The organism is Streptomyces corchorusii (assembly GCF_001514055.1).
Classification (GTDB): domain Bacteria; phylum Actinomycetota; class Actinomycetes; order Streptomycetales; family Streptomycetaceae; genus Streptomyces; species Streptomyces olivaceoviridis.
On the sequence record NZ_KQ948363.1, the window covers coordinates 146283 to 261625 of the forward strand.

The following is a 115343-nucleotide window of genomic DNA, read 5'->3' on the forward strand; positions in this document are numbered from 1 at the left end:
GCAACGTCCGGTCGTACCTCGACAACCTGGCGATCCGGTGAGCGGCGTACCGGCGGTCGTCCTGGTCGGGCCGATGGGCGTGGGCAAGTCCACCGTCGGCCGGCTGCTCGCCGAGCGCCTCGGCGCCGGCTACCGGGACACCGACGAGGACATCGTGGCGGCCGGGGGCCGCACCATCGCCGAGATCTTCGTGGACGACGGCGAGGCCGCCTTCCGCGCCCTGGAGAAGGCTGCCGTGCGGGCCGCGCTCGCCGAGCACCGGGGCGTCGTCGCGCTGGGCGGCGGGGCGGTCCTGGACGCGGACACGCGCGCGCTGCTGGCCGGGCAGCGGGTGCTCTACCTCTCCATGGAGGTCGAGGAGGCCGTCAAGCGCACCGGTCTGAACGTGGCCCGCCCGCTGCTCGCGGTCAACCCGCGCAAGCAGTGGCGGGAGCTGATGGAGGCGCGCCGGCACCTGTACGAGGAGGTCGCCACCGCCGTCGTCGCGACGGACGGCCGCACTCCGGAAGAGGTCGCGCAGGCGGCGCTGGACGCACTGGAGTTGAAGCAGGTATGAGCGAGGCAGTCACCCGGATCCAGATCGCCGGCACCGAGGGCACCGACCCCTACGAGGTGCTGGTGGGCCGGCAGCTCCTGGGCGAGCTGGCCGGGCTCATCGGGGCGAAGGCCAAGCGGGTCGCCGTGATCCACCCGGAAGCGCTGGACGAGACCGGGGAGGCGCTGCGCGCCGACCTGGCCGGGCAGGGCTACGAGGCCGTGGCGATCCAGGTGCCCAACGCGGAGGAGGCCAAGACCGCCGAGGTCGCCGCCTACTGCTGGAAGGCGCTGGGCCAGTGCGGCTTCACCCGCACCGACGTCATCGTCGGTGTCGGCGGCGGCGCCACCACCGACCTGGCCGGCTTCGTCGCCGCGACCTGGCTGCGCGGGGTGCGCTGGATCGCCGTCCCCACGACCGTGCTGGCCATGGTGGACGCGGCGGTCGGCGGCAAGACCGGCATCAACACCGCCGAGGGCAAGAACCTGGTCGGCGCCTTCCACCCGCCGGCCGGTGTCCTGTGCGACCTGGCCGCGCTGGACTCCCTCCCGGTGCACGACTACGTCTCCGGACTGGCCGAGATCATCAAGGCGGGGTTCATCGCCGACCCGGTGATCCTGGACCTGATCGAGGCCGACCCGCAGGCCGCCCGCACCCCGGCGGGCCCGCACACGGCCGAGCTGATCGAGCGGTCGATCCGCGTCAAGGCCGACGTCGTCTCCTCGGACCTGAGGGAATCGGGCCGGCGGGAGATCCTCAACTACGGTCACACGCTCGGCCACGCCATCGAGAAGAACGAGCGGTACAAGTGGCGGCACGGGGCCGCGGTCGCGGTCGGCATGCACTTCGCCGCCGAACTCGGCCGCCTCGCGGGCCGCCTGGACGACGCGACGGCCGACCGCCACCGCAGCATCCTCGAATCCGTCGGCCTGCCGCTGCACTACCGCTACGACCAGTGGCCCAAGCTGCTGGAGGCGATGAAGGTCGACAAGAAGTCCCGCGGCGACCTGCTGCGCTTCATCGTCCTGGACGGCCTGGCCAAGCCGACCGTCCTGGAAGGGCCGGACCCGGCCGTCCTCCTCGCCGCCTACGGCGAAGTCGGCCAGTAGCCCCGGACCGCCCCCCGCGTCCGATTTCCCTCGCCCGCCGGGCACTTCGTACCGCCCCCGGCCGTTTCACCAAACGACGGCCGGGGACGGTACCGTTCGGTAGCAAGCGGGGCACGCCCCCGCTGCCAGCGCCAGATGTGTGTACGAGACGGAGTGGCAACGGATGCAGCACGCAGTGGGGTCTCCGCTGCCGCCGCCCCACCAGCCGGGGCAGGGCCCGCACGCCGGCTGGGTGTCGGCCGCGCACCACCCGGGCCCGCACCCGGGAGTCTCCCAGGGGCCCGCCCCCGTGCCCCCGTCGCCGGGCTTCCCGGCTCCGCCCGGACCGGTACCGCCGGCCCCGCAGCAGCCCCCGGCCCCCGCCGGCCCGGTGCCGCCGCCCGCGCCCCCGCGGCACACCGCCGGCCCGCAGACCCCCGACAGCACCGGACACGTCCCGCTGCCGCCCGGCGGCCCGGTCGGCGCCCCCGCGGCCCCGCCCGCCGCGGCCACGGCACCGGACCCGACGGCGACCACCCTCGCCGTCCTCCTCATCGGCCCGGCCGGCGCGGGCAAGACCAGCGTCGCCAAGTACTGGGCGGACCACCGCCGGGTCCCCACGGCCCACATCAGCCTGGACGACGTCCGCGAATGGGTCCGCTCGGGCTTCGCCGACCCGCAGTCCGGCTGGAACGACAACTCCGAGGCCCAGTACCGCCTGGCCCGTCGCACCTGCGGCTTCGCCGCGCGCAACTTCCTGGCCAACGGCATCTCCTGCATCCTGGACGACGCCGTCTTCCCGGACCGCCCGGTCGTCGGCCTCGGCGGCTGGAAGCGGCACGTGGGCCCCGGCCTGCTCCCGGTGGTCCTGCTCCCGGGCCTCGACGTCGTCCTGGAGCGCAACGCCGAACGCACCGGCAACCGCCGCCTCACGGACGAGGAGGTGGCCCGCATCCACGGCCGCATGGCCGGCTGGTACGGCTCGGGCCTGCCGATCATCGACAACTCCCAGCTGGACGTCCCGGGCACGGCCCGCGTGCTGGACGAGGTCCTGGCCAGGGCGATAGCGAGCCCGCCGAGCTGGTGAGCGGGGGTGCCCCCGGCACTCCACCGCACCACCCCCCACCTGCTCCGCCACCCCACTCGGCCCCCACCGATCGGCACAATCCGGACAAACCTCCTACGCTCATCTCATGTCAGAGGTGTACGCGAACCGCCGATCCCGGCTGAGGGAACACTTCAACGCGGCCGGCACCGCGGCAGCGCTCGTCACCCGCCCGGCCAATGTCCGCTACCTCGCCGCCGCGGCCCCGCGGGGCGCCGTGCTGCTGATCGGCAGGAGCGAGGACGTCCTGGTGTGCGCCGGTCCGCCGGACGACCGCCCGCACGAAGGCCAGCCGGACGAGAACCTGCGCCTGCACGTCCTTCCGGCGCGCCAGGGCGACGCCGCCGTCGCGGCGGCCGGTCTCGCCGCCGACCAGGGCGCCGACTCCCTGGCGGTCGAGGAACACCACCTCACCGTCACCCGGCACCGGGCCGTCGCCTGCGTCGCCCCGAGGCTCCGCCTCATCGACCTCGGCGGGGCCGTGGAACAGCTCAGGGTCGTCAAGGACGAGGAGGAGATCTCCTGTCTGCGCATCGGCGCCGAGATCGCCGACCAGGCCCTCGGCGAGCTGCTGGAGTCCATCCTGGTCGGCCGTACCGAACGGCACCTCGCGCTGGAGCTGGAGCGGCGCCTGGTCGACCACGGCGCCGACGGCCCGGCCTTCCCCACCTCCGTGGCCACCGGACCGCACGCCGGCCGCCGCGGCCACCGCCCCACCGACCGGCGGGTGGAGGAGGGGGACTTCCTCTCCGTCTGCCTCGGCGCCACCTACCGCGGCTACCGCTGCGAGATCGGCCGCACCTTCGTCATCGGCACCTCGCCCGCCGACTGGCAGATCGAGCTGTACGACCTGGTCTTCGCCGCCCAGCGGGCCGGCCGCGAGTTCCTGGCACCCGGCGCCGCCTACCGTGACGTGGACCGCGCCGCACGCCAGGTACTGGACTCCGCGGGCTATGCGGAGGCCCTGCCACCGCTGACCGGACACGGTGTCGGACTCGAAATCGACGAGGACCCGCAGTTGGCGCCCGCGGCCATGGGTAAACTGGACGCTTGCGTGCCGGTCACCGTCGAACCGGGGGTCCACCTCCCGGGCCGGGGCGGTGTCCGGATCGATGACACGCTCGTCGTACGCCCCGAGGCGGACGGCGGACCCGAGCTACTCACCATCACGACCAAGGAGCTGCTCGCCCTCTAGGCAGGTGCGTGCGCCGGGGTCGTACGTCAGTCCAGGAGATTCCGCAACCGTGGCTTCCACGAACGACCTCAAGAACGGCATGGTGCTCAAGCTCGAAGGCGGCCAGCTCTGGTCCGTCGTCGAGTTCCAGCACGTCAAGCCCGGCAAGGGCCCGGCCTTCGTGCGCACCAAGCTCAAGAACGTGCTCTCCGGCAAGGTCGTCGACAAGACCTTCAACGCCGGTGTCAAGGTCGAGACGGCCACTGTCGACAAGCGCGACATGCAGTTCTCGTACATGGACGGCGAGTACTTCGTCTTCATGGACATGGAGACCTACGACCAGCTGCACATCGACCGGAAGGCCGTCGGCGACGCCGCGAACTTCCTGGTCGAGGGCTTCACCGCCACCGTCGCGCAGCACGAGGGCGAGGTCCTCTTCGTCGAGCTGCCCGCCGCCGTCGAGCTGACCATCGCCGAGACCGAGCCGGGCGTCCAGGGCGACCGCTCCACCGGTGGCACCAAGCCCGCCACCCTGGAGACCGGCCACCAGATCCAGGTCCCGCTCTTCATCACCACCGGTGAGAAGATCAAGGTCGACACCCGCACCAGCGACTACCTCGGCCGGGTGAACAGCTAACCGTGGCTGCCCGCAACACGGCCCGCAAGCGCGCCTTCCAGATCCTCTTCGAGGGCGACCAGCGCGGCGCCGACGTCCTGACGGTCCTCGCGGACTGGATCCGGCTCTCCCGGTCCGACACCCGGCAGCCGCCGGTCAGCGAGTACACGATGCAGCTGGTCGAGGGCTACGCGGAGCACGCGAAGCGGATCGACGAGCTGATCGCCCAGTACGCGGTGGGCTGGACGCTCGACCGGATGCCGGTCGTGGACCGCAACATCCTGCGGCTGGGCGCGTACGAGCTGATCTGGGTCGACGAGACCCCGGACGCCGTCGTCCTGGACGAGATGGTGCAGCTGGCGAAGGAGTTCTCGACCGACGAGTCGCCCTCGTTCGTCAACGGTCTGCTGGGCCGCCTGAAGGAACTCAAGCCGTCCCTGCGCCGGGACGAGGCGTAACCGCCCGACAGTCAACGCCGGAGGGCCCGCAGCACGCCTGTGCTGCGGGCCCTCCGGCGTGTGCCGTACCGGCGCTGAAACGCCGCCGGGGTGGCCGGAACCGTAGAGTTCCGGCCACCCCGGCGGCACGTTTCTGCTGAGGCGTGTGCGGGCGGTTACGCCTCTTCGTGCGTCGCCACCGCACGGCGCGCGTCCGCGTCCAGGACACCCCAGCTGATCAGCTGCTCGGTGAGGACCGAGGGGGACTGGTCGTAGATGACGGCGAGTGTGCGCAGGTCGTCCTGGCGGATGGAGAGCACCTTGCCGTTGTAGTCACCGCGCTGGGACTGGATCGTCGCCGCGTAGCGCTGCAAGGGGCCCGCCTTCTCGGCCGGCACGGTGGCCAGCCGCTCCAGGTCCAGGACCAGCTTCGGCGGCGGCTCGGCGGCGCCGCCCGGCGTGGTGCCCGGCAGGAGCTCCTGGACCGGAACGCCATAGAAATCGGCCAGCTCGGCCAGGCGCTGCACGGTCACGGCACGGTCGCCGCGCTCGTACGAACCGACCACCACGGCCTTCCAGCGACCCTGGGACTTCTCCTCGACACCGTGGAGGGAAAGGCCCTGCTGGGTGCGGATGGCCCGGAGCTTGGCCCCGAGCTGTTTGGCGTATTCGCTGGACATATAGCTCCCCGGACACTGTGTCGACGCGGCCGGCTGCTTTCCCGCCGCGCGGCTGGTAACTCACTGTGAGGTTACGCAGCGTGACTCTGGTGCGTCAAGCCGAATGGTCCACACCGACTCTTCCGTGGTAGCGGCCATCGATTGGGCCAAGCGGATGACAGGGGGGCGGCCGAGGCCGGTCAGGTGACCTGCTACGGTGGATGGCGCAATTCCGACGTCCTTTAAGGTCCGTCCCGTGAGGCGGAGAAGGAGGTCCGTTTCGTATGGACAAGAACATCACGCCTGCGCATCCGCAAGCGTCCGATGCGCGGCCCGTTCTCGAAGGCCCCGACATCGCACGGGTGCTCACCCGTATCGCCCACGAGATCGTCGAGCGCGCCAAGGGCGCCGACGACGTGGTGCTCCTCGGCATCCCGACCCGCGGCGTCTTCCTCGCCCAGCGGCTCGCCGCCAAGCTGGAGCAGATCACCGACCGCGGGGTCCCGGTCGGCTCGCTCGACATCACCATGTACCGCGACGATCTGCGCATGCATCCGCCGCGCGCGCTGGCCCGCACCGAGATCCCCGGTGACGGCATCGACGGCCGGCTGGTCGTCCTCGTCGACGACGTGCTCTTCTCCGGGCGCACCATCCGCGCCGCCCTCGACGCCCTGAACGACATCGGGCGCCCGCGCGCGGTGCAGCTCGCGGTCCTGGTCGACCGCGGCCACCGCGAACTGCCCATCCGCGCCGACTACGTCGGCAAGAACCTCCCCACGTCGCTGCGGGAGACGGTCAAGGTCCAGCTCGCCGAGGAGGACGGTCGCGACACCGTGCTGCTCGGTGTGAAGCCGGCCGCTCAGTAGCAAGTCAGGCGCACGGCCGCCCCGGCGTGCCGTGAACACGCGCCCGCCTGCCCGAAATCTCCCGAATGAACTGCCTTACGGAGCCTGACAGATGCAGCGTCATCTCATCTCGGCCGCCGACCTCACCCGCGACGACGCCGTCCACATCCTCGACACCGCCGAGGAGATGGCCCGGGTCGCGGACCGGCCGATCAAGAAGCTGCCGACCCTGCGCGGCCGGACGATCGTCAACCTCTTCTTCGAGGACTCCACGCGCACGCGCATCTCCTTCGAGGCCGCCGAGAAGCGCCTGTCCGCGGACGTGATCAACTTCTCCGCCAAGGGGTCCTCGGTGTCCAAGGGCGAGTCCCTGAAGGACACCGCGCAGACCCTGGAGGCCATGGGCGTCGACGCCGTGGTCATCCGGCACGGCGCCTCCGGAGCCCCCTACCGCCTGGCCAACTCCGGCTGGATCGACGCGGCCGTCATCAACGCCGGCGACGGCACCCACCAGCACCCCACCCAGGCCCTGCTGGACGCCTTCACCATGCGCCGCCGGCTCATCGGCCGCGACGCCGGGCTCGGCCAGGACCTGTCCGGCAAGCGGATCACCGTCGTCGGCGACGTCCTGCACAGCCGGGTCGCCCGCTCCAACGTGGACCTGCTGCACACCCTCGGCGCCGAGGTCACCCTGGTCGCCCCGCCCACCCTGGTGCCGGTCGGCGTCGACTCCTGGCCGTGCGTGGTCTCGTACGACCTCGACAGCACGCTGCCCAAGTCCGACGCCGTGATGATGCTCCGCGTCCAGCGCGAGCGCATGAACGCCGCCTTCTTCCCGACCGAGCGCGAGTACTCGCGGCGCTACGGCCTCGACGGCGACCGCATGGCCAGGCTGCCCGAGCACGCCATCGTGATGCACCCCGGCCCCATGGTGCGCGGCATGGAGATCACCGCCGAGGTCGCCGACTCCGACCGCTGCACCGCCGTCGAGCAGGTCGCCAACGGCGTCTCCATCCGGATGGCCGTCCTGTACCTGCTGCTCGGCGGCAACGAGCCTGCCGTCACCCACTCTCGTACCGAGGAGAAGTAAGACACATGAGCAAGATCCTGATCCGTGGTGCGAAGGTGCTCGGCGGCGCGCCGCAGGACGTCCTGATCGACGGCGGGACCATCGCCGAGGTGGGTGAGGGCCTGTCCGCCGAGGGCGCCCAGGTCGTCGAGGCCGGCGGCAAGGTGCTGCTGCCGGGCCTGGTCGATCTGCACACCCACCTGCGCGAGCCGGGCCGCGAGGACTCCGAGACCGTCCTCACCGGCACCCGCGCGGCGGCGAGCGGCGGCTACACGGCCGTCTTCGCCATGGCCAACACCTTCCCGGTCGCCGACACCGCCGGTGTGGTCGAGCAGGTCTGGCGGCTCGGCCAGGAGCACGGCTACTGCGACGTCCAGCCCATCGGCGCCGTCACCGTCGGCCTGGAGGGCAAGAAGCTCGCCGAACTGGGCGCCATGCACGAGTCCGCCGCCGGCGTCACCGTCTTCTCCGACGACGGCAAGTGCGTGGACGACGCCGTGATCATGCGCCGCGCGCTGGAGTACGTGAAGGCCTTCGGCGGTGTCGTCGCCCAGCACGCGCAGGAGCCGCGGCTCACCGAGGGCGCCCAGATGAACGAGGGCGTCGTCTCCGCCGAGCTGGGCCTGGGCGGCTGGCCGGCCGTCGCCGAGGAGTCGATCATCGCCCGCGACGTCCTCCTCGCCGACCACGTCGGCTCCCGCGTCCACATCTGCCACCTGTCGACCGCCGGCTCCGTCGAGATCGTCCGCTGGGCGAAGTCCCGGGGCATCCAGGTCACCGCCGAGGTCACCCCGCACCACCTGCTGCTGACCGACGAGCTGGTGCGCACCTACAACCCCGTCTACAAGGTCAACCCGCCGCTGCGCACCGAGCGCGACGTGCTGGCCCTGCGCGAGGCGCTCGCCGACGGCACGATCGACATCGTCGCCACCGACCACGCCCCGCACCCGCACGAGGACAAGGACTGCGAGTGGGCCGCCGCCGCCATGGGCATGGTCGGCCTGGAGACCGCGTTGTCAGTGGTCCAGGAGACCATGGTCGACACGGGCCTGCTGGACTGGGCCGGCGTCGCCGACCGTATGTCCTTCAAGCCCGCGCGGATCGGACGGGCCACCGGCCACGGCCGCCCCGTCTCGGCTGGTGAGCCCGCCAACCTCACCCTGGTCGACACGGAATACCGTGGCCAGGTGGACCCCGCGGGCTTCGCCTCGCGCAGCCGCAACACCCCCTACCAGGGGCGTGAGCTGCCGGGCCGTGTGACGCACACGTGGCTGCGGGGCAAGGCCACGCTCGTCGACGGGAAGCTCACGTGACACCTGTAATCCTGCTGGCCGAGGCGAAGAAGTCGGCCGAGGTCACCGACTGGGGGGCCCGCATCGGCTGGCTCGTCGGACTGGCCCTCATCATCGCGCTGGTCTACTGGCTGATGCGCGAGGGCTGGAAGTGGCGCGGCACCCTCCAGAGCGACCTGCCCGAACTGCCGGGCGCGCCGGAGGAGACCGGCCCGGCCAGACTGAGGATGAGCGGCCGCTACCACGGCTCCACCACCGCCGGACAGTGGCTGGACCGCATCGTCGCCCACGGCCTGGGCACCCGCAGCCGGGCCGAGCTCACCCTGACCGACGCGGGCCTGGAGGTCGAGCGCCCCGGCGCGACCGACTTCTTCGTCCCCGCGTCGGCCCTGCGCGGAGCCCGGCTGGACAAGGGCATCGCCGGCAAGGTCCTCACCGAGGGCGGACTGCTGGTGGTGACCTGGGCGCTCGGCGACAAGCTGATCGACTCGGGCTTCCGCTCCGACCACGCGGCCGAGCACACCGAGTGGGTCGACACCCTGAACCAGATGATCAACGACACGGAAGGCGCGCGATGACGACCTCCACCAGGGGAAGCTCCTCTCAGAGGAACCAGGTGCTTCCCGCCGTACTCGTCCTGGAGGACGGCCGCATCTTCCGCGGCCGCGCCTACGGGGCCGTGGGGGAGACCTTCGGCGAGGCCGTGTTCTCCACCGGCATGACCGGCTACCAGGAGACCCTCACCGACCCGTCGTACGACCGCCAGATCGTCGTCGCGACCGCCCCCCAGATCGGCAACACCGGCTGGAACGACGAGGACGACGAGTCCGGCCGCATCTGGGTCTCCGGCTACGTCGTGCGCGACCCCGCGCGCGTGCCGTCCAACTGGCGGGCCAAGCGCTCCCTGGACGACGAGCTGGAGCGGCAGGGCGTGGTCGGCATCTCCGGCATCGACACCCGGGCCCTCACCCGCCACCTGCGCGAGCGCGGCTCCATGCGCGCCGGCATCTTCTCCGGCCAGGCCGTCGCCCCCGACGCCGAGCTGCTGGAGCGCGTACAGGCCCAGCCGCACATGAAGGGCGCGAGCCTCTACGAGGAGGTCGCGACCAAGGAGGCGTACGTCGTCCCGGCGGTCGGCGAGAAGCGGTTCACGGTCGCCGCCATCGACCTCGGCATCAAGGGCATGACCCCGCACCGCATGGCCGAGCGCGGCATCGAGGTGCACGTCCTGCCCGCCACCGCCACGGCCGACGACGTCTACGCCGTCGACCCGGACGGGGTGTTCTTCTCCAACGGCCCCGGCGACCCGGCGACCGCCGACGGCCCGGTGGCGCTGATGTCCGCCGTCCTGGAGCGGAAGACGCCGCTGTTCGGCATCTGCTTCGGCAACCAGATCCTCGGCCGCGCCCTCGGCTTCGGCACCTACAAGCTGAAGTACGGCCACCGGGGTATCAACCAGCCGGTCCAGGACCGTACGACCGGCAAGGTCGAGGTCACCGCGCACAACCACGGCTTCGCCGTGGACGCGCCGCTCGACAAGGTCAGCGAGACCAGGTTCGGCCGCGCCGAGGTCTCCCACGTCTGCCTCAACGACGACGTCGTGGAGGGGCTCCAGCTGCTCGACCAGCCCGCCTTCTCCGTCCAGTACCACCCCGAAGCGGCGGCCGGCCCGCACGACGCCGCCTACCTCTTCGACCGCTTCGTCTCCCTGATGGAGGGCCAGCGTGCCTAAGCGCACCGATATCCAGTCCGTCCTGGTCATCGGCTCCGGCCCGATCGTCATCGGCCAGGCCGCCGAGTTCGACTACTCCGGCACCCAGGCGTGCCGCGTGCTCAAGGCCGAGGGCCTGCGCGTCGTCCTCGTCAACTCCAACCCGGCGACGATCATGACCGACCCGGAGATCGCCGACGCCACCTACGTCGAGCCGATCACCCCCGAGTTCGTCGAGAAGATCATCGCCAAGGAGCGCCCCGACGCCCTGCTGCCCACCCTGGGCGGCCAGACGGCCCTGAACACCGCCATCTCCCTGCACGAGAACGGCGTCCTCGCCAAGTACGGCGTGGAGCTGATCGGCGCCAAGCCCGAGGCGATCCACAAGGGCGAGGACCGCGACCTGTTCAAGGAGGTCGTGGAGGAGGTCCGCTGCAAGATCGGGCACGGCGAGTCCGCCCGCTCGGTCATCTGCCACTCCATGGACGACGTCCTCAAGGGCGTCGAGACCCTCGGCGGCTACCCGGTCGTGGTCCGCCCGTCCTTCACCATGGGCGGCGCCGGCTCCGGCTTCGCGCACGACGAGGAGGAGCTGCGCCGCATCGCCGGCCAGGGCCTCACGCTCTCCCCGACCACCGAGGTGCTCCTGGAGGAGTCCATCCTCGGCTGGAAGGAGTACGAGCTGGAGCTGATGCGCGACAAGAACGACAACGTCGTGGTCGTCTGCTCCATCGAGAACTTCGACCCGATGGGCGTGCACACCGGTGACTCCATCACCGTCGCGCCCGCGATGACGCTGACCGACCGCGAGTACCAGATCCTGCGGGACATCGGCATCGCCGTCATCCGCGAGGTCGGCGTCGACACCGGCGGCTGCAACATCCAGTTCGCGGTGAACCCCGAGGACGGTCGCGTGATCGTCATCGAGATGAACCCGCGCGTGTCGCGTTCCTCGGCGCTCGCCTCCAAGGCGACCGGCTTCCCGATCGCCAAGATCGCCGCCAAGCTGGCCGTCGGCTACACCCTGGACGAGATCCCGAACGACATCACGCAGGAGACCCCCGCCTCCTTCGAGCCCACGCTCGACTACGTGGTGGTCAAGGCCCCGCGGTTCGCCTTCGAGAAGTTCCCGCAGGCCGACTCCACGCTGACCACCACCATGAAGTCGGTCGGCGAGGCCATGGCCATCGGCCGCAACTTCCCCGAAGCCTTCCAGAAGGCCCTGCGGTCGCTGGAGAAGAAGGGCAGCCAGTTCGCCTTCACCGGCGAGCCCGGCGACAAGGAGACCCTGCTGCGTGAGGCCGTACGGCCCACCGACGGCCGGATCAACACGGTCATGCAGGCCATCCGCGCGGGCGCCACCCCCGAGGAGGTCTTCGAGTACACGAAGATCGACCCCTGGTTCGTGGACCAGCTCTTCCTGATCAAGGAGATCGCGGACGAGCTGGCCGAGGCCCCGGAGCTGACCCGCGACCTGCTCGCCGAGGCCAAGCGGCACGGCTTCTCCGACCAGCAGGTCGCCGAGATCCGCGGCCTGCGCGAGGACGTCGTCCGCGAGGTCCGGCACGCCCTCGGCGTCCGCCCGGTCTACAAGACGGTCGACACCTGCGCCGCCGAGTTCGCCGCGAAGACGCCGTACTTCTACTCCTCCTACGACGAGGAGACCGAGGTCGCGCCGCGCGAGAAGCCCGCCGTGATCATCCTGGGCTCCGGACCGAACCGCATCGGCCAGGGCATCGAGTTCGACTACTCCTGCGTCCACGCCTCCTTCGCGCTGTCCGACGCCGGGTACGAGACCGTGATGGTCAACTGCAACCCGGAGACCGTCTCCACGGACTACGACACCTCCGACCGCCTCTACTTCGAGCCGCTGACGCTGGAGGACGTGCTGGAGATCGTCCACGCCGAGCAGCAGGCCGGCCCGATCGCGGGCGTCGTCGTCCAGCTGGGCGGCCAGACGCCGCTGGGCCTCTCGCAGGCCCTGAAGGACAACGGCGTGCCGATCGTGGGTACGTCCCCCGAGGCCATCCACGCGGCCGAGGACCGGGGCGCCTTCGGCCGGGTCCTCGCGGAGGCGGGCCTGCCGGCGCCCAAGCACGGCACGGCCACCACCTTCGCGGAGGCCAAGGCCATCGCCGACGAGATCGGCTACCCGGTCCTGGTCCGGCCGTCGTACGTCCTCGGCGGACGCGGCATGGAGATCGTCTACGACGAGACCCGCCTCGCCTCCTACATCGCCGAGTCGACCGAGATCAGCCCCTCCCGGCCGGTCCTCGTCGACCGCTTCCTGGACGACGCCATCGAGATCGACGTCGACGCGCTCTACGACGGCGAGGAGCTGTACCTCGGCGGCGTCATGGAGCACATCGAGGAGGCCGGCATCCACTCCGGCGACTCGGCGTGCGCCCTGCCCCCGATCACCCTCGGCGGCTTCGACATCAAGCGGCTGCGCGCCTCCACGGAGGCCATCGCCAAGGGCGTCGGCGTGCGCGGCCTGATCAACATCCAGTTCGCGATGGCCGGCGACATCCTGTACGTCCTGGAGGCCAACCCGCGCGCCTCCCGCACCGTCCCCTTCACCTCGAAGGCGACCGCGGTGCCGCTGGCGAAGGCCGCCGCCCGGATCTCCCTGGGCGCGACCATCGCCGAGCTGCGCGCCGAGGGCCTGCTGCCGAAGAACGGCGACGGCGGCGAGCTGCCGCTGGACGCGCCGATCTCCGTCAAGGAGGCCGTGATGCCGTGGTCGCGGTTCCGCGACATCCACGGCCGCGGCGTCGACACCGTCCTCGGCCCGGAGATGCGCTCCACCGGCGAGGTCATGGGCATCGACTCGGTCTTCGGCACGGCGTACGCCAAGTCGCAGGCGGGCGCCTACGGCCCGCTGCCCACCAAGGGCCGCGCGTTCATCTCGGTCGCCAACCGCGACAAGCGCTCGATGATCTTCCCGGCGCGCGAGCTGGTCGCGCACGGCTTCGAGCTGCTCGCGACCTCCGGCACCGCCGAGGTCCTCAAGCGCAACGGCATCAACGCCACGGTCGTGCGCAAGCAGTCCGAGGGCGTCGGCCCGAACGGCGAGCGGACCATCGTCCAGCTCATCCACGACGGCGAGGTCGACCTCATCGTCAACACCCCGTACGGCACCGGTGGCCGCCTCGACGGCTACGACATCCGTACGGCGGCCGTGGCGCGGTCCGTGCCGTGCCTGACGACCGTCCAGGCGCTCGCGGCGGCCGTCCAGGGCATCGACGCCCTCAACCACGGTGACGTGGGCGTCCGCTCGCTCCAGGAACACGCGGAACACCTGACCGCGGCCCGCGACTAGCAGCCCCGAGGGGGACACCGGAAACGGTGTCCCCCTCTTCGTGAGGACACCATGTACAAGATCTTTTTCAAGCTGGTCTTCCAGCGCATGGATCCCGAGAAGGCCCATCACCTGGCCTTCCGCTGGATCCGCCTCGCCGTCCGCGTCCCGGTGCTGCGCACCTTCGTCGCCGCCGCCCTCGCGCCCCGCCACAAGGAGCTGCGCACGGAGGCGTTCGGACTGCGCATGCACGGCCCGTTCGGGCTCGCGGCCGGATTCGACAAGAACGCGGTGGCCATCGACGGGATGTCGATGCTGGGCTTCGACCACGTCGAGATCGGCACGGTGACGGGGGAGGCGCAGCCCGGCAACCCCAGGAAGCGGCTGTTCCGGCTCGTCGCGGACCGCGCGCTGATCAACCGCATGGGCTTCAACAACGACGGCTCCCTTGCCGTGGCGGCCCGCCTGGCCACCCGTGAACCGGTCTTCAGGACGGTGGTCGGCGTCAACATCGGCAAGACCAAGGCCGTCCCGGAGGCGGAGGCCGTCGCCGACTACGTGAAGTCCGCCGAGCGCCTCGCGCCGTACGCGGACTACCTGGTCGTCAACGTCTCCTCGCCGAACACGCCCGGTCTGCGGAACCTCCAGGCGGTGGACCACCTGCGTCCGCTGCTCACCGCGGTGCGCGGGGCCGCCGACCGCACGGTCGCGAACCGGCGCGTCCCGCTGCTGGTGAAGATCGCCCCCGATCTCGCCGACGAGGACGTCGACGCGGTCGCCGACCTCGCCGTGGAGCTGGGCCTGGACGGCATCATCGCCACCAACACCACCATCGCGCGCGACGGCCTCGGCCTGCGGTCCCCCGCCGCGCTGGTCAAGGAGACCGGCGGCCTGTCCGGCGCCCCGCTCAAGGAGCGCTCCCTGGAGGTCCTGCGCCGCCTGTACGCGCGCGTGGGCGACCGGATCACCCTGGTGGGCGTCGGCGGCGTCGAGACCGCCGAGGACGCCTGGCAGCGCATCCTGGCCGGTGCCACGCTGGTCCAGGGCTACAGCGCCTTCGTCTACGAGGGCCCCTTCTGGTGCCGCGCGATCCACAAGGGCCTCGCCGCCCGGCTGCGCACCAGCCCGTACGCCACCCTCGCCGACGCGGTCGGCGCCGACGTGAGGAAGCCCGCATGAGCCCGTTGGAGCCCTTCGGCGCCCGGCTGCGCCGCGCCATGGACGAGCGCGGGCCGCTGTGCGTCGGCATCGACCCACACGCCTCCCTGCTCGCCGAGTGGGGCCTGGACGACGATGTCGCCGGCCTGGAGCGGTTCAGCCGCACGGTCGTCGAGGCCGTGGCCGACCGGGTGGCCGTCCTGAAGCCGCAGAGCGCCTTCTTCGAGCGGTTCGGCTCCCGCGGCCTCGCCGTCCTGGAGAAGTCGGTCCAGGAGGCGCGCGCGGCGGGCGCCCTGGTCGTGATGGACGCCAAGCGCGGCGACATCGGCTCGACCATGGCCGCCTACGCCGAGGCGTTCCTCCGCCCCGGCGCCCCGCTGTTCTCCGACGCCCTGACCGTCTCGCCGTACCTCGGCTACGGCTCGCTGAGCCCGGCCGTCGCGCTCGCCCGGGAAAGCGGGGCCGGCCTGTTCGTGCTGGCGCTGACCTCGAACCCGGAGGGCGGCGAGGTGCAGCACGCGGTCCGCGCCGACGGCCGGACCGTCGGGGCGACCGTGCTGGCCCACCTGGCGGCCGAGAACGCGGGGGAGGAGCCGCTGGGCTCCTTCGGCGCGGTCGTCGGTGCCACGCTCGGCGACCTGTCCTCGTACGACCTCGCTGTCAACGGCCCGCTCCTCGCGCCGGGCATCGGTGCCCAGGGCGCGACCCCGGCCGACCTTCCCCGGGTCTTCGGGGCGGCCGTCCGCAACGTCGTGCCCAACGTCAGCCGGGGTGTTCTGCGTCACGGTCCCGACGTCAGGGCGCTGCGCGGGGCGGCGGAGCGGTTCGCGGAGGAGATCCGGGCGGCCGTCGCCGGTGTCTGAACCCCGGCTGCGCGCTCGGCTGAGCGGGATCACGCCGACTTGAGGGTGAATACATCCTCAAATCAGGGGCATTATGTCTGAAATGTCCAGCCTGACGGAGGCTGACCAGGACTTTTCCGCTGTTCTCGCTGACTCTGGCGGACTTGCCCGCTAGTCTCCGAGCAGTGGGGGCACCTCCCGCGCCCCTCAAACAGTGGGGGAGGACGGGCAGCGTGTTGCTCGTGGCTCCCCAGGTGTGGGGCGACTAGGTTCCTCACCGGTCCGTATCCGACAGTTCGACATCCGAGGTGACGTAGGCGTGGCTCTTCCGCCCCTTACCCCTGAACAGCGCGCAGCCGCGCTCGAAAAGGCCGCCGCGGCTCGCCGGGAGCGGGCCGAGGTCAAGAATCGACTCAAGCACTCCGGCGCCTCCCTGCACGAGGTCATCAAGCAGGGCCAGGAAAACGACGTCATCGGCAAGATGAAGGTCTCCGCGCTGCTGGAGTCCCTGCCGGGCGTGGGCAAGGTCCGCGCCAAGCAGATCATGGAGCGTCTGGGCATCTCCGAGAGCCGCCGCGTGCGCGGTCTCGGTTCCAACCAGATCGCCTCCCTGGAGCGTGAGTTCGGCAGCACCGGCTCCTGAGTCCGCCGCCCGGCGGACCGGGAGTCCCGGGCACTCCGGGATTGCTGGAATAATCGCTGCATGAGTGAACGTCCGCGGCTGACCGTGCTCTCCGGCCCCTCGGGGGTCGGCAAGAGCACGGTCGTCGCCCATATGCGCAAGGAACACCCCGAGGTCTGGCTCTCGGTCTCGGCGACGACCCGCAAGCCGCGCCCCGGCGAGCAGCACGGAGTCCACTACTTCTTCGTCACCGACGAGGAGATGGACAAGCTGATCGCCAACGGCGAACTGCTGGAGTGGGCCGAGTTCGCCGGCAACCGCTACGGCACCCCCCGCGCGGCGGTGCTGGAGCGGCTGGAGAACGGCGAGCCCGTCCTGCTGGAGATCGACCTCCAGGGCGCCCGGCAGGTCCGCGAGTCCATGGCCGACGCCCAGCTGGTGTTCCTCGCTCCGCCCTCCTGGGAGGAGCTGGTGCGCAGGCTGACCGGCCGGGGGACCGAGCCGCCCGAGGTCATCGACCGCCGCCTGGCGGCGGCGAAGACCGAGCTGGCGGCCGAGCCGGAGTTCGATACGACCTTGGTCAACACCTCCGTCGAGGACGTGGCCCGCGAGCTGCTAGCCTTGATGGACGTTGTGTGATCGTGACTGTGATCACGATGTCTGATTCTTTCCCATCCATCGGAAGGTAGAGCGTGTCCTCTTCCATCACCGCGCCCGAGGGCATCATCAACCCGCCGATCGACGAGCTTCTTGAGGCGACCGACTCGAAGTACAGCCTCGTGATCTACGCGGCCAAGCGTGCCCGCCAGATCAACGCGTACTACTCCCAGCTCGGTGAGGGCCTCCTGGAGTACGTGGGGCCGCTCGTCGACACCCACGTGCACGAGAAGCCGCTGTCGATCGCCCTGCGCGAGATCAACGCAGGTCTGCTGACCTCCGAGGCCGTCGAGGGCCCGGCGCAGTAGTACTTTCAGATTGCGACTGACTTATCCACAGGCCCGGCAGTCATGCTGCCGGGCCTGTGGTGTGTCATGGGTGGTGCAGATTCTCGAATGCGAGGAGCCATGGTGGACAAGCCGAAGGTCGTGCTGGGGGTCAGCGGTGGCATCGCCGCCTACAAGGCCTGTGAGCTGCTGAGAAGGTTCACGGAGTCGGGCCATGACGTCCGCGTCGTGCCGACCGCCTCCGCGCTGCACTTCGTCGGCGCCGCCACCTGGTCCGCGCTGTCCGGCAACCCCGTCGCCACCGAGGTCTGGGACGACGTCCACCAGGTGCCGCACGTCCGCATCGGCCAGCACGCCGACCTGGTCGTCGTGGCCCCGGCCACCGCCGACATGCTCGCCAAGGCCGCCCACGGCCTCGCCGACGACCTGCTGACCAACACCCTCCTCACCGCCCGCTGCCCGGTCGTCTTCGCCCCGGCGATGCACACCGAGATGTGGGAGCACCCGGCCACCCAGGAGAACGTGGCCACGCTGCGCCGCCGCGGCGCCGTCGTCATCGAGCCCGCCGTCGGCCGCCTCACCGGCGTCGACACCGGCAAGGGCCGGCTGCCGGACCCGGCGGAGATCTTCGAGGTGTGCCGCCGGGTGCTGGCCCGCGGTGTCACCGAGCCCGACCTCCAAGGGCGGCACGTCGTCGTCTCCGCCGGTGGCACCCGCGAGCCGCTGGACCCGGTGCGCTTCCTCGGCAACCGCTCCTCCGGCAAGCAGGGCTACGCCCTCGCCCGCACCGCCGCGGCCCGTGGCGCCCGGGTGACCCTGGTCTCCGCCAACGCCGGCCTGCCCGACCCGGCGGGCGTGGACGTCGTCCGGGTCGGCACCGCCGTGCAACTGCGCGAGGCCGTCCTCAAGGCCGCCGCGGACGCCGACGCCGTGGTGATGGCCGCCGCCGTCGCCGACTTCCGCCCGGCCGTCTACGCCATCGGGAAGATCAAGAAGAGGGACGGCCAGGACCCGGACCCGATCGTCCTGGTGCGGAATCCGGACATTCTCGCGGAGCTCTCCGCCGACCGCGCCCGGCCGGGACAGGTCGTCGTCGGCTTCGCCGCCGAGACCGACGACGTCCTCGCCAACGGCCGCGCCAAGCTCGCCCGCAAGGGCTGCGACCTGCTCGTGGTCAACGAGGTCGGGGAGGCCAGGACCTTCGGCTCCGAGGAGAACGAGGCCGTGATCCTGGGTGCCGACGGCAGCGAGACCCCGGTGCCCCACGGACCCAAGGAAGCCCTGGCCGACACCGTCTGGGACTTGGTCGTACGGCGTCTGGCCTAATGCCGGCCAGGCGATCGGGCGAACTCGACGTCAAGGTCACCCAGCGCCGAAATCAGGTGTGGCGGCCCTGGCCAAGGCCGCTCGTCATTGTGCAGAATGCCCGTGCCGCAGGTCACAGCGCTCCCGAGAGGCGAGACAGTGGCCCGCCGGTCGAGTGCGACAGATAAACTGTTCACGGTCGACGCCAGGCGCAGCCCAGCGTCGACCGTAAATGATCAGCCAGCAGCCGCTGCAACCACAGGGAGCGTTGTGTCCCGTCGCCTGTTCACCTCGGAGTCCGTGACCGAGGGTCACCCCGACAAGATCGCTGACCAGATCAGCGACACCATTCTCGACGCGCTCCTGCGCGAGGACCCGTCTTCCCGGGTCGCCGTGGAGACGCTCATCACCACCGGCCTGGTGCACGTGGCCGGCGAGGTGACGACGAAGGCGTACGCGGACATCGCGACCCTCGTCCGCAGCACGGTCCTGGGGATCGGCTACGACTCCTCCAAGAAGGGCTTCGACGGCGCCTCCTGCGGTGTCTCGGTGTCCATCGGCGCGCAGTCCCCGGACATCGCGCAGGGTGTCGACGCGGCGTACGAGGCCCGGGTCGAGGGTGACGAGGACGAGCTGGACCGGCAGGGCGCGGGCGACCAGGGCCTGATGTTCGGCTACGCGTCCGACGAGACGCCGACCCTGATGCCGCTGCCGATCTTCCTGGCGCACCGGCTGTCCAAGCGCCTGTCCGATGTCCGCAAGAACGGCACGATCCCCTACCTGCGTCCGGACGGCAAGACGCAGGTCACCATCGAGTACGACGGCGACAAGGCCGTCCGCCTGGACACGGTGGTGGTCTCCTCCCAGCACGCCTCCGACATCGACCTGGAGTCGCTGCTCGCCCCGGACATCCGCGAGTTCGTGGTGGAGCCGGAGCTGAAGGCCCTGCTGGAAGAGGGCATCAAGCTGGACACCGAGGGCTACCGGCTGCTGGTCAACCCGACCGGCCGCTTCGAGATCGGCGGCCCGATGGGCGACGCCGGCCTGACCGGCCGCAAGATCATCATCGACACCTACGGCGGTATGGCCCGGCACGGCGGTGGCGCCTTCTCCGGCAAGGACCCGTCCAAGGTGGACCGCTCGGCGGCGTACGCGATGCGCTGGGTGGCGAAGAACGTGGTGGCGGCGGGCCTGGCCTCCCGCTGCGAGGTCCAGGTCGCCTACGCGATCGGCAAGGCCGAGCCGGTGGGCCTGTTCGTGGAGACCTTCGGCACCCACAAGATCGAGCCGGAGAAGATCGAGAAGGCGATCGACGAGGTCTTCGACCTCCGCCCGGCCGCGATCATCCGCGACCTCGACCTGCTCCGCCCGATCTACGCCCAGACGGCGGCCTACGGCCACTTCGGCCGCGAGCTGCCCGACTTCACCTGGGAGCGCACGGACCGCGTGGACGCCCTGCGCAAGGCCGCGGGCCTGTAACCCCGGCCCACCCGTTGTCGTCGAGGCCCGGCTCCCTTCGGGGGGCCGGGCCTCGGCGTCTCCGCCGGCCGGCGGAGACGGCCGCGTTGTCAGTGGGGTTTGCAAGAATGCAAGCGTGAGCAGCGAGAACGGGTCGGGAGGTGGCGGGGCCGAGGGGGCGCCGCCGGAGCAGCTCGCGCTCATCCGGGAGAGCGTGCGGAAGGCGAACGTGCCGCGCGCCAAGCCCCGGACCTGGCGGGGGGCCGCGCTCGCCGAGGAGCTGCCCGTCGCACGGGTGCTGGTCGACAAGGGCGTGCTGCACCTCGACCGGTACTTCGACTACGCCGTGCCCGCGGAGCTGGACGCGGACGCCCGGCCCGGGGTGCGGGTGCGGGTGCGGTTCGGAGCCGGGCGGCACCGGGTGCGCGACGGACGCCGGGAGGGCGGCGGGCTCATCGACGGCTTCCTCGTCGAGCGGCGCGCCGAGTCCGACTACTCCGGACCGCTGGCCGCGCTCGCCCAGGTCGTGTCGCCCGAGCCGGTGCTGAGCGAGGAACTGCTCGGCCTCGCCCGGGCCGTCGCCGACCGGTACGCGGGCAGCCTGGCCGATGTCCTCCAGCTGGCCGTGCCCCCGCGCAGCGCCCGCGCCGAGCAGCGCCCGTCCCCCGAGCCGCTGCCCCCGCCCCCGGCACCGGAGCACGGCTCCTGGGGCCGGTACGAGCACGGGGGCGCCTTCCTCGACGCCCTGGCCTCCGGCGGGGCGCCCAGGGCCGTGTGGAACGCGCTGCCGGGACCGCTGTGGAGCGAGGAGCTGGCCCGGGCCGTCGCCGCCACCCTCGCCTCCGGGCGCGGCGCCCTCGTGGTCGTACCGGACGGGCGCTCCGCCGCGCGCGTGGACGCCGCGCTCACCGCGCTGCTCGGCACCGGCCGGCACGCGCTGCTCACCGCCGACGCCGGGCCCGAGAAGCGGTACGCGCAGTGGCTGGCGGTGCGGCGCGGTTCCGTGCGTGCCGTCGTCGGGACCCGGGCGGCGATGTTCGCGCCCGTCCAGGATCTGGGTCTCGTCGCGATCTGGGACGACGGGGACGACAGCCACAGCGAGCCGCACGCCCCGCAGCCGCACGCCCGCGACGTCCTCCTGCTGCGCGCCGCACTCGACAAGTGCGCCTTTCTGCTGGGCAGTTGGAGCTGCACCGTGGAGGCCGCCCAGCTCGTCGAGAGCGGCTGGGCCCGGCCGTTGGCCGCCGGGCGGGAGCAGGTGCGCCGGACCGCGCCCCTCGTCCGGACGGTCGGGGACGACGACCTCGCGCGTGACGAGGCCGCCCGCGCCGCGCGGCTGCCCACGCTCGCCTGGCAGGCGGCCCGTGAGGGGCTGCGGCACGGGCCGGTGCTGGTGCAGGTGCCCCGGCGTGGTTACGCGCCCCGCATGGCCTGTGCCCGGTGCCGGGCGCCCGCCCGGTGCCGGCACTGCTCCGGACCGCTCCAGGGACAGGACGCGGGCGTCCTGCGCTGCGGGTGGTGCGGGCGCGACGAGGGCGCCTGGCACTGCCCGGAGTGCGGCGGCTTCCGGCTCCGCGCCCAGGTCGTGGGCGCGCGCCGGACCGCCGAGGAACTGGGGCGGGCCTTCCCCGCCGTACCGGTGCGCACCTCGGGGCGCGAGCATGTGCTGGACACCGTCCCGGACGCGCCCGCGCTGGTCGTCAGTACCCCGGGCGCGGAACCGGTCGCCGAGGGCGGTTATGCGGCGGCCCTGCTGCTGGACGGCTGGGCCATGCTCGTACGACCGGACCTGCGGGCCGGCGAGGACGCGCTGCGCCGGTGGATCGCGGCCGGAGTGCTGGTACGGCCCCAGAGCGAGGGCGGCACGGTGGTCGTGGTGGCCGAGCCGACCCTGCGGCCCGTCCAGGCGCTGGTGCGGTGGGACCCGGTCGGGCATGCCGTGCGGGAGCTGGCCGAGCGGGCCGAACTGGGCTTCCCCCCGGTGTCCCGGATGGCGGCCGTGTCCGGGCCGCCCGCGGCCGTCGCCGAGTTCCTGGCGGCGGTCGACCTGCCGCCGGACGCCGAGGTGCTGGGACCGGTGCCGCTGCCCCCGTCCCCGCCCGGCGGAGCACGCAGACCCGGCGCCCCGCCGCCCGGCGAACACTGGGACCGGGCCCTGGTCCGCGTACCACCGGGCAGTGGCTCGGCACTGGCCACGGCCCTGAAGACCGCGCAGGCGGCGCGGATGGCCCGGGGGAGCGGGGAGGCGGTCCGGGTGCGGATCGATCCGCCGGACATCGGGTGACGGGCGCGCGCCGAGCCGGTGAGGACACCGGCTCACACGACGGTCCGGCCGGGCGGGAGGACACACCTGCCCTCCCGGACCTGGCCCGGGAGGGCAGCGGTGAGGGGGGTGTCAGCCGTTGCGGGGGCCCGGGAAGGCCGTCGGGCGGGCGTCGTCGCGCAGGGTCGGGCTGCCCGCGGTCGGCTGGGTGGGCATGGAGCGGGCCGCGGGGACCGTGGGCAGCCCGGTGGTCACATTGATCGTGCGGGTGCCGGACGGCTCCGGCGCCCGCTCCGCCTCCGCCGCCTGGGCCGCGGCGCGGCGGGCGCCGTACCGGCGGTGCACCGCCTGCTTGGTGACCCCGAGCGCGGAGCCCACCGCGTCCCACGAGAAGCCGAGCGAGCGGTCGAAGTCCACGGCGGCCGTGACCAGGGTCTCGACACTGTCCCGGAGTTCCTGGGCGAGGCGGACCGTCGGGGCGGGAGCGCGTCCGTAGACGACGAAGCCCGTGGACGGGCCGGAGCGGCGCGGGCGGTAGACGTTGCCCAACTGGGCGGTGAGCGTGCGCAGCGCGTCCACCTGCCGGCGGACCCTCTCGATGTCCCGCACCAGCAAGTGCAGGCTGGCCCGGGCCTGGGCGTCGTGGGTTGCGTGGTCGGCCATGAACAAGCCTCTCGAACCGGCGTTGAAAGGAATTGGGCCGCGAAAGGGGCCCGATGTGGTCAACTCTGTCTTGACCAACGCGCTTGCGCTCCGCTGGTCACGGGGTGGGGGCGTACGGGCATATGCGTACGCCGCCCACCCGCTCGCGCGCCGCCCATGGTCATAGACTGGTGCGCTGCCCGCCGACCCCCGCCCGAGAGGCCCGATCCCGCCCATGAAGCTCGTCTTCGCCGGTACCCCCGAGGTCGCCGTTCCCGCCCTGGACGCTCTGCTCGCCTCCCGGCGGCACGAGGTGGCCGCCGTCGTCACGCGGCCCGACGCCCCCGCCGGGCGCGGACGCAGGCTGGTCGCGTCGCCCGTGGCCGAGCGGGCGGAGGAGGCCGGGATCGAGGTGCTCAAGCCGCTCAAGCCCCGGGACCCGGAGTTCCTGGAGCGGCTGCGGGAGATCGCCCCGGACTGCTGCCCGGTCGTCGCCTACGGCGCCCTGCTGCCGAAGGCCGCCCTGGACATCCCCGCCCACGGCTGGGTCAACCTGCACTTCTCGCTGCTGCCCGCCTGGCGCGGCGCCGCGCCGGTCCAGCACGCCATCATGGCGGGCGACGAGATCACCGGGGCGTCCACCTTCCTCATCGAGGAGGGGCTGGACTCCGGGCCCGTCTACGGCACCGTGACCGAGGAGATCCGCCCCACCGACACCAGCGGCGACCTGCTCACCCGGCTCGCCTTCGCGGGCTCGGGGCTGCTCGCCGCGACCATGGACGGCATCGAGGACGGCACGCTGAAGGCCGTACCGCAGCCCGCCGAGGGCATCACCGTGGCGCCGAAGATCACCGTCGAGGACGCCCAGGTGGACTGGGCCGCGCCCGCGTTGCGCGTCGACCGGGTCGTGCGCGGCTGCACGCCCGCGCCGGGTGCCTGGACCACCTTCCGCGGCGAGCGGCTCAAGCTCGTCCAGGTCACGCCGGTGCCCGAGCGCACGGACCTCGCCCCGGGCCGCCTGGCGGTGGGCAAGAACAGTGTGCACGTGGGCACGGGGTCGTACGCGGTCGAGCTGCTCTGGGTGCAGGCCCAGGGCAAGAAGCCGATGCGCGCGGCCGACTGGGCCCGCGGGGTACGCATCGCGGACGGCGAGACGCTGGGCGGCTGACGCCCTGGGCGGCGACACGGCTGCCGCTTCACAGAGGGGGCACGCGCGCCCTGGTGCCGGGCGGGCTGACGCCCCACGCGCCGCTGTTGGCCCCGGGGTGCCCCGGTCGGCCCGTCGGCAGCGGTCGCCCCTCCCCGCGCCGGCCGTCGACGCGCCGGCCGGCGCCCCGGCCCCGGCACGGTCGGGCGCGGGCGGTGAGCCCCCGGCCGAGTGGGGCGACGTACGCTGGAGGCGCATCCCCCCTTCACACCCGGAGCACCTTTTTCGTGAGCGAGCAGTCCCGGCGGCCCCGCAAGCCCGCCAAGCCCTACCGCCGTCCCCAGAAGGACCCCGTCCGCATCCTGGCCTTCGAGGCGCTGCGCGCGGTGGACGAGCGGGACGCGTACGCCAACCTCGTGCTGCCCCCGCTGCTGCGGAAGGCCCGCGAGCAGGGCGACTTCGACGCCCGGGACGCCGCCCTCGCCACCGAGCTGGTGTACGGCACGCTGCGCCGGCAGGGCACGTACGACGCCGTCATCGCCGCCTGCGTCGACCGGCCGCTGCGTGAGGTCGACCCGCCGGTCCTCGACGTGCTGAGCCTGGGCGCGCACCAGTTGCTCGGCACCCGCATCCCCACCCACGCGGCCGTGTCCGCCTCGGTCGAGCTGGCCCGGGTGGTCCTCGGGGACGGACGGGCCAAGTTCGTCAACGCCGTGCTGCGGAAGGTGGCCCAGGACGATCTCGACGGCTGGATCGAGAAGGTGGCGCCGCCCTACGACGAGGATCCCGAGGACCACCTCGCCGTCGTGCACTCGCATCCCCGCTGGGTCGTCTCCGCGCTCTGGGACTCCCTCGGCGGCGGCCGGGCCGGCATCGAGCGGCTGCTGGCGGCGGACAACGAGCGGCCCGAGGTGACGCTCGTCGCCCGGCCGGGCCGGGCCACCACCGAGGAACTGCTCCGCGAGGACGCCGCCGTACCCGGGCGCTGGTCGCCGTACGCCGTGCGGCTCGCCGAGGGCGGCGAGCCGGGCGCGGTCGAGGCGGTGCGCGAGGGACGCGCCGGCGTCCAGGACGAGGGCAGCCAGCTGGTCGCCCTCGCGCTGGCGAACGCCCCGCTCGACGGCCCCGACGGGAAGTGGCTCGACGGCTGCGCCGGACCGGGCGGCAAGGCAGCGCTGCTGGCCGCTCTCGCCGCCGAGCGCGGGGCCACGCTGCTCGCCTCGGAGAAGCAGCCGCACCGGGCCGGGCTGGTGGCCCGGGCCCTGCACGGCAACCCGGGGCCGTACCAGGTCATCGCGGCCGACGGCACCCGCCCGCCGTGGCGGTCCGGCAGCTTCGACCGGGTGCTGGTGGACGTCCCGTGCACCGGCCTCGGCGCCCTGCGCCGCCGCCCCGAGGCCCGCTGGCGCCGCCGCCCCGAGGACCTGGACACCTTCGCCCCGCTCCAGCGCGGCCTGCTGCGCACCGCCCTCGACTCCGTCCGCGTCGGCGGCGTCGTCGGCTACGCCACCTGTTCCCCGCATCTGGCGGAGACCCGCGCGGTCGTCTCCGACGTGCTCAAGCAGTGCCCGGACACGGAGCTGATCGACGCCCGCCCCCTCCTCCCCGGCGTACCCGACCTCGGCGAGGGCCCGGACATCCAGCTGTGGCCCCACATCCACGGCACGGACGCGATGTACCTGGCGTTGATCCGCAGAACCGGATAACCCGGCGTCCGGAAAGGGGCGCGGGGAACTGCGCGAGCAGCCCCCGCCGGTCCCGCGGCCGAACCACAACCCGAGGACCGCCGCTACAGCCCGGCGCGGCGACATGGCAGGCTTGGGGCATGGCCGTGCAGATCAACCCCAGCATCCTGTCCGCCGACTTCGCCCGCCTCGCGGAGGAGGCCGAGGCGGTCCAAGGCGCCGACTTCCTCCATGTCGACGTCATGGACAACCACTTCGTCCCGAACCTCACGCTCGGCGTGCCGGTCGTGGAGTCCCTGGCCCGTGCGACGGACACCCCGCTGGACTGCCACCTGATGATCGAGGACCCCGACCGGTGGGCGCCCCAGTACGTCGAGGCGGGGGCGTCGTCGGTCACCTTCCACGTGGAGGCCGCCGCCGCACCGGTGCGGCTCGCCCGGGAGATCCGCGCCAAGGGCGCCCGCGCCTCCATGGCGCTCAAGCCGGCGACGCCGATCGAGCCGTTCGAGGACCTGCTGCCGGAACTCGACATGCTGCTCGTCATGACGGTGGAGCCCGGCTTCGGCGGCCAGGCGTTCCTCGACATCATGCTGCCGAAGATCCGCCGCACCCGTGAGCTGATCAAGAAGCACGGTCTGGAGCTGTGGTTGCAGGTCGACGGCGGGGTCTCGGCCTCGACGATCGAGCGGTGCGCGGACGCGGGAGCGGACGTGTTCGTCGCCGGCTCGGCCGTCTACGGTGCGAAGGACCCGGCGGAGGCGGTACGTGCCCTGCGCGCCCAGGCGGAGACGGCCACCGCCAAGGCGTCCTGGGCATGCGACCACTGAGCCACGGCCAAGTGAACGGTTAAGTGAACGGCGCCCATCAGGGCAGATCAGTCGCCCCGAATCTGCAAGGATGAACGGCGAATCCAGAGTGTGAACAGCAGTGAGGAGATCGCCGTGTCGGGTATGTCGGCGGGCCGGTCAGCCATGCGGATGGGACCCGCTGAGCTGGTGCAGGCGGCGGCCATGGCCCGCCGCTTCTACCTCGAAGGCAAGTCCAAGATCCAGATCGCGGAGGAGTTCGGCGTCAGCCGCTTCAAAGTGGCCCGGGTACTGGAGACTGCCCTCGAAAGGGACCTCGTACGCATCGAGATCCGTGTGCCGGCCGAACTGGACGCCGAGCGCTCCGACGCGCTCCGCGCCCGCTACGGCCTGAGGCACGCCGTCGTGGTCGAATCCCCGGCGGAGGCCGAGGAGACCCCCGACCCCGAGAACCTCGGCGAGGTCGCCGCCGACCTGCTCGGCGAACTCGTCAACGAGGGGGACGTGCTCGGGCTGGCCTGGGGCCGGTCCACCATCCACATGGCGGCGGCGCTCGACCGGCTGCCGCCGTGCACGGTGGTGCAGCTGACGGGCGTGTACGACGCCGGGACCGCCGAGCGCGGCTCGGTGGAGGCCGTCCGCCGGGCCGCTCAGGTGTCCGGCGGCGACGCGCACCCCATCTACGCGCCGATGCTGCTGCCGGACGCGGCCACCGCGGGCGCGCTGCGCCACCAGACCGGGATCGCCCGCGCCTTCGAGTACTTCGACAAGGTCACGGTCGCCTGTGTCTCCATCGGCTCCTGGGAGCCGGGCATCTCGACCGTGCACGACATGCTCAGCGACGAGGAGCGCGCGCACTACGCCTCGCTCGGGGTCGCCGCCGAGATGTCGGCCCACCTCTTCGACGCCGAGGGGCGCCGGATCGGGCGGGACCTGGGCGAGCGGTGCATCACGGTCAAGGCCGACCAGCTGCGCCGTGTCCCGGAGGTCGTGGCCATCGCGGGCGGGCAGCGCAAGGCCGCCGCGATCGACGCGGTGCTGCGCTCCGGGCTGGTCACCAGCCTGGTGACCGACACCTCGGCCGCCGACTACCTGATGACGGCGGGCCCGACCCCGAAGCCGGCGCTCAGCCGTCAGGACCCCGACGGGATCTGACGGGTCCGGCCGGGTCTGACCGGGTCCGGCCGAGTCCCGTCGGGTCCGGCCGGGTCCGGTGGCGGGCCGTGGCGGGACGGCCGTGGCAGCATCGTCCGCATGCTGCCACGGTTCGTCCCCCGCGCTCTCGCCGGGCTGCTGGTCTGCCTCGCCGTCCTCCTGACGGGGTGCTCCAGCGCCTCCTCCGGCCCCGTCTCCCAGGCGTCCCCGGCCTGGGCGCGGGGCATGGCCACCGTCCAGGAGTCCCGCCTCCCGGCCGAGGCCCGCGGGACACTCGCCCTCATCGACAAGGGCGGCCCCTTCCCCTACGCCAAGGACGGGACCGTCTTCGGGAACTTCGAAAGACTTCTGCCGGAGCACCGGCGCGGCTACTACCACGAGTACACCGTGCCGACCCCCGGCTCGCACGACCGCGGGGCCCGGCGCATCGTCACCGGGCAGGGCGGGGAGTTCTACTACAGCGATGATCACTACGAGTCGTTCCGGGCGGTACTGAGATGAGCGAAGACCTGACCGGCCGTTTCGTGGTCGCGCTCGACCTCGACGGCGTCACGGACAAGGCCGGCCTGATGGACCGCGCCGCGCGGGCCCTGTCGCTGCCCGACTGGTTCGGCCGGAACTGGGACGCGCTGGCCGACTCCCTGTCCGACCCGTCCGTGTGGCCGCGGCAGGCCGAGGGCAGCGGGCTCCTGGTCGTCGTGCGGGGCTGGGAGGGCTACGCGAAGGAGCGGCCCCGGGAGTGGGAGACCGCCCAGGAGGTGTTCACGCAGGCCATGCGCGTGATGCCGGCGCTCACCGTCGCCCTCGCCCTTGGAGGAACCTCCTAGCTGATCGGCGCCGACCCTGGATGATCCGTCAGGGCATGACAGCGGCCCCGACATGGGACAATGAAGTACGTGCTCTTTCCCCCTGGCACACCTGTCAGGGGGTCGCCTCTGATCGACTGGGATGTGCAGCACGTGCGTTTCCTCAATGACATCCAGCCCGCGTACGACCTGACGTACGACGACGTGTTCATGGTGCCGAGCCGTTCCGCGGTCGGCTCGCGTCAGGGCGTGGACCTGGCCTCGCCGGACGGCACGGGCACCACCATCCCGCTCGTCGTCGCCAACATGACCGCCATCGCCGGCCGCCGCATGGCCGAGACGGTGGCCCGCCGGGGCGGCCTGGTGGTCATCCCGCAGGACATCCCGATCGACGTCGTCACCGACGTGATCTCCTGGGTGAAGAGCCGCCATCTGGTGCTCGACACCCCGATCGTGCTGGCCCCGCACCAGACCGTCGCCGACGCCCTGGCGCTGCTGCCCAAGCGGGCGCACAACGCCGGCGTGGTCGTGGACGAGAACCACCGGCCCGTCGGTGTCGTCACCGACGCCGACCTGTCCGGTGTCGACCGCTTCACCCAGCTCGAAGTCGTCATGTCCAAGGACCTGCTCCTGCTGGACGCCGACATCGACCCGCGCGAGGCCTTCAACACCCTGGACCAGCACAACCGCCGCTACGCACCGGCCGTCGACAAGGACGGCAAGCTCGCCGGCATCCTCACCCGCAAGGGCGCGCTGCGCGCCACGCTGTACACGCCGGCCGTGGACGCGAACGGCAGGCTGCGGATCGCCGCCGCCGTCGGCATCAACGGCGATGTCGCGGGCAAGGCCAAGCAGCTGCTCGACGCGGGCGTGGACACGCTCGTCATCGACACCGCGCACGGCCACCAGGAGTCGATGATCAACGCCATCAAGGTGGTGCGCGCGCTCGACCCGCGGGTGCCGATCGCCGCGGGCAACATCGTCTCCGCCCAGGGCGTCAAGGACCTGATCGACGCCGGCGCGGACATCATCAAGGTCGGTGTCGGGCCGGGCGCCATGTGCACCACCCGCATGATGACCGGCGTGGGCCGCCCGCAGTTCTCCGCCGTCCTGGAGTGCGCCGCCGAGGCGAAGAAGTACGGCAAGCACGTGTGGGCCGACGGCGGTGTCCGCCACCCGCGTGACGTCGCCATGGCGCTCGCCGCCGGCGCGTCCAACGTGATGGTCGGCTCCTGGTTCGCGGGCACCTACGAGTCGCCCGGTGACCTCCAGCACGACGCGAGCGGCCGCGCCTACAAGGAGTCGTTCGGCATGGCCTCCGCGCGGGCGGTGGCCAACCGCACGTCGGAGGAGTCGGCGTACGACCGCGCTCGCAAGGCGCTGTTCGAGGAGGGCATCTCCACCTCCCGCATGTTCCTCGACCCGGCCCGCCCGGGCGTCGAGGACCTGATCGACTCGATCATCGCGGGCGTCCGCTCCTCCTGCACCTACGCCGGTGCCGGCTCCCTGGAGGAGTTCGCCGAGAAGGCCGTCGTCGGCATCCAGAGCGCGGCCGGCTACGCCGAGGGCAAGCCGCTGCACGCCAGCTGGAACTGACCTCCGCTCCGCCTCCGACGGCCCCTGTCGATCCCGTGCCCGGGACCGACAGGGGCCGTCGGCGTGTCCGGCACCGAGAGGGAAGCCGGTCGGGGAGACGGGACGCCCGGGACGCGTGCGCAAAGGTCGACAGGGCGCGCGCAACGATTTGTCATTCCGTCCCGATGAACGCAATGATCATGCGGGCATACGCAAGGTTGCTGCATTACGCCCGTGAAGGCCCGCCTCGTAGGGTGCTGCGCTAGTACGTGGCGTGGCGGGGACCCCGCTCGGCGGGTCCCTGCCCTCGCAGGCTCCGCCGGTTCCCGCCCACGAGGGCCGGCCCTTCTGCCGGCCCGCCCCGCAACCACCGGCAGCGATAAGGAGCCAGCGCGTGCTCGACCAAGGCGCACCCCCGCACCACCGGCCATCGGCGGCCCCCGCGTCCCCGGGCGTCGCCGCGCGCCTCATGCGTCGCAAGCCCGTGGAACACCTGGTCGCGGAGGGCGGCCACGGTGAGGGAGGGCAGCTCAGGCGCTCCCTCGGGCTGTGGCAGCTGACCATGATCAGCATCGGTGCCACCCTCGGCACCGGCATCTTCGTCGTCCTCGGCGACGCCGTCCCCAAGGCCGGTCCCGCGGTCACCCTCGCCTTCGTCATCGCCGGTCTCACGGCGCTGTTCTCGGCCCTGTCGTACGCCGAACTGGCCGGCAGCATCCCGGTCGCCGGCTCCTCCTACTCGTATGCGTACGCAACGATGGGCGAACTGGTCGCCTGGGTCTGCGGCTGGTGTCTCGTGCTGGAGTACGGCGTGTCGGTGGCCGCGGTCGCCGTCGGCTGGGGCGAGTACCTGAACGAACTGCTGGACGGCACCATCGGCGTCACCATCCCGGCCGCTCTGTCCTCGGCGCCGGGCGAGGGCGGTGTCATCAACCTGCCGGCCCTGGTCGTCGTCCTGCTGGCGATGGTGCTCCTGCTCGGCGGCGCGCGGGAGTCCGCCCGCGCCAACACGATCATGGTCTGTGTGAAGATCGCCGCGCTGGTGCTGTTCTGCGCGATCGGCGTCATGGGCTTCAAGTCGGGCAACTACGCCGACTTCATGCCGCTGGGCATCACCGGGGTCAGCGCCGCCGGTGCCACGCTGTTCTTCTCGTACATCGGCTTCGACGCCGCCTCCACCGCCGGTGAGGAGGCGAAGGACCCCAAGCGGGACCTGCCGCGGGCGATCATGCTGTCGCTGATCATCGTGACCGCGCTGTACGTGCTCGTCGCGGCCGTCGCCGTCGGCGCCTGGAACTGGAAGAAGTTCGACGGCTCCGAGGCCGCCCTCGCCGGGATCATGAACGACGTCAGCGGTCAGACCTTCTGGGGCACGCTGCTCGCGCTCGGCGCGGTCATCTCCATCGCGAGCGTGGTGCTCACCGTGCTCTACGGCCAGACCCGCATCCTCTTCGCGATGGCCCGCGACGGCCTGGTGCCGAAGGCGCTCGGCAGGATCCACCCGAAGACCGGCGCGCCCCGCCTCAACACGGTGATCGTGTCCCTCTTCTGCGGTGCGCTCGCCGCCCTCATCCCGCTGGGCAAGCTCGTCGACGCCACCAGCATCGGCACGCTGTTCGCCTTCGGTCTGGTCAACATCGCGGTGATCGTGCTGCGGGTCAGGCGCCCGGAGCTGGAGCGCGCGTTCCGGGTGCCGTTCGGCCCGGTCCTGCCGGTGCTGGGCTTCCTGTTCTGCGCGTACAACATGTTCAGCCTCGACACCGTCACCTGGGTGGTCTTCGGATGCTGGATGGCCGCCGGGCTCGTGTTCTACTTCCTGTACGGCTACCGCCGTTCCCGTCTCGCGGCCGATGACGCTCTCGCGGCGACGGCAGAGAAGTGACCGGACCGAAGAAGTGAACGACCCCCAGTGCTGAACGATCTCGACGAACGCATCGTGCACGCCCTCGCCGAGGACGCCCGCCGCTCCTACGCGGACATCGGGCAGATGGTCGGCCTGTCCGCGCCCGCGGTGAAGCGGCGCGTGGACCGGCTGCGGGCCACCGGAGCCATCACCGGATTCACCGTGCGGGTGGATCCGGCGGCGCTCGGCTGGGAGACCGAGGGGTTCATCGAGATCTACTGCCGGCGCAACACCTCGCCGGAGACGATCCAGCGGGGGCTGGAGCGGTACCAGGAGGTCGTGGCCGCGTCCACCGTCACCGGGGACGCGGACGCCGTCGCGCAGGTCTTCGCGTCCGACATGCGCCACTTCGAGCGCGTGCTGGAGCGGATCGCCGGGGAGCCGTTCGTGGAGCGGACCAAGTCGGTGCTGGTGCTGTCGCCGCTGCTGCGCCGCTTCTCCTCCGGGGCGCCGGGGTAGGAGCGGACCACGGCTCGGGGCGCCTCGTCGTCACCGGGTGCGGATCAGCCCCTGAAGGGGCGCGGGGAACCGCGCGAGCGCCCCGGACCACCCGCACCCGGCCGACGGCAAGGCGCCCCGAGCCCTTTTCCGCGCCCCTCCCGCCGCCCTCACCGGTCCCGCGCAACGAATCGCCGCCCAGCCCCTCATCGGCGCAACAAACCGCGCACCGGCGCGCAACGGCTCCTTCTTGTCCGGCCGAGCGCGCCGAACGTACCTTCTTCCTGGCCCCCCAAACCCCCCGTTCCGGTGAGGATCACGCATGCGCACCGCCCTGCTCCAGAGCTCCGGCCGCCCCGGCTCGGTCACCGAGAACCTCAAGGTCCTCGACGAGGCCGCGGGCCGGGCCGCCGCCGCGGGCGCCGGACTGCTGGCCGCACCGGAGATGTTCCTCACCGGGTACGCGATCGGCGACGGCATCGCCCGCCTCGCCGAGCCCGCCGACGGCGACTCCGCCGACGCGATCGCCGAGATCGCCACCCGGCACGGCCTCGCCCTCGCCTACGGCTACCCCGAGCGCGACGGCGACGCCGTCTTCAACTCCGCCCAGCTGATCTCCGCCGACGGCACCCGGCTCGCGAACTACCGCAAGACCCACCTCTTCGGCTGCTTCGAGCGCGACCACTTCACGCCGGGCGGGCAGCAGGTCGTCCAGGCCGAGCTGAACGGCCTCACCGTGGGCCTGCTGATCTGCTACGACGTCGAGTTCCCGGAGAACGTCCGCGCCCACGCCCTGGCCGGCACCGACCTGCTGGTCGTGCCGACCGCGCAGATGCACCCCTTCCAGTTCGTCGCCGAGTCGATGATCCCGGTGCGCGCCTTCGAGAACCAGATGTACGTCGCCTACGTCAACCGGGTCGGCCAGGAAGGCGAGTTCGAGTTCGTCGGCCTCTCCGTCCTCGCCGGTCCCGACGGTGTCGCCCGCACCCGCGCCGGCCGTGCCGAGCAGTTGGTGCTCGCCGACGCCGACCCCGCCTTCCTGGCCGCCTCCCGCGAGCACAACCCGTACCTGAAGGACCGCCGCCCCGGTCTGTACGGGTCCCTCGTCTGAACACCCGAGCATTCCCCCGAACCACCCGTGCAAGGAGTCCGTACCCCATGACGTCCACGGTGCCCAACGCCGTCGAGCACACCGACGAGCAGCAGCCGCCGATCACCATGTTCGGCCCGGACTTCCCCTACGCCTACGACGACTTCCTCGCCCACCCGGCGGGCCTCGGCCAGGTGCCGGCGACCGAGCACGGCACCGAGGTCGCGATCATCGGCGGCGGCCTGTCCGGCATCGTGGCCGCGTACGAGCTGATGAAGATGGGTCTCAAGCCCGTCGTCTACGAGGCCGACCAGATCGGCGGCCGGCTCCGCACGGTCGGCTTCGAGGGCTGCGACGACTCGCTGACCGCCGAGATGGGCGCGATGCGCTTCCCGCCGTCCTCCACCGCGCTCCAGCACTACATCGACCTGGTCGGCCTGGAGACCAGGCCGTTCCCGAACCCCCTGGCCGAGGCGACCCCGTCCACCGTGGTCGACCTCAAGGGCGAGTCGCACTACGCCGAGACGATCGACGACCTGCCCCAGGTGTACCGGGACGTCGCCGACGCCTGGAACAGGTGCCTGGAGGAGGGGGCCGACTTCTCCGACATGAACCGCGCGATGCGCGAGCGGGACGTCCCGCGCATCCGCGAGATCTGGGCGAAGCTCGTCGAGAAGCTGGACAACCAGACCTTCTACGGCTTCCTCTGCGACTCCGAGGCCTTCAAGTCCTTCCGGCACCGCGAGATCTTCGGCCAGGTCGGCTTCGGCACCGGCGGCTGGGACACCGACTTCCCGAACTCCATCCTGGAGATCCTCCGCGTCGTCTACACCGAGGCCGACGACCATCACCGCGGCATCGTCGGCGGCTCCCAGCAACTGCCGCTGCGCCTGTGGGAGCGCGAGCCCGAGAAGATCGTCCACTGGCCGTACGGCACCTCGCTCAAGTCCCTGCACGTGGACGGCGAGCCGCGCCCGGCCGTGACCCGGCTGCACCGCACCGCCGGCAACCAGATCACCGTCACCGACGCGCACGGCGACATCCGCACCTACCGGGCGGCGATCTTCACCGCCCAGTCCTGGATGCTGCTGTCCAAGATCGACTGCGACGACTCGCTGTTCCCGATCGACCACTGGACCGCGATCGAGCGCACCCACTACATGGAGAGCTCCAAGCTCTTCGTGCCCGTGGACCGGCCGTTCTGGCTGGACAAGGACGAGGAGACCGGCCGGGACGTCATGTCGATGACGCTCACCGACCGCATGACCCGCGGCACCTACCTGCTGGACGACGGCCCGGACAAGCCCGCTGTCATCTGCCTGTCCTACACCTGGTGCGACGACAGCCTGAAGTGGCTGCCGCTGTCCGCGAACGAGCGGATGGAGGTCATGCTGAAGTCGCTCGGCGAGATCTACCCGAAGGTCGACATCAGGAAGCACATCATCGGCAACCCGGTGACCGTCTCCTGGGAGAACGAGCCCTACTTCATGGGCGCGTTCAAGGCCAACCTGCCCGGCCACTACCGCTACCAGCGGCGCCTGTTCACGCACTTCGTGCAGGACCGGCTGCCCGAGGACAAGCGGGGCATCTTCCTCGCCGGCGACGACATCTCCTGGACGGCCGGCTGGGCCGAGGGTGCCGTGCAGACCGCGCTGAACGCGGTCTGGGGCGTCATGCACCACTTCGGCGGCGCGACCGACGCGGCGAACGCCGGTCCGGGTGACGTCTACGACGAGATCGCGCCGGTGGAGCTTCCCGAGGACTGACCCGGGAGGCGGACCAGGGCGCGGCGGCCGGCCACGGACTTTGGCCCCCGCGCCCTTTCCCGTGCGCCGGGACCTCAGTCGGCCAGCGGTGTCAGCAGCATCCGGCCCGCGAACCCCACCGCCGCGTCCAGCCGTTCGGTGAACTCCTCGGCCACGTCGGCGCAGTGCCGCAGCACCCACAGGGCCCGGGCCGCCGCCCAGGTCGCCTCCCGGGCCCGCTCCAGGCTCCAGGAGCCCAGCAGATGGGTGAGCGGGTCGGCGATCTGGAACAGGTCGGGGCCCGGCATCAGATCCTCGCGGATGCGCTCCTCCAGCGACACCAGCAGGTCGCCCACGCGGTCGAACTCGTCCTCCAGGTCGGCCGGTTCACAGCCGAGCGTGTGGCAGGCGTCGACCACGGCCAGGGCCAGGTCGTGCCCGATGTGCGCGTTGATGCCCGCCAGCGCGAACTGGAGCGGTCGTACTCCGGGATGGCGGCGGAACTGGAACAGGGGCCGCCAGCAGGCGGGCGGGCGGTGGTCCGCGGCGACCGCGTCCACCGCCGACAGATAGCGCTCGGCGAACCGCACGTCCAGCGCGGTCGCCGCGCGCGGGTCCGGGAACTCCCCGGCGTCCAGGCGCCGGTCGACCTCCTCGGTGACGGCGAGGTAGACCCGGTTGAACACGGCGACTCCGTCCCGTGGGGGCAGGGCCGCGTCCAGCGCGCGCATCCGTGCGACGACGGCGTCGACGGGGGCGGTGAGGTGTTCCAACTGCACCATGGGGGAAGGGTCCCAGCCCGGGGCCGGCCGGCGTGCCGACCGGCCCGGTGCTTCGCCGGAACGGGGGAACGCCGGACTACGACTCGGCGCGCGGGGCGGCCGTGTCCGCGCCGGTGTCGTAGGAGGACGTGCCCTCGTCCAGCAGCGGTTCCTGCTTCTTCAGGTGGGCCGGGGCGAAGGCGCGCAGCGCGTGGTAGCCGGTGATGACGACCAGCGTGCCGAGGGCGATGCCGCTGAGCGAGAAGGTGTCGGTGAACTTCATGGTGACGTTGCCGACGCCGATGATGATGCCCGCGGCGGCCGGCACCAGGTTCAGCGGGTTGCGCAGGTCCACCTTGGCGTGCAGCCAGATCTGGGCGCCGAGCAGGCCGATCATGCCGTAGAGGATGACGGTGATGCCGCCGAGCACCCCGCCGGGGATCGCGGCGACGACCGCGCCGAACTTGGGGCAGACGCCGAAGAGCAGCGCGAAGCCGGCGGCGGCCCAGTAGGCGGCGGTGGAGTAGACACGGGTCGCGGCCATCACGCCGATGTTCTCGGAGTAGGTGGTGTTGGGCGGGCCGCCGACGGCCGTCGACAGCACGGAGGCGACGCCGTCCGCGGAGATCGCCGTACCGAGCTTGTCGTCCAGCGGGTCGCCGGTCATCTCGCCGACCGCCTTGACGTGGCCCGCGTTCTCGGCGACCAGCGCGATGACGACCGGCAGCGCGACCAGGACCGCCGACCACTGGAAGGTCGGGCCGTGGAAGGACGGCAGGCCGATCCAGTCGGCCTTGGAGACGCCGGAGAGGTCCAGGCGCCAGTGGTCGGTGAGCTTGCCGCCGGCGTCCACCGAGTGGATCTTGCCGAAGATCCGGTCGGACGCCCAGGAGACGCCGTAGCCGAACACCAGGCCCAGGAAGATCGCGACGCGGGACCAGAAACCGCGCAGGCAGACGACCGCCAGACCGGTGAAGAGCATCACCAGCAGGGCCGTCCACTGGTCCTGCGGCCAGTAGGTGGACGCGGTCACCGGGGCCAGGTTGAAGCCGATCAGCATGACGACGGCGCCGGTGACGATCGGCGGCATGGCGGCGTGGATGATCCGCGCCCCGAAGCGCTGCACCGCGAGGCCGACCAGGAACAGCACGGCACCGACGACGAGGACCGCGCCGGTCACGGTCGCGCTCGTACCGCCCTGGGCGCGGATGACGGCGGCCACCCCCACGAAGGACAGGGAGCAGCCGAGGTAGCTCGGCACCCGGCCGCGGGTGGCGAGCAGGAAGATCATGGTCGCCACGCCCGACATCATGATCGCCAGGTTGGGGTCCAGGCCCATGAGCACGGGGGCCACGAACGAGGCGCCGAACATCGCCACCACGTGCTGGGCGCCCAGGCCCACGGTGCGGGGCCAGGACAGCCGTTCGTCGGGGCGTACCACCGCTCCGGGCGCGGGCGTGCGCCCGTCACCGTGCAGCTTCCAGCGCACGCCGAGATCCATGAGGGGTTTCGCTTTCTGTACGTGAAGAGGTTCCGCACCATTGTCAGGGGTACCTGGCGGCTCTACGCTCACACGGTCCTCCTCATGAACTGCGTTCACATACCTGATCGAGCGTCTGATCGGGTCGAGCGAAGATCGGAGTGCCCGAATGAGTGGAAGACCCCGTGCCGCCGCGCTCCTCACCGCCGTGGTGGCCCTCGGAGCCCTGCTCGTCCCCTCCGCCCACGCCGCACCGTCCCCGTCCAAGGCGGCTCCGCGGACCGCGGTCCTCGACGGCGTCCGCCTCCGGCAGACCCGGGCCCGGCTGCCCCACGACCCCCGGCTCCGGCACTCCCTCGCGGACCTGACCACCCGCGCCGACACCTGGCTGGACCAGGGCCCCTGGGCGGTCGTCGACAAGCCGAAGCCCGCCCCCGGCGGCGACGTCCACGACTACCTGAGCCAGGCCCCCTACTGGTGGCCCACGACCGCCCCCACCGCCGACAACCCCTGGGGCTGCCCGTACGTCCAGCGCGACGGCCGGCGCAATCCGGAGGTCGACAGCGGGACCGACCGGCAGGACGTGGAGAAGGTCTTCGACGCGACGTACGACCTCTCGCTCGCCTGGTACTACACCGGCAGGCGCAGCTACGCCGAGAAGGCCGGGCAGATCCTGCGCACCTGGTTCCTCGACCCGGCCACCCGGATGAACCCCGACCTGGACCACGCCCAGTTCATCCCGTGCAAGTACGACGGCCGGGCCATCGGCATCATCGACTTCTCGCAGTCCTACACCAGCGTCCTGGACGCACAGGCGATCCTCGCCACCGGGGCACCCGGCTGGACGGCCGCCGACCGCACCGCGATGACCCGGTGGAACGAGGACTTCCGCGACTGGCTGACGAACAGCGACTTCGGCCGGCAGGAGGGCGCCGCCGCCAACAACCACGGCACCTTCTACGACATGCAGCTCGCCGCCCTCGCCTACGCCACCGGTGACACCGCGCTCGCCCGGCGGACCGTGCTGGACGCGCGCGCGAAGCGGATCGACCCGCAGATCGCGGCCGACGGCAGCCAGCCCCAGGAGCTCACCCGGACCCGGAGCTGGCACTACTCGACCTTCGACCTGGTCGCCTACACCCGGCTCGCGGCCATCGGCCGGCACGTCGGGGTGAACCTGTGGGACTACGCGGGGCCGGACGGGCAGAGCCTGTTCAAGGCGGTCGACTACCTGCTGCCCGCCGCGACCGGTGCCGCCGCCTGGCCGCACCCGGAGCTGGAATTCCACCGCTACGCGGCGGCCGACGTGGTGCACGCGGCGGCCGACGCCGGTGACCCGTCGGCCAAGGCGGCCCTGCCGAAGCTGGAGGCGCCGCCCGGGGGAGACCTCTGGGCGCTGCGGCCCGCCGCCGAGCAACTGGACTCGATAGCGGGTTGACCCCCTCACCGACCCGGGGGCTTCCCGGCCGGGCTCCTGAGCGGTCGCTTAGTATGGTGCTGTACGGGGGTGTCGCCACCCCAACAGCGCTGCTCAGGAGCCCTTCCCGTGACCGCCGAAGCCCCGACCGCCCCCGCCGTCTCCTACGGCCGGCTGATCCCCGTCACCGTCCACTTCGACGACCTCGACGCGCTCGGGCTGCTGCACAACGCCCGCTACCCGCTGATGGTCGAGCGCGCCTGGACCGAACTGTGGAGCGAGCACGGCGTCCGCTTCGACGGCGACTGGGCGGCGGCCGGCGACGCCTGCAACGCGGTCCGTGAGCTGCGCATCGGCTACGAGGCACCGGTCACCCGCCCCGGCGCCTACGCCGTCCACCTCTGGCTGGAACGGCTCGGCACCACCGGCCTCACCTACGGCTTCCGGTTCTGCTCGGCCGACGGGAGTGAGACCTACGCCCGGGGCACCCGCGTGCTGGTCCGGCTGGACGCGGCGACCCTGCGCCCCGCGCCCTGGAGCGAGACCTTCAGGGCCGTGGGTCGGGAACTGCTGCGGCCCGCCGGCTGACCTCGCCGCCGCCGCGCTCGGCGGTGCGCAGCACGCCCGCGAAGACCGCGAGCCCGCACGCCAGGGCCGTCACCACCACGAAGGACACCATCAGGCTGGTCGCCTGGGCCACCCCGCCGATCAGGCTCGGCGCGATCAGCCCCGAGGTGTAGGTGATGGTCGCCACGCCCGCGATGGCCTGGCTGGGGTTCGGGCCCGCGTGCCCGGCCGCCGCGAAGCACAGCGGTACGACCACCGCGATGCCGAGCCCCATCAGCGCGAACCCGGCCATCGCCACCGCCGGATGTCCGGCGAGCACGACCAGCAGGCCGCCCAGCCCGGCCAGGACACCGCCGGCCCGCACCGTGCGGACCGCGCCGAAACGGTTCACCACAGCGTCCCCGGCGATCCGCGCCACCGCCATGGTCAGCATGAACCCGGTCGTGGAGGCCGCCGCCAGCCCGGCCGAACTGTCCAGCCGGTCCCGCAGGAACACCGCCGACCAGTCCAGGTTCGCGCCCTCCGCGAACACCGCGCAGAAGCCGACCGCGCCGATCAGCAGGGCGGAGCGCGGCGGCAGCGCGAACCGCGGGGGCGCCTCCTCGTCCGCGGCGGGCTGGAGGTCCAGCACCCAGGTGCAGGCCACCAGGCCGAGCAGGGTGAGGACGGTCGCGGCCAGGGCGAAGTGCACGCGCGCGTCCGCGCCGAGGTGCGCGGCGAGGGTGCCGGCGGCCGAGCCGATCAGCGCGCCCGCGCTCCACATGCCGTGCAGACCCGACATGATCGACTTCCCGAGCCGGCGCTCGACCTCCACACCGAGCGCGTTCATCGCGACATCCGCCATGCCCGCGCTCGCGCCGTAGACGAACATCGCCAGGCACAAGGTGACCAGGTTCGGCGCGATCGACGGCAGGATCAGGGAGAGCGTCCACAGCGCGAGCAGCCCGCGCAGGGCCGTACGGCTGCCGAAACGATGGGTGATCCCGCCCGCGAGCGGCATCGCGCACGAGGCGCCGAACGCCGTGAAGGCCAGCGCGAACCCCAACTGGCCCGCGCCGAGCGAGGTGTGGTCCTGGATCCACGGCACACGCGTCGCGAACGAGCCGGTCACGGCGCCGTGCACGGCGAAGACGGCCGCCACGGCGTACCGGGCGCGCCTGACCTCGTCGCCCGCACGCGTCACGTCACTCATGATCCTGTCCCCTCCCCGGGACTGCCCGCCCCCGTAGGCGCCGCTCCACTGCGACGCGCCGTAAACTATCAGGAACCCTGCCTGATAGATAGCGCGTACCAGGCCAGGTCCCGCCACGGCGATCTGGGAGGATTCCCGCCATGCCCGCATCACCCAGCACCGCCCGGGCCCTCAACGACCGGCTGGCCCTGCGGCTGTTGCAGCAGGAAGGCCCGCTCACGGCAGGGCAGTTGAAGCAGCTGACGGGACTGTCCCGGCCGACGGTCGCCGACCTGGTCGACCGGCTCACGGCCTCCGGTCTGATCACGGTGGTCGGCGAGTCCGGCGAACAGCGCCGGGGCCCCAACGCCCGGCTCTACGGCATCGTCGCCGACCGCGCCCACCTCGCCGCGCTCGACGTCCGCACCGAGGGCGTCTTCGTCCTCGTCTCCGACCTGCTCGGCCGGGTGCTCGCCGAGGCGTCCGTGCCGATCGGCCCCGACGCCGGGACCGGACCCGCCGTGGAGCAGGCGGTGGCGGCGGTGGAGAGCGCCGCGAAGGAGGCCGCCGCCATGGCGGCGCCCCCGCGCGAGGGCGTTCGAGGGTGGGGGACGCTGCACACCGTCGGCATCGGCGCGCCCGGCCTGATCGACCCGGCCACCGGAGACCTCCGCGACTCGGCCGGACTGCCCGCCTGGCACCGCAGCCTGACCGTCACCCTCCAGGACCGGCTGCCCGGCGCGCGGGTCACCGTCGAGAACGAGACCAACCTGGCCGCCCTGGCCGAGCAGCGCGAGGGCGCCGCGCGCGACCGGGACACCTTCGTCCTGCTCTGGCTCGGCCACGGCGTCGGCGCCGCGGTCGTCCTGGACGGCACCCTGCGCCGCGGGGCTTCCGGCGGCACCGGCGAGATCGGCTTCCTGCCGGTCCCGGGAACGGCCGCGCTGCCCTCGGCCACCGACTGCACCGGCGGCTTCCACTCCCTCACCGGCGCGGCGGCGGTCACCTCCCTCGCGGCCGAGTGCGGCCTCCCGACCCCTGCCACACCGGACGGCCCCGGCGCGGCGGAGGCGGTGCGGGGCGCGGTGGCGGAGGTGGAGAAGGCGGGGGAGGGGGTGCCGGTGCCCGTGACGGGGCCGAGGACGGCGGTGCCGGTGGCGCGGCCGGGTGAGGGGGATGCGCGGTTGGGTGAGGGGGATGTGAAGCGGCCCGGTGGGACGGACGTGACGGCGGGCGCGGAGCCGGATGCCACGACCGCGTCTGCCTCGGGGGAGGCGGGACCTGCTGCGCGGGCGCCCGGCATCGATCCGGGCCGGGGTTCCGCGTCGGAGTCGGAGTCGGAATCCGCGTCGGAGTCGGGGTCGGCGGGGACCGGACCGGTGGCGCGGGAAACGGTGGCACGGCCCGGTGCTGGCGCCGCGTCGGTGCCGGCTGCGGCAGCGGCACCGGGGCGTCCCGGATGCGGGGCGCCCCCACAGGCGGGGCCGGGCGGCGCGCCCCCGGCGGCCCTGCCCGGCGACCTTCCCGCCGCCCGCTTCCTCCGTATCCTCGCCGACCGGATCGCCGTCGGTGCCGCATCCGTGGTGGCTGTTCTTGACCCCGGCTGCGTGGTGCTCGGCGGGGAGGTCGGCCAGGCCGGGGGCGCGGTGCTCGCCGGGCTGGTCGAGGAGCGGCTGCGCCGGATGTCGCCGCTGGTCACCGAGGTGCGGGCGAGCAGCCTCGGCGGGACGGCCGTACTCCGCGGCGCGCTCCTCACCGCCCGGGACCGGGCCCAGGACGAACTGTTCGCGCCACCGGACCGCATGGGCGGCTGACGCGCCGCCGCAGCGGCCGGCCGCCCGACCCCGCGTCCTGGGACATCAGGGCAGCACCGGCTCCCCCGAAGGCCGCCACGGCACCCACGGCAGGGCCTCCCGCCAGCCCGGTCGTCCGAACGCCCAGGCCCGTACCACCTCGGCCACGGGCTCGACGGCGAACACCTCGTGCTCGCGCGGGACCCGGGCCTGGAAGTGCCGCTCCGGGCCGCCCTCGCGGTACTCCACCTGGTAGCTCAGGTCGTCGTTGAGGTACACCTGCATGTAGTGGTGCCCGGCGGGCTCCCGGTCGAGCCGCTCGACGATGACGAAGCGCCAGGTCAGGCTCATGTCCGCGAGCAGGTCGTGGAGTTGGTCCTCGGAGGGGTCGTCCCACGCCGTTCCGTCCCACTCGATCGCGCGGATCACCGGTGCCGTCATGCGGGTGACTGTACGCGGCGCGGTGGCGGCCCGGCGGCGGGCAAGGGCCGTCGTCACCGCCGCCGGACCCGTCCGCACCCTAAAAGGACTAGACCAGTACGGTCAATGGTCCGGACCGGAGCCAATGCTCCTTGCGTACCGGCCAGTTGGCACGGGCGGCTGCGGGACGCGAAGGCGGTGGCACGTGCTGTGAGCGACCCCACACCCTTCACCCGCATGGACGCGCGCCAGGCGTGGCACACTGGCCCTGTACCAGAAGCAGCGCACTCCGGGGTCGGTGAAAGTCCGAACCGGCGGTTACAGTCCGCGACCCGGTCGCTTCCAGCGGCCGGTTGACCAGGTGAAATTCCTGGACCGACGGTTAAAGTCCGGATGGGAGGCAGTGCGCGGCGGGCGGGCATGCGTTTCCCGTGTGCGCGCCGCCGTATCCGGACGCGTCCGTGCGCGGGCGTGTTCCTTTCGGCGACGCCCCCGGTGTGTGCTCATCCGTACCTTTCTGTCGTCATCGACAGCCCCGGAGTCCGTGCCCGAAGAGGCAGGAGGACCCGGGAAGTGTTCACCGGAATCGTCGAAGAACTGGGTGAAGTCACCGCCGTCGAGAATCTCGGCGACTCCTCCCGCTTCCGGCTCCGCGGCCCCGTCGTGACCGAGGGCGCACGCCACGGTGACTCCATCGCCGTGAACGGGGTCTGTCTCACGGTCGTCGAGCAAGAGGGCGACGAATTCACCGCCGACGTCATGGCCGAGACCCTGAAGCGCTCCAGCCTGGGCGCGCTCACCCTCGGCTCCCGCGTCAACCTGGAGCGCCCCACCGCCGTCGGCGCCCGCCTCGGCGGACACATCGTGCAGGGACACGTGGACGGCACCGGCGAGATCCTGGCCCGCACCCCCTCCGAGCACTGGGAGATCGTGAAGATCTCCCTCCCCGCGGACCTCTCCCGCTACGTCGTGGAGAAGGGCTCCATCACCGTCGACGGCATCAGCCTCACCGTCGTGGAGGCCGGCCCCGACTACTTCACCGTCAGCCTCATCCCGACCACCCTCGCCCTCACCACGCTCGGCCTGAAGCAGCCCGGCGACCCGGTCAACCTCGAAGTGGACGTCATCGCCAAGTACGTGGAGCGGCTGCTCGCGGCCGGACAGGGGGCCGGCAAGTGAACTGGCTGAACTCCGAGGCGTTCACCCTCTTCGGCCAGCACATCATCTGGTCCGACATGACCGGCAACATCCTGGGCCTCATCACCCTCGCCCTCGGCTGGCGCCGCTCCCTGTGGACCTGGCCCGTGCAGTTCCTGTCCGGCCTGGTCCTGTTCGCCGCCTTCTACGGCCACCTGACCGGCAGCGCCGGCAAGCAGGTCGTCGTCATGGCCGTCGCGCTGTACGGCTGGTGGCAGTGGCAGCGCACCAAGGACCGGTCCGACGACGGCCACATCACCCCTCGCTTCGCCACCTGGCGGGAGCGCGCGGGCATGCTCGCCGCCGCAGCCGCCGGCACCGTCGCCGTCGCCCTGCTCTTCACGGCCTACCCGAAGCTCTCCTGGGACCCCTGGCCCGACGCCTACATCTTCGTCGGCACCGTCGTCGCGATGTACGCCCAGGCCAAGAGCATGGTCGAGTTCTGGATCGCCTGGCTGCTCGTCGACCTCGTCGGCGTCCCCCTCAACTTCGCCAACGGCTACGCCTTCTCCGGCTTCGTCTACGTCATCTACGGCGCGCTCGTCCTGTGGGGCATGCGCGACTGGTGGCTGCGCTCCCGCCGGGGCCCGCGGCCCGCACTGGAAGGAGTCCCGGCATGACCTCCGCACCGCTGCTGTACGGAACCGACGACACCGAGAACCTCGTCCTCGACCCGGTCGAGCGGGCCATCGCCGACATCGCGGCGGGCCGCCCGGTGGTCGTCGTGGACGACGAGGACCGGGAGAACGAGGGCGACCTCGTCATCGCCGCCGAGAAGGCGACCCCCGAGATCGTCGCCTTCATGATGAGCGAGTGCCGGGGCCTGATCTGCGCCCCCATGGAGGGCGAGGAGCTGGACCGGCTCAAGCTGCCGCAGATGGTCCAGGACAACACCGAGTCGATGAAGACCGCGTTCACCATCTCGGTGGACGCCTCCGCCGCCCACGGCGTGAGCACCGGCATCTCGGCCGCCGACCGGGCGACGACGCTCCAACTGCTCGCGAGCGGCACGGCGGAACCCACCGACTTCGTCCGCCCCGGCCACGTCTTCCCGCTGCGCGCCCGGTCCGGCGGCGTCCTGGTGCGCAACGGCCACACCGAGGCCGCCGTCGACCTCGCCCGGCTCGCCGGGCTCCGCCCGGCCGGCGCCATCGTGGAGATCGCCGGTGAGGACGGCCGGATGCTCCGGCTGCCCGAGCTGATCCCGTTCGCCCGCAAGCACGGCCTGACGATCATCTCCATCGAGGACCTGATCGCCTACCGCCGCGGCAGCGAGCCCACCGTCCGCCGCGAGGCCGAGACCCGCCTGCCCACCCGGCACGGCACCTTCACCGCCTACGGCTACCGGTCCACCGTCGACGGCGTCGAACACGTCGCCCTCGTCCACGGCGAGCTCGGCGACGGCGAGGACGTGCTGGTCCGCGTCCACTCCGAATGCCTCACCGGCGACGTCTTCGGCTCCCTGCGCTGCGACTGCGGCCCCCAGCTGGACACCGCCCTGGCACGCATCCAGGCCGAGGGCCGGGGCGTCGTCGTCTACCTGCGCGGACACGAGGGACGCGGCATCGGCCTGCTGTCCAAGCTGCGCGCCTACGAGCTCCAGGAGCAGGGCCACGACACCCTGGACGCCAACCTGGAACTCGGCCTGCCCGCCGACGCCCGCGACTACGGCGCCGGCGCGCGGATCCTCGCCGACCTCGGCGTACGGGGCGTGCGGCTGATGACCAACAACCCCGACAAGACCGAGGCGCTGCTGCGCCACGGCCTGAAGGTCACCGGCCGCGAGCCGATGCCCGTCCAGGCCGGCGAGCACAACCTCCGGTACCTGCGCACCAAGCGGGACCGGATGGGGCACGACCTGCCCTGGCTCGACACGCCCGCCGTGTCGGCTCCGGTGGCCGCGTCCGCGGCCACCTGCGGCAACCAGTAAGCACGAAAGCACTGAGGAGAGACGTGAGCGGCAAGGGTGCACCGGAACTGTCCGTACGCAATGTGAGCGACCTCCGGGTCGCCGTCATCGCGGCGCAGTGGCACGAGCAGGTGATGGACGGTCTGGTGAACGGCGCCCTGCGCGCCCTGGGTGAGCTGGGCATCGACGAGCCGACGCTGATCCGGGTCCCCGGCAGCTTCGAACTGCCGGTCGCCGCCAAGGTCCTCGCGGGCCGCGGCTACGACGCCGTGGTCGCGCTCGGCGTCGTCATCCGGGGCGGCACCCCCCACTTCGACTACGTGTGCCAGGGCGTCACCCAGGGCCTCACCCAGGTCTCCGTCGAGACCGGGGTGCCCGTCGGCTTCGGCGTGCTCACCTGCGACACCGAGGAGCAGGCCCTGGACCGGGCCGGCCTGGAGGGCTCGAACGAGGACAAGGGCCACGAGGCGGTGACCGCCGCCGTCGCGACCGCGGCCACGCTCCGCTCAGTATCCGAACCCTGGCACTGAGGGGCCGGCCCGACCGCGTAGGGTGGGCAGCACCATGTCCAAGAAGACGTTCGAGGAGCTCTTCTCCGAGCTCCAGCAGAAGGCCGCCCACGGCGATCCCGCCACCTCCCGTACCGCGGAGCTGGTCGGCAAGGGTGTCCATGCCATCGGCAAGAAGGTCGTCGAGGAGGCCGCCGAGGTCTGGATGGCCGCCGAGTACGAGGGCAAGGAGGCGGCGGCGGAGGAGATCTCGCAGCTGCTGTACCACGTCCAGGTGATGATGGTCGCCCGCGGGATCTCCCTGGACGACGTCTACGCCCACCTCTGACCCGCCCGCCGCACACAGCCGTAGAAACCCCCTTCACGCAAAGGAAGCCGACCTCATGCTGCGCATCGCCGTCCCCAACAAGGGTTCACTGTCCGGCCCTGCGGCGGAGATGCTGCATGAGGCCGGCTACCAGCAGCGCCGGGAGTCCAAGGAACTGCGCATCGTCGACCCGGAGAACGAGGTCGAGTTCTTCTACCTCCGCCCCCGCGACATCGCGATCTACGTCTCCTCCGGCCGTCTCGACATCGGCATCACCGGCCGTGACCTGCTGATCGACTCGGGCGCCGACGCCGAGGAGATCCTGCCGCTCGGCTTCGCCCGCTCCACCTTCCGCTTCGCCGCCAAGCCCGGCACGGCGAGCGGCATCGAGGACCTCAAGGACAAGACGGTCGCCACCTCCTACGAGGGCATCGTCGACAAGCACCTCGCGGACCGGGGGATCGACGCCTCCGTCGTCCACCTGGACGGGGCCGTGGAGACCGCGATCGAGCTGGGCGTCGCCGAGGTCATCGCCGACGTCGTCGAGACCGGCACCAGCCTGCGCAACGCGGGCCTGGAGGTCTTCGGCGAGCCGATCATGAAGTCCGAGGCGATCGTCATCCGCCGCACCGGCGCCGACGCCGAGGAACCGAAGGTCCAGCAGTTCCTGCGCCGCCTCCAGGGCGTCCTGGTGGCCCGGACGTACGTGATGATGGACTACGACTGCCGGGTCGAGCAGCTGGAGAAGGCCGTCGCGCTCACCCCCGGCCTGGAGTCCCCGACCGTCTCCCCGCTGCACAACGAGGGCTGGGTCGCGGTCCGCGCCATGGTCCCCGCCAAGGAGGCCCAGCGGATCATGGACGACCTCTACGCCATCGGCGCCCGCGCCATCCTGACCACGGCCATCCACGCCTGCCGCCTGTAAGAGGTACGCCCGAGAGATGTCCGACCTGCCCCCTCCTCCCCGCCTCCCCGTCACCTTCCGGCCGGGACACACCCGGGCGATCCTGCTCACCGCCGGGGTCGTGATCTTCCTGGTGATATCCGGGATCGCGATGCTGCTGGAGCACCTCGGTCCGGGCTCGCGGCTCAGCTTCATCCTCACCGGGGCGCTGATCTTCTGGGCCCTGGCCCAGCTCGCCCGGGTGAAGGTCGTCGCCGACGAGTCCGGCGTCACCGTCGTCAACATCGCCGGCAAGCGCCGCCTGGCCTGGGCGGAGATCGTCCGGGTGAACCTCCGGCCGGGTGACCCGTGGGTGTTCCTGGACCTCAGCGACGGCACCAGCCTGCCCGCGCTCGGCATCCAGCCGGGCATCGCCAAGCAGCGGGCCATCGCCGACGCCAGGGCCCTGCGCGCGCTGGCCGAGGCCCACTCGGCGTCCTCCGCCCTGCCGCATGAGCCCAGATCTTGATTAATCTGGAGGGCGGAGGCCGTTTCGCTGCGCCTCCGCCCCTGCGCGCCGCCCGGTGCACAGGGGTTCCTGCTACCCGAGGAGTGACTCCCTCCGGCGATGGACGGATCGTCCTGTAGTACCTGCGCCACCCCTGCCCGACGGAACGGGAAGGCGGTGGCAGCGTGACCATCCCCCTGCTGCTCCTCGGAGCGGCGTTCCTGCTGATCCTCGCCAATGGCTTCTTCGTGGCGGCCGAATTCGGCCTGGTCACCGTCGAGCGCCCGGAGGCCGAGAAGGCCGCCGCCGACGGCGACACCCGCGCCCGTACGGTCGTGGAGTCGCTGAAGGAGCTGTCCTTCCAGCTCTCCGGCACCCAGCTCGGCATCACCATCACCTCCCTGGTCGTCGGCATGCTCGCCGAACCGGCCCTGGCCGCGCTGCTGCGCGGCCCGTTCGCCGCGCTCGGCGTCCCCGAGGGTGCCGCCTCCGGCGTCGCCGTGGTCGTCGGCATGCTGCTGGCCTCCGCGATCCAGATGGTGATCGGCGAACTCGTACCCAAGAACTGGGCGGTGTCCCGGCCGCTGCAAGTCGCGCGCTTCGTCGCCGGCCCCCAGCACCGCTTCGCCCGACTGTTCCGCCCGGTGATCTCGGCGCTGAACACGGTCGCCAACCGGCTGGTCCGCGCCCTCGGCGTCGAACCCGCCGACGAGCTGGCCTCCGCCCGCACCCCCGGCGAACTGGTCTCCCTGGCCCGGCACTCCGCCCAGGCCGGTGCCCTGGAGCAGGACACGGCCGACCTGTTCGTCCGCACCCTGTCGCTGGGTGAACTGACTGCGCAGCACGTCATGACCCCGCGCGTGAAGGTGAGCGCGTTGCAGGACTCGGCCACCGCCGAGGACGTCGTCAACCTCACCCGGGCCACCGGCCTGTCCCGCTTCCCCGTCTACCGGGAGAAGATCGACGAGATCGTCGGCATGGCCCACCTCAAGGACGCGCTGGCGGTCCCCGTGCACGACCGGCTGCGTACGCCGGTCAGCCGGATCGCCCGCAAGGCGCTCCTGGTCCCCGAGACCCTGCCGGTCCAGCCCCTGCTCGCCCGGCTGCGCAGCGAGCAGCCCATCGCGGTCGTCGTGGACGAGTACGGCGGCACGGCCGGCGTGGTCACCCTGGAGGACATCGTCGAGGAACTGGTCGGCGAGGTCCGCGACGAGCACGACGCCAAGGACATGCCCGAACTGGCCCCCGCCCCGCCCGAGGACGGCAGGCCCGCCTGGGACGTGGACGGCAGCTGCCGCGTCGACGTCCTGAAGCGCATAGGCCTCGACGTGCCCGAGGGGCCGTACGAGACCGTCGCCGGCCTCGTCGCCGACCTGCTCGGCCGGATCCCGGCCCCCGGCGACCGGGCCGAGCTGCCCGGCTGGCGGCTCTCGGTCCGCCAGGTCGGCCACTACCGCGCCGAACGGGTCCGCCTGGTCAGGACGGCCCCGGTGGCGAACGTGATGGAGGCCGCCCGATGAGCGTCCTCCAACTGGTCTTCGCGGCGCTGCTCGTGCTCGCCAACGGTTTCTTCGTCGGCGCCGAGTTCGCGCTCGTCTCCGTCCGCCGCAGCCAGATCGAACCGCTCGGCACCGCCCGGGCCCGGCAGGTGCTGTACGGCCTCGAACACCTGCCGCAGATGATGGCCGCCGCCCAGTTCGGCATCACCGTGTGCTCGCTGACGCTGGGCGCGGTCGCCGAGCCGACGGTGGCGCACCTGCTGGAGCCGGTGTTCGAGTGGATCCACCTCCCGCACGGCATGATCCATCCGCTGGGCTACGTCATCGCGCTGGCCGCGGTGGTCTTCTTCCACCTCGTCATCGGCGAGATGGTCCCGAAGAACCTCGCGATGGCCGCCCCGGAGAAGGCCGCGCTGTGGCTCAGCCCGGGCCTGGTCTGGTTCGCCCGCCTGTGCCGGCCGATCACGGTGTCCCTCGGCGCCTGCGCCCAGGGCATCCTGCGGCTGTTCCGGGTCGAGCCGAAGGACGAGGTGGAGGCGGTCGTCACCACCGAGCAGCTCAACCGGCTCCTGGAGGACTCCGGCCAGGCCGGCCTCCTCGACCCGGAGGAGCAGGAGCGCCTGGAGGACGCCCTGGAGCTGGGCTCGCGCCCGGTGACGGACGTCCTGTTGCGCCGGGAGTCCCTGGTCACGGTGACCCCGGCGGTCACCCCGGGCGAGATCGTGGAGCTGACCGCCCGCACGGGCTACTCCCGCTTCCCGGTCGCGGCCGGCGAGAAGGGCCCCTTCATGGGGTACGTGCACGTGAAGGACGTCCTCGACCTGGAGGACTCCGACCGGGCCGTCCCGCAGCACGTGTGGCGCCCGATGGCCACGCTCCGCGCCGAGCTGCCGCTGGACGACGCGCTGACGGTCATGCGCCGGGCGGCCACGCATCTGGCCCAGGTGGCGGACGCGACCGGCAAGGTGCTGGGGCTGGTGGCCCTGGAGGACGTGCTGGAGCTGCTGGTGGGCGAGGTCCGTGACCCGGCGCACCGGGAGATGCCGGAGCCTCGGGTGAGCGGGGAGCCGGAGGAAGCGCTCGCCGGCTAGCCCGCATGGTGAGGGGGAGCCGCGCGGCCGGTGACGGGCCGACCGCGCGGTTCCCCGCACCCGCCGGGGCGCTCACATGCCCGGCGGATCCTGCGGCCCCCGCCCCGACAGCACCTCACCGTAGGCCTGCATGAGGTCCGGCAGCCGGAGCGTCGCCAGGTCGTTCCGGGTGAGCGAACCCGCGTACGTCGACAGCCGGAGATCCCGGTACGCGCAGCTCTTCTCGTACAGCGTCCGCAGGAACCGCCCGTTCCCCAGTTCGTCGATCCACCCTTGGTCGACGACGTGCCCGGCGATGGACCGCAGCTCGTCCAGCGCCTCCTCGTCCCACAGGTCCCCGTTCTCCGCCGCGAGCACCTTGCCGATCTCGGTCAGCTCCAGCGGCCGGTAGGAGGGGAAGTCCACCCGGGTGGTGAACCGGGAGGACAGCCCGGGGTTGGCGGCGAGCAGGCGGTCCATGCCCTCCGGGTAGCCGGCCAGGATCACCACCAGGTGGTCCCGGTTGTCCTCGGCCCGCTTCAGCAGCACCTGCAAGGCCTCGTCGCCGTAGGCGTCGCCCTTGCCGTACCCGGAGTTGGACAGCGAGTAGGCCTCGTCCACGAACAGCACCCCGCCGATCGCGGAGTCGATCAGCTCGTTGGCCTTCACGGCCGTCTGCCCCAGGTACTCGCCGACCAGGTCGGCGCGCTGGGCCTCCACGAGGTGGTCCCCGCCCAGCAGCCCCAGCGCGTAGAACACCCGGCCGAGGATCCGCGCGACCGTGGTCTTGCCGGTGCCGGACGGGCCGGAGAAGACGAAGTGCCGTTTGGGCGGCTGGACCGGCAGTCCCTGCCCGGCCCGCAGCCGCGCCATGTTCAGCTGCGCCGACAGCGCCTTGACCTGGCGCTTGACCGGTTCGAGCCCCACCATGCGCTCCAGTTCGGCGAGCGCCTCCTCCAGTAACGCGGGGTCGGTGGGCCCGGCCGGGATCGGCGCGGTGGACACCCCGGCCACCCCCGTCTTGGTCCGCACCGAGGGGTCGGCCACCGACGGCAGCGGCCCGGCGGGCAGATCGGGCTCCGGCAGCCGCAGGTCCCGGCCCTCCGTGCCGAACAGCGGATCGAACCCGTCCGGTCCGTCCACCACGTCCTGCCCCGCGCCGGTCAGCGTGATCGCGGCGTAGTCGGCGGTTTCGTCGTACCCGTCGCCCTCGGAGATCGCGGCGAGCCGGGCGGAGGTGTCCATGAAGGCCGGGTCGACCCGGTGCACCGCGCGGTACAGGGGGAGTGCGGCGGCCGAGCGTCCCGTTCCCTCGTGCGCCCTGGCCAGCCAGTAGCGCAGTTCCTTGCGCTGCGGCTGCTCGCTGCGGCACCGCATCAGCGCCGTCGACAGCAGCGGCTCGGCCTGGCCGTACATCTCCAGCCGCACCCGGGCCATGCCGCCGAACAGGCCGGCCTCGATGCCGAGCAGGGAGTCGTCCAGCAGGGGATCGGTGTGCCGGGCCAGTTGTTCCCAGTCCTTGACCAGATAGGCGCGGCAGGCGTGCAGGAAGCGGACCTGCGGGTCGGCGTCGACCGGGGGCAGCCCGGCGAGGGCGCGGTCCAGCTCGGGCACATGCCGGCCGTCCAGCCAGTGGGAGGCGTGCGCCAGCAGCAGATCGCGCGGGCTCTCCAGCACCGGCTGCACCCACCAGCCCAGCCAGTACCAGGAGTTGAGGCTGCGGCGGTGCCGGGCGCGCTGTTCGCCGAAGCGGTCGCGGTGCCGGAACATCCGCAGCAGCGCGGTGGTCGTGTCGACCCGGAGCGCGTGCAGCCCGAGCCAGGCGTCCGCCATGCCCGGGTCCATCCGCACCGCGGTGCGGAACTCCTCCTCCGCCTGCGGGTAGGCGCCCATCGTGTAGGCGTCCACACCCCGCAGCCAGGCGAGGTCGGCCGGGGCCTCGGGGCCCTGCGTGCCGAAGTCCATCACGTCCCCCCACAGACCGTGTCCCCGTGGTTCCCCCCGGGCGGTCGCCCGACGGCCGCCGCGGTCGAACCGCTGTGCCGCGGACCGGAGTTGCCGGTGCGCGAGGCAGCCGCTCGAAGGTCGCACCGAGGGCATCGTACCCGCGGTACCCGCGCGTGCCGAAGGGTGCCGCACGGGGCGTTCGGCGAGGTGGGAGCGGACGGGGCGCACCGCGCTTCGTGACCGAGGGTGAGAGCGCGGGTGCGCGAGGAGCCCGGAACGCGTCGTCGCGGGCAGAACGAAGCCCCCGGTCACGGGGGAACAACCGGGGGCTTCGCGTCGGTGGGCGACTCCGAAAGCCGCACATTGAGAACGTAAGACCTGTACGGGCCCCCGGTCAAGCGGAGTTGAGGCACTGGGAGAACTTGTCCCGCAAGGCTCTTCACGACTTCACCACATCCGGGACGGGCCGTCACTCAGCGTCACTTCCGGCCCGGCTCCGGGAGTCGTCGCCGGTCCCGGCAGCACCTCGTATCCCGCGATTCGCTGGAGCACCAGCAGATCGGCATGGGGGCGCGAGGGGTCCTCGGCGAAGTGCGCGCGCTCCGCCGCGACCCAGCCGTCCCAGAACTCCCGTTGCTCCGCGCCGTCCCGCTGCCGGCCGCGCGCCCAGGACTCCTCCCGGGGCAGCTCCATCCACAGCAGCCGGGCCAGGTACGGCCGCAGGGCGCGGCGGCCGGCGCCGACGCCCTCGATGAGCACGACGGGTGCGGCCGGCAGCGGGCGCGGGGTGCCGAAGGCGCGGGCCCGCCAGTCGTACGGGGTGTAGTGCGCGCTCTCGCCGCGCGCCAGGGGCTCGATCACCTCGGTCACGAGCCGGTCGGTCCACGAGAAGAGCCGCTCATGGCTGGCGATGTCGTCGAGGTGGAGCACCGGGGCCCCGCCCAGCGCGTGCGCCAGCCGCCCGGCGAAGGTGGACTTCCCCGAGCCGGCGTGCCCGTCGACGGCGATGAGCCGGACCGGTCCCAGTGAGGGCGGGAGCCCGCGCAGCCGGGCGGCGAGGTCGTGAATGGTGATTCCCGGGGTGTCGTGCGGTGTGGGGGAAGGAGGTCCGGTCCTGTGGGCTTTCCGTGGAACAGTCTAGTGGCGGGTCCGGTGCCGCCAGGGGGTGAGGGCCAGTGGTTGTCGCGCATTGAACCACCGGCTGGCGGCCAGTCAAAAGCTGCCGATAAACAGTCCGCATCCCCTGACCGATATGTCGAATTCGACGTTCCGGGTGTGCCCCACGCTGAGTAAGGTGCCTTCTGCGCAACGTGATGCGTCGAACGGGGACCGGCAGGGGGACCATGGCCGCGGAATTATTCGAAGGGCACTATGTGTGGCACCCGGCGGCCGACGACCGGGTCCTGGCGAGCGTGTGCGTCGATGTGCGCGCCGGACGTCATCGGTACGCCCACGAGGCGCTCGTCGAGACACGTTCCGACTTCGCCCTGCGCGCCCACCGCTCGCTCGTCCTCGCCTCCGAGGCGGCCGGCACCGACCTGGTGGAGCGCTGGCTCGCCGAGGAGCCGACGCCCGAGGCCGCGCTCATGTGGGCGCGGGTCGCGGTGCAGCGCGCCCTGCGCGCCGCCGACGCCCGTGACGAGCGCGCCGAGGCGCTGGAGCGGATCGCGCTGACCGCCTGCGACCGGGCCGCCGAGGCAGCTCCCGCCGACCCCACCCCCTGGGTCGCCCGGCTCGCCATGGCCCGGCTGCACCGGCTCCGCGACCCGGCCCCGCGCGGCCTGCTCACCGCCCCGCCCGGCCCCTGGCGGCTGTTCGCGCACATCCTGTCCCTGGACCCCTGGCACCGCGAGGCGCACCACCGCTTCCTGTCCTGCTTCTTCACGCGGTACGGCGGCTCGGTCACCGCGGCCTGGGACGTGGCCGCCTTCCTCAGCCAGCGGGCGCCCGCCGACTCCGCCCTCCGGCTGCTGCCCCTGGTGGCCCTGGTGGAGAGCTACAACCCCACCCAGCTCCTCGCCGACCGGGTCTGGGAACAGCCCCAGTGGCGCTCCACCGCACTGGCGATCTACCAGCACTGGCTGCCCACCGTGGCCGGCTACCGCTTCACCCCCGTGCTCGACCTGGCCTACCTCGCGCACGCGCTGGTCATGGGCCAGCGCGCGTTCGAGGCCCGGGCGGTCTTCACGGCGATGGGCCCGTACGCCTCGCGCATGCCCTGGAGCGCCTTCGGCGATCCCGCCGAGCAGCTCTCCCGGGCCCGGCGCGCCTGCGGCCTGCCCGTCCCGGGCCCCGCCTGACCCGCCCGTCCCCAACCCGCCCATCCAGAGAAAGGCCGATCTGTGTCGGAACGGATGTCGACCCCCCGGGCCCGCGCCCGCGCGGCGGACCCCGTCGTGCTCGACGACGACGCCACCCTGCACGCGATGGGTTATCCGCGGAAACTCACCCGACGCTTCCAGGCGTTCGACAATTTCGCGATCTCGTTCACCATCATCAATATCCTCTCCGGTATTTTCTCCTCCTTCGGATTCGGCATGAACGCGGGCGGCCCCCGCATTCTCGTGTTCGGCTGGATCGGCGTCTCGCTCATGGTGCTGCTCATCGGCGCGGCCATGGCGGAAGTCGCCTCCGCCTATCCGACGAGCGGTGCCCTGTATTTCTCCGCCGGTAAACTCGCCAAGCGGCACAAGGGCGCCTGGTCGTGGTTCACGGGCTGGCTGAACTTCGTCGGCCAGATCGGCGGCACCGCCGCCACCGGCTATGCCGCCGCCACCTTCATCCAGGTGTTCGTGCAGTTGCAGTGGCCCTCCTACCGGCCGACCGCGCACCAGACGGTCCTCGTCACGGCCCTGATCATCGTGCTCCAAGGGCTCGCCAACACCTACACCGTCCAGCTCGTCGCCGTACTCAACCGCATTTCCGTGTGGTGGCTGCTGATCGGACTCGTCGTGATCGTGGGCGCACTCATCGTGATGCCCGATCACCACCAGTCCGCGTCCTTCGTCACCCATTTCGAGAACAACACCGGCTTCACGAGCGGGCTTTACGGCGGCATGCTCGGGCTCCTGGTCACGAGCTGGACCTTCACCGGGTTCGACGGCAGCTTCCACATGTCCGAGGAAACGGTCCACGCGACGGTCAGCGCACCGAAGGGCATCACCCGCGCCATCGGCTGTTCGGCGATCACCGGCCTCGCCCTGATGCTGGCCCTCGTCTACAGCATCGGCGACTACGCCAAGGTGGCCGGCGCCGCGGCGCCGCCGGTCCAGATCCTCATCGACGGCCTCGGCCTGACCACCGCCAAGGTGATGCTCCTCATCGTCATCGGCGCGATGCTCTTCTGCGGTCTCGCCAACCTCACCAGCAACACCCGGCAGATCTTCGCCTTCTCCCGGGACGGCGCCATGCCCGGCTCCCGCTGGTGGCACTCGGTCTCGCTGCGCACCCGTACGCCGGTGAAGGCGGTCTGGCTGGCGGTCGGCTGCTCGCTGGCCCTGGTGGTGCCGGGCTGGTGGTCGCACACGGCGTTCACCGCCATCGTCAGCGTCAACGTGGTCGGCCTCTTCCTGGCCTACGCCGTGCCGATCTTCCTGCGGCTGCGGCTCGGCGACGCCTTCCAGCCCGGTCCCTGGCACCTGGGCCGCTGGGGCAGGCCGATCGGCTGGCTCGCGGTGACCTGGATCCTGCTCAGCAGCGTCCTGTTCATGCTGCCGCAGGCCTCCCCGATCACCGTCGACTCCTTCAACTACGCGCCGATCGCGCTCGCCGTCGTCCTGCTGGTGGCGACGGTGTGGTGGTTCGCCACCGGCCGCCGCCGCTTCCAGGGGCCGGTCAGCTACGGCCGCCCGGACGAGGTCGCCGCGATGGATCTCGTCTGAGCCCGCCGGGGTGCGTGGGCGCCGGTCGCGCTCGTGCGGCGGAGCCGCGCCGCGACACGGCCCGCGCCCCTTCGGGCGCCCTCACCAGTGGTCCAGACCAATATTCGTACGGCGGCATGCGCCGAAGTGCTGGCAGCGAGATCCGGCCTGCTTCATAGTTACCGCACCGGATCAGCCCGTCTCGGACACCCTGGGGGTCGTCGCGCCCATGAGCCAAGCCCAACAGCCGTCCCGCAGAATCGTTCTGGCCGCGGCCGTCGCCGCGGCGGTGACCGGCACGGCGGCACCCGCTGCCGCCGCCGCACCGCGCCCCGCCGGCACCGACGACCCCGGCCGGGCGCAGGCCCGCCCGATCGACCACCACTCCTGGACCACGTTCCGCGACTGGCGCCGCGGCACCGCCGAGGGCGCCCGGCCCGTCTCCGGCAGCCGCCCCGGCGTCGTGATCGGCGCCCCCGCCGGCCGTACCGACTACACCGACCCGCACACCGGGACCACCGCCACCTGGGAGTACGCCACCTGGACCTCCCCGGTGCACCGGCTCACCGTGCCCGCGACCGAGGTCATCGCCTCCTGGAACGCGCACACCCCGGCCGGCACCTGGATCCAGGTCGAGCTGCACGGCACGTACTCCGACGGCACCGAGACACCCTGGTACGTGATGGGCCGCTGGGCCGCCGGCGACCAGGACATCAAGCGGACCTCGGTGGACGACCAGACCGACGGCAGGAGCACGATCTGGACGGACACCTTCGCCATCGACGACGCGAGCACCGGCCTGCGCCTGGCGTCGTACCGGCTGCGCCTGACCCTCTACCGCCGGCCCGGCACGCACCTGACCCCGACGGTCTGGCGGCTCGGCGCGATGGGCTCCGACATCCCCGACCGCTTCACCGTGCCGGCCTCCACCCCCGGCCTCGCCCAGGAACTCGCCGTCCCGCGCTACTCGCAGGAGATCCACAAGGGCCAGTACCCCGAGTACGACAACGGCGGCGAGGCCTGGTGCAGCCCCACCTCCTCGCAGATGATCATCGAGTACTGGGGCGGCCGGCTCACCCCCGAGCAGCTGTCCTGGGTCGACCCGTCCTACGCGGACCCGCAGGTCTGCCACGCGGCCCGGTACACCTACGACCACCAGTACCAGGGCTGCGGCAACTGGCCGTTCAACGCCGCCTACGCGGCCACCTACGACGGTCTCCAGGGCGTGGTCACCCGGCTCGCCTCCCTCACCGACCTGGAGACGCTGATCGCGGCCGGCATCCCGGCCATAACGTCCCAGTCGTTCCTCAAGGAGGAGCTGACGGGGGCCGGTTACGGCACCTCGGGCCATCTGATGACCGTCATCGGCTTCACCGCGGACGGGGACGTGATCGCCAACGACCCCGCCTCACCGGGCGACGAGGCGGTGCGGCGCGTCTACCGGCGGCGCGAGTGGGAGAACATCTGGCTGCGGACCAAGCGGTACAACGCCTCCGGCAAGGTCGTCTCCGGCACCGGAGGGGTCTGCTACCTCTACTTCCCGGCCCACCCGACCCCGCACCAGCGCAAGGCGCTCGCCGCGGTGGGCGTGTACTAAAGCCCCGGTGCGCGCGGCCTGTGACCAAGCTCATCGCCGCGCACGCCGTCGCGGGTGGCATGGTGGACGGATGGGTGGGGGGATTCCGCCGTACACGTCCGACCTCTGCGAGTAACACCATGACCGCACACCCGGCCACCGCCACCCGCGCCGTCACCGGCGGCCCGCAGGAAGACGGCCCGAAGATCGTCGAGCACGTCCTGGGCTGGGTCCTCGTCGCGGTGTTCGCGATGCTGGTGACCCAGCTCGGCCTGCTCTGAACCGACGCGCACCCGCCTCTGGACACACCGCTCACGCGTGCGGCTTGTTCTGACATACTGCGGCTGTCCCGTCGTAGCCAGATCAGGGCCGGTCTTGAACATGCCGCACCAGGGTGCCGTCGTCCAGCCGCGCGGCACCGAGCGCTCCGTGGCGCGCCGCGCCGAACTCATCGCCATCGGGCGGAAGTTGTTCGCCGACACGTCCTACGACGCGTTGTCCATGGACGACATCGCCCGCCAGGCCCAGGTGGCCAAGGGCCTGATCTACTACTACTTCCGGTCCAAGCGCGGCTACTACCTGGCGATCATCCAGGACTCCGTCGCCGACCTGGTCACCTCCGCCGCCGGCGGGGTCCAGCTGCCCGCCGTGGACCGCGTGCACCGCACGATCGACGGCTACCTGCGCTACGCCGAGCAGCACCAGGCCGCCTACCGCACCATCGTCAGCGGCGGCGTCGGCTTCGACACCGAGGTGCACGCGATCCGCGACGGTGTGCGCGAGGCGATCGTCGCCACCATCGCCGAAGGGGCCTACGGCCGCGCCGACATCTCCCCGGTGGCCCGGATGGGTCTGCTCTCCTGGGTGTGCAGCGTGGAGGGCGCCGCCCTGGACTGGATCGGCCATCCCCGGCTGTCCCGCGAGACCATGTGCGAGCTGCTGGTGAAGACGCTCGGCGGGGCCCTGCGCGCCATCGAGGAGCTGGACCCCGCCCACCCGGCCCCGCCGCCCGCCCGCCGGGACGGCTGACCCGGGAAGAACCGTCAGTTGATCGCCTTGATCAGCTCACCGTTCGCGGTGTCGCCGCTCAGCTCCCAGAAGAAGGTGCCGCCGAGGCCCTGCTGGTTCTTGTACGTCATCTTCGTGGCGATGGTGGCCGGGGTGTCGTAACTCCACCAGTCGCTGCCGCACTTGGCGTAGGCGGTGCCGCCCACGGTGCCGGTCGCCGGGCACTTGGTCTTGAGCACCTTGTAGTCGTCGATGCCCTGCTCGTACGTCCCGGCCGCCGGGCCCGTGGCCGTACCGCCGGGGGCCGCCTGGGTGACGCCCGTCCAGCCGCGCCCGTAGAAGCCGATGCCGAGGAGCAGCTTGGAGGCCGGGACGCCGAGGCCCTTGAGCTTGGCGATCGTCGCCGACGTGTGGTAGTCCGCCTTGGGGATGCCCGAGTAGGAGTTCAGCGGGGAGTGCGGGGCGGTCGGGCCGGTCGCGTCCCAGGCGCCGAAGTAGTCGTACGTCATCGGGTTGTACCAGTCGACGTACTGGGCGGCGCCGGCGTAGTTCGCCGCGTCGATCTTGCCGCCGCTGGTGGCGTCCGCGGTGATCGCCGCGGTCACCAGGTTCCCGGAGCCGAACTTCGAGCGCAGGGCGGCCATCAGGTTCTTGAACGCCTCGCGTCCGCTGGTGTCACAGGTGTTGCCGCAGGCGTTCGGGTACTCCCAGTCGATGTCGATGCCGTCGAAGACCCCCGCCCACTTGGAGTTCTTCACCAGGTCGTAGCAGGACTGGGCGAAGGCGGCCGGGTTCTTCGCGGCCTCGCCGAAGCCGCCGGACCAGGTCCAGCCGCCGAAGGACCACAGGATCTTCAGCCCGGGGTGCTTCTTCTTCAGCTTCAGCAGCTGGTTGAAGTTGCCGCGCAGCGGCTGGTCCCAGGTGTCGGCGACGCCGTCGACGGACTCGGCGGCGGTGTAGGCCCGGTCCGTGGCCGCGTAGGAGTCGCCCATGGCGCACTTGCCGCCGGTGACGTTGCCGAAGGCGTAGTTGATGTGGGTCAGCTTGGCGGCGGAGCCGGAGGTCTCGACGTTCTTGACGTAGTACTTGCGGTCGTAGGTGCCCCATTCGGTGAAGTAGCCGACGACCTTGGAGCCGGCCGCCGCCCGCGGGGCGCTCGGTGCCGCCGCGGTCGCCGTGCCCGTTTGGGCCAGCAGGCCGGCGCCGAGGGCGGCGGTACACGCGGCCGAGACGAGGGCCCGGACGAGGGAGCGGTGGGACGTGTGCATTCGGGTGTCTCCTCGTGGGGGAGAGGGGGACGTGCGCCGATTGGCATGAACGCGGTAAAGCGTTGGTCATGCACCCTAGGAGGACTAGACCACTAGGTCAATGGTTCGGACCAATCTCGCCCCCGCGTACGGCTCCGACTGGACTCCTGAAGTAAGCGGTCGTTAACTGGTGACGGGAGGTCGCTGATCGGGCATACTCACTGCGCATGCCGCTGGTCAGCAGCTTCCGAGACCCGGGAGCGGGCGCCTTCGGCGAAGCGCGATCACCAGGCGGAGCCGCCCCCCACCCCGGGCCGGACCGCCGGTGCCCGAACAGGGAGGAGCCCGACGCCATGTCCGACCGCGACCCGCAGCCGGTGGAGCGTCAACTGCCGACGGAAGAGGCGAGGGATCTGCTCGCCCTCGTCCGGGAGATCGCCCAGCGAGAGATCGCGCCCAGGGCGGCCGAGGAGGAGGACGCGGGACGCTTCCCGCGCGAGATCTTCGGTCTGCTCTCCGAATCAGGGCTGCTGGGCCTGCCGTACCCGTCCGAGTACGGCGGCGGCGACCAGCCCTACGAGGTCTACCTCCAGGTCCTGGAGGAGCTGGCCGCGGCCCGGCTCACCGTCGGCCTGGGCGTCAGCGTCCACACGCTCGCGTCCTACGCCCTCGCCACCTACGGCACCAAGCAGCAGCAGGTCGAGCACCTGCCCGCGATGCTGGGCGGCGGCCTGCTCGGCGCGTACTGCCTCTCCGAGCCGTCCTCCGGTTCGGACGCCGCCTCCCTGCGCACCAAGGCCGTCCGCGAGGGCGACGGTTGGGTGATCGACGGGACCAAGGCCTGGATCACCCACGGCGGGATCGCCGACTTCTACACCGTGATGGCCCGCACCGGGGAGGACGGCCCGCGCGGGATCACCGCCTTCCTCGTGCCCGGCGACGCCCCCGGTCTGAGCGGTGCCGCGCCGGAGAAGAAGATGGGCCTGAAGGGCTCGCCCACCGCGCAGGTGCACTTCGACGGCGTCCGCGTCCCGGACGACCGGCGCGTCGGCGAGGAGGGCCAGGGCTTCTCCATCGCCCTGGCGGCGCTCGACTCGGGCCGGCTCGGCATCGCGGCCTGCGCCGTCGGCCTCGCCCAGGCCGCACTGGACGAGGCGGTCCGCTACGCCACCCAGCGGCGCCAGTTCGGCCGGCCCGTCGCCGACTTCCAGGGCCTGCGCTTCATGATCGCCGACATGGCCACCCAGATCGAGGCGGGCCGCGCGCTGTACCTCGCCGCGGCCCGGCTGCGGGACGCGGGCAGGCCGTTCGCCAAGCAGGCCGCCATGGCCAAGCTGCACTGCACCGACACCGCCATGAAGGTCACCACGGACGCGGTGCAGATACTGGGCGGCTACGGCTACACCGCCGACTTCCCGGCCGAGCGCTACATGCGCGAGGCCAAGGTCCTCCAGATCGTCGAGGGCACCAACCAGATCCAGCGGATGGTCATCGCCCGTCACGTGGCGGGGCCAGAAGGTCGCTGAACTGGCCCGTGAGCACCGTCGGGGCCGCCAGTCTGACCCACTCCGGGTCATGGCGGCCCGGCAGGGTGCGACCGCGGTCGGCCCAGGTCCGCATGAGGTCGCGGTAGATGGGCGGGTCCGGCGGCGCGGCCGGCGGAACCGATTCTCCGGGGCGAGGGACGAAGATGCGGCGCTGACGCCCGGTTGCCGAGTACATGGGGGTCATACCAGGGCAACGCGGCGACGGCCGGACAGGTCACCCTCCCGCGGAATCGAGCTTCAGTTCATCCCCGTCCGGTTCCCCCTCGGGCGCCCCCCGGACGGCTGACGCGGCCGGATGGCCGAGCATCGACCACGGCTGCGAGGGCGGTTGGCGATGGTCGGCGCGCCGACCGGCCGCACGGCCAAGTCCCCGTGTCCCCAGGGCAGTTATCCGCCCTGCCGGGTCGGTAAGACGCGCTGCGCCGGCGTGCGACGGCCCAACGCGCCCACGGCACCTGGGAGATCGACGGCCCGGCCCGTCCACCCCTCACCCGAGGTGACGCGCGCATCGGGAACACCGTCCAGGACGTCGCGCGCGGGGCGGGGTGAGCGAGCCGGCTCAGGCGGCCTGGCGGCGCATCAACGGCACGCGCATCGGGCGCGAGCCCGGGCCGCCGACGTGCGAGAAGGGCTGCGTCCGCCAGTTCAGACCCTGGGGCAGCGTGAGCAGCAGGGCGGTGTCCTGCTCCTGCGGCTCGAAGGACTCGTCCGCCGGGCGGGCGTCGGCCGCCGCACGGCCCGTGCCCGCGCACACCGTGAGCCCGAACGGGTTCCACGGCGAGGCGCACAGCGCGTGCTCCGGCAGCACCTCCTCGTCCGCCAGCAGCGCGATCGGCTGCGCGCAGTCCGGGCAGATCACCCGGTACATCTCGAAGGTGTCGTAGGCGTCCAGATCCTCGTCGTAGGCGTCGGGTCCGACGCCCTCCGGCTCGGGTTCGGCGACCGACTGCCGGTGCGCGGACGCGGATCGACCAGGGCGATGGGTACTCTGCATGGGATTCTCCCCCTAAGGCTGGGCCGTGAAGGCGCTGCGGCCTCGACCACAGCAAGCACTTCCCGTCCGGTCTCGGCGGTAATCACGAGAACATCACGGAGCCTGTGTTCGAGGCGTGTGGCCTTCGTCACATGCCGCATGCGGGTGCCCGTCCCGGTGCATTTTCTGCCGAAACAGGGAATGACCTGCACCTCTGAGGTATCCGTGGAGATCAGGCGCACTGTAGGTTTTGGCGGCATGGAGGAGCTGGACCGTCAGATCGTGCAGCTGCTCGTCAAGGACGGGCGGATGAGCTACACAGACCTGGGCAAGGCCACGGGCCTGTCCACGTCGGCCGTGCACCAGCGGGTGCGCAGGCTGGAGCAGCGTGGCGTCATCCGCGGCTACGCCGCGGTGGTCGACCCCGAGGCCGTCGGGCTGCCGCTGACCGCGTTCATCTCGGTGAAGCCGTTCGACCCCAGCGCCCCCGACGACATCGCCGACCGCCTCGCCGGGGTCCCCGAGATCGAGGCGTGCCACAGCGTGGCGGGCGACGAGAACTACATCCTCAAGGTGCGTGTCTCCACCCCGCACGAACTGGAGGAACTGCTGGCCCGGCTGCGCTCGCTGGCCGGGGTCTCGACGCGGACGACGGTGGTCCTCTCGACCCCGTACGAGGCCCGGCCGCCGAAGATCTGACAGCCGCCGCGCCGACGGCGCCGGGTGCCTTCCGGGCGCCCCCGGTGCTGCTCCCGCCTGGCGCCGGGAGAAACTGTCGGCCATGAGCAACCGCACCGCCGAGCCCCCCGAGACCGTCCTGCTCCGCCGTGGCGAGGTCCACAGCCCCGCTGACCCCTTCGCCACGGCGATGGTCGTCGAGGCGGGCCACGTCGCCTGGGTCGGCTCCGAGGGCGCGGCCGACGCCTTCGCCGACGGCGTGGACGAGGTGGTCGACCTCGACGGCGCCCTGGTCACCCCCGCCTTCACCGACGCCCATGTGCACACCACCGCGACCGGCCTCGCCCTGACCGGTCTCGACCTGTCCGGCGCCCCCTCCCTGGAGGCCGCCCTCGCCCGCGTCCGCCAGTTCGCCGCCGCCCGCCCCGACGACCGGGTCCTGCTGGGCCACGGCTGGGACGCCGCCCGCTGGCCCGGCGGCCGGCCGCCGACCCGCGCGGAGCTGGACGAGGCCACCGGCGGACGCCCGCTGTACCTGTCCCGCATCGACGTGCACTCGGCGGTCGTCAGCACCGCCCTGCTGGACCTGGTCCCCGCCGGCGTCCCGCGCGAGGACGCCCCGCTCACCAAGGACGCCCACCACGCCGTCCGCGAGGCCGCCCTCGCCGCCATCACCCCCGCCCAGCGCGCCGAGGCCCAGCGCACCGCCCTGGCGCACGCGGCCTCCCTCGGCATCGGCACCGTGCACGAGTGCGGCGGCCCGCGGATCTCCTCCGAGGACGACTTCACCGGCCTGCTGCGGCTCGCCGCGGAGGTGCCGGGCCCCCGTGTCGTGGGCTACTGGGCGGAGGAGGACACCGCGAAGGCCCGCGAGCTGGGTGCCACCGGCGCGGCGGGCGACCTCTTCGCCGACGGCGCCCTCGGCTCGCACACCGCCTGCCTGCACGAGCCGTACGCCGACGCCGGCCACAGCGGCACCGCCTACCTGGACGCCGCCGCTATCGCCGCCCACGTCGTGGCCTGCACCGAGGCGGGCCTCCAGGCCGGCTTCCACGCCATCGGCGACGCCGCGGTGGCCGCCGTGGTGGAGGGCGTGCGCGCCGCCGCCGAGGAGGTGGGCCTCGCCCGCATCCGCGCCGCCCGGCACCGTGTCGAGCACGCCGAGATGCTCACCCCCGACACCGTCGCCGGCTTCGCCGAGCTGGGCCTGATCGCCTCCGTCCAGCCCGCCTTCGACGCGCTGTGGGGCGGCGAGGACGGCATGTACGCCCGGCGTCTGGGGGCGGAGCGGGCCCGCACCCTCAACCCGTTCGCCGCCCTGCTCCGCGCCGGTGTACCGCTCGCGTTCGGCTCCGACAGCCCGGTCACCCCGCTCGACCCGTGGGGAACGGTCCGCGCCGCCGCCTTCCACCGCACGCCCGAGCACCGGATCTCCGTCCGCGCCGCCTTCACCGCGCACACGCGCGGCGGCTGGCGGGCCGTCGGCCGCGACGACGCGGGTGTCCTGGTCCCGGGCGCCCCCGCCGACTACGCCGTCTGGCGGACCGACGAGCTGGTCGTGCAGGCCCCCGACGACCGGGTCGCCCGCTGGTCCACCGATCCGCGCTCCGGCACGCCCGGCCTGCCCGACCTCACCCCGGGCCGTGACCTGCCGGTCTGCCTGCGGACCGTGGTCGGCGGGCGGACGGTGTTCGTACGGCCGGGCGAGTGATCTCCCGGGGTGGCCTGGGCCGCCCCCGCCGCCGGGGCCCCGCCGCCCGACCTGCGCATCCTCCCCACCGGCCGGGCCGCCGGTGCGGTCCGCCCAGTTCACAGGGCTGTTGACAGTCGGCGGCCGGGGGCCGGTAGGTTCGTCCGAGTCCACCACCGGACGCCCGACCGGGGGACGTTCAGCCGACTCGTCGCAGCGCCGCTGGGTCAGGGACGGTGTGCCGCACCGGAGCACCGTCACTGGGAGCCAGGCTCAGCGCCCGCGCCGACGAGGGGAACGTTCTCACGGGTCGGCCAGGTGTGACCCGGGTGGGGCCCGGGCGCTCAGTAGACAACGGCTTCCGGTCGACCCGCAGCCAGCGGGTCCCGGGTCGGACCGAAGGGCGCCGGGCCCCCATCCGTCGCGGTACGAAGGTGTTCGGTACGGGGTGAGAAGGTACCGAAAAAAACGTTCTTACCCCGTTCTTGGGGAACCGACACCACCATACGAACGCGCTGTCACGTCTTCCCAGGCGGCGGCCACTATGGTGGACCCCTGTGTACGACATGAAGGGGCAGCAGTGAACGACGGCGACGGGACCCTCGCGGCCAAGGCCCAGGGGAGGCAGTTCGGCCCGCTCGGCACGGCCTTGGTGATCATTCCGACCTACAACGAGGCGGAGAACATCAAGACCATCGTCGGCCGGGTGCGCAAGGCCGTCCCCGAGGCGCACGTACTGATCGCGGACGACAACAGCCCCGACGGCACCGGCAAGCTCGCCGACGAACTGGCCGCCGGGGACGAGCACGTCCACGTGCTGCACCGCAAGGGCAAGGAGGGCCTCGGGGCCGCCTACCTCGCGGGCTTCCGCTGGGGCCTGGAGCGGGACTACGGCGTGCTGATCGAGATGGACGCCGACGGCTCCCACCAGCCCGAGGAACTGCCCCGGCTGCTCACCGCCCTCAAGGGCGCCGACCTGGTCCTCGGTTCCCGCTGGGTGCCCGGCGGCCGGGTGGTGAACTGGCCGAAGTCCCGGGAGTTCCTCTCGCGCGGCGGCTCCACCTACTCGCGGCTCATGCTCGACGTGCCGATCCGGGACGTGACCGGCGGCTTCCGGGCCTTCCGCCGCGAGACGCTGGAGGGCCTCGGCCTCGGCGAGGTCGCCTCGCAGGGCTACTGCTTCCAGGTCGACCTGGCCCGCCGCGCGGTGAAGGCCGGCTACCACGTCGTCGAGGTCCCCATCACCTTCGTCGAGCGGGCACTGGGCGACTCCAAGATGAGCAAGGACATCGTGGTGGAGGCGCTGTGGCGGGTCACCTCCTGGGGCGTCGGGGACCGCATCGGCAAGCTCACCGGCAGGGACAAGCAGGCGTAGCGCCGGGTCCGTGGCCCCGGCCGGCCGGCGGGTCCGCGCCCTGGCCGATCACCCCCTTATCCCGCGCTGAGCCGCGCCCAGGCACACTGGGACCATGACGACTGGCGCTCCGACCTCTCCGTACACCGCCCGCCGCCGGCGCTCCCGGCTGCGCAGGTATCTGCCGCTGGGCCTCGCCGCGTGGCTGGTGCTGGAGATCTGGCTGCTGACCATGGTCGCGGGCGCGGCGGGCGGCCTCACGGTGTTCCTGCTGCTGGTCGCGGGCCTCGTGGCGGGGTCCGTGGTCATCAAGCGGGCGGGCCGTCGCGCCTTCCGGAGTCTGAACGAGGCGCTGCGGCAGGGCGGCTCGCCGGCGCGCGGCGGCGGCAACGGCCTGACGATGCTCGGCGGTCTGCTGCTGATGATCCCCGGCCTGGTCTCGGACGCGGCCGGCCTGCTCCTGCTGCTCCCGCCGGTCCAGAAGGCGGTGAGCCGCTTCGCGGAGAACGCCCTGGAACGGAGTCTGCGCAAGGCCGCCCCGGGCAGTCTGGGCGACGCGTTCCAGCAGGTCCGCATCCACCGGCCCGACGGCAAGGTGGTGCAGGGCGAGGTCATCAGGGAGGACCGGCCCGAGCCGGGGGAGCGCAGGCCCCCGCTCACTCGCTGAGCGTCCCGCACAGGCACAGGCACAGGCGCAGGCACGGACAACGACCGCGGGCGCCGTACGTGGAAGACGTACGGCGCCCGCGGTCGTTGCGCTGTATGCGCGTTATGCGCTCTTGCGGCTGTCCCTGGGGTGGACCGCGATGTTCATCGCCCCCGAGCGCAGCACCGCCAGACGCTCCTCAAGGACCTCTTCGAGTTCCTCGCGGGTGCGTCGCTCCATCAGCATGTCCCAATGGGTACGCGCGGGCTTGGCCTTCTTCTCCTCAGGGCCGTCGCCGTCCACGAGGAGTGCCTGGGCACCACAGACCTTGCACTCCCACTCCGGCGGGATCTCCGCCTCGACCGAGAAGGGCATCTCGAAGCGATGGCCCTTCTCGCATGCGTACTCCACGGCCTGGCGCGGGGCCAGGTCGATACCGCGGTCCGTCTCGTAGCTGGTCACCACGAGGCGCGTACCGCGAAGAGCTCGCTCACTCATGAATCGTGCCTCCCGGGCTTGTCGCCCACAGGACAGGTGTCGCTGTCGTCGTCATCCGGTCAACGTCCGGTCGGCGGTAAAGATTCCCGTTCCGAGTCCCGTTCCGGGTCATGCGTCGCCGTCGTAGCCGCCCCTTGTTCTACCCACAGGCGCCCGGTTTGTCACATCTGCTAGCAGATGTCACCCAGCGTTTCGGCATCTTTGACGCGCAGTAACGGTACGCCTGGCAGGCCAAACGCGTACACTACCGCCCTTTCATGTCGAGTGCTAAATCGGCGCTAGATCTTTTCCGGTACCGGGTTCCCCGCCTCACGGATCGCACGCCGCACCGGGACCCGCGCGAGCAGGACGAAGCCGAGGACGAAGAAGGCCACCAGCGAGACGATCGCCGACCGGTAGCTGCCGGTGAGCTGGTAGGTCACGCCGAACAGCAGCGGCCCGAGCCAGCTCATCCCGCGGTCGCTCATCTCGTACGCCGAGAAGTACTCGGCCTCCTTGCCCGGCGGCACCAGGTGGGAGAACAGCGACCGGGACAGCGCCTGGCTGCCGCCGAGGACCAGGCCGATCCCGGCGGCCAGCACGAAGAACCACACCGGCGCCCCCGCGGGCAGGAACCAGCCGGCCGCCAGCGTGAGCGTCCACGCCACCAGCGAGCCGAGGATCGTCCGCTGCGCGCCGTACGTCCGCGCCAGCCGCCCCATCGCCAGGGCCCCCGCCACGGCCAGCACCTGCACCAGCAGCACCGCCCCGATCAGCGTCGACTGGCCGAGACCCAGCTCCTCGGAGCCGTAGACCGAGGCCTGCGTGATCACCGTCTGGATGCCGTCGTTGTAGACGAGGTACGCGAGCAGGAACGCCAGGGTCAGCGGATGCCGGCGCATGTCCCGGACCGTCGCTGCCAGCTGCCGCAGCCCCGGTGCGGCCTGGCCCACGCGCGCGGGGCGGTCGCGCAGCCTGCGCAGCGGCACGAGCGTGAACGCGCCCCACCACAGGCCCGCCGAGGCCAGGCAGACGCGGACGGCGGCGGTCTCGGAGAGGCCGAAGGAGCCGTGCGCCGAGTACAGCACCAGGTCGGCGACGAGGACGAGGGAGCCCGCCGCGTAGCCGAAGGCCCAGCCGCGGGAGGAGACCGCGTCGCGCTGCTCGGGCGGCGCGATCTGCGGCAGGTAGGAGTTGTAGAGCATCATCCCGACGGACTGCGCCGCGTTGGCCACGACGAGCAGCACCCCGCCGAGCAGATACCGGTCGCCGTCCAGGAAGAACATCCCGGTGGTCGCCGCCGCGCCGGTGTACGCCGCCGCCGCGAGCAGCGGCTTCTTGCGGCCCGTGCGGTCGGCCGCGCTGCCCGCCAGGGGCATCACGACGACGGCCAGGATCACCGACAGGGACACCGCGTACGCGAAGAAGGAGCCGGCCCGGACCGGGATGCCCAGCGGGTGCACATAGCCGCCGGCGTCCGCCGCGTGCTCGGCGACCGAGGTGAGGTACGGACCGAGGAAGACGGTGAGCACGCTCGTCGAATAGACGGAGCACGCCCAGTCGTAGACGTACCAGCCGCGCTGCTCGCGCCCGAGGCCGGCGGACTCGTCCGCCGCCTCCGCCCGCACGGTGCCGGTGCTCACCCGTGCCCTCGCTTCCCCGCTCAACCGCGAAGGCCGGGCCGAGGCGGCCGGGTGGTCAGACCCAGACGCCGCGGTCCTCCATCACCTTGCGCAACGTGTCGATGTGATCGGTCATGATGCCATCAACCCCCAGGTCCAGGAGCCGGTGCATCCGTTCCGGTTCGTTGATCGTCCACACGTGCACCTGGAGCCCGAGCGCGTGGGCGGCGCGGACGAAGCGGTGGTCGACGACGGGCACGCCCGACTGGGCCTCCGGTACCTGCGCGGCCACGGCCGACCGGCGCACCGCGGCCGGCAGCCCCCACGAGCGCAGCCGCAGGCTCAGCACCCCGCGCGTGCCGAACGAGGTGGCCAGCCGCGGCCCCGCCAGCCGCTGGGCCCGCAGCACACGCGCCTCGGAGAAGGAGCCCACGCAGACCCGGTCCCAGGCGTCCGCTCCCTCGATCAGCCCCAGCAGGGGCCGCAGCGCGGGCTCCGCCTTGACGTCGACGTTCCAGCGCACCTCGGGGAAGGTCTCCAGCAGCTCCTCGAACAGCGGCACCGGTTCACGGCCGCCCACGCGCGCGCGGCGCACGTCCGCCCACGGCAGGTCGGCGATCCGGCCCGCGCCGTCGGTGACCCGGTCCAGGGTCGTGTCGTGGAAGGCGACCAGCCGGCCGTCCGCCGTCGCGTGCACATCCGTCTCGATGTACCGGTAACCCAGCTCCACCGCGCGCCGGAACTGGGCCACGGTGTTCTCCAGGCCGTCGGCCGCCCCGCCCCGGTGGGCGAAGGCGATCGGCCCCGGGTGGTCCAGGAACGGGTGGCGCGGGCGCGGTGTCGTGGGGCTCACGGTCGCAGTATCGCGCGCCCGGGTGTCGCAGCGGCAACGACCGTGCTGCCCGCCGGTGCCGACGGGACGGCGAACACCCGCAGGAAGGCCTGCGCCAGCGGTCCGATGGACACGGCGTAGAGCACGGTGCCCACCCCGATGGTGCCGCCGAGGACGAATCCGGTGACCACCACCGCGACCTCCACGGCCGTCCGCATCAGCCGGATCGAGCGGCCCGTGCGCCGGTGCAGCCCCGTCATCAGCCCGTCGCGCGGGCCCGGCCCGAAGCGCGCCGCGATGTAGAGGCCGGTCGCCGCGCCGTTCAGCACGATCCCCGCGACCAGCAGCGGGACACGGGCGGCGAGGGAATGCGCGTCCGGGAGCAGGGCGAGCGTGCCGTCCATGGCGAGGCCGACCACGAAGACGTTGGAGACCGTGCCGAGCCCGGGGCGCTGGCGCAGCGGTATCCACAGGAGCAGTACCGCCGCGCCCACGATGATCGACACCACCCCGATGCTCAGCCCGGTCAGCTCCGCGAGCCCCTGGTGCAGCACGTTCCACGGCTCCAGGCCCAGGCCCGCCGCCACGAGCAGCGCGGAACTCGCGCCGTACAGCGCGAGCCCCGCGTACAACTGGACCAGCCGCCGTCCGAGGTGGCGGCCGGGAGCGGACGGGCTGGGAGCGGATGGGCCGGGAGCGGACATGGAGATACCCCCCTGGGTGGTGGCGGTGGCCTGACGCATGACACTCTGTGGCTTGGGATGAATCGTCATCCATGGCCAATTCGGGGAAGGTGGACTGATCTCCATGGCGCAGTGGACCTCGGCCGTGGGGGCCGCGCAGCTCGCCCGGCTCCTCAACTCGCAGCAGGACCGCCCGGCCGGCCCCGGCACCCGCCGTCCCCCCGCCTACCGCGCCCTCGCCGACGGCGTCCGGCTGCTCGTGCTGGAGGGCCGGGTCCCGGTGGCCGCGCGCCTGCCCGCGGAACGCGAACTGGCCCTGGCCCTCTCCGTCAGCCGCACCACCGTCGCGGCGGCCTACGAGGCGCTGCGCGGCGAGGGCTTCCTGGAGTCCCGGCGCGGCGCCGGCAGCTGGACCGCCGTACCGGCCGGCAACCCCATCCCCGCCCGTGGCCTGGAGCCCCTGCCGCCCGAGGCCCTCGGTTCGGTGATCGACCTCGGCTGCGCCTCGCTCCCGGCACCCGAGCCGTGGCTCACCCGGGCGGTGCAGGGCGCCCTGGAGGAACTCCCGCCGTACGCCCACACCCACGGCGACTACCCGGCCGGGCTGCCCGCGCTGCGCTCGATGATCGCCGAGCGGTACACCGCGCGCGGCATTCCCACGATGCCGGAGCAGATCATGGTGACGACCGGTGCCATGGGCGCCATCGACGCCATCTGCCACCTCTTCGCGGGCCGGGGCGAGCGGATCGCCGTGGAGTCCCCGTCCTACGCCAACATCCTCCAGCTGATGCGCGAGACGGGCGCCCGGCTCGTGCCCGTCGCGATGGCCGAGGGCCTGTCCGGCTGGGACCTGGACCGCTGGCGCCAGGTGCTGCGCGAGGCCGCGCCGCGGATCGCCTACGTGGTCGCCGACTTCCACAACCCCACCGGGGCGCTCGCCGACGAGGACCAGCGGCGCCGGCTGGTGGACGCGGCCCGCTCGGCCGGCACGGTGCTCGTCGCCGACGAGACGATGAGCGAGCTGTGGCTGGAGGAGGACTTCCGGGACGGCGGCATGCCCCGCCCGGTGTGCGGCTTCGACCCGGCCGGCTCCACGGTGATCACGGTCGGCTCGGCCAGCAAGGCGTTCTGGGCGGGGATGCGGATCGGCTGGGTGCGGGCGGCGCCGGACGTCATCCGCAGCCTGGTCGCCGCGCGGGCCTACGCCGACCTGGGCACACCGGTGCTGGAGCAGCTGGCCGTGAACTGGCTCTTCAGCACCGGGGGCTGGGAGCAGGCGGTCGAGCTGCGCCGGGCGCAGGCCCGGGAGAACCGGGACGCGCTGGTGGCCGCGCTGGGCCGGGAACTGCCCGGCTGGGAGTTCGAGGTGCCCCGAGGCGGCCTGACCCTGTGGGTCCGCGCGGGCGGTCTCTCCGGGTCCCGCCTCGCGGAGGCGGGCGAACGGACGGGCGTGCGTGTCCCGTCCGGTCCTCGCTTCGGCGTCGACGGCGCGTTCGAGGGCTATGTCCGGCTTCCGTTCACCGTCGGGGGAGCGGTGGCGGACGAGGCGGCGGCACGGCTCGCCGCCGCGGCACGGCTGGTGGAGTCGGGGGCGACGATGGCGGGCGAGGCGCCGAGGACGTTCGTGGCGTAGGAGGGGCGGGGTTCGGGGGCCTCCGGTGCGCGGTTCGGGGGGGCCTCGGCGGTTCGTGTGGCTCGGGCGCGTGTCCGGCTGCGGGACCGTCGTGGCCGGTCGCGCGGTTCCCCGCGCCCCTGGCGATGCGCGGTCCCGTCGGCCGCGGGGTTCCGCTGTCGCCAGGGCACTACGAGGGCTCCGCCGCCAGAGCCTCCGCGGGGACCGGTGCCTTCACCGCCGTCGGTTTCGAGAGAGCCGTCGGCTCCTCCTCCACGGCGGTGGTCCGCGGCGGCAGCAGTTCCAGTACCGCCTGCCGGTCGGCGTCACTCGTGGCGTCGTCGTACGGATCCGGCGTACGCGGCACCTGAAGCCGGTGCACCGGACCGGACCCCAGCCGGGCGTACCCCCGCCCGGGCGGCACGTGCGCCATCGACGTCGTGTGCGGCGGCGCCCCCAGCACCGCCTCCACCTGCTCCGGTGCGGCGGACCCGAGCACGACCCGCGCGCGCGTGTGCTGCCGTACCGCGTCGGCGAGCACCTCCGCGCTGTCGAACTGCTCGGCCACGACCACGGTCACGTTCGCCGCGCGGCCGTGCCGCAACGGCACCTGGAGCAGCGTCTGCGGGTCCTTGCGGCCGTCCGCCAGGGCGAGGTGCGCGAAGACGCTCGGGCGGTCCACCAGGATCCACAGCGGGCGCCGGGTGTCCGGGGGCGGTGGGTCGCCCGCCTGCCGCGCCAGGTTGATCGCGATGAGCCGCCGCTCGGTCTCCCGCGCGGCCCACTCCAGGCTCGCCAGCGCCCCGGGCAGCGCGCACTCCACGGCCAGGACGGCGTCCCGTCCGGTCAGGCAGGCGTACTCGCCGGTGCCGCCGCCGTCGACGATCAGCACGTCGCCGTACTGGAGGGCCTGGATGGCGACGGAGCGCAACAGGGTGGACGTGCCGCTGCCGGGGTGGCCCATGGCCAGCAGGTGCGGCTCGGTGGAGCGGATGCCGGTGCGCCAGACGACCGGCGGCACGTCGACCCGTTCCTCCCCGTAGGAGAGGGGGAGGGTGCGCTGGACCTCGCTGGGATCGGTGAAGCCGAGGACCGTCTCGCCGGGCGCGGTGACGAAGCGCTGGGCGGGGATGTCGGCGGGCAGCGGGGGGAGCGCGTTGACGGTGAGCTGGTTGCCCTCCTCCTCCCACGCGAAGTGGTACTCGCGGCTCCGCCCGGCCTTCGCGGTGAGCAACTGCTCGATCCGCGCGCGGGCCGCGGGCTCGCCGTCCGTGAAGTAGGCGGGGTAGCGGATCACGAGGTGGGCGATGCGCCCGGCGTCGTCGAACTCGTGGGCCGCGTAGGCCTTCTCCCACTCCCCGCCGTGCGCGTACAGCGGCGCCGGGTCGTCGGAGCTGGAGAAGTACGGCACCAGGGCCTCGTACAGTGCCTGGAGCCGCTGGGTCTGGGACTCGTCGGGCCCCTGGGGCGCCGACGGGGTGCGGTCGCGGCCGTGCCAGGCCGCCGCCGCCATCACCGCGATGACGGCGAGCAGCGGCCCGTACGGCATCAGGGCCACGATCAGGACCATGGAAGCCGTGAAGAACAGCAGTGGCCCGCGCCTGTCCTTGGGCGTGTCCGCCCACCTGCGCCGGCCGGCCGAGGCCAGCAGGCGCAGCCCGCGCGTCACGGTGATCAGCGGCTGGAGGACGTCGGTGGCGCTGTCGGCCGCCGTCCGGGCCAGCTCCCTGCTCCGGGCGATCTGCGTCCGGGCGATCTGGGCGCTGTCCTTGCTCAGAATGCGGGGGAGGGGGCGCCGGGCCACTGCTGTCTCCTGATGGTGCGTGCGGGCGGGGCTGGAGGGGTCAGAACTTGATGCCGCCCAGGAGGCTGGCCAGGCTCTCTCCTCCGGCTTTGATGCTCGGGGCGATGCCTGTGGTCGACAGGTAGAAGCCGAAGAGTGCCGACACCGTGGCGTGCGAGCCCTTCAGTCCGTCCTTGCGGAAGAACAGGAAGACGACGACGCCGAGCAGCAGCACGCCTGAGAGCGAGAGGATCATTTGGGGCCTCCTGGTGTCGATGGTGGGGGACAGTCACCATGAGTTCTTCCAGGATCACAGGATGTATCCATACGATTAAAGGTGCAACTGGGTGAAAAGCGGTGGATTTCCCTCACTCGGGCGAGTGTGTCAGAACGCGATTGACCAGGCGTGTTGTCGGTGCGGCGCCCTGGGTGGGCGCTGCTGCTGATCTTTACCTCGGGCGGATCGGGTCATGTGCCACGCGAGCCAGTACGCTGGCGATTCACTCGTACGAAGCAGTCCCCGAATCAGCATGGAGAGGCGGTCCGGCCGATGAGTGAAGTTCCCGACCCCGAGGTCGTGGAGCTGGCGACCAAGATCTTCGATCTGGCCCGGCAGGGGCAGACCGAGGCGCTCGTGGCGTACGTCGACGCGGGCGTTCCGGCCAACCTCACCAACGACCGCGGCGACTCCCTGGTGATGCTCGCCGCCTACCACGGTCACGCCGACGCGGTGCGCGCGCTGCTCGCGCGCGGCGCGGCGGCGGACCAGGTCAACGACCGGGGTCAGACCCCGCTCGCGGGTGCCGTCTTCAAGGGTGAGACGGACGTCATCAAGGCTCTCCTGGAGGGCGGAGCCGATCCTTCCGCAGGCACGCCGTCGGCCGTCGACACGGCCCGGATGTTCGGCAAGGCAGAGCTTCTGGAACTGTTCGGCGTCCACTGACGTCGACGCGCTGACCAGGTAGGACACGGAAAACGGGGGAGGCGGTACAGGGCCGCCGGAAATACGGTCGCGGCAGCACACACCGCGGGTCATCATGACGTCGTGATTCACGGACGCGATGGCTGGGCAGGTGTTGCCGCACCGCGCGGGCCGTGATGCGGTCCGCATGGGCCACCGACGAGAGGCAGAGAGAGATGGTCTACAGCAAGCAAGAGACGGCGGGCGCTCCGACGTTGTGTCACGCGGCCAGGTAATGCGTGTTCCCCGGTTGCGTCGACGCTTGATGTGAGGCTGTTTCCCATGTTCGATCCGGTCATAGCGCCCAGCGGTACGCTGCTCGGCCTGCTCCAGCGTGGCCGTGGTGACGGCACGCTGCACGCGCTCACGGCCCCGCGCGCCGAAGCGCTCGCGGCCCTGAACCACTGTGTGCTGCGCGACCCCCGCCACGACTGGCAGGTGGAGAACCGCTCCCTGTACTACGCCCGGCTCTACCTCGACCTGAACGGCGAGCTGGACGCCGTGGAGGCACACCTCTTCGACCCCGAGGACGTCGTCGACACGGACGAGTCCCGCACCGGCCTGGCCCTGGCCGTCCTCGGCCACCTCGCCTCCTACGGCAGGCGGGACGCCCTGGAACTGCTGCGCAGGTACGCCGCGCACGGCTCCAACTGGGCGTGGGCCCTGGACGAGCTGGCCCTCAGGGACGACGACGCGGGCCTGCGCGCCCTCGCCGCCCCCGTCCTGGCCCGCTTCACCACCGATCCCGAGGGCGAGGCCGAACTGGCCGCCGCCGTACGCGACGCCTTCGAGCCACGGCCCTGGCGGCTGTGGGCCGAGGATCCGCGCGCATCGATCGCCACGCGGGTGCGTGCCGCCCAGGAGGCCGGCTGTTTCGACCGCTGGCAGCGGCAGATGCGGCCCACCGGCCCACGCCCCGACTGGAGCGTCCGCGCCGTCTTCGAGTGGGCCCAGCAGGGCATGGAGCGCGGCGCCGCCCTTCATGTGCCCGCCGCGCGCTGCCTGGCGGCCGTGGCCAGCCCGGAGGACCGGCCCGAGATCCTCCAGGCCGCCCGGACCGGCACCGACGGAGCCCGCTGCACCGCACTGCGCTACCTCGCCGACAGCAACGACCGTGACGCGCTCGGCCTGATCGAGGCCGCCGTCGTCGACGGGACGGCGCCCGTCGTGGAGGCCGCCGTCGACGCCTTCGAACGGATGCGCAGCATCGCCGCCGTCGACCGCGCGCGCGGCTGGGCCCAGCGCCCCGACGCGCTCGGTGCCGCCGCCGGGCGCATGCTCGCCTGCCGCGGCGGCGCACAGGACCGCGACCTCGTCCTCGGCGCCCTCCGCGAGGCCGTGCGGGGCGAGGGGCCGGACGCGCCCACCCTGTGGACCCTCGTCGACGGCGCCGGACGCCTCGGCATCGCCTGCGCCGCCCCCGTCCTGCGCCATGTCTACCGTGAGACGGCCTCCTCCCATCTCCGTGGCCGCGCCGCCCGCGCGCTGGCCGCCACCGACCCCTCGTTCGCCACCGGCTTCGCCGTCGAATGCCTGTGGGACTGCGAGGAGACCACCCGCGAACTGGCCGCCCGGCACGCCGAGACCGGCGACGCCCGGGTCGTGGAGCGCCTGCGCCGCCTGGCCGCCGATCCGGCCGAGGAGGACGAGGTGCAGACCGCGGTACGCAGCCGCTTCGGACCGGACGCGGCCCTCGGCTGAGCCGCTTCCGGCCGGACGCGGCCCTCGGCTGAGCCGCTCGGGACCGGACGTGAGCCTCGGCTGAGGCGCGGCTGCCGGCCCCCACCCGTACATCTGCCCCGGCGGACGAGCGCCCGCCGGGTGAACGCCGGGTGACCCGCGGGTCAGGTGGTCATGACGGCCGCCTGACCTGCTCGGGTGTGCAGCCCAACGCTCATGGGACGTTCCCCGCGCCGAAAGATCGAAGTTGACGCGGGCACGTCCAGCGCGGCGACAACACCCGTATGCGTGTCGTCATCGTGACCGAATCCTTTCCCCCCGATGTGAACGGCGTGGCCCACTGCGCGCTCCAGACCGCCCGGCACCTCGTAGATCGCGGTCACCTCCCGCTCGTCGTCGCCCCCGCTCCCGCGCCCGGCAGCGGCCCGGACACGGACGCCCCGTGCCCGGTCGTCCGGATCCCCTCCCTCCCGCTCCCCGGCTACCCGCAGGTCCGCGTCGCCCTCCCCAGCCGGCGCCTCGCCGCCGCCCTCGTCGCGCACCGCCCCGACGTGGTCCACCTGGCCAGCCCCTTCGTCCTCGGCGTCCGCGGCATGGCGGCCGCCGCCCGGCTCGGCATCCCCGCCGTCGCCGTCTACCAGACCGACCTGGCCGGCTACGCCCGTACCTACATGGGCGCCGGGGAGGCCGCGGCCTGGCGGCGGATCCGCTCCGTGCACGGCGCCGCCGACCGTACCCTGGCCCCCTCCAGCGCGGCCCAGTCCGACCTGGAGGAACACGGCGTACCGCGGGTACGGCTCTGGCCGCGCGGCGTGGACACCGCACGTTTCCGGCCACAGCACCGCGACGAGGCGCTGCGCCGCGAACTCGCCCCGAACGGCGAACTGATCGTCGGCTACGTCGGCCGGCTCGCCCCGGAGAAGCACGTCGAACTGCTTTCCGGAGTCTGCGGGCTGGCCGGCGTGCGGGTCGTGGTCGTCGGCGACGGACCCAGCCAGCCCCACCTGACCGAGGCCCTGCCCGGCGCCGTCTTCCTCGGCCGTCGCACCGGCGGCGAACTGGCCCGGATCTTCGCCTCGCTGGACCTGTTCGTGCACACCGGCCCCTTCGAGACGTTCTGCCAGACCGTCCAGGAGGCCATGGCCAGCGGTGTCCCGGTCGTGGCGCCGGCCGCCGGCGGCCCGCTCGACCTGGTCGAGCACGGCCGTACCGGCCTGCTGGTCCCGCCGCGCGACGCCGCTGCCGTACAGGAGGCCGTCCGCGCCCTGGCCGCCGACCCCGCGCGGCGCGCCGCGTACGGCGCCACCGCCCGCGCGACGGTCGAGGGCCGCACCTGGGCCGCCGTCGGCGACCAGTTGATCGCGCACTACGACGACGTCCTCGCGGACCGGAAGACGGCGGTGGCGGCATGACCGGGCAGTCCCTGCGCATCGTGCGCCTCGCGAACTTCGTCGCCCCCGCCTCCGGCGGCCTGCGCACCGCCCTGCGGGAACTCGGCAAGGGCTTCCGGGCCGCGGGCCACGAACCGGTCCTGATCGTGCCCGGCGAACGGCACACCGACCGCGACACCGAGCAGGGGCGGGTCATCACCCTGCCCGGCCCGCCGCTGCCCGGCACCGGCGGCTACCGCGTCCTCACCGACAGGCGGCGCGTCGCCGCCCTCCTGGAGGAGCTGGCCCCGGACCGCCTGGAGGTCTCCGACCGGACCACCCTGCGCTGGACCGGCCGCTGGGCCCGCCGCGCGCGCGTGCCCGCCGTGATGGTCTCCCACGAGACCGCCGACGGCGTGCTGCGCACCTGGGGCCTGCCCGAGCACCTGGCGCGGCGCGCCGCCGACTCCCTCAACACCCGGACCGCGCACGTCTACTCGCGGGTCGTGTGCACCACCGAGTTCGCCGAGCGCGAGTTCGTACGCATCGGCGCGCGCAACGTCGTACGCGCCCCCCTGGGCGTCGACCTGATGGAACGGCACCCCGCGCTGCGCGACCCCGGGCTGCGTGACCGCTACGCGCGCGGGGACGAGGCGCTGCTCGTGATGGCGTCCCGGCTGTCCGTCGAGAAGCGCCCCGGCACGGCCCTGGACGCCCTGGAGGCGCTGCTGCGGCGCGGACGGCGGGCGGTGCTCGTGGTGGCCGGGGACGGGCCGCTGCGGGCCCGGCTGGAGCAGCGCGCGCGGGACCGAGGGCTCCCCGTGACCTTCCTCGGCCACGTCTCCGACCGGACGGCCCTCGGCGCGCTCCAGGCGTCCGCCGACGTGTGCCTCGCGCCCGGGCCCGCCGAGACCTTCGGACTGGCCGCGCTGGAGGCCATGGCGTGCGGCACGCCCGTGGTCGCGAGCGCCTCCTCCGCGCTGCCCGAGGTCATCGGGTCGGCGGGGGCCACCGCGGCGGGCGGCGGGGAGGCGTTCGCGGACGCCGTGGAACTGCTGCTGGACCGTGCCGAGCCCGAGCGGCGGGAGGCGGCACGCGCGCGTGCGGAGTGCTTCGGCTGGGGAACGGCTGTGGAGGCCTTCCTGGCGGCCCACGACACGGAGGTGCTGCGCCACGCCGGCGCCCGGCCCGCCGTACCGGAGGGCGTGGCATGACAGCCGGTGCCGCGGCGGCGTGGCGCAGTGGCTCCGTCTGTGGCGGAGGGGGTGGTTCGGGAGCCGGTGCCGCGGCGCAGCGGAGTGGCTCCGTCCACTTCGTCGCGCTCGGGGACTCGCTGACCGAGGGCGTGGGCGACCCGGCCGGCGGCGGATGGCGGGGCTGGGCCGCGCTGCTGGCCGCTTCCCTCGCCGAGGACAGCGAGCGGGTGCGGTTCACCAACCTCGCGGTCAGCGGGGCGCAGACCCGGGACGTGCGGGAGAGGCAGACGCCGGCCGCCCTGGAGCTGCGCCCCGACCTGGTGTCCGTGGTCGTCGGCGTCAACGACACGCTGCGCCGCACCTTCGACATCCACGCCGTGGCCGCCCACCTCGACCAGGTCTACGGCTCCCTCACCCGGCAGGGCGCCACCCTGCTCACCGCCTGCCTGCCCGACCCCGGCGCCATGCTCCGGCTCCCGGACGCCCTGGCCCGCCCGCTGGCCCGCCGGCAACGGGCGGTCAACGCGGTCGTCCACGCGCTGTCCGAGCGGTACGGCGCCGTCCACCTGCACGCGGCGGACGACGGCTGGATCAGCGACCGGAGCCTGTGGAGCGCGGACCGGCTGCACCCCGGCGAGCGCGGTCACCGGCAGTTCGCCGTCCGCTGCCACGCCCTGCTCGCCGAGACGGGCCGTGCGACCGGGGAACCTCCCTCGCCCGAGCCGGAGTTCCCCGCGCCGACCCGCGCGGCGAGCCTGTGGTGGCTGGCCACGGCGGGGACCGGCTGGGTGCTCCGCCGCTGCAACGACCTGCTGCCGCAGCTGCTGTGCCTGGCCGCCGGCGAACTGCGCCACCGCGTCCGGGGCACCGGCGCCCGCCTGGACCACCGCGCGTCGGCAGCGGTGTCGGCAGCCCTGGCGGCCCTGCCGGAGGCCCCCACCGAGGAGGCGGTGGCTCGGTGGCGCGGCGACGACAGGGAGGCGGTCCCGGCGCAGGGGACGGCCGAGGTGGTGGGCCTTGAGGCGACGGGGGCCGTCGGGACGGCCGCCTCCGCCGGGGCTGTCGCGGCCGGTTGAGGCGGGACGGAGCCGCCTTCGGTGACATGCGGCAGGTGGGGCGGTGGGGGCTGTTTCCGGGGGAGGGACCCAAAGCCGCCCGCACCGTCGAACGCGCGGCAGTCGGGGACGGCCCCGGTGGCCCGGCGCGGCGCCCCGGGCCACCGGGGCCGTCCCGGCCGTAGCGGCTCAGCGACGCCGCACCGGTACGAACCGGACCGGGGTGCCCGGGAGGGCCTGGGCGGCGGCCGGGAGGTCGGCGGCGCGGACCACCGCGATCACCGGGTAGCCGCCGGTGGTCGGGTGGTCCGCGAGGAAGACCACCGGGCGCCCGTCCGGCGGAACCTGGACCGCGCCGAGAACCATGCCCTCGCTGGGGAGTTCACCGGTCCGGGCCCGCTCCAGCGCGGGCCCCTCGGTGCGCAGGCCGATGCGGTTGCTCGCCGCGGAGACCCGGTACGCGCGCGTGGTGAGGTCCCGGACCGCCCGCGCCGTGAACCAGTCGTCGCGCGGGCCCGGCGTCACCCGGAGCACGAGCTCGGCCGGCGGACACGGCTGCGGCGCGCCGTCCACGCGCGCGGGAGGACCGGCCGGGGTGCCCAGCGGCAGGACCGTGCCGTCCGTGAGCGGTGCCGGACCGAGGCCGGACAGCAGGTCGGTGGCGCGGCTGCCGAGGACCGGCTCCACGGCGACACCGCCGCCGACCGCGACGTAGGCGCGCACGCCCGCCGTGGCCGCGCCCACGTCCAGCAGTTCGCCCGCCGGCACCACGACCGGGGCACCCCACGCGGCCGGGCGACCGCCCACCGTCACCGGGCAGGGCGCACCGCCGATCGCGACGGTCACCGTCGAACGCGGGCGCAGGACACAGCCGTTGAGCGTGGTCTCCAGGACGGCGGCGTCCGGCGGATTGCCGACGAGCCGGTTCACCAGCGCCGCGGCGAGCGGGTCGAGCGCTCCGGAGCGGGGCACGCCGAGGTGCGCGTACCCCGGCCGCCCGCGGTCCTGCACGGTGGTCAGCGCCCCGGCGCGCACGACGACCAGCGCACGGTCGGTCATGGGGCCTCCCAGGTCACGGGTCCCGCCGGCACGAGCCACGCGCGCGCGTGCGCTTCCGTCCGCTGCCCGGTCCCGCGGGTCTGCCGGGTGCGTACCGCTACCGGTGCGGCGGTCCCACCGGCGCGTACCCGTTCCGGTGCGCCTGCTCTTTCGGTGCGTACCCGTCCCGGCGCGGTCGTTCCCCCGGTGTGCACCCCTGCCGGTACGGTGCTCCGTCCCCCGCTCATGCGCCCTCCACCGGTACGAACCGTACGCGTGTGCCCGGCTCCAGCAGGGCCGCCGGGATGCGTGCCGGGTCCCACAGCACCGTGTCCGTCGTGCCGATCAGTTGCCAGCCGCCGGGCGAGGAGCGCGGGTAGACGCCGGTGTACGGGCCGGCCAGGGCCACGGCGCCGGCCGGAACCGCCGTGCGCGGGGTGGCGCGGCGCGGGACGTGGTAGCGCTCCGGGAGCCCGGTGAGGTAGCCGAAGCCGGGAGCGAAGCCGCAGAAGGCCACCGTGAACTCGGTGCCGGCGTGCACGCGGGCCACCTCCCGTTCCGGCACCCGCCAGTGCGCGGCGACCTCGGCCAGGTCCGGGCCGTCGTACCGCACGGGCAGTTCGATCAGCTCGCGCGCGTGGGCAGGCACCTCCGGCACCCGTGCACCGGTCAGTTCCGCCGCCCAGCGGGCCGGCTCGGCCAGCCCGTCGAGCAGGACCGTACGGGCCGCCGGGACGATCTCGCGCACGGTGAGCGCGCCGTCCGCGCGGCGCCGCAGCAGCTCCGCGTGCAGGGCCTGCGCCTCCTCCCCTGAGGCCACCTCGACGAGCAGCGCGTCGTCGCCGACGGCGAGCGCCCTCACGCGAACGCCTCCACCCGCACGCCCGCCGCCACCAGCCGCTCCCGCACCCGCCGGGCCAGGCCGACCGCGCCCGGCGTGTCGCCGTGCAGGCACAGCGACCGGGCGCGCACCCGGATCCGCGCGCCGGAGTGCGCGATGACCGCGCCGGAGCGCGCGAGGCTCACCGAGCGCTCCACGACGTCGTCCGGGTCGGTCACCACGGCACCCTCGTGGCCGCGCGGCACGAGCGTCCCCTCGTCGGTGTACGCGCGGTCCGCGAAGGCCTCCGTGACGGCCGGCAGGCCCGCCTCGGCGGCCAGCTCCAGGAACCGCGAGCCGGGCAGGCCCAGGACCGGCAGCGAGGCGTCCGCCAGGCGCACGCCCTCGATCACCGCGCGGGCCTGCTCCTCGTCGTGCACGACCCGGTTGTAGAGGGCGCCGTGCGGTTTGACGTACGCCACGCGCGCGCCCGCGGCCCGCGCGAACACCTCCAGGGCGCCGATCTGGTAGGCCACTTCGGCCGCCAGCTCGGCGGGCGGCACATCCATCGCGCGCCGCCCGAAACCGGCCAGGTCCCGGTAGGAGACCTGCGCGCCGATCGTCACCCCGCGCTCGGCCGCCCGTTCGCACACCCGGCGCATGGTGGCCGCGTCCCCTGCGTGGAAGCCGCAGGCCACGTTGGCGCTGGTGACGACGGACAGCAGCTGTTCGTCGTCGGTCAGCCGCCAGCGGCCGAAGCCCTCGCCCAGGTCGGCGTTCAGATCGATCGCGGTCATGGCGTTCTCGCGTCTCCGGTTCTCGTGGACTTCTCTTGTGCGCGGTTCCGGGCTCCGGTATGACCGGGCTCAGTCGACACCGACCAGCCGGTACTGCTCGTCCCGTGCGTCGGTCAGGAACATCTGGCCCGGCGCGTGGGTGATCGCGAACGGCGGCCGGGAGGCCATCACGGCCGCCTGCGGGGTCACCCCGCAGGCCCAGAACACCGGGATGTCGCCGTCGGCGAGGGTCACCGGGTCGCCGAAGTCGGGCCGACCGAGGTCCTCGATGCCGAGGGCCGCCGGGTCCCCGCAGTGCACCGGACCGCCGTGCACGGCCGGCAGCAGGCTGCTCTCCCGGATCGCCGCGCCCAGACGCTCGGGCGGCACCGGCCGCATGGAGACGACCATCGGTCCGCGCAGCCGGCCCGCCTCCCGGCAGGCCCTGCTGGTCACGTACATCGGCACGTTCCGGCCCTGCTCGACGTGCCGGATCGGCACGCCCGCGCGGGCCAGCGCCCACTCGAAGGTGAAGCTGCACCCGAGCAGGAACGACACCAGGTCCTCCCGCCAGTACGCGCGCGCGTCCGTGGGTTCGTCGACCAGTTCGCCGTCCTGCCACACCCGGTAGCGCGGCAGGTCGGTGCGCAGGTCGGCGCCCTCGGCGAGGACGGTCGTCGGGGAACCGGCGTCCGTGACGTCGAGCACGGGGCACGGCTTGGGGTTGCGCTGGCAGAACAGCAGCATGTCGTAGGCCCAGTCGGCGGGCACCGCGATCAGGTTGGCCTGTGTGTGGCCCGCCGCGACCCCGGCGGTCGGCCCGGCCAGGCCGTCGCGGAAGCGGGCCCGCGCGGTGTGCGGGCTCCACGCGTGCGCGTGCGCGTCGACGGTGGTGACGGGCCGGTCCTCGGTACGGTTCACCCGCGTCACGCCAGCTCCTTCCCGCGCGTCTCCGGCAGCCCGAGCAGCGCCAGCGCCGCGAGGCCGTAGCCGATCGCGCCGAAGACCAGCGCCCCGCCGACGCCCCAGCTGTCCGCCAGGAAGCCCACCAGCGTCGGGAACACCGCGCCCACCGCGCGGCCCGTGTTGTACGTGAAGCCCTGCCCGGTGCCGCGCACCGCCGTCGGGTACAGCTCGCTCAAGTAGGAGCCGAAGCCGCTGAAGATGGCCGACATGCAGAAGCCGAGCGGGAAACCGAGCACCAGCAGCAGGGTGTTGGCGCCATGCGGGATGTTCGCGTACGCCAGGATGCACACCGCCGACAGCAGCGCGAACAGCCAGATGTTGTTCCGCCGACCGAGCCGGTCGGTGAGGTGGCCGCCGGTCAGGTAGCCGAGGAAGGCGCCGGAGATCAGGAAGGCCAGGTAGCCGCCGGTGCCGACGACCGACAGACCGCGGTCGGACTTCAGGTACGTCGGCACCCAGGTCGCCAGCGTGTAGTAGCCGCCCTGCACGCCCGTGGAGAGGAGGCTCGCGAAGACCGTGGTGCGCAGCAGGCCGGGGGCGCCGTCCCGGCCGGCCGGGCGGAAGATCGCGGTGAAGGAGCCCCGGCGCGGGTCCTGTTCCCGGGCCGCCGTCGCCGTGGGGGCGTCGTGCACCGAGCGGCGCAGCCAGACCACGAGCAGCGCCGGCAGCGCGCCGGTCCAGAACATCACCCGCCAGGCGAGGTCGTCGCCGGCGAAGGAGAACACCAGCGTGTAGACGACCGCCGCCAGTCCCCAGCCGACCGCCCAGGAGCTCTGGATCGCGCCGAGCGTACGGCCCCGGTGGCGCGCGCTCGCGTACTCGGCGACCAGGATCGCGCCGACCGCCCACTCGCCGCCGAAGCCGAGGCCCTGGAGGGCGCGGAAGACCAGCAGGGTCTCGTAGGTGGGCGCGAAGCCGCAGGCGACGGTGAAGACGGCGTAGGTGACCACCGTGATCATCAGGGCCCGGACGCGGCCCACCCGGTCCGCGATCACGCCGGCGGCGGCGCCGCCGACCGCCGAGACCACCAAGGTGACGGTGGTGAACAGGCCGGTCTGGCCGCTGCTGAGGCCGAAGTACGCCGAGAGCGCCACCATGCTCAGCGGCAGGGTGAAGTAGTCGTACGAATCCAGGGCATACCCGCCGAAAGCACCGGCGAACGCCCGTCGGCCGCGCGGGCCGAGAGCGTGCAGCCAGGCGAACGCGCCGTCCTCGGCGGCGAGTTCGGCCGGTCCCGGGCGGACATCGGTGGAGGGCGCGGACCGTGGTGGTGGGGTCGTGCTCATGGGCACCTCGCAGAAGAGGGACGGAGGGTGCGGAGAAGTGAGCCGTGCGGAGCACCGTAGAGGATCGTTCAACGATCCTTCAATACCCGTGTTGTTTCGTCCTGGTGTCTGCGATTGAATTCCGGGCATGGCAGAGGAGCTGACGGGACTGGCCGGCGACCGGGTCCTTCTGGGCCGCACGAGCACCGCGGAGCGCGTTTCGGACATCCTCAGAAGCCGCATCTCCGAGGGCTACTTCCCGCCGGGCACCCGGCTGTCCGAGGACAGCATCGGCGGGGCGCTCGGCGTCTCCCGCAACACCCTGCGCGAGGCGTTCCGGCTGCTCACCCACGAGCGCCTGCTGATCCACGAACTCAACCGGGGCGTGTTCGTCCGGGTCCTGACCGTCGAGGACGTGGAGGACATCTACCGCACGCGCTCCCTCGTCGAGTGCGCCGTCGTCCGCGGACTGGGCGAACCGCCGTACCGGCTGGACGGGCTGACCTCGGCGGTCGAGGAGGGCCGCACGGCCGCCGCCGAGAGTGACTGGAAAGGGCTGGGTACGGCCAACATCCACTTCCACCGGGAACTGGTCGCCCTCGCCGGCAGCGAACGCACCGACGAGCTGATGCGCAGCGTCTTCGCCGAGCTGCGCCTGGCCTTCCACGTCGTGGACGACCCGCGCCGGCTGCACGAGCCGTACCTCGCCCGCAACGCCCAGATCCTCCAGGCGCTCCAGGGCGGCGACCGGCACGGCGCCGAACGGCTCCTGGAGACCTATCTGGCGGACTCGCTGGAACGGGTGGTGGAGGTGTACCGGCGCAGGGTGGGCGAGGAAGGCGCCCCGTAAGGGCGCGGGGAACCGCGCGACCGGCCCGGACGGTCCGCGCCGGGAAACGACCCGCAGCCGTGCCGGCCGGACCGGTGGGACCGCTCGTTTGGGCCGATGTCAGACCCAGGACCTAGTCTGTGCACCGTGACTTCGCCTGCATCGACGGACCGTGTTCCGCCCCAGCTCAGCGCGGGGCCGCGCCCGGCTCCGGGCCCGGCCGCCGACGAGGGGCTGGCGCGTCGGCTGCGCGCGCTCGCCTGCACCGCTCCGCTGCACGACCTGGACGCGCGCAAGGCCAACCTGGCCGGCGAGTACTCGGTGTACGGGATGGCCGAGGTGGCGCTGGCCGCCATCGACCTGGTCACGCTGAACATGGACTTCGACACCGGCGCCGACCACGAGCAGATCGTGTCCCGGCTCGTCCCGCGCATCGCCGCCCAGGCCCCGGGCCGGCCCGCCGCCGAACACGAGCGCGTGGCCCGCTGGGTCCTGGAGAACCTGATCAACGTCGGCAGCGCGGACCGCGGCTTCCGCGCGGTCTACGGCACCTTCGCCGCGGACGGCACGTACGTCCGCCGTGACTACGACTTCAAGCTGATCGAGGAGGTCCCCGGCCCCGGCGGCACGGTCTACCTGCGGACGACGGACGAGGCGGTCAACGTCCTGGTCGGCGCCCTCGACACCGACGTCACCAGCGCCCAGATCGCCGCCGAGGTCAAGCTGGAGGTGCTGATCAGCCGCGGCCGGCTCGCCGACGCCCAGCTCGCCGCCGAGCAGGCCCGCTACCGCACGGTCCAGTACTCCGAGACGCTGCGCCGGGCCCTGGAGGCCACCCGGCGCAACGTCCGCGCGGTCGACTGGCTGAGCGCCGTCCCCGACATGATCGCCGAGGCCCTGGACCACGTGGCCGAGCGCTACCGCCACGAGAACGCGATCCTCACCAACATCCGCAAGGCCCGCGACGAGACCGAGGACCCCGAGCACAAGCGCCGCGCCGCCGAACTCGTCGACATCGTCAAGGACTGCATCCGGCGCCACACCCAGCTCCAGTCGCGGCTGCTGGAGGCGGGCCCGCTGTTCCGCGCCGAACAGGACCGGCAGGCCTTCGCCACACCGGCGACGACGTCCGGGACGGACCTGTACGGCCATCTCCTCGCCCCCGTCCTGCCGCTGCCCCTGGAGCAGGCGATCCGGGTCACCGACGCCTTCTTCGCGCACGGCACGGGACTGCGCACGCCGGTGTCCGTCCGGGTCGGGGACCTCGTGGACATCCTGCTGACCCCGCCCGTGGAGCGGGAGCACCTGGGCGCGGAGATGCCCGAGCCCGATCTGATCGCGACGCCGGACGACAGCCGCTTCAGCGAGGAGCAGCTGGCCGCGGCGAGGGACCTGCTGGACCTGCCGGCGGACGCCCCGAGGCGGCTGTCCGGGCTGCTGGCCGAGGCCCGGCGGACCGGGGACCCCGACCTCGCCTACCTGGTGGCGCTGCTGGCGGTCCACGCGGCCAGCCCGCCCGTCGGCACCGCCTACCGGCAGGGCGAGGAGAAGCTGCTGTTCGCCGTGGACGACGGGACCGAACTGGACGATCCCGAGTTTGGCGGGGCGGACCTGATCGTGGGGACCGCCCTGCTCGACGCGGCAGGGATGGCCGCGGACCGGACGGAAGCAGCATGAGCGGCATGAGTGGACAAGAGCACGACAAGGAGCCGAACCCGTGACCGAGCACGTCGACCGGAGTGAACCCGAGCCTGCCGCCGCCCCGGCGGGCTCCGCCGTCACCCCCGCCGACGCCGCCGACGCGGCGCGGCTCGTCGCCTTCGGACTCCAGCCCAAGCTGGCGCCCGCACGCGACCAGGAGTACACCGAACTGCTGCGCCGCTACCGCGAGGACCCGGCGTTCGCCCGGCTCGCCGACGCCGTCGCCGCCGGTCTGGGGCTCGTCGTGCTGGAGGTGTCCCCGCGCGCGGGCATGGCCGTGACCGCCGCCGAGGACTCGGTGTTCGCCGTCCGCATGGGCGACTACGCGCGTCGCACCGCCGCCGACTCCGGCGACCGCTTCCTGCACGGGCTGGCCCATCTCGCGGTCGCCGCGCTGGCGTTCCCGCGCCCCGAGGACCTGGCCGACGACTCCTACATCGGCCGGGTCACCGTCAACGGCGTCGACGCCTTCGTCCGGCAGGCCTGCCGCCGCCTGGAGGAGCGCGCCGAGGAGCAGGGCGAGAACACCGACCCGGCGACCGACGCGCCCGGCCTGGAGGTGGCCTGGCGGATCTGGGCCAGACGCAGCGCCACGGGCGCCACCAAGGACGCCCGCCGGCCGGCCGCCTCCACCACCGGCATCGTGGCGAAGGCCATGGCCTTCCTCACCGACTCGGGCTTCCTCCAGCGCACCGGCGACGACAACGGCGGCACGTACCGCACCACGGCCCGCTACCAGCTCCAGGTCCGCGACCTGGCCGGCAGCGCCGCCCTGGCCGAACTGGTGGAGCTGGGCATCGTCCCGGTCACCGACGGCACGGCCACCCTGCTGCCCGCCCAGGACATCGACGACCTGGACCTGGTGGCCGACGCCGGACTGCCGTTCCACTCCTGACGCGCTGAAGCTCCCGTAGCTCCAGACCCTCCCGAACCACCGCACCTTTCACCAGACTTACGAGAGTCCGCCATGTACGAGCTGTCCCGGGTCCGCCTCTACTCCATCGGTCCCGCCGGTGCGCGCTACGCCGACACCGTGCTGGACCTGCGGGGCGTCGGGGAGCCCGTGCCCGACCCGGCGCCCACGCAGGTGGAGTTCTTCGAGGAGGAGCCGTCCGGTCCGCCGCGCCGGCCCGCGCCCGCCGGCGTGCTGTTCCTGGAGAACGGCGGCGGCAAGTCCGTCCTGCTCAAGCTGATCTTCTCGGTGATGCTGCCGGGCCACCGCAACACGCTCGGCGGCGCCAGCTCCGGCGTGCTGCGCAAGTTCCTGCTCGCCGACGACTGCGGCCACGTGGCCCTGGAGTGGCAGCACGTGCTGACCGGCGAGTGCGTGGTCGTCGGCAAGGTCAGCGAGTGGCGCGGCCGGCAGGTCTCCAACGACCCGCGCAAGTTCGCCGAGGCCTGGTACTCCTTCCGGCCCGGCCCCGGCCTCAGCCTGGACAACCTGCCCGTGGCCGAGTCCACCGCCGTACGCCCGTCCGTCGAGGGCACCTCGGGCGCGCACGGCCGCCGCCGCACCATGAAGGGCTTCCGCGACGCCCTCATGGAGGCCGGCAAGGTCTACCCGCACCTGGAGGTGCACTGGGAGGAGATCCACGAGCGCTGGACCGAACACCTCGGCGACCTCGGACTCGACCCCGAACTCTTCCGCTACCAGCGCGAGATGAACGCCGACGAGGGCGAGGCGGCCGGCCTCTTCGCGGTCAAGAAGGACTCCGACTTCACCGACCTGCTGCTGCGCGCGGTCACCGACACCCGGGACACCGACGGCCTCGCCGACCTCGTCAGCGGCTTCGGCAACAAGCTCGGCCGGCGTGCCGAACTGATCGCCGAACGGGACTTCACCGCGGGCTCGGTCGACCTGCTCGGCCGGATCGTGGAAGCCGCCGAGGCGCGTTCCCGCGCGCGCGACGTCCACGCGGGCGCCGAGCGCCGCACCCGCACGCTGGCCCGGCGGCTGTCGGCGCGAGCCGTGCGCGAGCGGATCCGGGCCGCCGACCTCGCCCAGCGGGTGACGGCCGCCGCGTACGCCGTCACGCACTCCGAGGGCGCCCGCGAACGCAGCGCCCTCATCGCCGCCGAACTCGCCTACCGGCACGCCTCCCTGGCGCTGGCCGCCGCCGAGAAGTCCGCCGCCGCGCAGAAGCGCGAGCTCGCCGACGCCCGCACCCTGCACTCCGCCTGGCAGGCCGCCGAGGCCGTACTGCGCCACCGGGCCGCCGCCGACCGTGTCGCGCGCGTGTCCGCCGCCATCCAGGAGGCCGAACGGGACGCGGCCCCCGCGCTCGCCGCCCGCGCCAAGGCCGCCGTGGACCTCGTACGGGCCCTGCACGCCGCCGCCGGCAGCGCCGAGGCCCTCGCCAACGAGGAGGAGGAGCGCTCAGCGGCCCTCCAGGAGGTCGGCGACTCCGCCTACCGGGACTCCACCGCCGCCGCCACCGAGGCGCAGCGGGCCCGCAGCGAGGCCGGGCACCTGCGCCAGCGGCTCGCCGAGGTCGAGCAGGAGACCGCCGAGGCCGTGCGCGCGGGCTGGCTGGACGACAGCGCCCCGGACGCCGACCCGGCGCGGGCCGCGCTCGCCGCCAGCGACGCCGAGAAGACCGCCGTGGCCGCCTGGGACGCGGCCCGCGAGGCCGCCCGCAAGGCCACCGAGCACGCGCGTGAAGCGGCCTCCGCCGAATCCCGCGCGGAGCTGACGGCGGCCCGCGCGGCGGACGCGGCGACCGCCGCCGAGCGCGCCCACGAGGCCGAGCGGCGCCTCGCCGAGTCGCTGGCCGCCGAGGAACGGCTCGCGGAACTGCTGAGCCTGCCGGGCGCGCCGGGCGTGGCACGGGTGCCCGCGCCCCGGACGGAAGAAGCCGGCACCACGCGCGCACCGGCCGCCGAGGCCGCCCACGGCGCTCTCACCCCCGAGGAACTCGACCGCTTCGCCGACGAGTTGCGCGAACTCCTCGACGACGCCGTGTCCACCGCCGAACGGCACCTGTTCGACCTGCGTACGGCCGCCGCCGACGACGCCCGCATCCTCGGCGCCCTCGGTGACGGCGGGCTGCTGCCGCCCGGCCCGGACGTGCTGGCCACCGTCGAGTTCCTCGGCGAACACGGCATCCCGGCACTGCCCGGCTGGCGCTACCTGGCACAGGCCGTCGACCCCGCCGACCACGCGCGCGTCCTCGCCGCCCGCCCGGAACTGGTCGACGGCGTGATCATCACCGACCCGGACACGCACGCGCGTGCCCGTGAGGCCCTCGGTGACGCCGCCCTGCTGCCCCGCTCCGCCGTCGCCGTCGGCACCGCCGCCGCGCTGCTCGCCCCGCCCCCCGCCCAGGGCACCGCCTCCGGTGACGTGTTCCTCGTGCCGCCGAACCCGGCCATGCACGACGAGCACGCCGCCGACGAGGAACGCCAGGCACTGCGCGCCCGGGCCACCGCACGCGACGAGGAGATCCGCGCCCTCGCCGCCCGCCTCGGCAAGGACCGCGAACTGGCCGCGCGGCTCGCCTCCTGGCGCGCCGGCTGCCCCGCCGGGCACCTCACCGAGCTGGCCCGGGCCGCCGAGCAGGCCCGCGCCTTCGCCGAGGAGACCGAGGCCGAACTCGCCGAGGCACGCACGGTACGGGCGGAGGCCGACGAGTCCGCCGCCGAGGCCGCCCGGATCCGCGACGAACGGCAGGAGGCCGCGCAGAAGGCCCGGCGCGCCGCCGACGCCCTCGCCGGCCTCGCCTTCCGGCTCCGCGAACGCGCCGGCTGGCAGGTGAGGCTCCGTGAACTCGCCGACGAGGCCGCCGAGTCCGAGGCCCGCGCCCAGACCTGCCTGGACCGCGCCCGCGCCGCCGACGAGGACCGCCGCGCCGCCCAGCGCGCCGCCGACGACGCCCGCCGCACCGCGCGCGCCCTGCGCGCCGAGCGCGCCGAGATCGCCGGCGCCCCCGACGACGTACCCGTCGACGACGAGGACGCCCCGAAGGCGTCCCTGCCCGCCCTCCGCGAGGCCTACCGGGCCGCCTCCCAGGTGTACGAGAAGGTCGGCGTCGGCGCCGACCTGCGCGCCGAGCAGGCCCGCGCGGAGAGCGACGAGAGCGCCGCCCGCGCCGAACTGGACCGGCTCAGCAACAAGGTCCGCACCCGCGCCGAGCAACTGCTCCAGTCGCCCGACGGTGCCGACGGGCCCTCCCGGCAGGCCGCCGCCGCCCGCGCGGAGGAGCTGGTGCAGCTCCTGGAGACCCGGATGTCGACCGCGAGCGAGCAGCTCGGCCGGCTGCGCGGCGAGGCCGAGCGGCACGCGCCCGAGGACGGCGAGGCGCACACCGAGCTGCCCGAGGAACTCGTCCCGCGCGACGCCGAGCACGCCCAGGCGCTGCTGCGCACCGCCACGGCCGAACTCGCCGCGCGCACCGAGGCGCTGGCCGGGGCCCGCGAGGCGCACGCGGAGTTGCTGGACGCCCACCGCGCCGCCGAGGACGCGGCCGGGGGCTTCGACGAGATCGCCGCCATGCTCCGCGACCTGCTGCGCGAACACGCCCCGGAGGAGGAGCAGGAGGAGCCGGAGCCGTACCCGGGCACTCTGGAGGAGGCCCGGCACTCCGCCGCCGAGGCCCGCCGTTCGCTGCGGGGCTGTGCCGCCGACCTGTCCGCCGCCGAGGCGGCCGTGCGCGAGGCGAGCGACGTCCTCGTCCGGCACGCCAACTCCACGCGCTACGAGCAGGTCCGCACCCCCGCCCGGCAGCAGATCCGCGAACTGCCCGCCTCCGCGCTGCCCGAACACGCCCAGAAGTGGGCGGAGGCCTTCGCGCCCCGGCTGCGCGTCCTGACCGACGAGCTGGCCCAGCTGGAGCGCAACCGCGACTCGATCGTGGACCGGTTGCGCGGTCTCGTGGAGTCGGCGCTCGCCACCCTGCGCTCCGCCCAGCGCCTCTCCCGGCTGCCGGAGGGGCTCGGCGAGTGGTCCGGCCAGGAGTTCCTGCGCATCCGCTTCGAGGAGCCCGACCACGCCACGCTCATCGAACGGCTCGGCGAGGTCATCGACGAGGCCACGCGCGCGGCCGTCAGGAAGAACTCCGACCTGCGCCGTGACGGCATGTCCCTGCTGCTGCGCGGCGTCGCGGCGGCGCTCCAGCCGAAGGGCGTGGCCGTCGAGATCCTCAAGCCCGACGCCGTGCTGCGCGCCGAACGCGTCCCCGTCGGCCAGATGGGCGACGTCTTCTCCGGCGGCCAGCTCCTCACGGCGGCCATCGCCCTGTACTGCACGATGGCCGCGCTGCGCTCGAACGACCGGGGCCGGGACAAGCACCGGCACGCCGGCACGCTGTTCCTGGACAACCCGATCGGCCGGGCCAACGCGACCTACCTGCTCGAACTCCAGCGAGCGGTGTCCGACGCGCTGGGCGTCCAGCTGCTCTACACCACCGGTCTGTTCGACACCACCGCCCTCGCCGAGTTCCCGCTGGTCATCCGCCTGCGCAACGACGCCGACCTCAGGGCGGGCCTGAAGTACATCAGCGTGGAGGAGCACCTCCGGCCCGGGTTGCCCCAGCAGCCCCAGGCCGGGGAGGCGGTGCACAGCGAGATCACGGCGACGCGGATGTACAGGAAGCCGGCCTGATCCATGGGTCGACCGGTCCGTTGATCAAGCATCCGCCTTGATCAGGTCGGCACACTTCTCGCCGATCATCATCGTCGTGACGCACGGGTTGACGGCGATCAGGTCGGGCATCACCGAGCCGTCGGCGACCCGCAGCCCCTCGACCCCCTTGACCCGCAGCCGCGCGTCCAGCGGGGCCGAGGGGTCGTCGTCGGCGCCCATCTTCACGGTGCACGACGGGTGGTAGACGGTGTTGTGCGTCTTGTGGATGTAGTCCAGCAGCTCGTCGTCCGTGCGGACGTCCGGTCCCGGCGCCAGCTCGGCGCCCGCCCAGCCGCTCAGCGCCGGCTGCGCGGCGATACGGCGGGCCAGCCTCAGGCCGTACGTCATCACCCGCACATCGTGCTCGTGCGTGAAGTAGCGCGGGTCCACCTTCGGCTTGTCCCGGTAGTCCCGCGTCCGCAGCCGTACCGTGCCCCGCGACTTCGCCTTCGTCACGTTGGGGGTGAGGCAGAAGGCGTTCTCCGAGGTCGGGTAGCCCCAGCGCGCGGTGTTCATGTCGAACGGCACCGACCCGTAGTGGAACATCAGGTCGGGCCGGTCCAGGCCGGGCTCGGTGTCGTAGAAGACGCCCGCCTCCCACCACTGGCTGGACGCGGTGGTCATCGGCTGCTCCGCCTCCCACATGATCACGCCCTCGGGGTGGTCCTGGAGGTTCTCGCCGACGCCCGGGGAGTCCACCACCACCTCGACGCCGACCTCGCGCAGATGCCCGGCCGGGCCGATGCCGGACAGCATCAGCAGCTTGGGGGAGTCGATCGAGCCGCAGGAGACGATCACCTCGCGCCGGGCCCGTACCGTGCGTGTGTGCACGAGGTCGGGGTCCAGGTACGCGGCGCCCACGCACCGCCGCCCCTCCAGCACCAGCTTCTTGGCCCGCACACCGGTCCGGACGTCCAGATTCGGACGTTTGCCGAGGACGGGGTGGAGATACGCGACGGACGAGGACTGGCGGACGTTGTTCTCGTCGGAGTTGATCTGGAACCAGTTGGCCCCGCGCACCACGGTCTTCCCGGTGTTGAAGGGGACCGTCGGTATACCGGCCTGCGCACACGCCTCCAGCAGGGCGGCGCCGCACGGGTCCCCGCCCTTCAGCGTGCGCAGCTTCACGGGGCCGGTGCGGCCGTGGTGGTCGCCGGGCGCGTCGTTGTTCTCCAGCCGCCGGTACAGCGGGAACAGGTCGGCCGCGCTCCAGCCCGTACAGCCCTGGGCCGCCCAGTCGTCCAGGTCCTCCGCGGGCGCCCAGAAGGCGATGCAGGAGTTGTGCGACGAACAGCCGCCCAGCACCTTCGCGCGCGCGTGCCGCATGAAACTGTTGCCGCTGGCCTGCGGCTCGACCGGGTAGTCCCAGTCGTAACCGGACTCCAGCAGCCCCATCCAGCGCTCCAGCCTGAGGACGTCGTCGTCGCCGACGTCGCTGGGGCCCGCCTCCAGCACGCACACCGTCACCGAGGGGTCCTCGGAGAGCCGGGCGGCCACGACGTTGCCCGCGGTGCCGCCACCGACCACGACGTAGTCGAACTCATCGATGCTCATGTGACCTCCTGGTCAGCCGGATCGGGCGGGATCACTCGGCCGCGGGGGCGGCGAGGGGAGGGGGCGGGGCGGTCGCCGCGGCGTCCAGGCGGTGCTCGGCGAGGACACCGGTGCGGTGCCGCTGGACGAACCAGTAGTAGGCGAAGCCGCCGCCCGCGATGACCGCGACGAAGAGGACCGCGCCCCAGCGCAGGTACCAGTGGTACGGCGCGGACGCGTTGTAGACCGCGGCGCGCGGCCAGATCAGGTTGACCGTCATCGCCACGCCCCAGACGACCGCGACGACGTTGACGAGCAGTCCCCAGCGGCCGAGCGAGAACCTGCCCTCGTCCGCGGGCCGCCATGTGCCGCGCAGCCGGGCCACCAGCATCGGCCCGGTGACGCCCAGGTAGGCGAGGTAGATCATGATGATGCCGATGCTGGTGACGACCGTGAAGATCTGCGGCTGGCGGATGTTGACCACGAGGATCGCCAGCGCCAGCACGCCGATGATCACGGCCGGCAGGACCGGGGTCTGGAAACGGGGGCTGACCCGGGCCATCAGCGAGGACGCGGGCAGGTTGTTGTCGCGGGCCATCGCGAACGCCAGCCGGATCGCCGCCGTGTGCACGGCCAGCGCGCACACCGTGACCGCGATCAGCACGCACCACAGCATCGCCTTGCCCGCCGTCGGGCCGAGCACGTCCAGCACGACGTATTGCAGGCCGTCGGTGGACAGCTTGTCGCCCTTGAGGCTGGAGACGCTCATGAGCGCCAGCAGCAGCACCAGCCCGCCCAGGACGAAGGAGGCGACGATCGCGCGGAGGATCGCGCGCGGGGCGTTCCGGGACGGGTCCAGGCACTCCTCGCCGAGGGAGGAGGCGGTGTCGAAGCCGTACATGACGTACGCGGACGCCAGCGAGGCCACCAGGAAGGCGCCGAGGTACCCCGTCGAGTAACCGGCTCCCGTGTGGTTCGTCTGCATGACGACGTGAGGGCCACGGGTGATGTGGACGGCGAAGAGGATGATCAATACGACCGTCGCGATCAACTCCATGAAGACGCCCGCCGTGTTGATCGTGGCCATCAACTTGACGCCGAACGCGTTGACCAGCGTGGTGAACAGGATCAACACGGCCGCGAGCACGACCGCGTTGGTCGCCACGTCGTACGTGCCGGTGCCGTCCCCGACGAACTGGAACACGGAGGAGATCTGCGGCAGCGTCAGCTGATAGGCCAGCGCGACCGCCGAGATGGACACGATGGACGCGATCAACATCATCCACCCGGCGAGCCAGCCGAGATGCGGATTGCCGATCTTCTTCGACCAGTTGTAGACCGAGCCGGCCACCGGGTAGCGGGCGGCGAGTTCGGCGAAGCACAGGGCCACCGTGAACTGGCCGGCGAACACCATCGGCCACGACCACCAGTAGGCGGGGCCGCCGCTGCCGTAACCGAAGTAGAACAGCTGGAAGGTGCCGGTCAGGATGGAGATGTAGCTGATGCCGGCGGCGAAGGTGTGGAAGTGGCCGAGGGTGCGCCTGAGTTCGGGCTTGTAGCCGAACTCGGCGAGCTCGGCGTCGTCGTGGTGGTGGTGCGGGCCTGGCGATTGCTCGGTGGTCGTCATGAGCGGACTCCTCTGGCTGTCAGTCGAACCAGCCCTGCGGTGCCGGCGCGGTGTTGCGCCAGATGTGTTTCGTCTCGCGGTACTCGGCGAGCCCCGCCGGTCCGAGTTCGCGCCCGAACCCGGACTGCTTGCGACCACCCCACTCGGCCTGCGGCACGTACGGGTGGTAGTCGTTGATCCAGACCGTGCCGAGCCGCAGCCGCGCCGCGACCCGCGCGGCCCTGGCCTCGTCGCCGGTCCAGACGGCACCCGCGAGGCCGTAGACCGTGTCGTCGGCGAGCCGGACGGCCTCGTCCTCGCCGGTGAACCGTTCGACGGTCAGCACCGGCCCGAAGGACTCCTCCTGGACGACGGACATGGCGCTCGTGCACTCGTCCAGGACGGTCGGCAGGTAGTAGAAGCCCTCGTCGTAGCCGGGGCCGGCGGGCCGGGCGCCGCCGCAGCGCAGCACCGCGCCCTCCGCCAGCCCCCGCGCCACACAGGCCTCCACCTTGGCCCGGTGCGCCGCGGAGATCAGCGGCCCGGTCCGCGCCCGCTCGTCGAACGGCCCGCCCAGCCGGATCAGCCGAGCCCGCCGGACGACCTCGTCCACGAACCGGTCGTGCAGCGCGTCCTCGACCAGCAGCCGGGCCCCGGCGGAGCACACCTGCCCGGAGTGCAGGAAGACGGCGGTGAGCGCCATGTCGACGGCGGCCTCGAAGTCGGCGTCCGCGAAGACGATGTTGGGGTTCTTGCCGCCGAGTTCGAGCGCGACCCTCTTCACCGTGCCGGCCGCCGCCGCCATCAGCCGGCGGCCGGTGTGCAGACCGCCGGTGAAGGAGACCAGGTCGACGTCCGGATGGTCGGCCAGCGGGGCGCCCGCCTCCGGCCCGGCGCCCAGCACCAGGTTGGCCACGCCCGGCGGCAGCCCCGCTTCCGCCAGCAGCCGGACCAGGTGGATCGCGGTGTGCGGGGTCAGCTCGCTCGGCTTCAGGACGAAGGTGTTGCCGGCCGCGAGCGCGGGGGCGACCTTCCACGCGGTCTGGAGCAGCGGGTAGTTCCACGGTGTGATCAGGGCGCAGACGCCGACCGGTTCGTACACCACCCGGCTGTCGACGTCCGCCCGCCCGGTGTCGATCACCCGGCCGGTCTCGCTCACGACCAGCCGCCCGAAGTAGCGGAAGCAGTCGACGACGTCGTCCACGTCGTACGCGCTCTCCACCAGCCGCTTGCCCGTGTCCAGGGACTCGGCGCGGGCCAGGGCGTCCTTGTCCCGGGCGAGGAGCCCGGCGACCCGCAGGAGCAGGTCACCGCGCTCGGCGGCCGGCGTGTGCGGCCAGGGACCGGTGTCGAAGGCGCGCCGGGCCGCCGCGACGGCCTCCACGGTGTCCTTGCCGCCCGCCTCGTCCACGACGCCCACCAGGGAGCCGTCGGCGGGGCAGCGGATCTCCCGGGTGCGCTCGTCCAGGGCGCCCCGCCACGCACCGTCGATGAACAGGTCAGGCACGGGAGTCCCCCAGCAGGTCCAGCAGCCACGTGTGGAAGATCCCGATGTGGTGCTCGTTGGGGACCAGTACCCCGCCGCGGCGGTAGGCGCGCGAGGACATCGCCGGCTGGGTGCGCTCGCAGGCCTCGAAGTCCTGGACGTTGACGCGGTGGAACAGCTCCACGGACTTCGACACGTCCGCGCCCGAGGCCACGACCTCCGGCGCGTACAGCCAGTCGCACTCCACCACCGTGCGGTCCTCGGCCAGCGGGAACATGCGGTGCAGGATCACGTGGTCGGGGACGAGGTTGACGAACACGGTCGGCTTGACCGTGATCGCGTAGTAGCGGCGGTCCTGGTCGGCGGTCACCTCGGGGAGCTTGGCGAAGCCCGCGCTGCCGTCCACCGTGAAGCCCTTGATCTCCTCGCCGAACTCGGCGCCGTGGCCCACGTAGTACTGGGCCGCGTAGCCGTCGGCGAACTCGGGGAGGACTTCGGTCAGTTCGGGGTGGATCGTCGCGCAGTGGTAGCACTCCATGAAGTTCTCGACGATCAGTTTCCAGTTGGCCCGCACGTCGTAGGTGACGCGTCTGCCGAGGGTGAGCCTCTCGGTGCCGTAGTGCTCGATGGCGGCGGCGTCGCCGAGCCGCTCCACGGCCGCGTGCACCACTGTGTCCTCGAAGGACGGCGGTTCGTCGGCGAGGCACACCCAGGCGTAGCCCAGCCACTCGCGCAGAGCCACCTTGATCAACCCGTACTCGACTCGATCGACGTCGGGCATCTTGATCAAGTTGGGTGCGGCGATCAACCTGCCGTCAAGGTCGTACGTCCACGCGTGGTACGGGCATTGCAGGCTGCGCCGCACCTCACCGGACTCCTCGGTGCACAGCCGCGCCCCGCGGTGCCGGCACACATTGAGGAAGGCGCGCAGTTCGCCGGCGCGGGTCCGGGTGATGACGACGTTCTCGCGCCCCACCTGGACCGTGCGGAAGGCACCCGGCTTGTCCAGGTCGGCGCCGCGCACCGCGCAGAACCACAGGGACTCGAAGACCTTCTCCTGCTCCTGCCGGAAGACCTCCGGGTCGGTGTAGTAGTGGCCCGGCAGCGTCGCGATGAGGCTCGGGGAGACCGGGGTCGGGGAGATCGGGGTCGTCGTCACGGGCGGGCTCCTCGGGCGGGCGCGGCGGCGGTGGGGGTCCCCCCGCTCGAACGGAGCCGAGGCAGGAGGCGGGCGGGGTCGAACAGGCCGATGGGATGCGCGGTGGCACCGGTCAGCGCCAGATCGGCCAGGATCTCGCCGACGACCGGCACGAACTTGAATCCGTGCCCGGAGAAACCGCAGGCCACGGTCACCGACTCCGGGTGTGCGGGATGCCGGGCCAGCACGAAGTGCTCGTCCGGGGTGTTGGAGTACATGCACGTGGCGGCCTTCAGGAAGGTGCCGGGCAGGTCCGGGATGCAGCGGGACATGTGGTCCGCCATGGCCCGGACCTCGTCCTCGTGCACCGTCCGGTCGATGGTCTCCGGGGTCGTCACCCGCCCCTTCCGGAAGAAGGCGACCTTGGCGCCGAGGTCCGGGCCGTCGATGGCCGGGAAGCCGTAGACCTGGACGCCGGCCGCGTCCTCCCAGATGTAGACCGGGTGGTTCTCGGGCCGGAACGGTCCGGTGCCGCCCTTCGGCTGGAACCAGTACATGACCTGCCGCTCGATGGTGAACGGCACTCCGAGGTCGGTGAGCAGCCGCGGCGCCCAGGCGCCGGGGCAGATCACCAGCTGCCCGGCCGTGTAGGTGTTCTCGGCCGTGTGCACGCGCACCCCGTCCCAGTACGGCTCCCAGCGCAGCACCGGCTCCTCGAAGTGCAGGTCGGCGCCCTGCCGGGTGGCCAGCTGGAGATGCGCGGCGACCATGTTCTCGGGCCGCACCAGGCCCGCCTTCGCCTCGAACAGGGCGACTTCGTCGTCGTGCGGGTAGAGCGTGGGGAACCGGCGGCGGATCTCCTTCGCGTCCAGCATCTCGTGCGGCAGGCCCCACTCGGTCGCCGAGCGCAGCGCGCCGGAGACGGTCCGGGACTCCGGCGGACCGACCATCACGCCACCCGACAGGATCGCGATGTCCCGGCCGGTGGCCCGCTCCAGCTCCTCGTACAGCTCATAGGCGCGCAGCAGCAGCGGCACGTACGCCGGGTCCTCGAAGTACGACTGCCGGGTGACGCGCGAACCGCCGTGGCTGGAGCCGCGGTTGTGGACCGGACCGAACTTCTCCAGGCCGAGGACGCGGGCGCCGCGCGCGGACAGGTGGTGGGCGGCGGCGCTGCCCATGCCGCCGAGTCCGATGACGATGACGTCGTAAGACGGTGACACGGTCGCCTCCTAGCGGCGGATGCGGGACATCTCCGGGTCGAACAGCGGCTCGTCGGCGACGGTCGCCGGGACCTTCTCGCCGAAGTACTCGATGTGCACGCCGGTGCCGGTGGCGAGGCCGGCCGGCAGCCAGGCGTAGGCGACACAACGGCCCAGCGTGTAGCCGTACGACGCGCTGGTCACGTAACCGGCCGGGACGCCGTCGGCATAGACCGGTTCTTTGCCGAGGACCACGGCGGCGGGATCGTCCAGCAGGAGCGGGGTGAGCCGGCGGGAGGGCTCTCCGGCCCGCCGGAGCGCCGCCTTGCCGACGAAGTCCTCCTTGTCCATGCGGACGGCGAAGCCGAGGCCCGCCTCGAAGGGGGTGTGCTCGTCGGTCATGTCGGTGCCCCACGCCCGGTAGCCCTTCTCCAGGCGCAGCGAGTTGAAGGCGGAGCGGCCAGCGGCGATCACGCCCAGGTCCCGCCCGGCCTCCCACAGCGTGTCCCACAGCCTGAGGCCCAGGTCGGCGGTGGTGTACAGCTCCCAGCCCAGCTCGCCGACGTAGCTCAGGCGCATCGCGGTCACCGGCACGTGTCCGACGTACGTCTGCTTCGCCCGGAAGTAGCCGAAGCCTTCGTGCGAGAAGTCGTCGCCGGTCAGGGGCTGGACGAGGGCCCGGGCGAGGGGGCCCCAGACGCCGATGCAGCAGGTGCCGGAGGTGATGTCGCGGACCTGGACGTCGTCGGGGGCGTGGCGGAGCAGCCGGTCGAGGTCGGCGGGGGAGTTGGCGCCGACCTGGAAGCGGTCGGCGGCGAGGCGGGCGACCGTGAGATCGGAGCGGATGCCTCCGGTCTCGTCCAGGAGCAGGGTGTACGTGACCGCGCCGGGCTTCTTGCGCAGGTTGTTGCTGGTCATGCGGTCGAGGAAGGCGAGGGCGCCGGGACCGGCCACCTCCAGGCGGCGCAGCGGGGTCATGTCGTACAGGGCGACCTTCTCGCGGGTGGCCCTGGCCTCGGCGGCGGCGATGGGGGACCAGTAACGGGCCGACCAGGCGTCGCGCTCGGGCAGGTCGCCGAGGGCGTCCACGAGCGGGGCGTTCGCCTCGTACCAGTGCGGGCGTTCCCAGCCGGTGCCCTCCAGGAAGAACGCGCCGAGCTGCTGCTGGCGGGCGTGGAAGGGGCTGACGCGCAGCGGACGCGGTCGCTCCATGGGCTGGAGGGGGTGGAGGACGTCGTACACCTCGACGAACTGCTGTGAGCCGCGCTCACGGACGTACGAGGGTGAACGCTGCGCCTCCTCGAACCGCGTGAGGTCGCACTCGTGCACGTCGACGGAGGGCCGCCCGTCCACCATCCACTCGGCCACCGCCTTGGCGGCACCCGCGGAATGGGTCACCCAGACCGCCTCGGCCAGCCAGAAGCCCCGCAGCCGCCGCGCCTCCCCGAGCACCGGCATGCCGTCCGGCGTGAAGGAGAAGACACCGTTGAACCCGCTCTCGACTGCGGACTCCCGCAGCGCGGGCAGCAGCCGCCGGCAGTCCTCCCAGCTCGGCGCCCAGTCCTCCTCGGTGAACGGGTACGAGGACGGCATCTCCATGTCCCGGCCGCGCGCCTCGTCGTACGCCGGGACCGCGAACGGATCCACCGGCATCGGGCGGTGCGCGTACGAACCGATCCCGATGCGGTCGCCGTGCTCGCGGAAGTACAGGTCGCGGTCCTGGAATCGCAGGATGGGCCGCGTGGCCTCGGCCGTGGCACCGCGCAGCCCGGGCAGCGGCCCGGTCTTGGCGTACTGGTGCGCCAGGGGCTGGAGCGGTACGTCGATCCCGGCCATGCGGCCGATCACCGGGCCCCAGAAACCGGCCGCCGAGACGACGTGGTCCGCGGGGAAGGCGCCCCGGTCGGTGACGACCGCGGTGACCCGGCCGTCCTGCTGCTCGATCCCGGTGACCGTGTGCCGGTCCAGGAAGCGGGCCCCGCGCGCGGTGGCGCGGTCCATCTGGGCGCGGGCCGCGAGCAGGGCCCGGGCCAGGCCGTCGTCCGGGGTGTGGAAGCCGCCGAGGACCACCGACTCGTCCAGCAGCGGCCAGAGTTCCTTGCACCGGGCCGTGCTCACGACCTCGCCCCGGATGCCCCAGGAGGCGGCGTAACCGGCCCGCCGGTGCAGATCGGCCAGCCGCTCGGGGGTGGTGGCCAGTTCCAGGCCGCCGACCGGGAGGAAGCAGGGGACGCCGTCGACTTCGAGGGCACCGAACTTCTCGACGGTGTACCGGGCGAACTCCGTGAGGGTCTTGGACGGGCTGGTCCGGAAGACGAGGCCGGGGGCGTGCGAGGTGGAGCCGCCCGGGGCGGGCAGGGGCCCCTGTTCGAGGACGGTGACGTCCGTCCAGCCGCGGGCGGTCAGCTCGTCGGCGAGGGAGCAGCCGACGATGCCGGCGCCGATGACGACGACACGGGGTCCTTGGGACCGGTTTTCGGGGGTGCTGGACATGCCCCTCCTTGTGGTGGCGGGGATGGCGGGTGCGGGTCCTTGTGACGCGGGTGCGGGAGAACCTTGGGGCGGGGGAGGCCGGGGAGGCTGGGTCGCTGGGTGCTGCGGGTGTCGGGCGGCGGGGAGGCTGGGCCGCGGGGTGCCGCGGGGTGTCGGGCGGCGAGGGAGGCTGGGCCGCGGGGTGCTCAGGTGGTGGGGACGGCCGGCCGCTCGGCGGTGACCGGCGTGTTCCGGCCGTGGCCGGTGTGGACGACGATGTCACCCGGGAGGGGCAGCAGCCGCGCGCGGATGGACGGCTCGATCGTCGGGCGGTCGGAGCAGGAGCGGCCGGTGGCGCCGGGTCCGCCGTGGAAGGGGGTGTCGCCGGTGGAGACGGCGTCCAGGAAGGGGACGTGGGTGCGGACGATGGCGGAGACCCGGCGGCCGGCGGTGGCGCGGTGGATCGCCTCGGCGTCGTGGGCGGCACCCGGCACGAGCACTTCCTCGTCGTCGCCGACCAGCCGGACGTTGGTGTCGACGTCGAACGTCCCACCGTCCAGGCCGCCGCTCCCGGAGGTGACGGCCCGCTCGACCCGCACGGCCCCGCGCACGCTCACAGCACCACCACCGAGCGCAGCACCTCACCGCGGTGCATCTTGCCGAACGCCTCCTCCACCTGGTCCAGGGCGATCGTCTCGGACACGAACGCGTTGAGGTCGAGCAGGCCGTAGAGGTACTGGTCGATCAGGAAGGGGAAGTCCCGGCTCGGCAGACAGTCGCCGTACCAGGAGGACTTGACGGCGCCGCCGCGCGAGAACACGTCGATCACCGGCAGTTCCACCTTCATCTCGGGGGCCGGGACGCCGACCTGGACCAGCAGGCCCGCGTGGTCGCGCATGTAGAAGGCCTGGAGGAAGGTCTCGGGGCGGCCGACCGCGTCGATCGCGATGTCCACGCCGTGCCCGCCGGTGAGCTCCCGGACCGCCTCGACCGGGTCGGTGCCCCGGGAGTTGACGGTGTGCGTGGCGCCGAACTTCTCGGCCTGGTCCAGCTTCCTGTCGTCGATGTCCACGGCGATCACCTTCATGGCGCCGTTCAGACAGGCGCCGGCGATGGCCGCGTTGCCGACGCCGCCGCAGCCGATGACGGCGACCGAGTCGCCCCGGCCGACGTTGCCGGTGTTGACCGCCGCGCCGTACCCGGCCATCACCCCGCAGCCGATGAGACCGGCCGCCTCGGGCCGCGCGGCCGGGTCGATCTTCACCGCCTGGCCCGCCGCGACCAGCGTCTTCTCGGCGAAGGCACCGATGCCGAGCGCGTTGCTGAGCGGGGTGCCGTCCGGCAGCGTCATGGGCTGTGCGGCGTTGCGGGAGTCGAAGCAGTACCAGGGCCGGCCCCGGCGGCAGGAACGGCAGCTGCCGCACGGCGCCCGCCAGGCCAGTACGACGTAGTCGCCGGGCTTCAGATCGGTGACGCCGGGGCCGACGGACTCGACGGTGCCGGCCGCCTCGTGCCCCAGCAGGAACGGGAAGTCGTCGGTGATCGCGCCCTCCCGGTAGTGGAGATCCGTGTGGCACACCCCGCATGCCTGCACCTTGACGAGCACCTCGCCGGGTCCCGGGTCGGGGACGACGATCGTCCGCACCTCCACGGGTGCGCCCTTCTTCACAGCGACTGCGGCACGGACCTCGTGTGGCACGACAAGCTCCTCTGCTGTTGCGCATTGCACGATGGGTTGCGTGATGGGGAACATACTGAGAACGGCGTCACGGGGCCGTCAAGGGGTGCGCGTTAACCCTTGGCAAACGGAACCCGCGGGGCGAAACCTCTCGGACACACGGCGGCGCGGGACCGGGAAGCCTCCGGTCCCGCGCCGTGGTGCGGGTGGTGAGCGTGCCGACCGCGGGGGCCGGCGGGGGTGGGGCGAGTCAGAATCCGTAACCCATCCGCCGGGACAGCTCGGCGCCCGCGGCGACCGTCCGCTTGGCCACCTCCGGCAGCCGGTCCGCGTTGAGCCGGTAGACCGGACCCGACACGCTGATCGCCGCGATCACCTTGCCGTCGTGGGCGCGCACCGGCGCCGCGACGGCCGCGAGCCCCAGCTCAAGCTCCTCGATCGTGACGCCGTAGCCCTGCTCCACCACGGCCTCCAGCTCGGCGCGCAGCATCGCCGCACCGGTGATCGTCCGGTCCGTGAACCGCGGCAACGGCCGTGCCAGCAGGCCCTCGCGCAGGGTCGGCGGCATGTGCGCGAGGAGCACCTTGCCGCTGGAGGTGGCGTGCAGCGGGGTGCGTCTGCCCAGCCAGTTCTGCGCGGTCACGGACGCGGTGCCGCGGGCCTGCATGATGTTGACCGCCGCGTCGTCGTCGAGCACGGCGATGTTGACCGTCTCGCCCAGCTCGTCGGCGACCTCCCGGCAGACCGGGACGCCCTCCTGGGAGATGTCGAGACGCACCGCCGCCGCCCCCGCCAGCCGCAGTACGCCGGCCCCCAGGTAGTACTTGCCGCGGTCCTTGGCCTGGGCCACCAGGCCGCGGTTCTCCAGGACGCCGAGCAGTCGGAACGCCGTGGACTTGTGCACGTCCAGCTCCTCGGCGATCTCGGTGACGCCCGCCTCGCCGTGCCGCGCGAGGATCTCCAGCACGCTCACGGCGCGGTCCACCGACTGCACCGCGCTGGCCGCGCCGCGGCCGCTCTGCCTCTCCGGGGCCCCTCGGTTCTCCGTGGTCTCCTCGCTGCGGTCAGACTGCTTCTGCGTGCGGGTCATGGCTCAACTCTCACCACCTGTGGGCCCGGTTCGGGCCGCATCTGCGGGAAGCCCTTGACGCGACGGTCGTCCCGCCCGGATTCTGTTGCGCATAGCGCTGGATCGTGCGCCATGCGAAACATCATGTTACCGAAGCGTCCGGATCCCGGAAGGGTGCCGGACCACCCGGACCGTTGACGGTCCGTCACTCCCTTGCCGCTTCACCGGGCCGGACCGACGTGGGTCCGGGCTCCCGGCAGCATCCCTGACGCCTGCATCGAGCAGGTCCCGGACCGAGTGTCCCGGACCGAGAGGGGGGCCCGTGATTCCCGTCTGCCGCCTCGAAGACCTCCCCGAGGGTGAGTCCGTCCGCGTCGCGAGCACACCGCCGATCGCCGTGTTCCGCACCGAGGACGGCGAGCTGTACGCCATCGACGACACCTGCACCCACCAGGACGCCTCCCTCTCCGAGGGCTGGCTGGAGGGCTGCCTGGTCGAATGCCCGCTGCACGCGGCGTCCTTCGACCTGCGCACCGGCGAACCGACCTGTCTGCCGGCCCGGCGCCCGGTGCGCACCCATCGCGTCACCGTCGAGGACGGCGTCGTACACGTCCACCTCGGCGCGGAGGAGGGCACGGCCGCGTGACCACCGACAGGCACCGGCACCCCGCCCCCGCCGTCCTCGGCCCCGCTCCCGCCGTCCTCGGCCGTGCGCCCGCCGGCACCGGCGCTCGTCCGCGCCCCGCCCGGTCTCGCCCCCACCGCCCCGCCCCCGACGCCAGGAGCCGTGCCGCATGAGAACCGTGACCATCGTCGGCGCCTCCCTCTCCGGGCTCTACGCCGCCCGTGAGCTGCGTGCCCAGGGCTTCGACGGCCGACTGGTGATCGTCGGCGAGGAACCCCACCACCCCTATGACCGCCCCCCTCTCTCCAAGGACTTCCTCATCGGCCGCGCCGGCGAGGGCGAACTGGCCCTCACCGACGCCGACGAGACCGCCGGACTCGACGCCGAGTGGCTGCTCGGCGTCCGCGCCCGCGGACTCGACCCCCGTGGCCGCACCGTCCTCCTCGGCGACGGCCGTACGGTCTCCACCGACGGCGTCGTCATCGCCACCGGTGCCGCCGCCCGCCGACTGCCCGGCGACCGCCTCGCCGGGGTCCACACCCTGCGCACCCTGGACGACGCCCGCGCCCTGCGCGCCGAACTCACCCGGGGGCACCGCCGGGTCGTCGTCATCGGCGGCGGCTTCATCGGCGCCGAGACCGCCTCCTCATGTGCCCGGCTCGGCCACGACGTCACGGTGGTCGAGGCAGCCCCGCTACCGCTCGTGCCCCAACTCGGAGCCCCAATGGCCGAGGTCTGCGCCGCCCTGCACCGCCGCGGCGGAGTGGAACTGGTCACCGGCACGGGTGTGGCCGCGCTCCGGGGCACCGCCACCGTCACCGGGGTCGACCTCGCCGACGGCCGCAGGCTGCCCGCCGACGTGGTCATCGTCGGCATCGGCGCCCGCCCCCACACCGACTGGCTCGTGGGCTCGGCACTCGCGCTGCACGACGGTGTGCTGTGCGACGACGGCTGCGTGACCGCCCTGCCCCAGGTGGTCGCGGTCGGTGACGTCGCCCGGGTGGGCGGCACCCGGGCCGAGCACTGGACCTCCGCCACCGAGCAGCCCCGCGCCGCCGTGACCAACCTCCTCGCCGGCCACACCGTCGCGACCGCTCGTACGCTGCCGTATTTCTGGTCCGACCAGTACGACTCCCGCATCCAGTTCGCGGGCCGCTACCGCGAGGGCGACACCGTCCACCTCACCGAGGGCGAGATCGCCGACGACGGCGCCCCCGGTGAGTCCGGTTTCCTCGCCCGCTACGAACGGGACGGCCGCACCGTCGCCGTACTCGGAGTGGACCGGCCCCGCGCGTTCATGCGGGCCCGACGCGAACTCCAGCGAGAGGAACGCCACAGGACCGGAGGGGCGCGGGCGGAGCCGGCCGCGCTGTGACGGGTCGGGTGCTGCCGCGAACCGGTGGCCTGTGCTTTACCGGTGCTTACGGCGGACCGGGGCCAGTGGCCGGGCTTCCGTATGCCCCGTCCGCCGGGTCACCAGGCTCCCGGCACCCAGGGCCCCGGCGAGCCTGACCGCCGGCGGTCCCGGCGCCGTGTGTCAGTGCTCAGGAGTGCGACAGCCGCCCCGCGCCGCCGGTGTGGCGTATCCGCTCCTGTTCCCGCACGCCCGCCCGCTCCTGGCGCCGGCGGGCGCGCCGCTCCCGGCGGAGGGACCGGGCCGTGCTGCTCGGCTCGGAGACCACGCCGTACCGCTGGTTCCACACCTGGCGGGTGACCCACACGTCGACCACGGTCCAGGTGGCGACCACCGTGCTGGCCACGCCGCTGATCACCATGGGGAACGCCAGCCAGGACCCGGCCAGCGTGCACAGGAACGCCACCATCGCCTGGATCAGCGTCACGGCTATGACGAGCACCGCCCGCACCGCCGCCGTACGCACCGGATCGGGCAACGGATGCCGGCGCGCGGGCTCCTCGATCCACAACGGGCGGTAGTTCTGCCGCTGTTCACCACCGCCGGGCTCCCCGGCGTGCTCCGGCTCCGGAATGTCCCGATCCGGCGCCTGCCTGTCCCACCGTGCCCGTGAGCGCTCCGCCGCGCTCTCCCCGGGCGTCCCGTGCCGCTCCGCCGTGCCCATCACCGTGTCACTCCCCACCGCCGGCGGACCGCTCGCCCCGGCATCCGAAGACCCCGACTCCCCAAGGGCTGCCCGGCTTGCGCTGCTTTACGCCGCCGGGATGCGGGATGCGGCTCCTGTGGCCCATTCCGCCCCCATTTCCCATAGAGAAGGACGTACGAGATCCCCCGAAGATTCCCAACTGGCGAAAAATTCCGGCCAACCGCCCGACCGTGCGGCCGTCGCAGGCACCGCGTGGGTGTCCAAATCGCGGTGGTGATCTCCCCCTATGCCCGGACAACTCGCCATGTCTCGCCGTCGGCGCGGGAGTTCGTCCTCCGGACATGTCTTCGAGTTAACTGCGGGGCGGTAGTAGGCTCGCGCCGTTTGCTGACGGACATGAGCACCCCCGGCCGGCGGGGGTCGAGCTGGGGGAGGCCATGCGCTTTCGCGGGAAGTCGATCCGCCGGAAGATCGTGGCGCTGCTTCTCGTGCCGCTGGTGTCCCTGACCGCCGTCTGGGGCTTCGCCACGGTGCTCACGGGGCGCGAAGTCACCCAGCTGTTCCGCGTGACCGACGCCGTCGAGGACATCGGCTACCCCACCGAGGATACGGTTCGCGTCCTTCAGCAGGAGCGCCGCCAGACCCTCGTCTACCTCGCCGACCCACGGGCCTCCGAGGCCCTTTCGGCGCTGCGCCGCACCCGCACCGCGACCGACCGGGTGGTCGCCACCATCCGCCACAACGCCACGGACCCGGACACCCGGGCCGGCATGGACGCGGACGACAGCGAACACCTCACCGCCGTCCTGGACGCCTTGGGCGGTCTCGGGACCCTGCGCCGCAGCGTCGAGGGAGGCACCATCACCCGCGCCCAGGCGTTCGACCTCTACAACCGTCTCGTGGACCCCTGCTACGCGCTCCTCACTTCCCTCGACGGCCTGGACGACGTGGAGGTCGACAAGCAGGCCCGCGCCCTGGTGAACGTCACCCGCGCCCGCGAGCTGCTCTCCCGCGAGGACGCCCTGCTCGGCTCCTCCCTCGTCGTCGGGCGGCTCACCCGCGACGAGACCCGTGACATCTCCGACCTCGTCGCCCAGCGCACCCTCCTGTACGACATCAGCCTCCCCCTGCTGCCCGCCGCGGAGCGCGACCGCTACGAGCGCTTCTGGAAGAACGCCACCACGGCCCCGCTGCGGGAGGCCGAACGGGCCGTCATCGCCTCGGACTCCGGCACCCCTGCCGAGGTCACCGCGAAGAGCTGGGACTCCTCGGCGGCGACCGTGCTGGACGAACTCGGCACCCTGGACGACCAGGTGGGCGACCGCTTCCAGGACCGTATGCGCCCCGTGGCCGTCGGCGTCATCGCGCAGGCGGCCGTCGCCGGCGCCCTCGGCCTGGTCGCGCTCCTGCTCTCCGTGGTGCTCTCCATCCGGGTCGGCCGCACCCTCATCCGCGACCTGCGCCAGCTGCGCCTGGAGGCGCACGAGGCGTCCGGTGTCCGGCTGCCCAGCGTGATGCGCCGGCTGTCCGCGGGCGAACAGGTCGACGTCGAGACCGAGGTCCCGCGCCTGGAGTACGACAAGAACGAGATCGGCGAGGTCGGGCAGGCCCTCAACACCTTGCAGCGCGCGGCGGTCGAGGCCGCCGTCAAACAGGCCGAGCTGCGGGCCGGCGTCTCCGAGGTCTTCGTCAACCTCGCCCGCCGCAGCCAGGTGCTGCTGCACAAGCAGCTCACCCTGCTCGACAGCATGGAGCGCCGGACCGAGGACACCGACGAGCTCGCCGACCTGTTCCGCCTGGACCACCTCACCACCCGCATGCGCCGGCACGCCGAGGGCCTCGTGATCCTCTCCGGAGCCGCGCCCTCCCGGCAGTGGCGCCGGCCCGTGCAGCTCATGGACATCGTCCGCGCCGCCGTCGCCGAGGTCGAGGACTACGAGCGCATCGAGGTCCGGCGCCTGCCGCGGGTGGCCGTCACCGGGCCCGCCGTCGCCGACCTCACCCATCTCGTGGCCGAACTCCTGGAGAACGCCACCGTCTTCTCGCCCCCGCACACCGCCGTCCAGGTCCTCGGCGAGCGGGTCGCCAACGGTTTCACCCTGGAGATCCACGACCGGGGCCTCGGCATGACGGCCGAGGCACTCCTGGACGCCAATCTGCGTCTCGCCGAGACACCCGAGTTCGAACTCTCCGACACCGACCGGCTCGGTCTGTTCGTGGTCAGCCGTCTCGCCCAGCGCCAGAACGTCCGGGTCTCCCTCCAGCCGTCGCCGTACGGCGGCACCACCGCCGTGGTGTTCATCCCCGACGCGCTGCTCACCGACGACGTCCCGGACACCAACGGCGTCGGCTTCCGGCTCGACCGGAACCGCCCGGCGAAGAGCACCGAGCAGGCAGTGGGCCGCGGTGCCGGGCGGTCCCCGGCCCCCTTGCAGCTGCCCGGCCCGCCGACCTCCCTGCTGGACGGCCCGGTCGAGCTGGAGGCACCCGTCGACCTGGACGCGCTGGACGACTTCCCCGGCGCCCTCCCGGACGAGGACAGCGAGCGCGGCGGTCTGTTCCGCCCCCGCCGGGTCCGCCCGGACGACGAGGAGCAGGCAGCCACCCCGCCGGCCGACCGCCCGGCGCACGACGGGACCCGTGAGCACGGGGCCGTACCGCTGCCCCGGCGGCAGACCCCCAAGCTCGTCAGCTCGCACGGCAAGCCCGTCACCGACCAGCGACCCCGTCGCGGCGAACCGGACCCCGGGCCCTCCGCCGCCACGCGCCGCTCCGACACGGACGGACCTGCCCCGCTGCCCACCCGCCGCCGCGGCGCGTCCTCCCGGCGCCCCGCCGGACGCACCGACCACGCCGGGGACGGCACCGCGAGGCCGGCCGAGAGTGCCGAAGCGGTCTCCGGGGCTCCGGCGCTGCCCCGGCGCACCCGGACCGAGACACCCGGCACCGGCATCCCGGCGGAAACGGCATCTCCTCGTGCCGGCACGAGCCGTCCGGCGGACACGGCCCCGCCCCGCTCCCGCACCGCCGCACCCGCCGACGACCCGGCCCCGGAGCCGGGCACCGGGCCGCTGCCCCGGCGCGTACGCCAGGCGAGCCTGGCGCCCCAGCTCAAGCACGACACCGAACGGCGCGCCGAGCGCGCGACGCCACCCGCCGACCGCGATGCCGAGGAGGTCCGCAGCCGGATGGCCTCACTCCAGCGCGGCTGGCAGCGCGGCCGGGAGGAGAACGCCGCGGGCGACGAGGCCCGGAACGGCACAGCACAAGGAACGACTAAGGGGGACGGTCGATGACCGCACCGAAGGCGACCGGCCACACGGCGACGGACAAGGTCGAGCTGAACTGGCTCCTGGACGATCTGGTCGACCGGGTCGCCAGCATCCGCAAGGCCGTGATCCTGTCCGGCGACGGCCTGCCCACGGGGGTCTCCAAGGACCTGACCAGGGAGGACAGCGAGCATCTGGCCGCCGTGGCGTCCGGCTTCCACAGCCTCGCCAAGGGCGTCGGCCGCCATTTCGAGGCGGGCAGCGTCCGCCAGACGGTGGTCGAACTGGACGACGCCTTCCTCTTCGTCACCGCCGCCGGGGACGGCAGCTGCCTCGCCGTCCTCTCGGACGCCGACTCCGACGTCGGGCAGGTCGCCTACGAGATGACGCTCTTGGTCAAGCGGGTCGGCGTCCATCTGGGCACCGCCCCGCGCACCGATCTGCCCGCAGGCGGGTAGTGGGATGACATGAGCGCAGACGGTCAGGGAAGAAACCACTGGTTCGACGACGAGGCCGGGCCGGTCGTCCGTCCGTACGCCATGACGCGCGGCCGCACCACGAGCGAGGGCCAGCACCGCCTCGACCTGATCGCGGTCGTCGTCACGGAGCCCGACACCGGCGACCCGGAATCGGACCCGACGCTGTCCCCCGAACACGTGGAGATCGTCGGACTCTGCCGGGACGTGCCCCAGTCGGTCGCCGAACTGGCCGCGGAACTCGACCTGCCCATCGGCGTCGTCCGCGTCCTCATCGGCGACCTGGTGCACGCCGAACTCGTCCACGTGACCCGCCCGGTGCCCCCGGCCGAACTGCCGGACGAGAGTATTCTGCGCGACGTGATCAACGGCCTCCGGGCGCTGTGACCGGCGCGGAAGCGGGGTAGTGACGTGACTGGCTGGCAGTTCTGGGTCGACCGAGGCGGCACCTTCACCGACATCGTCGCGCGTCGCCCGGACGGCCGGCTGCTCACGCACAAACTGCTGTCCGACAACCCGGCACGGTACTCCGACGCGGCCGTCGCGGGCGTACGCGAACTCCTGGGCGGCTCCGAGGAGCCCGTCGAGGCGGTTCGCATGGGCACCACGGTCGCCACCAACGCCCTGCTGGAACGCAAGGGCGAGCGCACCCTCCTCGTCGTCACCCGCGGCTTCCGCGACGCCCTGCGCATCGCCTACCAGAACCGCCCCCGCATCTTCGCCCGCCGCATCGAGCTGCCCGAGCTGCTCCACGAACGGGTCGTGGAGGTGGACGAACGCATCGCCGCCGACGGCACCGTCCTGCGCGCGCCCGACCTGAACGCCCTGGAGGCTCCGCTGCGAGAGGCGTACGCCGACGGGATCCGCGCGGTCGCCGTCGTCTGCCTGCACAGCCATCTCCACCCCGGCCACGAACGCGCCATCGGTGAGCTCGCCGCCCGCACCGGCTTCCCGCAGATCTCGCTGTCCAGCGAGGTCAGCCCGCTGATGAAGCTCGTCCCGCGCGGGGACACCGCCGTCGTGGACGCCTACCTCTCGCCCGTGCTGCGCCGCTACGTGCGGCACATCGCCGACGAACTGCGCGGGGTACGGCTGATGTTCATGCAGTCCAACGGCGGGCTGACGGAGGCCGGGCAGTTCCGCGGCAAGGACGCCATCCTCTCCGGACCGGCCGGCGGCATCGTCGGCATGGCCCGCATGTCGCAACGCGCCGGCTTCGACCGCGTCATCGGCTTCGACATGGGGGGCACCTCCACCGACGTCTCGCACTTCGCCGGCGCGTACGAGCGGGTCTTCACCACACAGATCGCGGGCGTCCGGCTGCGGGCACCGATGCTGGACATCCACACCGTCGCCGCCGGCGGCGGCTCCGTCCTCCACTTCGACGGCTCCCGCTACCGGGTCGGCCCCGACTCAGCCGGCGCCGATCCCGGCCCCGCCTGCTACCGCGCGGGCGGCCCGCTCACCGTCACCGACGCCAACGTCATGCTCGGCCGCATCCAGCCCGCTCACTTCCCGGCCGTGTTCGGTCCCGGTGGTGACCAGCCCCTGGACGCGGCCCTCGTCCGTGACCGGTTCACCGCCCTCGCGCGCGAGATCCACGAACACACCGGCGACGACCGCACCCCGGAACAGGTGGCCGAGGGCTACCTGCGGATCGCCGTGGCCAACATCGCCAACGCGGTGAAGCGGATCTCCGTCCAGAAAGGCCATGACGTCACCCGCTACGCCCTGACCACCTTCGGCGGGGCGGGCGGCCAGCACGCGTGCCGGGTCGCCGACTCGCTGGGCATCCGCACCGTCCTCGTACCTCCCATGGCCGGCGTGCTCTCCGCGCTCGGCATCGGCCTCGCCGACACCACGGCCATGCGCGAGCACTCCGTGGAAGCACCCCTGCGAGCCGCCTCCATGCCCGGCATCCGCAAGACGGCCGACGACCTGGAGGCCGCCGCACGGGCCGAACTCGTCGCCGAGGACGTCCCCGAAGACCGCATCCGGATCACCCGCCGCGCCCAGCTCCGCTACGACGGCACCGACACCACCCTCACCGTCGAACTGGCCGAACCCGACGCCATGCGGAACGCCTTCGAGGAACGTCATCGCGCCACGTACTCCTTCACACTCGACCGCCCGGTCGTCGTGGAGGCCCTCTCCGTCGAAGCCACCGGCATCACCACACCCCCCGATCTCTCCGCCCTCGCCCCGTACGAGGGCCGTGCCCAGGCACCCGGCACCGTCCGTCTCCACACCGGCGGTGCCTGGCGCGACGTACCCCTCCACCGCCGGGAGGCCCTTCCTCCCGGCGAGACCGTCACCGGCCCCGCGATCATCACGGAGGCCGGCGCCACGACCGTCGTCGACGACGGCTGGCGGGCCGCCGCGACCGATGACGGGCATCTGCTCATGGAACGCACGGCGATTACGCAGAGTTCCGACGTGGACACAGAATCCGATCCGGTTCTGCTTGAGGTCTTCAACAACCTCTTCATGTCGATCGCCGAGCAGATGGGCGCGCGGCTGGAGTCCACGGCCCAGTCCGTCAACATCAAGGAGCGGCTGGACTTCTCCTGCGCGCTCTTCGACCCGGACGGGAACCTGGTGGCCAACGCCCCGCACATCCCCGTCCACCTGGGCTCCATGGGCACCAGCGTCAAAGAGGTCGTCCGCCGGCGCGGCTCCGCCATGCGGCCGGGCGACACCTACGCCGTCAACGACCCCTACCACGGCGGCACGCACCTGCCCGACGTCACCGTGATCACCCCCGTCTTCGAGACCGACGTGGCCGCGGACACGCGCAGTGAGCCGCGGATCCTCTTCCACGTCGCCTCACGTGGCCACCACGCCGAGATCGGCGGCATCGCCCCCGGCTCCATGCCGGCCCACAGCCGCACCATCGAGGAGGAGGGCGTCCTCTTCGACAACTGGCTCCTCGCCGAGAACGGCCGCTTCCGGGAAGAGGAGACCCACCGCCTCCTCACCGAGGCGCGGTACCCGTCCCGCAACCCGCGCA

The 115343-nt window shown here is 72.8% G+C and carries 100 protein-coding genes, 1 pseudogene and 1 riboswitch (2 of these 102 cut by a window edge); of the genes and pseudogenes, 70 read left to right on the forward strand and 31 right to left on the reverse strand.

Translation table 11 applies throughout. The annotated features are described in order from the left end of the window. The 7 genes from aroC to nusB all read left to right on the forward strand — a co-directional run. On the forward strand, positions 1 to 41 hold the final stretch of the coding sequence (aroC, locus tag AQJ11_RS30865; protein ID WP_041665029.1) for a chorismate synthase. 1144 nt of this gene lie to the left of the window's left edge; the window shows 41 of its 1185 coding nt (coding positions 1145-1185); its start codon lies beyond the left edge, outside the window; it ends in the stop codon at positions 39 to 41. A gap of 32 nt (positions 42 to 73) precedes the next feature. Beyond that, positions 74 to 556 carry a shikimate kinase gene (locus tag AQJ11_RS30870; RefSeq protein WP_107120904.1) on the forward strand — a complete coding sequence of 161 codons (483 nt, stop codon included), beginning with the start codon at positions 74 to 76 and terminating at the stop codon, positions 554 to 556. Then, positions 553 to 1644, forward strand: coding sequence for a 3-dehydroquinate synthase (gene aroB, locus AQJ11_RS30875; protein WP_058079841.1), 1092 nt, complete (start codon positions 553 to 555; stop codon positions 1642 to 1644). Before AQJ11_RS30870 ends, aroB begins: the two co-directional genes overlap by 4 nt. A 163-nt stretch (positions 1645 to 1807) precedes the next feature. Further along, a complete protein-coding gene (locus tag AQJ11_RS30880) occupies positions 1808 to 2710 on the forward strand; it encodes a Pro-rich N-terminal domain-containing protein (RefSeq protein ID WP_107112825.1) in 903 nt (300 codons plus the stop codon). 106 nt (positions 2711 to 2816) lie between these two features. Then, positions 2817 to 3923, forward strand: a complete 1107-nt coding sequence (locus AQJ11_RS30885; RefSeq protein WP_059265361.1) for an aminopeptidase P family protein — start codon at positions 2817 to 2819, stop codon at positions 3921 to 3923. Between the two features lie 49 nt (positions 3924 to 3972). Beyond that, positions 3973 to 4539 carry an elongation factor P gene (gene efp, locus AQJ11_RS30890; protein WP_014671526.1) on the forward strand — a complete coding sequence of 189 codons (567 nt, stop codon included), beginning with the start codon at positions 3973 to 3975 and terminating at the stop codon, positions 4537 to 4539. Between the two features lie 2 nt (positions 4540 to 4541). Further along, positions 4542 to 4976 (forward strand): transcription antitermination factor NusB, encoded by a 435-nt coding sequence (nusB, locus tag AQJ11_RS30895; protein WP_014671525.1) that lies wholly within the window; start codon positions 4542 to 4544, stop codon positions 4974 to 4976. 155 nt (positions 4977 to 5131) lie between these two features. Here the strand turns inward: nusB and bldD are convergent, their stop codons facing one another. Beyond that, positions 5132 to 5635: a transcriptional regulator BldD gene (gene bldD, locus AQJ11_RS30900; RefSeq protein WP_014671524.1), complete on the reverse strand. Its 504-nt coding sequence runs from the start codon at positions 5633 to 5635 to the stop codon at positions 5132 to 5134. Positions 5636 to 5898: 263 nt separating this feature from the next. Between bldD and pyrR the strand changes: the two genes are divergently transcribed. The 14 genes and pseudogenes from pyrR to AQJ11_RS30970 all read left to right on the forward strand — a co-directional run bounded on the left by pyrR (position 5899) and on the right by AQJ11_RS30970 (position 22445). Then, positions 5899 to 6480 carry a bifunctional pyr operon transcriptional regulator/uracil phosphoribosyltransferase PyrR gene (pyrR, locus tag AQJ11_RS30905; RefSeq protein WP_014671523.1) on the forward strand — a complete coding sequence of 194 codons (582 nt, stop codon included), beginning with the start codon at positions 5899 to 5901 and terminating at the stop codon, positions 6478 to 6480. Positions 6481 to 6571: 91 nt separating this feature from the next. After that, positions 6572 to 7549: an aspartate carbamoyltransferase catalytic subunit gene (locus tag AQJ11_RS30910; RefSeq protein ID WP_059265362.1), complete on the forward strand. Its 978-nt coding sequence runs from the start codon at positions 6572 to 6574 to the stop codon at positions 7547 to 7549. Positions 7550 to 7554: 5 nt separating this feature from the next. Then, positions 7555 to 8841, forward strand: coding sequence for a dihydroorotase (locus AQJ11_RS30915; protein ID WP_059265363.1), 1287 nt, complete (start codon positions 7555 to 7557; stop codon positions 8839 to 8841). Continuing rightward, on the forward strand, positions 8838 to 9398 hold the full coding sequence (locus AQJ11_RS30920; RefSeq protein ID WP_059265364.1) for a PH-like domain-containing protein: 561 nt from the start codon (positions 8838 to 8840) through the stop codon (positions 9396 to 9398). The genes AQJ11_RS30915 and AQJ11_RS30920 overlap by 4 nt, the downstream gene beginning before the upstream one ends. Next, positions 9395 to 10552: a glutamine-hydrolyzing carbamoyl-phosphate synthase small subunit gene (gene carA / locus AQJ11_RS30925; protein ID WP_059265365.1), complete on the forward strand. Its 1158-nt coding sequence runs from the start codon at positions 9395 to 9397 to the stop codon at positions 10550 to 10552. Before AQJ11_RS30920 ends, carA begins: the two co-directional genes overlap by 4 nt. Further along, positions 10545 to 13853, forward strand: coding sequence for a carbamoyl-phosphate synthase large subunit (gene carB / locus AQJ11_RS30930; protein ID WP_059265366.1), 3309 nt, complete (start codon positions 10545 to 10547; stop codon positions 13851 to 13853). The genes carA and carB overlap by 8 nt, the downstream gene beginning before the upstream one ends. Before the next feature lie 51 nt (positions 13854 to 13904). Further along, positions 13905 to 15011 (forward strand): quinone-dependent dihydroorotate dehydrogenase, encoded by a 1107-nt coding sequence (locus AQJ11_RS30935; protein ID WP_014671517.1) that lies wholly within the window; start codon positions 13905 to 13907, stop codon positions 15009 to 15011. Next, positions 15008 to 15853, forward strand: coding sequence for an orotidine-5'-phosphate decarboxylase (gene pyrF / locus AQJ11_RS30940; protein WP_059265367.1), 846 nt, complete (start codon positions 15008 to 15010; stop codon positions 15851 to 15853). Before AQJ11_RS30935 ends, pyrF begins: the two co-directional genes overlap by 4 nt. 298 nt (positions 15854 to 16151) lie before the next feature. Beyond that, positions 16152 to 16475, forward strand: a complete 324-nt coding sequence (locus tag AQJ11_RS30945; protein ID WP_003977346.1) for an integration host factor — start codon at positions 16152 to 16154, stop codon at positions 16473 to 16475. A gap of 27 nt (positions 16476 to 16502) precedes the next feature. Next, positions 16503 to 17093, forward strand: a pseudogene (gene gmk, locus AQJ11_RS30950) (guanylate kinase); the annotation flags it as partial. Between the two features lie 53 nt (positions 17094 to 17146). Further along, positions 17147 to 17419: a DNA-directed RNA polymerase subunit omega gene (gene rpoZ / locus AQJ11_RS30955; RefSeq protein ID WP_003982715.1), complete on the forward strand. Its 273-nt coding sequence runs from the start codon at positions 17147 to 17149 to the stop codon at positions 17417 to 17419. A gap of 102 nt (positions 17420 to 17521) precedes the next feature. Then, positions 17522 to 18724, forward strand: a complete 1203-nt coding sequence (gene coaBC, locus AQJ11_RS30960) for a bifunctional phosphopantothenoylcysteine decarboxylase/phosphopantothenate--cysteine ligase CoaBC (RefSeq protein ID WP_059265420.1) — start codon at positions 17522 to 17524, stop codon at positions 18722 to 18724. Between the two features lie 249 nt (positions 18725 to 18973). Beyond that, on the forward strand, positions 18974 to 20182 hold the full coding sequence (metK, locus tag AQJ11_RS30965; protein ID WP_058079832.1) for a methionine adenosyltransferase: 1209 nt from the start codon (positions 18974 to 18976) through the stop codon (positions 20180 to 20182). Between the two features lie 115 nt (positions 20183 to 20297). Continuing rightward, positions 20298 to 22445: a primosomal protein N' gene (locus tag AQJ11_RS30970; protein ID WP_059265368.1), complete on the forward strand. Its 2148-nt coding sequence runs from the start codon at positions 20298 to 20300 to the stop codon at positions 22443 to 22445. 111 nt (positions 22446 to 22556) lie between these two features. Here the strand turns inward: AQJ11_RS30970 and AQJ11_RS30975 are convergent, their stop codons facing one another. Beyond that, positions 22557 to 23087: a hypothetical protein gene (locus AQJ11_RS30975; protein ID WP_041665026.1), complete on the reverse strand. Its 531-nt coding sequence runs from the start codon at positions 23085 to 23087 to the stop codon at positions 22557 to 22559. A gap of 214 nt (positions 23088 to 23301) precedes the next feature. Here AQJ11_RS30975 and fmt point away from each other — a divergent pair, with 214 nt between their 5' ends. From fmt to AQJ11_RS31030, 11 genes are all read left to right on the forward strand, one after another. After that, positions 23302 to 24234: a methionyl-tRNA formyltransferase gene (gene fmt, locus AQJ11_RS30980; protein WP_014671510.1), complete on the forward strand. Its 933-nt coding sequence runs from the start codon at positions 23302 to 23304 to the stop codon at positions 24232 to 24234. Between the two features lie 266 nt (positions 24235 to 24500). Beyond that, positions 24501 to 25919, forward strand: a complete 1419-nt coding sequence (locus AQJ11_RS30985; RefSeq protein ID WP_059265369.1) for an RsmB/NOP family class I SAM-dependent RNA methyltransferase — start codon at positions 24501 to 24503, stop codon at positions 25917 to 25919. Between the two features lie 119 nt (positions 25920 to 26038). Further along, positions 26039 to 26725, forward strand: a complete 687-nt coding sequence (gene rpe / locus AQJ11_RS30990) for a ribulose-phosphate 3-epimerase (protein ID WP_058079829.1) — start codon at positions 26039 to 26041, stop codon at positions 26723 to 26725. Between the two features lie 90 nt (positions 26726 to 26815). Further along, positions 26816 to 27859 (forward strand): sugar-binding transcriptional regulator, encoded by a 1044-nt coding sequence (locus tag AQJ11_RS30995; protein ID WP_058079828.1) that lies wholly within the window; start codon positions 26816 to 26818, stop codon positions 27857 to 27859. Positions 27860 to 27958: 99 nt separating this feature from the next. Then, positions 27959 to 28360, forward strand: a complete 402-nt coding sequence (locus AQJ11_RS31000; protein WP_014671506.1) for a guanyl-specific ribonuclease — start codon at positions 27959 to 27961, stop codon at positions 28358 to 28360. Continuing rightward, positions 28357 to 28686 carry a barstar family protein gene (locus AQJ11_RS31005; protein ID WP_014671505.1) on the forward strand — a complete coding sequence of 110 codons (330 nt, stop codon included), beginning with the start codon at positions 28357 to 28359 and terminating at the stop codon, positions 28684 to 28686. Before AQJ11_RS31000 ends, AQJ11_RS31005 begins: the two co-directional genes overlap by 4 nt. Positions 28687 to 28818: 132 nt before the next feature. Then, on the forward strand, positions 28819 to 30261 hold the full coding sequence (locus tag AQJ11_RS31010) for a GuaB1 family IMP dehydrogenase-related protein (protein ID WP_014671504.1): 1443 nt from the start codon (positions 28819 to 28821) through the stop codon (positions 30259 to 30261). A 373-nt stretch (positions 30262 to 30634) separates the two neighbouring features. Then, positions 30635 to 32122, forward strand: coding sequence for an amino acid permease (locus AQJ11_RS31015; protein WP_041665023.1), 1488 nt, complete (start codon positions 30635 to 30637; stop codon positions 32120 to 32122). A gap of 27 nt (positions 32123 to 32149) precedes the next feature. Beyond that, on the forward strand, positions 32150 to 32602 hold the full coding sequence (locus tag AQJ11_RS31020) for an Lrp/AsnC family transcriptional regulator (protein ID WP_014671501.1): 453 nt from the start codon (positions 32150 to 32152) through the stop codon (positions 32600 to 32602). A 301-nt stretch (positions 32603 to 32903) separates the two neighbouring features. Next, a complete protein-coding gene (locus tag AQJ11_RS31025; protein WP_014671500.1) occupies positions 32904 to 33692 on the forward strand; it encodes a carbon-nitrogen hydrolase family protein in 789 nt (262 codons plus the stop codon). 47 nt (positions 33693 to 33739) lie between these two features. Next, entirely contained in the window at positions 33740 to 35437 is a 1698-nt protein-coding gene (locus AQJ11_RS31030; RefSeq protein ID WP_059265370.1) for a flavin monoamine oxidase family protein, read from the forward strand. Positions 35438 to 35511: 74 nt separating this feature from the next. Here the strand turns inward: AQJ11_RS31030 and AQJ11_RS31035 are convergent, their stop codons facing one another. Together AQJ11_RS31035 and AQJ11_RS31040 are read right to left on the reverse strand one after the other, a co-directional pair. Next, positions 35512 to 36198: a DUF5995 family protein gene (locus tag AQJ11_RS31035; RefSeq protein ID WP_058079824.1), complete on the reverse strand. Its 687-nt coding sequence runs from the start codon at positions 36196 to 36198 to the stop codon at positions 35512 to 35514. A gap of 76 nt (positions 36199 to 36274) precedes the next feature. Beyond that, positions 36275 to 37678, reverse strand: coding sequence for a uracil-xanthine permease family protein (locus AQJ11_RS31040; protein WP_014671497.1), 1404 nt, complete (start codon positions 37676 to 37678; stop codon positions 36275 to 36277). Between the two features lie 148 nt (positions 37679 to 37826). Between AQJ11_RS31040 and AQJ11_RS31045 the strand changes: the two genes are divergently transcribed. Together AQJ11_RS31045 and AQJ11_RS31050 are read left to right on the forward strand one after the other, a co-directional pair. Then, a complete protein-coding gene (locus tag AQJ11_RS31045) occupies positions 37827 to 39095 on the forward strand; it encodes an alginate lyase family protein (RefSeq protein ID WP_059265371.1) in 1269 nt (422 codons plus the stop codon). A gap of 108 nt (positions 39096 to 39203) precedes the next feature. Beyond that, positions 39204 to 39662 carry an acyl-CoA thioesterase gene (locus AQJ11_RS31050; protein WP_014671495.1) on the forward strand — a complete coding sequence of 153 codons (459 nt, stop codon included), beginning with the start codon at positions 39204 to 39206 and terminating at the stop codon, positions 39660 to 39662. Here AQJ11_RS31050 and AQJ11_RS31055 read toward each other — a convergent pair. Continuing rightward, the gene (locus tag AQJ11_RS31055) at positions 39622 to 40833 is read right to left on the reverse strand and encodes an MFS transporter (RefSeq protein WP_059265372.1); all 1212 of its coding nucleotides are present in this window, start codon (positions 40831 to 40833) and stop codon (positions 39622 to 39624) included. The genes AQJ11_RS31050 and AQJ11_RS31055 overlap by 41 nt on opposite strands. Before the next feature lie 140 nt (positions 40834 to 40973). Here AQJ11_RS31055 and AQJ11_RS31060 point away from each other — a divergent pair, with 140 nt between their 5' ends. Next, on the forward strand, positions 40974 to 42626 hold the full coding sequence (locus AQJ11_RS31060) for an ROK family transcriptional regulator (RefSeq protein WP_059265373.1): 1653 nt from the start codon (positions 40974 to 40976) through the stop codon (positions 42624 to 42626). 45 nt (positions 42627 to 42671) lie between these two features. On the opposite strand, the gene AQJ11_RS31065 is transcribed toward AQJ11_RS31060, so the two are convergent. Continuing rightward, on the reverse strand, positions 42672 to 43046 hold the full coding sequence (locus AQJ11_RS31065; RefSeq protein WP_059265421.1) for a hypothetical protein: 375 nt from the start codon (positions 43044 to 43046) through the stop codon (positions 42672 to 42674). A gap of 259 nt (positions 43047 to 43305) precedes the next feature. Continuing rightward, positions 43306 to 43436, forward strand: a riboswitch (FMN riboswitch). A gap of 162 nt (positions 43437 to 43598) precedes the next feature. Here AQJ11_RS31065 and AQJ11_RS31070 point away from each other — a divergent pair. From AQJ11_RS31070 to AQJ11_RS31110, 9 genes are all read left to right on the forward strand, one after another. Beyond that, positions 43599 to 44204 (forward strand): riboflavin synthase, encoded by a 606-nt coding sequence (locus AQJ11_RS31070; RefSeq protein WP_014671491.1) that lies wholly within the window; start codon positions 43599 to 43601, stop codon positions 44202 to 44204. Further along, entirely contained in the window at positions 44201 to 44842 is a 642-nt protein-coding gene (locus tag AQJ11_RS31075; protein WP_059265374.1) for a nicotinamide mononucleotide transporter family protein, read from the forward strand. Before AQJ11_RS31070 ends, AQJ11_RS31075 begins: the two co-directional genes overlap by 4 nt. Next, a complete protein-coding gene (locus tag AQJ11_RS31080; protein ID WP_059265375.1) occupies positions 44839 to 46152 on the forward strand; it encodes a bifunctional 3,4-dihydroxy-2-butanone-4-phosphate synthase/GTP cyclohydrolase II in 1314 nt (437 codons plus the stop codon). Before AQJ11_RS31075 ends, AQJ11_RS31080 begins: the two co-directional genes overlap by 4 nt. A gap of 23 nt (positions 46153 to 46175) precedes the next feature. Beyond that, a complete protein-coding gene (ribH, locus tag AQJ11_RS31085; RefSeq protein ID WP_014671488.1) occupies positions 46176 to 46661 on the forward strand; it encodes a 6,7-dimethyl-8-ribityllumazine synthase in 486 nt (161 codons plus the stop codon). Between the two features lie 34 nt (positions 46662 to 46695). After that, positions 46696 to 46968: a phosphoribosyl-ATP diphosphatase gene (locus tag AQJ11_RS31090; RefSeq protein ID WP_014671487.1), complete on the forward strand. Its 273-nt coding sequence runs from the start codon at positions 46696 to 46698 to the stop codon at positions 46966 to 46968. 55 nt (positions 46969 to 47023) lie between these two features. After that, positions 47024 to 47872, forward strand: a complete 849-nt coding sequence (hisG, locus tag AQJ11_RS31095) for an ATP phosphoribosyltransferase (protein WP_014671486.1) — start codon at positions 47024 to 47026, stop codon at positions 47870 to 47872. A 16-nt stretch (positions 47873 to 47888) separates the two neighbouring features. After that, positions 47889 to 48359, forward strand: coding sequence for a PH domain-containing protein (locus AQJ11_RS31100; protein WP_059265376.1), 471 nt, complete (start codon positions 47889 to 47891; stop codon positions 48357 to 48359). A 164-nt stretch (positions 48360 to 48523) separates the two neighbouring features. Beyond that, complete coding sequence (locus tag AQJ11_RS31105) at positions 48524 to 49858, forward strand: hemolysin family protein (RefSeq protein ID WP_014671484.1); 1335 nt, start codon at positions 48524 to 48526, stop codon at positions 49856 to 49858. Next, positions 49855 to 50928: a hemolysin family protein gene (locus tag AQJ11_RS31110; RefSeq protein WP_059265377.1), complete on the forward strand. Its 1074-nt coding sequence runs from the start codon at positions 49855 to 49857 to the stop codon at positions 50926 to 50928. Before AQJ11_RS31105 ends, AQJ11_RS31110 begins: the two co-directional genes overlap by 4 nt. A gap of 72 nt (positions 50929 to 51000) precedes the next feature. Here AQJ11_RS31110 and AQJ11_RS31115 read toward each other — a convergent pair whose 3' ends face one another. After that, positions 51001 to 52872: an AAA family ATPase gene (locus tag AQJ11_RS31115; RefSeq protein ID WP_058079816.1), complete on the reverse strand. Its 1872-nt coding sequence runs from the start codon at positions 52870 to 52872 to the stop codon at positions 51001 to 51003. 429 nt (positions 52873 to 53301) lie between these two features. Then, positions 53302 to 53922, reverse strand: a complete 621-nt coding sequence (locus tag AQJ11_RS31120; RefSeq protein ID WP_208616658.1) for a uridine kinase family protein — start codon at positions 53920 to 53922, stop codon at positions 53302 to 53304. A 275-nt stretch (positions 53923 to 54197) separates the two neighbouring features. Here AQJ11_RS31120 and AQJ11_RS31125 point away from each other — a divergent pair, with 275 nt between their 5' ends. The 5 genes from AQJ11_RS31125 to AQJ11_RS31140 all read left to right on the forward strand — a co-directional run bounded on the left by AQJ11_RS31125 (position 54198) and on the right by AQJ11_RS31140 (position 59319). Next, positions 54198 to 55154, forward strand: coding sequence for a hypothetical protein (locus tag AQJ11_RS31125; protein WP_175252091.1), 957 nt, complete (start codon positions 54198 to 54200; stop codon positions 55152 to 55154). Between the two features lie 54 nt (positions 55155 to 55208). After that, positions 55209 to 56735 (forward strand): amino acid permease, encoded by a 1527-nt coding sequence (locus AQJ11_RS31130; RefSeq protein WP_244218428.1) that lies wholly within the window; start codon positions 55209 to 55211, stop codon positions 56733 to 56735. Between the two features lie 208 nt (positions 56736 to 56943). Next, positions 56944 to 58311, forward strand: coding sequence for a peptidase C39 family protein (locus AQJ11_RS31135; RefSeq protein ID WP_041665022.1), 1368 nt, complete (start codon positions 56944 to 56946; stop codon positions 58309 to 58311). Between the two features lie 119 nt (positions 58312 to 58430). Further along, complete coding sequence (locus AQJ11_RS48490; protein WP_103816500.1) at positions 58431 to 58571, forward strand: SCO1431 family membrane protein; 141 nt, start codon at positions 58431 to 58433, stop codon at positions 58569 to 58571. 100 nt (positions 58572 to 58671) lie between these two features. Beyond that, positions 58672 to 59319 carry a TetR/AcrR family transcriptional regulator gene (locus tag AQJ11_RS31140; protein ID WP_014671476.1) on the forward strand — a complete coding sequence of 216 codons (648 nt, stop codon included), beginning with the start codon at positions 58672 to 58674 and terminating at the stop codon, positions 59317 to 59319. Positions 59320 to 59333: 14 nt separating this feature from the next. Here AQJ11_RS31140 and AQJ11_RS31145 read toward each other — a convergent pair whose 3' ends face one another. Continuing rightward, positions 59334 to 60566: a glycoside hydrolase family 18 protein gene (locus tag AQJ11_RS31145; RefSeq protein WP_014671475.1), complete on the reverse strand. Its 1233-nt coding sequence runs from the start codon at positions 60564 to 60566 to the stop codon at positions 59334 to 59336. Positions 60567 to 60898: 332 nt separating this feature from the next. Here AQJ11_RS31145 and AQJ11_RS31150 point away from each other — a divergent pair, with 332 nt between their 5' ends. Continuing rightward, positions 60899 to 62071 carry an acyl-CoA dehydrogenase gene (locus AQJ11_RS31150; RefSeq protein WP_059265380.1) on the forward strand — a complete coding sequence of 391 codons (1173 nt, stop codon included), beginning with the start codon at positions 60899 to 60901 and terminating at the stop codon, positions 62069 to 62071. A 580-nt stretch (positions 62072 to 62651) separates the two neighbouring features. Here the strand turns inward: AQJ11_RS31150 and AQJ11_RS31155 are convergent. Then, positions 62652 to 63086 (reverse strand): hypothetical protein, encoded by a 435-nt coding sequence (locus AQJ11_RS31155; RefSeq protein ID WP_059265381.1) that lies wholly within the window; start codon positions 63084 to 63086, stop codon positions 62652 to 62654. Positions 63087 to 63323: 237 nt separating this feature from the next. Between AQJ11_RS31155 and AQJ11_RS31160 the strand changes: the two genes are divergently transcribed. The 4 genes from AQJ11_RS31160 to fxsA all read left to right on the forward strand — a co-directional run bounded on the left by AQJ11_RS31160 (position 63324) and on the right by fxsA (position 67454). After that, complete coding sequence (locus AQJ11_RS31160) at positions 63324 to 63764, forward strand: Lrp/AsnC family transcriptional regulator (RefSeq protein WP_014671472.1); 441 nt, start codon at positions 63324 to 63326, stop codon at positions 63762 to 63764. An 82-nt stretch (positions 63765 to 63846) separates the two neighbouring features. Then, positions 63847 to 65454, forward strand: a complete 1608-nt coding sequence (locus AQJ11_RS31165) for an amidohydrolase (RefSeq protein WP_059265382.1) — start codon at positions 63847 to 63849, stop codon at positions 65452 to 65454. A gap of 559 nt (positions 65455 to 66013) precedes the next feature. Then, positions 66014 to 66808 (forward strand): polyprenol monophosphomannose synthase, encoded by a 795-nt coding sequence (locus tag AQJ11_RS31170; RefSeq protein ID WP_014671470.1) that lies wholly within the window; start codon positions 66014 to 66016, stop codon positions 66806 to 66808. A gap of 94 nt (positions 66809 to 66902) precedes the next feature. After that, positions 66903 to 67454: an FxsA family membrane protein gene (gene fxsA, locus AQJ11_RS31175; protein WP_059265383.1), complete on the forward strand. Its 552-nt coding sequence runs from the start codon at positions 66903 to 66905 to the stop codon at positions 67452 to 67454. Positions 67455 to 67556: 102 nt separating this feature from the next. Here fxsA and AQJ11_RS31180 read toward each other — a convergent pair whose 3' ends face one another. The 4 genes from AQJ11_RS31180 to yczE form a co-directional block, all read right to left on the reverse strand. Beyond that, positions 67557 to 67931: an RNA polymerase-binding protein RbpA gene (locus AQJ11_RS31180; protein ID WP_003977404.1), complete on the reverse strand. Its 375-nt coding sequence runs from the start codon at positions 67929 to 67931 to the stop codon at positions 67557 to 67559. 278 nt (positions 67932 to 68209) lie between these two features. Further along, a complete protein-coding gene (locus tag AQJ11_RS31185) occupies positions 68210 to 69553 on the reverse strand; it encodes an MFS transporter (RefSeq protein WP_059265384.1) in 1344 nt (447 codons plus the stop codon). Positions 69554 to 69608: 55 nt separating this feature from the next. Beyond that, complete coding sequence (locus AQJ11_RS31190; RefSeq protein ID WP_014671467.1) at positions 69609 to 70385, reverse strand: glycerophosphodiester phosphodiesterase family protein; 777 nt, start codon at positions 70383 to 70385, stop codon at positions 69609 to 69611. Further along, positions 70382 to 71068 (reverse strand): membrane protein YczE, encoded by a 687-nt coding sequence (gene yczE / locus AQJ11_RS31195; RefSeq protein ID WP_059265422.1) that lies wholly within the window; start codon positions 71066 to 71068, stop codon positions 70382 to 70384. Before yczE ends, AQJ11_RS31190 begins: the two co-directional genes overlap by 4 nt. Before the next feature lie 103 nt (positions 71069 to 71171). Between yczE and AQJ11_RS31200 the strand changes: the two genes are divergently transcribed. After that, positions 71172 to 72680 carry an SCO1417 family PLP biosynthesis transcription factor gene (locus tag AQJ11_RS31200; RefSeq protein WP_014671465.1) on the forward strand — a complete coding sequence of 503 codons (1509 nt, stop codon included), beginning with the start codon at positions 71172 to 71174 and terminating at the stop codon, positions 72678 to 72680. Positions 72681 to 72849: 169 nt separating this feature from the next. Here the strand turns inward: AQJ11_RS31200 and AQJ11_RS31205 are convergent, their stop codons facing one another. Beyond that, positions 72850 to 74463, reverse strand: coding sequence for a hypothetical protein (locus AQJ11_RS31205; protein ID WP_059265385.1), 1614 nt, complete (start codon positions 74461 to 74463; stop codon positions 72850 to 72852). A 40-nt stretch (positions 74464 to 74503) separates the two neighbouring features. Next, the gene (locus AQJ11_RS31210; RefSeq protein ID WP_014671463.1) at positions 74504 to 74698 is read right to left on the reverse strand and encodes a hypothetical protein; all 195 of its coding nucleotides are present in this window, start codon (positions 74696 to 74698) and stop codon (positions 74504 to 74506) included. A 294-nt stretch (positions 74699 to 74992) separates the two neighbouring features. Between AQJ11_RS31210 and AQJ11_RS31215 the strand changes: the two genes are divergently transcribed. The 5 genes from AQJ11_RS31215 (at position 74993) to AQJ11_RS31235 (ending at position 80725) form a co-directional block, all read left to right on the forward strand. Next, a complete protein-coding gene (locus tag AQJ11_RS31215; RefSeq protein WP_014671461.1) occupies positions 74993 to 75385 on the forward strand; it encodes an ankyrin repeat domain-containing protein in 393 nt (130 codons plus the stop codon). Between the two features lie 300 nt (positions 75386 to 75685). Then, the gene (locus AQJ11_RS31220) at positions 75686 to 77104 is read left to right on the forward strand and encodes a hypothetical protein (RefSeq protein ID WP_059265386.1); all 1419 of its coding nucleotides are present in this window, start codon (positions 75686 to 75688) and stop codon (positions 77102 to 77104) included. Positions 77105 to 77367: 263 nt separating this feature from the next. Next, positions 77368 to 78495 carry a glycosyltransferase family 4 protein gene (locus AQJ11_RS31225; protein WP_059265387.1) on the forward strand — a complete coding sequence of 376 codons (1128 nt, stop codon included), beginning with the start codon at positions 77368 to 77370 and terminating at the stop codon, positions 78493 to 78495. Continuing rightward, on the forward strand, positions 78492 to 79667 hold the full coding sequence (locus AQJ11_RS31230; protein ID WP_059265388.1) for a glycosyltransferase: 1176 nt from the start codon (positions 78492 to 78494) through the stop codon (positions 79665 to 79667). The genes AQJ11_RS31225 and AQJ11_RS31230 overlap by 4 nt, the downstream gene beginning before the upstream one ends. Continuing rightward, positions 79664 to 80725 (forward strand): SGNH/GDSL hydrolase family protein, encoded by a 1062-nt coding sequence (locus tag AQJ11_RS31235; RefSeq protein ID WP_279616958.1) that lies wholly within the window; start codon positions 79664 to 79666, stop codon positions 80723 to 80725. Before AQJ11_RS31230 ends, AQJ11_RS31235 begins: the two co-directional genes overlap by 4 nt. A gap of 168 nt (positions 80726 to 80893) precedes the next feature. On the opposite strand, the gene AQJ11_RS31240 is transcribed toward AQJ11_RS31235, so the two are convergent. The 5 genes from AQJ11_RS31240 to AQJ11_RS31260 form a co-directional block, all read right to left on the reverse strand. Then, positions 80894 to 81763 (reverse strand): 5-oxoprolinase subunit C family protein, encoded by an 870-nt coding sequence (locus AQJ11_RS31240; protein ID WP_059265389.1) that lies wholly within the window; start codon positions 81761 to 81763, stop codon positions 80894 to 80896. 223 nt (positions 81764 to 81986) lie between these two features. Beyond that, positions 81987 to 82604 carry a 5-oxoprolinase subunit PxpB gene (pxpB, locus tag AQJ11_RS31245; protein ID WP_059265390.1) on the reverse strand — a complete coding sequence of 206 codons (618 nt, stop codon included), beginning with the start codon at positions 82602 to 82604 and terminating at the stop codon, positions 81987 to 81989. Beyond that, the gene (locus AQJ11_RS31250; protein ID WP_059265391.1) at positions 82601 to 83359 is read right to left on the reverse strand and encodes a LamB/YcsF family protein; all 759 of its coding nucleotides are present in this window, start codon (positions 83357 to 83359) and stop codon (positions 82601 to 82603) included. Before AQJ11_RS31250 ends, pxpB begins: the two co-directional genes overlap by 4 nt. A gap of 69 nt (positions 83360 to 83428) precedes the next feature. After that, on the reverse strand, positions 83429 to 84259 hold the full coding sequence (locus AQJ11_RS31255) for a putative hydro-lyase (protein WP_041665895.1): 831 nt from the start codon (positions 84257 to 84259) through the stop codon (positions 83429 to 83431). A 5-nt stretch (positions 84260 to 84264) separates the two neighbouring features. Further along, positions 84265 to 85590, reverse strand: coding sequence for an MFS transporter (locus AQJ11_RS31260; protein ID WP_059265392.1), 1326 nt, complete (start codon positions 85588 to 85590; stop codon positions 84265 to 84267). A gap of 127 nt (positions 85591 to 85717) precedes the next feature. Here AQJ11_RS31260 and AQJ11_RS31265 point away from each other — a divergent pair, with 127 nt between their 5' ends. The 4 genes from AQJ11_RS31265 to AQJ11_RS31280 all read left to right on the forward strand — a co-directional run bounded on the left by AQJ11_RS31265 (position 85718) and on the right by AQJ11_RS31280 (position 93698). Then, positions 85718 to 86419 carry a GntR family transcriptional regulator gene (locus AQJ11_RS31265; RefSeq protein ID WP_014671451.1) on the forward strand — a complete coding sequence of 234 codons (702 nt, stop codon included), beginning with the start codon at positions 85718 to 85720 and terminating at the stop codon, positions 86417 to 86419. A gap of 126 nt (positions 86420 to 86545) precedes the next feature. After that, positions 86546 to 88075 carry a hypothetical protein gene (locus AQJ11_RS31270; protein WP_014671450.1) on the forward strand — a complete coding sequence of 510 codons (1530 nt, stop codon included), beginning with the start codon at positions 86546 to 86548 and terminating at the stop codon, positions 88073 to 88075. Positions 88076 to 88115: 40 nt separating this feature from the next. After that, the gene (locus AQJ11_RS31275; RefSeq protein ID WP_059265393.1) at positions 88116 to 88994 is read left to right on the forward strand and encodes a hypothetical protein; all 879 of its coding nucleotides are present in this window, start codon (positions 88116 to 88118) and stop codon (positions 88992 to 88994) included. Positions 88995 to 89066: 72 nt separating this feature from the next. Beyond that, positions 89067 to 93698, forward strand: a complete 4632-nt coding sequence (locus AQJ11_RS31280) for a hypothetical protein (protein WP_059265394.1) — start codon at positions 89067 to 89069, stop codon at positions 93696 to 93698. 24 nt (positions 93699 to 93722) lie between these two features. Here the strand turns inward: AQJ11_RS31280 and AQJ11_RS31285 are convergent, their stop codons facing one another. The 9 genes from AQJ11_RS31285 to AQJ11_RS31325 form a co-directional block, all read right to left on the reverse strand. After that, a complete protein-coding gene (locus tag AQJ11_RS31285) occupies positions 93723 to 95273 on the reverse strand; it encodes a GMC family oxidoreductase (protein ID WP_059265395.1) in 1551 nt (516 codons plus the stop codon). Between the two features lie 31 nt (positions 95274 to 95304). Beyond that, entirely contained in the window at positions 95305 to 96879 is a 1575-nt protein-coding gene (locus tag AQJ11_RS31290) for an APC family permease (RefSeq protein ID WP_059265396.1), read from the reverse strand. A gap of 19 nt (positions 96880 to 96898) precedes the next feature. Continuing rightward, positions 96899 to 98365, reverse strand: a complete 1467-nt coding sequence (locus AQJ11_RS31295; protein WP_059265397.1) for an aldehyde dehydrogenase family protein — start codon at positions 98363 to 98365, stop codon at positions 96899 to 96901. Next, a complete protein-coding gene (locus AQJ11_RS31300; RefSeq protein WP_059265398.1) occupies positions 98358 to 99503 on the reverse strand; it encodes an aromatic ring-hydroxylating oxygenase subunit alpha in 1146 nt (381 codons plus the stop codon). Before AQJ11_RS31300 ends, AQJ11_RS31295 begins: the two co-directional genes overlap by 8 nt. Then, the gene (gene solA, locus AQJ11_RS31305; protein WP_059265399.1) at positions 99500 to 100705 is read right to left on the reverse strand and encodes an N-methyl-L-tryptophan oxidase; all 1206 of its coding nucleotides are present in this window, start codon (positions 100703 to 100705) and stop codon (positions 99500 to 99502) included. The genes AQJ11_RS31300 and solA overlap by 4 nt, the downstream gene beginning before the upstream one ends. Before the next feature lie 9 nt (positions 100706 to 100714). Further along, complete coding sequence (locus AQJ11_RS31310; RefSeq protein WP_059265400.1) at positions 100715 to 103177, reverse strand: GcvT family protein; 2463 nt, start codon at positions 103175 to 103177, stop codon at positions 100715 to 100717. Positions 103178 to 103362: 185 nt separating this feature from the next. Further along, entirely contained in the window at positions 103363 to 103767 is a 405-nt protein-coding gene (locus AQJ11_RS31315) for an MBL fold metallo-hydrolase (protein ID WP_059265401.1), read from the reverse strand. A 2-nt stretch (positions 103768 to 103769) separates the two neighbouring features. Further along, positions 103770 to 104855, reverse strand: a complete 1086-nt coding sequence (locus AQJ11_RS31320) for an S-(hydroxymethyl)mycothiol dehydrogenase (RefSeq protein WP_059265402.1) — start codon at positions 104853 to 104855, stop codon at positions 103770 to 103772. 229 nt (positions 104856 to 105084) lie between these two features. Beyond that, the gene (locus AQJ11_RS31325; RefSeq protein WP_244218429.1) at positions 105085 to 105924 is read right to left on the reverse strand and encodes an IclR family transcriptional regulator; all 840 of its coding nucleotides are present in this window, start codon (positions 105922 to 105924) and stop codon (positions 105085 to 105087) included. 301 nt (positions 105925 to 106225) lie between these two features. Between AQJ11_RS31325 and AQJ11_RS31330 the strand changes: the two genes are divergently transcribed. After that, positions 106226 to 106549, forward strand: coding sequence for a bifunctional 3-phenylpropionate/cinnamic acid dioxygenase ferredoxin subunit (locus AQJ11_RS31330; protein ID WP_014671438.1), 324 nt, complete (start codon positions 106226 to 106228; stop codon positions 106547 to 106549). A gap of 148 nt (positions 106550 to 106697) precedes the next feature. After that, positions 106698 to 107903, forward strand: coding sequence for an NAD(P)/FAD-dependent oxidoreductase (locus tag AQJ11_RS31335; RefSeq protein ID WP_208616656.1), 1206 nt, complete (start codon positions 106698 to 106700; stop codon positions 107901 to 107903). A gap of 169 nt (positions 107904 to 108072) precedes the next feature. On the opposite strand, the gene AQJ11_RS31340 is transcribed toward AQJ11_RS31335, so the two are convergent. Then, positions 108073 to 108606: a hypothetical protein gene (locus AQJ11_RS31340; protein ID WP_059265403.1), complete on the reverse strand. Its 534-nt coding sequence runs from the start codon at positions 108604 to 108606 to the stop codon at positions 108073 to 108075. Positions 108607 to 109025: 419 nt separating this feature from the next. Here AQJ11_RS31340 and AQJ11_RS31345 point away from each other — a divergent pair, with 419 nt between their 5' ends. The 4 genes in view from AQJ11_RS31345 to AQJ11_RS31360 are tightly spaced (at most 24 nt apart) and all read left to right on the forward strand, a layout consistent with a single transcriptional unit that may run on beyond the window. Then, positions 109026 to 111884: a nitrate- and nitrite sensing domain-containing protein gene (locus AQJ11_RS31345; protein ID WP_059265404.1), complete on the forward strand. Its 2859-nt coding sequence runs from the start codon at positions 109026 to 109028 to the stop codon at positions 111882 to 111884. Beyond that, entirely contained in the window at positions 111881 to 112315 is a 435-nt protein-coding gene (locus AQJ11_RS31350; protein ID WP_014671433.1) for a roadblock/LC7 domain-containing protein, read from the forward strand. Before AQJ11_RS31345 ends, AQJ11_RS31350 begins: the two co-directional genes overlap by 4 nt. A gap of 9 nt (positions 112316 to 112324) precedes the next feature. Continuing rightward, positions 112325 to 112720: a DUF742 domain-containing protein gene (locus tag AQJ11_RS31355; RefSeq protein ID WP_014671432.1), complete on the forward strand. Its 396-nt coding sequence runs from the start codon at positions 112325 to 112327 to the stop codon at positions 112718 to 112720. 24 nt (positions 112721 to 112744) lie between these two features. Then, positions 112745 to 115343, forward strand: partial view of a hydantoinase B/oxoprolinase family protein gene (locus AQJ11_RS31360; protein ID WP_059265405.1) — the 5' portion only. Its footprint extends 1040 nt past the window's final position; 2599 of the gene's 3639 nt are visible here — the first part of the coding sequence; it begins with the start codon at positions 112745 to 112747; its stop codon lies beyond the right edge, outside the window.

Coding starts and splice junctions, on each gene's coding strand:
- AQJ11_RS31045 (WP_059265371.1), top strand. CDS start 37,827: ATGAGTGGAAGACCCCGTGCCGCCGCGCTCCTCACCGCCGTGGTGGCC.
- AQJ11_RS31125 (WP_175252091.1), top strand. CDS start 54,198: ATGGCCGCGGAATTATTCGAAGGGCACTATGTGTGGCACCCGGCGGCC.
- AQJ11_RS31130 (WP_244218428.1), top strand. CDS start 55,209: ATGTCGACCCCCCGGGCCCGCGCCCGCGCGGCGGACCCCGTCGTGCTC.
- AQJ11_RS31210 (WP_014671463.1), bottom strand. CDS start 74,698: ATGATCCTCTCGCTCTCAGGCGTGCTGCTGCTCGGCGTCGTCGTCTTC.
- AQJ11_RS48490 (WP_103816500.1), top strand. CDS start 58,431: ATGACCGCACACCCGGCCACCGCCACCCGCGCCGTCACCGGCGGCCCG.
- AQJ11_RS31325 (WP_244218429.1), bottom strand. CDS start 105,924: ATGACCCGCACGCAGAAGCAGTCTGACCGCAGCGAGGAGACCACGGAG.
- AQJ11_RS31065 (WP_059265421.1), bottom strand. CDS start 43,046: ATGACGGCACCGGTGATCCGCGCGATCGAGTGGGACGGAACGGCGTGG.
- bldD (WP_014671524.1), bottom strand. CDS start 5,635: ATGTCCAGCGAATACGCCAAACAGCTCGGGGCCAAGCTCCGGGCCATC.
- AQJ11_RS31350 (WP_014671433.1), top strand. CDS start 111,881: ATGACCGCACCGAAGGCGACCGGCCACACGGCGACGGACAAGGTCGAG.
- AQJ11_RS31035 (WP_058079824.1), bottom strand. CDS start 36,198: ATGGTGCAGTTGGAACACCTCACCGCCCCCGTCGACGCCGTCGTCGCA.
- AQJ11_RS31150 (WP_059265380.1), top strand. CDS start 60,899: ATGTCCGACCGCGACCCGCAGCCGGTGGAGCGTCAACTGCCGACGGAA.
- aroB (WP_058079841.1), top strand. CDS start 553: ATGAGCGAGGCAGTCACCCGGATCCAGATCGCCGGCACCGAGGGCACC.
- AQJ11_RS30885 (WP_059265361.1), top strand. CDS start 2,817: ATGTCAGAGGTGTACGCGAACCGCCGATCCCGGCTGAGGGAACACTTC.
- AQJ11_RS31040 (WP_014671497.1), bottom strand. CDS start 37,678: ATGGATCTCGGCGTGCGCTGGAAGCTGCACGGTGACGGGCGCACGCCC.
- AQJ11_RS31200 (WP_014671465.1), top strand. CDS start 71,172: ATGGCGCAGTGGACCTCGGCCGTGGGGGCCGCGCAGCTCGCCCGGCTC.
- AQJ11_RS31080 (WP_059265375.1), top strand. CDS start 44,839: ATGACCTCCGCACCGCTGCTGTACGGAACCGACGACACCGAGAACCTC.
- AQJ11_RS31250 (WP_059265391.1), bottom strand. CDS start 83,359: ATGACCGCGATCGATCTGAACGCCGACCTGGGCGAGGGCTTCGGCCGC.
- AQJ11_RS31100 (WP_059265376.1), top strand. CDS start 47,889: ATGTCCGACCTGCCCCCTCCTCCCCGCCTCCCCGTCACCTTCCGGCCG.
- pyrF (WP_059265367.1), top strand. CDS start 15,008: ATGAGCCCGTTGGAGCCCTTCGGCGCCCGGCTGCGCCGCGCCATGGAC.
- AQJ11_RS31310 (WP_059265400.1), bottom strand. CDS start 103,177: ATGTCCAGCACCCCCGAAAACCGGTCCCAAGGACCCCGTGTCGTCGTC.
- AQJ11_RS31165 (WP_059265382.1), top strand. CDS start 63,847: ATGAGCAACCGCACCGCCGAGCCCCCCGAGACCGTCCTGCTCCGCCGT.
- AQJ11_RS31005 (WP_014671505.1), top strand. CDS start 28,357: ATGAGCGAAGACCTGACCGGCCGTTTCGTGGTCGCGCTCGACCTCGAC.
- AQJ11_RS31335 (WP_208616656.1), top strand. CDS start 106,698: ATGAGAACCGTGACCATCGTCGGCGCCTCCCTCTCCGGGCTCTACGCC.
- fmt (WP_014671510.1), top strand. CDS start 23,302: ATGAAGCTCGTCTTCGCCGGTACCCCCGAGGTCGCCGTTCCCGCCCTG.
- AQJ11_RS30910 (WP_059265362.1), top strand. CDS start 6,572: ATGCAGCGTCATCTCATCTCGGCCGCCGACCTCACCCGCGACGACGCC.
- AQJ11_RS31115 (WP_058079816.1), bottom strand. CDS start 52,872: ATGGACTTCGGCACGCAGGGCCCCGAGGCCCCGGCCGACCTCGCCTGG.
- AQJ11_RS31345 (WP_059265404.1), top strand. CDS start 109,026: ATGCGCTTTCGCGGGAAGTCGATCCGCCGGAAGATCGTGGCGCTGCTT.
- carA (WP_059265365.1), top strand. CDS start 9,395: ATGACGACCTCCACCAGGGGAAGCTCCTCTCAGAGGAACCAGGTGCTT.
- AQJ11_RS30915 (WP_059265363.1), top strand. CDS start 7,555: ATGAGCAAGATCCTGATCCGTGGTGCGAAGGTGCTCGGCGGCGCGCCG.
- yczE (WP_059265422.1), bottom strand. CDS start 71,068: ATGTCCGCTCCCGGCCCATCCGCTCCCAGCCCGTCCGCTCCCGGCCGC.
- rpe (WP_058079829.1), top strand. CDS start 26,039: ATGGCCGTGCAGATCAACCCCAGCATCCTGTCCGCCGACTTCGCCCGC.
- AQJ11_RS31340 (WP_059265403.1), bottom strand. CDS start 108,606: ATGGGCACGGCGGAGCGGCACGGGACGCCCGGGGAGAGCGCGGCGGAG.
- AQJ11_RS31220 (WP_059265386.1), top strand. CDS start 75,686: ATGTTCGATCCGGTCATAGCGCCCAGCGGTACGCTGCTCGGCCTGCTC.
- AQJ11_RS31090 (WP_014671487.1), top strand. CDS start 46,696: ATGTCCAAGAAGACGTTCGAGGAGCTCTTCTCCGAGCTCCAGCAGAAG.
- AQJ11_RS30975 (WP_041665026.1), bottom strand. CDS start 23,087: ATGGCCGACCACGCAACCCACGACGCCCAGGCCCGGGCCAGCCTGCAC.
- AQJ11_RS31155 (WP_059265381.1), bottom strand. CDS start 63,086: ATGCAGAGTACCCATCGCCCTGGTCGATCCGCGTCCGCGCACCGGCAG.
- AQJ11_RS31055 (WP_059265372.1), bottom strand. CDS start 40,833: ATGAGTGACGTGACGCGTGCGGGCGACGAGGTCAGGCGCGCCCGGTAC.
- AQJ11_RS31265 (WP_014671451.1), top strand. CDS start 85,718: ATGGCAGAGGAGCTGACGGGACTGGCCGGCGACCGGGTCCTTCTGGGC.
- AQJ11_RS31145 (WP_014671475.1), bottom strand. CDS start 60,566: ATGCACACGTCCCACCGCTCCCTCGTCCGGGCCCTCGTCTCGGCCGCG.
- AQJ11_RS31060 (WP_059265373.1), top strand. CDS start 40,974: ATGCCCGCATCACCCAGCACCGCCCGGGCCCTCAACGACCGGCTGGCC.
- AQJ11_RS31235 (WP_279616958.1), top strand. CDS start 79,664: ATGACAGCCGGTGCCGCGGCGGCGTGGCGCAGTGGCTCCGTCTGTGGC.
- AQJ11_RS31280 (WP_059265394.1), top strand. CDS start 89,067: ATGTACGAGCTGTCCCGGGTCCGCCTCTACTCCATCGGTCCCGCCGGT.
- AQJ11_RS31180 (WP_003977404.1), bottom strand. CDS start 67,931: ATGAGTGAGCGAGCTCTTCGCGGTACGCGCCTCGTGGTGACCAGCTAC.
- AQJ11_RS31215 (WP_014671461.1), top strand. CDS start 74,993: ATGAGTGAAGTTCCCGACCCCGAGGTCGTGGAGCTGGCGACCAAGATC.
- AQJ11_RS31260 (WP_059265392.1), bottom strand. CDS start 85,590: ATGAGCACGACCCCACCACCACGGTCCGCGCCCTCCACCGATGTCCGC.
- AQJ11_RS31135 (WP_041665022.1), top strand. CDS start 56,944: ATGAGCCAAGCCCAACAGCCGTCCCGCAGAATCGTTCTGGCCGCGGCC.
- hisG (WP_014671486.1), top strand. CDS start 47,024: ATGCTGCGCATCGCCGTCCCCAACAAGGGTTCACTGTCCGGCCCTGCG.
- AQJ11_RS31140 (WP_014671476.1), top strand. CDS start 58,672: ATGCCGCACCAGGGTGCCGTCGTCCAGCCGCGCGGCACCGAGCGCTCC.
- fxsA (WP_059265383.1), top strand. CDS start 66,903: ATGACGACTGGCGCTCCGACCTCTCCGTACACCGCCCGCCGCCGGCGC.
- AQJ11_RS31225 (WP_059265387.1), top strand. CDS start 77,368: ATGCGTGTCGTCATCGTGACCGAATCCTTTCCCCCCGATGTGAACGGC.
- AQJ11_RS31110 (WP_059265377.1), top strand. CDS start 49,855: ATGAGCGTCCTCCAACTGGTCTTCGCGGCGCTGCTCGTGCTCGCCAAC.
- AQJ11_RS31240 (WP_059265389.1), bottom strand. CDS start 81,763: ATGACCGACCGTGCGCTGGTCGTCGTGCGCGCCGGGGCGCTGACCACC.
- pyrR (WP_014671523.1), top strand. CDS start 5,899: ATGGACAAGAACATCACGCCTGCGCATCCGCAAGCGTCCGATGCGCGG.
- AQJ11_RS31290 (WP_059265396.1), bottom strand. CDS start 96,879: ATGACGACCACCGAGCAATCGCCAGGCCCGCACCACCACCACGACGAC.
- AQJ11_RS31355 (WP_014671432.1), top strand. CDS start 112,325: ATGAGCGCAGACGGTCAGGGAAGAAACCACTGGTTCGACGACGAGGCC.
- AQJ11_RS31025 (WP_014671500.1), top strand. CDS start 32,904: ATGCGCACCGCCCTGCTCCAGAGCTCCGGCCGCCCCGGCTCGGTCACC.
- AQJ11_RS30880 (WP_107112825.1), top strand. CDS start 1,808: ATGCAGCACGCAGTGGGGTCTCCGCTGCCGCCGCCCCACCAGCCGGGG.
- AQJ11_RS31160 (WP_014671472.1), top strand. CDS start 63,324: ATGGAGGAGCTGGACCGTCAGATCGTGCAGCTGCTCGTCAAGGACGGG.
- AQJ11_RS31030 (WP_059265370.1), top strand. CDS start 33,740: ATGACGTCCACGGTGCCCAACGCCGTCGAGCACACCGACGAGCAGCAG.
- AQJ11_RS31285 (WP_059265395.1), bottom strand. CDS start 95,273: ATGAGCATCGATGAGTTCGACTACGTCGTGGTCGGTGGCGGCACCGCG.
- AQJ11_RS30870 (WP_107120904.1), top strand. CDS start 74: ATGGGCGTGGGCAAGTCCACCGTCGGCCGGCTGCTCGCCGAGCGCCTC.
- AQJ11_RS31230 (WP_059265388.1), top strand. CDS start 78,492: ATGACCGGGCAGTCCCTGCGCATCGTGCGCCTCGCGAACTTCGTCGCC.
- AQJ11_RS30935 (WP_014671517.1), top strand. CDS start 13,905: ATGTACAAGATCTTTTTCAAGCTGGTCTTCCAGCGCATGGATCCCGAG.
- AQJ11_RS31000 (WP_014671506.1), top strand. CDS start 27,959: ATGCTGCCACGGTTCGTCCCCCGCGCTCTCGCCGGGCTGCTGGTCTGC.